This window comes from Thioclava electrotropha (assembly GCF_002085925.2).
Classification (GTDB): Bacteria; Pseudomonadota; Alphaproteobacteria; order Rhodobacterales; family Rhodobacteraceae; genus Thioclava; species Thioclava electrotropha.
Genome location: NZ_CP053562.1, coordinates 2617501 through 2729511, shown reverse-complemented (window position 1 = coordinate 2729511; position 112011 = coordinate 2617501). Strand labels below are relative to the sequence as shown.

Genomic DNA, 112011 nt, shown 5'->3' with positions numbered 1-112011 from the left:
TTCGCTGTCGAACCCGTTCATGTCCCGCTTCACGGTCTACGGCTCGAAAGGCTGGATCGACATCCGCGACAAGGCGCATGTCGAGGCGCCCGACGGCTGGATCGTGACCTCGGCCATGGCTGGCGGGCCGATCGAGACCGTCGAGATCGGCAAGGCCGAGCCCGTGAAGGACAACCTGGTGAGTTTCGCCCGCGCCGTGCGCGGACAGGAAACCTACCCGATCACCGCCGATCATCTGGTCGACAATATCGCGCTGCTCGAGGCGGTCTTCGCCTCCTCCCGCAGCGGTCAAATCGAACGCGTGGCGCAACCCGCCGCAGCGAAAGTTGGAGCCTGACATGAAAGCCCTGATCTTCGACGAACCGAACAAGCCCATCGTGACGCAGGTGCAGACGCCCGGCATCACGGACAACGAGGTGCTAATCCAGTCGCGCCGCGTTGGGATTTGCCACTCAGATTACGAGCTGCTGGCCGGTCAATACATCATCCCGATTTCCTATCCGGTCGTTCCGGGCCACGAATGGGTCGGCGAAGTCGTCGAGGTCGGGAAGAATGTCGACGGGCTCAAGCCCGGGGATCGTGTGGTCGGCGAATGCGTGATCAACACGCCCGAGCGCATCCACCACTTCGGCTTCTCGATGGACGGTGCGGATCGCGAATTCTTCGCCGCGCGCCCCGAATGGCTGCACAAGCTGCCCGACGCGGTCGATGACGCAAAAGGCGCGCTGATCGAACCCTTCACCTGCGGGTATTACGCGGTGCTGCGCCATGGCGGCGTCTGCGCGGCGGATACGGTCGTCGTCTCGGGCGGCGGCACGATCGGCCTTGTCTCGGCAGCCGCCGCGATCGGCATGGGCGCTCGCGTGATCGTGGTCGATCCGGTGCCGCTTCGCCGCGAGATCGCGATGAAGCTCGGTGCGGACGGCACGATCGATCCGACCAACGGCGACCCGATCGAAGCGGTGCAGGAGATGACCAAGGGCGGCGCCGATCTGGTGGTCGAATGTGCGGGCCATCCGGCCTCGCTGGCCAATGTCTTCGACTATGCCCGCGACGACGGGGATGTCTCGATGGTCGGCATCAATATCGGCCAGAAATTCCCGGTCGAGCTGGGCAAGATCCAGATCAAGAACCTCAACGTGAAAGGCTGCATCGGCTCGCCCGGCGTCTGGCCGGCAGCGATCCGGTTCCTGGAGCGCACCGGGCTCGATCTCTCGCCGATCCAGACCCACAGCTACAACATCGATGACGCGATGACCGCGCTGGAGCTGGGCAAGTCGCCCGACAAGGCGGTCAAGGTCACCTTGGAAATCAGCTGAGACGCGACGCGAGGGAGGAGGAGAAAACATGGCTGAGACGACGCCGCATAGCTTCGGAGGTTCGATGGGACTTTCTTCGATGTCCCTGTCGAAGGGCTTCGTCACCATCGTCGCCTCGACGCTGGCGCTCATCCTCCTTTGCATCATCTTCGCACCCTCGGCGGTCACCGCCGGGTCGCTGATGGGCAGCCTACCTTTCGCGGCGGTGCTTGGCATCGTCGGGCTCGGCCAGATGCTGGTGGTGCAGCAGGGCGGCTTCGATCTGTCGGTGCCGGGCTCGGTATCGCTCGCGGTTGTGATCGCGACCCACATGCCCAATGGGCAGGACGCAGGGCTTCTGCCCGCCCTGATCATCGCGGTCGGCTTCGCGCTCGCCGCGGGGGTGCTCAACGGCATCATGGTCGCCTATTTCCGCCTGAACGCGATCGTCGCGACCATCGGGATGAACGCGCTTCTGTTCTCGGCGGTCTTCGCGATCTCGGGCGGCGTGCCGCGGATCACGACGAACCTGCTGGCCCATATCGCGGGCGGTCAGACCCTGGGTATTCCCCATTCGGTGCTGTTCGCCCTCGCCATTCTGGCCCTCGTGTCGTTCGGCCTGAAAAAGACGGTGGCTGGCCGTCGCTTCGAGGCGATCGGGGCCAACCCCAAGGCGGCCCGCGCGGCGGGTCTGAGCGTCAAACCATATCAGGCGATGGCCTATGTGGCGGCGCAGATCCTTTACTGCACCGCGGGCATCCTGATCGCAGGCATCACCCGCGAACCCACGGCATTTCAGGGCAACAGCCTGCTTCTGCCCTCGGTCGCCGTGGTGGTGCTGGCTGGGACCTCGCTTCTGGGAGGGCGCGGCTTTCCGATCTCGGTCGTCATCGCCGCCTTCTTTCTCAACCAGCTCAGCCAGTTCGCTCTGTCGATCGGTGTGCCGTATTCGGCGCAGACCATCGTGCAGGCGCTCGCTCTTGTATTCGGCATCGGGGTCTACTCGATCGAATGGACGACCCGTTTCAAGAAAGAACAGACAAGTTCTACAGAGGAGGAGAACCATGAAACTGTCTAATCTGAAAGGATGCGCTGCCTATATGGCGCTGGGGCTTGGAATTGCCCTTTCGGCCTCGGCGGCCAGCGCAGAGGACGCACCCTCCTGGTGCGGCCCGAACAAGGCCTCGCTGGCGCTGCTCGACGGTTTCGGGGGCAATAGCTGGCGTCTGGTGACCACCGCTTCGGGCAAGGAGGAAGCCGCGAAGTGTCCGAGCATCACCGACTACTACTATGCCGACGGTCAGGGCGACACGCAGAAGGCGATCTCCGACATCAACTCGATGGCGGCACGCGGTGTCGATGCGATGGTCGTCTTCGGCGATGCCGGCCCGGCAATCCTGCCCGCGCTGACCAAAGCCTACCGCTCGGGCGCGGTCGTCGTGCCCTACCGCGTGAATGTCGGCGGTGAGGCCGGCAAGAACTACACCCGCTTCGTCGGTGCAGATTTCGTCTATGACGGCGAAAGCTGGGGCAAGTGGATCAAGGAGAACTTCCCGGACGGCGCGAACATCCTGTTCCTGTCGGGCCCGGCGGGCAACAGCCAGGGTCTGGACGAGCTCAAGGGGATGAAGAACATCCTCGACGACAGCTACAAGTTCCTGAACCCGGACCCCTTCGCGGTCACCAACTGGGACCCGTCCCTGACGCAGCAGGTTCTGTCGGCCGCCATCGCGCAGCATGACAATATCGACGTCATCGTGTCCGACTTCGGTCCGTCGCTCGTGGGCGCGCTGCCGGTGTTTGCGAACTTCGATCGCTCGATCCCGGCGCTCGCGACGTCCGACGGCAACTCGCTCGGCTGCTTCTGGGAGAAGACCCACGCCGACAACCCCGATTTCAAGCTCTTCACGGTCGCGACCGGCAACGACAACGTTCGTCTCGCCGTGCAATGGGCGATCGCGGAAGCGACCGGTGGCACCCCGCCGTCGGAGGAAATCTTCAAGGCGCCGAACTTCGAGGACTCGACCGATGGGGATCCGAACCCCGTCCAGTGTCGCTCGGATCTGCCCGGCGCGATCTATCTCTCTGCTCAGCTTTCGGGTGACGAGCAGGCGAAGGCCGTCGGCCAGTAACCTCCCCCTGTCTCCGGGCGGCGCGATCCGCCCGGAGACTGCCGCGCCAACCCCCTCAGATCGGCGGAACTAAACGGATGATAGCATTGGCTGAAATCGAACCGATGGAGAAGGCGGACGGACTCCGCGAAACGTCAACGGGCACCCCCGTGATCCGCTTGCGCGGTGTGTCCAAATCCTTCGGGGCGGTCCGCGCCCTGAGCGACGTGAGCGTCGACATTCACGCGGGCGAAGTGCACGCGATCCTGGGCGAGAACGGGGCCGGGAAATCGACCCTGATGAACCTGATCACCGGCGTTCTGCAGCCCAGCACCGGCCGGATCGAATTTGACGGGCGGGACGTGATGCCGCTCTCGCCGGAAAGCTCGTCGGCGCTTGGCGTCGCGATCTCCTATCAGCACCCGGCGATCCTGCCCGACATGACGGTGCTCGAGAACCTGCAGGTGTCACTGCCTGCCTCTGTGTTCCAGGGCGACCGCAAGGACCGCGTCGGCCAGCGTCTGCTGGAAGAGGTCGGCCTTGAGGTGCCGCTGAACGCGCGTGTCGATACGCTGACCATCGCGCAGAAACACCTGCTGGAACTGGCGAAAGCGCTCGCCGTCCAGCCCCGTGTGCTTATTTTGGATGAACCGACGGCCGCGCTCGATCAGGACGCGACGGATATGCTGTTCGCGAAGGTGCGGGCGCTGAAAGCCTCCGGCACCGCCGTCATCTATATCACCCACCGTCTGGCCGAGTTGCGTCAGATCGCGGATCGCGTGACCGTGCTGCGCGATGGACGTCACCGGGGCAGCGCGCCTGCGAGCGAGATCAGCAATTCCCAACTTCTGGATCTGATCGTCGGCCGCCGTCTTGCCTCTGCCTTCCCGCCGAAATGCGCCGACGCCAATCCACCGATCAATTTCGAGGTCGAAGGCCTCAGCGGGCGCAAATTCTCGGACGTGTCCTTCTCGTTCGGGCGCGGCCAGATCATCGGCGTCGCCGGTGTCGAGGGCAACGGCCAGTCCGATCTGATGCGCGCCTTGGTCGGCCTTCAGCCCCATCGCGGCGCGATCAAGCTTCATGGCCGGACGCTCGCATCGAAAGAGCTGAAACACGCGGCGGCTTTCATGCCGTCGGATCGCCACTCGGAAGGCCTCGCTGCGGATTTGACGATCCGGGAAAACGCGACCTTCGCCTCGCTCGACAAATATGCCTCGAGCGGCGTGCTGGATCGCAGCAAGGAAATGCGGAAAGTGCAGGAGGTGTTCTCCTCGCTGGCGGTGAAGGCCGCAGGCGTCGAGGCGAAGGTCTCCCAACTTTCGGGCGGCAACCAGCAGAAGATCGTGATGTCCCGCGCGCTTTTGTCGGAGCCGGGCTTCATCGTGGCCGACGAACCCACGCAGGGCGTCGATGTCGGCGCGCGCTTCGAGATCTACCGGATCCTGCGCGAAGTCTCCGATGCAGGCACCCCGGTTATCGTCAACTCCTCGGATGCGGCGGAACTGGAAGGGCTGTGCGACATCGTTCTGGTCATGTCGCGGGGCCGCATCGTCGAGACGCTGCGCGGTGACGACATCACCGAGGCCCGTATCGTCGGGGCTGCGGTCGAGGCCGATACGCATGCCCATCACGTCGATGAAGAGCATCAGGCGAAAGAGGGCTTCGGCGCGAAGCTGCGCCATTTCGTGCAAACCGATAACGCGACGATCGTGCCGCTCGCGCTGGTGACGGTGCTGCTCGCGTTGTTCGTAAGTGCGCAGAACGAGAATTACCTGTCGTCCTTCAACGTCTCGAATATCCTGATCCTCGCGACCGCGCTCGGCTTCATCGCCTTGGGGCAGACCATCGCCCTGCTGATGGGGGGGATCGACCTGTCGGTCGGGCCGCTCGCCGGTTTCCTTGTGGTGATCGGGTCTTTCTTCATCAACGATGGCAGCCCGGCCCCGACGATGGCGCTCGGTTTCGCACTGATGTTCGGCGCGGCGATCGTGGTCGGCTTGATCAACGGCGTGCTGATCCGGTTTGCCAACTTTACCCCCATCGCAGCCACACTGGCGATGTTCATCGGCTTGCAGGGCATGAGCTTCGTGCTGCGTGAGGGGCCGGGCGGCTACATCTCCTTCGACGTGATCGACACGCTCACCCGGAGCTTCGGCCCGGTGCCGGTCGCCTTCGTGGTGATGATCGCGATCGCCATCGCGATGGAGCTGGGTCTGCGCCGCAAGCGGGCGGGGTGGCAGCTTCGGGCGATCGGTTCTCATGAAGAATCCGCGCGGCGGATCGGTATACGCACGGATCGGACCTTCGTGCTCGGCTATATCGCCGTGTCGCTGCTGACCGCACTTGGTGCGATCATGCTGATGGCGCAGATCGGCGTCGGCGACCCGGCGCAAGGCGTGAACTACACGCTGGGCAGCATCACCGCGGTCGTGCTGGGCGGCACCAGCCTTCTCGGCGGGCGCGGCACTTTCATCGGCTCGCTGCTGGGCGCGGTGCTTCTGACCGAAGTGCTCAACGCCGTGTCCTTCCTCGGTCTGTCGCAGGCCTACCAATATGGCTTCCAGGGGGTGCTGATCCTCGTGGCGGCGCTCATCTACACGACCGCGCGTCGGCGCCGCGAGGAGTAACCTCGCGGCCCACGCTGGCTCAATTCAACGCCTCGTCTGTGCGAGGCGCAGGGAGGAACCATGCCTGAAGCGTTCATCTACACATCCACTCCGGGGCGCATCGTCTTTGGCGCGGGGACCTTGGCGAAAGTCGCCGAGGAGGTGGAGAGACTGGGCTGCGCCCGTGCGCTGATCCTGTCGACGCCGTTCCAGAAAAACGACGCCGAGGCGCTTGCGAAAGACCTCGGGGAGATGGCGGCCGGAACCTTCACCGAAGCGGCGATGCACACGCCGGTCGCCGTGACCGAGGCCGCGCTCGAAGTCTATAACGAGACCAAGGCCGATTGCGTCGTGGCGCTCGGCGGTGGCTCGACCATCGGTCTGGGCAAGGCTATCGCCTGGCGCAACGATGCGCCGCAGCTGGTGATCGCGACGACCTACGCCGGTTCCGAGGTGACCGATATTCTCGGTCAGACCGAAAACGGGCAGAAGACGACCGTCCGCGATCCCAAGATCCGCCCGGAAACCGTGATCTACGATCCCGATTTGACGCTGGGCCTGCCGGTCGCGATGAGCGTCGCGAGCGGGTTGAACGCGATGGCCCACGCGGTCGAGGCGCTCTATGCGCCCGACGCGAACCCCGTCACCTCGCTGATGGCGGTCGAAGGTCTGCGTGCGCTGAAATCGGCGCTGCCGCGGATCGTCGAGACGCCGGAGGGCCGCGATGCCCGGGCCGATGCGCTCTACGGGTCGTGGCTCTGCGGCACCGTGCTGGGCGCAGTCGCCATGTCGCTGCATCACAAGCTCTGCCACACGCTCGGCGGCGGGTTCGACATGCCCCATGCGGAGACCCACGCGATCCTGCTGCCGCATACCGCCGCCTATAACGCCGGGGCCGCGTCTGCCGAACTGGCGCGCGCGACCGAGCTGTTCGGCGGCGATCTGGGCGGCGGTCTTTACGACTTCGCGCGCTCCATCGGCGCCCCGCTCGCGCTGGCCGACTTTGGCCTCAAGGAAAGCGATCTGGCGCGCGCCGCCGATATGGCCGTGCAGAACCCTTACAAGAACCCGCGCGAAATCACGCGCGACGGCATTCTCGACCTGCTGACCCGCGCCCATGCCGGGCAACGCCCCGTCACGACCTGATAGGAATGAATGACATGACCCAAGAGCCGAAGATCGCTTATTTCACCGAGGACGCCTCGGTCGAAACCGTCAACGCCCGGGTTTCGGAGAGCACCGATGCGCGCCTCCAGACCGTGATGGCAAGCCTCGTCCGTCACCTGCATGCTTTCGTGAAGGACGTCGAGCTGACCCAAGCCGAGTGGGATATCGCGATCGATTTCCTCACCAAGACCGGCCAGATCTGCGACGAGAACCGTCAGGAGTTCATCCTACTTTCCGACGTGCTGGGCGTCTCGATGCTGGTCGATGCGATCAACAACCGTCGCCCGACCGGGGCGACCGAGAACACGGTGCTCGGCCCGTTCCATGTCGATGGCGTGCCGGAATACGAGATGGGCGCGAACATTACCCAGGCTGGCGGGCGCGAGACCTGCCGCTTCTATGGCACCGTCACCGATCTCGACGGCAATCCGGTCGAAGGCGCGCGGATCGACGTCTGGTCGGACAGCGAGGACGGCTTCTACGACGTCCAGCAGCCCGACATCCAACCGCGCAACAACAATCGCGGCGTGTTCACCACGGGGCCGGACGGGCGCTACTGGTTCGAGGGCATCAAGCCGGTTTCCTACCCGATCCCCGATGACGGTCCGGTGGGCAAGATGCTGGGCAAGCTCGGGCGTCACCCGTATCGCCCCGCGCATATGCATTTCATCGTGAGCGCCGAGGGTTTCGACCCGGTGACGACCCATACCTTCGTGGCGGGCGACAAATACCTGACCTCGGATGCGGTGTTCGGCGTCAAGGAATCCCTGATCGCCGAGTTCACCCCGGTCGAGAATGGCGAGACGCTGTGGGAGTCCAATTACGACTTCGTGCTGCACCGGAGTGAGTGAGCGGGGAGGCTATCATGTCGAACAAAGACGAGATGGGAGGCGTCGTCGTCACGGGCGCTGCACGGGGCATCGGCTTCGAAATCGCCCGGCGTGCGGCGGCGGCTGGATACGGTGTGGTGATCGCCGATCTCGATGCCGCGGCGGGCGAGGCGGCGGCGAAGGCTCTGACTGCCGAGGGCGGGCGCGCGATTTTTTGCAAGACCGACGTCACCGACCGGGCGGCGACCCGGGCCGCGATCGCCGCCTGCGAGGCGGAGTTCGGCTTTCTCCATGCCATCGTAAACAACGCAGGTTTCAACCGCCCGCAGCCGTTTCTTGAGACGACCGAGGAGAACTGGAACCAGATCATGACGGTCAACGGAATGGGCGTGCTGATCGGTATTCAGGAGGCCGCGAAGGCGATGATCGCGGCCAAGCGGAAAGGCAAGATCATCAACACCGCCTCGATGGCCGGTCGCGCGGGCTTCGGTGACTTCGCCCCATATTGTGCGAGCAAAGCCGCCGTCATCAGCCTGACTCAGGCGGCTGCGCGCACCCTTGCCCCGCACGGAATCACCGCGAACGCCTTCGCGCCGGGTGTGGTGGAGACGGATCTCTGGACGGTGCTCGACAAGGACTTGATGGAAATGGGTGTTTCTTCCGAGCCGGGCGAGGCGCTGCGCAACTTCGCCGCCGGAATCCCGCTCGGCCGCACGTCGACGCCCGCAGATGTGGCCGGAACGGTGGCATTCCTGCTCTCGCCGGACTCAGATTACATGACCGGCCAATGCCTGCAGATCGACGGCGGGATGATCATGCAATGACCGCAACCGAGGAGACGCGACCCATGACCAAGCAAACCCCATTCCCGCGCATCGCCTTCATCGGCACCGGTGCGCAGGGCGCTTCCATCGCGGCGGATTTCACGCTCGCAGGTCTGGACGTCACCTTCATCGACCAATGGCCCGCGCATGTGGAGGCGATGCGGGCGAACGGCCTGACGGTCAAATTGCCGACCCGTCAGCTGCACACGCCGGTCAAGGCGTTGCACCTGTGCGAGATCGCCGAAATCAAGGAACCTTTCGATCTCGTCTTCATGGTGGTGAAAGCCTACGATACCCGCTGGGCGGCGGAGATGATCAAGCCGGTTCTGGCGGAAGACGGGTTCGTCGTGGGGCTGCAGAACGGCATGACCCACGAGGCGATCGCCGACATCGTCGGCGCGCATCGCGCGATTGGCGCGGTTATCCAGATTGCGTCGAACATGTGGGAGCCGGGGATCACGACCCGCCAGAACGACACGGACGAAAGCTGGTTTGCGCTCGGGGCGCTCGACCCCGAGCAACAGCCGCGGGTGCATGACGTCGCCGATATCCTGCGCAATTCCGGCACCGTTCAGGTGGTGGACGATATCCGCTCTGCGAAATGGATGAAGCTGGTGGTGAATGCAGCCGAACTGATCCCCACGGCGATCATCGACACCGCGATGCGTGACAGCGTCCGCGATCCCGAGTTTCTCGAAGTGATGCGGCGCGCCGGCTATGAGGCAATGGAGGCAGCACTCGCTGACGGCGCCACCATCATGCCGATCATCGGGATGCCGCCGGTGATGAGTAACCACCCGGAACGCTATGTCGACGAGATCTTCGACGAGGTCGTTCGCACCTTCTCAAGGGACGACACGCTGACGACCTCGTTGCAGGATTGGCGCAAGGGCCGTCGCGCCGAGGTCGACGAGGTGAACGGGCTGGTGGTCGATTTCCTCGAGGCGCGCGGCAAGGCGGCGCCGATGAACCGCAAGGTCGTGGAGATGGCGAAGGAGATCGAGGCCGGACGGCGCAGGCATCACCCCGACAACGCGCGCGAACTTGTGGCGCATTACCGGGAGCTGGCTCAGTAGCAGTTGTCTGCTCAGTTCGTAAACCCCTCGGTCGGTTTCATGGGGTGCGCAGTCGTCAGTTGTCGATCGGGTGCAAAGGTTGTCGTAAGTTCCGCCGATTATGCCTGAATTCGGATAAATTGCTTGGATGATGCCTCGCGCAAGGCGATAAGCGGAGGGACATGGCAATAGATCGACGCGCGACGTGAAGATTCATAAGTTCGATATCAGTGGACATCCTGGGGAGACTGTCGGTGACATCACCCACCGGCGCCTGCGCGGCGACATCGTGCATGGGCGGTTCAAGCCGGGGCAAAAGCTGAAGCTCGATCTGCTGCGCAAGAAATACGATATCAGCGTGACGACCCTGCGCGAATTGCTCAGCAGCCTGACGAACGAAGGGCTCGTCACCGCTGAAGGACAACGCGGCTTCGAGGTGGCGCCGATCAGCAAGGCCGACCTGCGGGATCTGGCCGACCTGCGACTGCTGCTCGAGACCCACGCTCTGCGCCAGTCCATCGCGAATGGCGACATAGAGTGGGAAGCGGGCGTCGTCTCTTCGCATTACAAACTCGAAACGATCGAACGCGAGCTGATCGCGGGCGGCGACGGCCCGGTGCAACCTTGGGTGCGTCACGACTGGGATTTCCACTTCGCGATGATCGCGGCTTGCGACCGACCGAACCTGATGCGCACGCATTCCTCGGTCTTCGATCGCTTCATGCGCTATCACATGATCATTCTGGAATTCCGCGGCGAGAAGGCCAAGGAAGACCACATTCGCCTGCGCGACCTGACCTTGGCCCGCGATGCGGATGCGGCCGTAGAGCTGCTGATCTCCCATGTCGAAAGCGGCGTCGACCACATTTTGGCGACTGGTCGCGTTCCCTGATCACTTTGAACGACGGCGTCTGACAGCCGGGCAGCGGGTGGAGAAGAGCACCTGCTCGTGATTTTGTCCGTCAAAAATAAAAATGTATGATATTTTTAAAGTTGACATATGAAATTTGAGATGCCGAATTGAATGAGCCGCTTTCGATGCGGCGAAAGGGAGGAACTATGACCAAATTGACTCGCCGCAGCGTGCTGGCGACAGGGGCCGCTGGTGCAGCCGCGACCCTGATGGCAGGCACCGCATTCGCTCAAGATCGCAAACGGCTCCGCCTGTCTTCGGTGGTGTCGAATAACGACATTCGCGCCAAGGCCTTCGCCCGCATTTCCGAGGATGTCGCCAAGGATTTCGACCTGCAGGTCTATAACCAGTCGACGCTCGTGCCGCAGGGGGGTGAACTGACCTCGATCCAGCGCGGGACGCTGGAAATGGGCCTCGTCGCGCCGCAGAAGCTGGCCGATCAGGTGCCGGAATGGTCGATCCTGACCGCCGCCTATGTGCTGCGCGATGCGGCCCATATGAAAGCCGTTTTCGACAGCGACGTGGGCAAGCAGCTGAACGACCTCGCAGCGCAGGCCGGGCTCCATGTCCTCGCGCCGGTCTATTTCGGCGCGCGTCAGGTCAACCTGAAGCCCGAGAAGAAGATCAACACGCCCGAGGATCTGAAGGGGATGACCCTGCGCATGCCGGGCGGCGACGCGTGGCAGTTCCTTGGCGAGGCGATCGGCGCCAGCCCGACGCCGCTGGCCTATTCGGAGGTCTACACCGCGCTCCAGACCGGGGCGATCGACGGTCAGGACAACCCGCTGCCGAACGACTACAACATGAAGTTCTACGAGGTCACGAGCCAGATCGCCCTGACCAGCCACCTCGTCGGCTTCGACGTGCTTGGTATCTCCAAGAAGGTCTGGGACGACATGAGCGCCGATCAGCAAAAGCTGCTCAAGGACTCCGTGGACAAGGAAATCGCCGCGAGCACCGAGGAGCACCTCAAGCGCGAGCAGGAACTGGTGGACTTCTTCAAGGAACAGGGCCTCGAGGTCTACGAACCCGACCGCGCCGCCTTCCGGGACTACGCCCAGAAGAAGTATCTCGCCAGCGACTTCGCCAAGAGCTGGCCCGAGGGGATGCTCGAACAGATCAACGCGATCCAGGCCTGACCCCCGGACACACTGAGGGCGAGGGGCCATGTCGGTCTCTCGCCCCTCGAAAGGCAAACCGATGCAAAACACGAGCCGCCGCTGGCGGAACGTAGCGCGCCGTCTGGCCGACGCCGTTCCGGCGCTGCTTCTGGCCGCCATGTTCCTGGCCTTCATCGTTCAGGTCTTCATGCGCTATGTCCTGAACCACCCCGTCGGCTGGACGGTCGAGCTTTGCGTCATCGCGTGGCTCTGGGTCGTGCTGTGGGGACAATCCGTCTCTGCGCGCGAAGAAGACGAAATCCGCTTCGACATCATCTACGGCGCGGTCCGGCCCAAGGTGCGCCGCGTGTTCCGCATCCTGTTCTCGCTCTTCATCGTCGGGATCTATGCGGCCTCACTCCCGGATGTCCTCAGCTACATCTCCTTCATGAAGATCGAAAAGACGGCCTATATGAAGATCCCCTTCAGCTACGTCTTTTCCGTTTTTGCAATTTTCACGGCGGTCACGATCCTGCGCTATGGCTGGATTCTGATCAAAGAGCTGCGCGGTCAGGGGCCCGAAGATGACAATCCCGACCTGACGCATGTCGCGCGCAAGGATTTCTCCGAATGAGCTGGGAATTCACCCTCGCCGTGGCGGCCATCGTCGCCACCGCCATCGTCGGCCTGCCGATCGGGCATGCCATGCTGGGGGCCTCGATCCTCTATCTTCTGCTCGAACAGCAGGACATGAGCATCGCCGCCGAGCAGGTTCTGCGCGGGCTCTACGGCTCCTACGTCCTGCTGGCGATCCCGCTGTTCATCTTCGCGGCGGACCTGATGAATATCGGCTCGCTCTCCGACCGGCTGCTGGATTTCTGCCGCGCGCTGGTGGGGCGCTTCCGGGGCGGGCTGGGCCATGTCAACGTCGTGTCGTCGCTGATCTTCTCGGGCATGTCGGGCTCGGCCATCGCCGACGCGGTGGGGATCGGCAAGATCATCATCCAGCTGATGACCAAGGACGGGAAATATCCGCCCGCCTATGCCGGGGCCATCACTGCCGCTGCCGCGATTATCGGCCCGATCATTCCGCCCTCGATCCCGATGGTTCTCTATGCGCTCGTCTCCGACACCTCGATCGGATACCTCTTCCTCGGCGGCGTGGGGCCCGGTCTGATCCTCGCGCTTCTGCTGATGGTAATGAACGCCATTCAGGCGAGACGGCATGGCTTCCCGGTGGAAGTGCCCGTGCCGGTGCGCGAGATGCCCCGCATCACGCTGCGCGCCGTGCCCGCATTGCTGATGCCGGTGATCCTTCTTGTCGGCATCTATGGTGGCATCACCACGCCGACCGAAGCGGCCGCACTCGCCGCGCTCTATGCCTTCCTGATCTCGACCTTCCTCTACCGCTCCGTCAGCCTGCGCGCAGCCTATGAGACCGTGTGCCAATCCGCGCGCTCTACAGCGAGCGTGGGCATCCTGATCGCAGGGGCGCTGGCCTTCAACTACGTGGTCACGGTCGAGCAAATTCCGAACGAGATCCGCGGCGCCTTGGGTGACATGCAGCTCGACCGCGTCACCTTCCTGCTTCTGGTCAACGTGCTCCTGCTTGTTCTCGGATGCCTGCTGGAAGCAAATGCGATCCTCCTCGTGATCGTGCCGATCCTGCTGCCGACCGCGGTCTCGCTCGGCGTGGACCCGGTGCATTTCGGGGTGGTCGTCGTGGTCAACACGATGATCGGGCTCGCAACGCCGCCCTACGGGTTGCTGCTCTTCGTGGTCAGCGGGATCACCAAATCCCCGATCGGCCAGACGATCCGGCATCTCGTTCCCTTCCTCATCATCATGATCGTCGGACTCGCGATCATCACTTTCGTGCCGGGCACCGTGCTGTGGCTGCCCCGGCTTTACGGTTACGGCGGCTGACAGGCCGCAAATCAGGAGACCTCACATGGCCCAGAAAGACCTTCCGATCCTGGTCATCAATGGCCCCAACCTGAACCTGCTCGGCACGCGCCAGCCCGAGATCTACGGGCACGACACGCTCGAAGACGCCGAGCGGCTGAGCCGTGACGCGGCCGCCGCGGCGGGAGTGGAAATCGACTTCCGCCAATCCAACCACGAGGGCGAAATCGTCGACTGGATCCAATGGGCCCGCACCAACGCATGCGCCATTCTGATCAACCCGGCGGGCTTCACCTCGACCTCCATCGCGATCCTCGATTCCCTGCTGATCTTCGACGGGCCCATCTTCGAGGTTCACGTCTCGGCCCTGTTCCGGCGCGACGAATTCCGCCACCCGTCCTACGTCTCGAAAGCGGCGACGGCGAAGATAGAAGGCTTCGGCATCGCCGGTTACGGCTTCGCGATCACCCGGATCGCCCAACTCGTGAAAGGCGCCAAGTAATGCCTGCCCCCGAGAGCCCTTCCGAGGCCGCGTCGGACGATGCAGTCATCCGGCTGGGTCTGATCGGCGACAATATCGCCGTCTCGCAGGCCCCGCGCCTGCACCGGCTGGCAGGGCTGCAGAACGGACGGAAGGTGACCTATGACCGGCTTGTCCCGCGCGAGCTTGGTCAGGATCACGCGACGATCCTCGCCAACTGCGCCGCACAGGGTTATCGGGGGCTCAACATCACCTATCCCTACAAGGAGAAGGTGGCGGCGCTGGTCCGCATCTCCGACCCGATCGTGCGGCGGCTGGGCGCGGTGAATACCGTCCTCTTCGAACCCACCGGAGCCGAGGGCCACAACACCGATCACTCCGGCTTCATCTCCGCCTACCGCGCCGCGCGAGGGGGCACTCCGCCCGGAGCCACCCTGCTTATCGGCACCGGCGGCGTGGGGCGAGCCATCGCCTTCGCGCTGGTTGCGCTCGATGCCGCCGAGATCCGCCTTGCCGACCACGACATCGAGAAGGCCGAGGTTCTCGCGTCGGAACTCGAAGCGGCGAAACCGGGACTTCGCGTCACCGTGGGGCGGGACGCCGCCGAGATTTCCGAAGGCGCCGAGGGGCTCATCAACGCGACCCCGGTCGGCATGACCGGCCATCCGGGCTCGCCACTTGAGGCATCCGCAATCACCGGCGCATGGGCCTTCGACGCCGTCTACACGCCGGTCGAGACTGAATTCCTCGCTGTGGCACAGGCGGCGGGCCTGCAGGTCATCTCGGGTTACGAGCTGTTCATCTGGCAGGGCGTCGATGCGTGGAAGCTCTTCACGGGTCTGCCGCTCGACGTCGCCCGCTTGCGCAGCGATCTCGCGAAAACCGACCCGGCCACATCCTGAAAGGAGGCCTCCCATGAAAACCGCTATCGCCACTGTCTCGATCTCGGGAACGTTGCAGGAAAAGCTGGAGGCGATCTCCGCTGCGGGCTTCGACGGGATCGAGATTTTCGAACAGGATTTCATCGCCCATGACGGCGGGCCGCGCGAAGTCGGCCAGATGGTGCGCGACCACGGGCTGGAGATCTTCCTCTTCCAACCCTTCCGCGACTTCGAGGGTCTGCCGGAGCCGCTGCGCCACCAAGCTTTGAGACGCGCCGAACATAAGTTCGAACTCATGCGCGAGCTCGGCACCCGCGACATGCTGGTCTGTTCCTCGGTTCATCCCGAGGCGCTTGGCGGGATCGATCGCATGGCCGACGATTTCGCCGCCTTGGGCGAGCTTGCCGCAGATTACGACATCCGCGTCGGGTTCGAGGCGCTCGCGTGGGGGCGTCATGTCTGGGACCACCGCGATGCGTGGGAAGTGGTGCGCCGGGCCGATCATCCCAATGTCGGGCTGATCCTCGACAGCTTCCATACGCTCGCCCGCAAGATCGACCCGGATACGATACGGCGAATCCCGGGAGACAAGATTTTCTACGTCCAGCTTGCCGATGCTCCGGCGATCGATATGGACCTGCTCTACTGGTCGCGCCACTTTCGCAACATGCCGGGGGAGGGCGATCTGGACGTCACGGGCTTCATGCGCGCCGTGATGGCCACCGGCTATGACGGACCGGCCAGCCTCGAGATTTTCAACGACCAGTTCCGCGGCGGCCCGACACGGACCATCGCACGCGACGGCTATCGCTCGCTGGTGGCGCTGATGGATGACGTTCGCCGCACTGAGCCCGGGCTGGAAGACAAGATCGCCGAAATTCCCGCGCGCGTCGCCGTGGACGGGGTCGAGTTCATCGAGTTCGCGGCGCAGGGCACGGAGGCGGAGGCGCTGAAGACGTTGCTCACGACCCTCGGCTTCCGCATGTCGGGGCGGCATCGCAACAAGATGCTGGAAGTCTGGCGTCAGGGCGATATCCGCATTCTCATCAATTCCGAGACCACGGGCTTTGCTGCCTCGACTTGGACCGCGCGCGGCACCAATGTCTGCGACATCGGCCTCAAGGTCGCGGATGCGGCCTCGACGGTTACGCGTGCGCGAGCGCTTGGCGCCGATACCTTCTCGCAGCCGGTCGGACCTGGCGAGCTGGACATCCCCGCGATCCGTGGGCTCGGGGGCTCGGTGCTGCATTTCGTGGATGCCTCAAGCGGTCTCAGCGAAGTCTGGGACGTCGAGTTCGAGCCTGCAGAAGACATGTCGAACCGAGACGCTGGCCTGACCTCCATCGACCATGTGGCGCAGACGATGGAATATGACGAGATGCTCAGCTGGGCGCTTTTCTACACGACGCTGTTCGACATGCAGAAAGCCCCGATGGTCGACGTGATCGACCCGGACGGGCTCGTTCGCAGCCAAGCCATCGCATCGCGCGCGCGCCCGGATGGAAAGGGCCTGCAGGTTACGCTCAACGGAGCCGAGACGCATCGCACCCTCGCGGGCGATTTCCTGACGCATGGCTTCGGCGCGTCTGTGCAGCATGTGGCCCTGAGAACCGAAGACATGCTGCAGACCGCCGCCGCGCTGGCCGATCTGGGCTTCGATCCGCTGCCGATGCCGGCCAACTACTATGCCGATCTCGAAGCGCGCTTCGACCTGTCGCCGGAATTTCTGGAGCGGTTGCGTTCGGCCAATATCCTCTATGACGAGGATGCGCACGGCGCCTTTCTTCAGCTCTACTCGCGGCCCTTCGCAGGGGGCATGTTCTTCGAAATCCTCGAAAGGCGGAATGGCTATGCCGGCTTCGGGGCGGCGAACGCCCCGTTCCGGATCGCCGCGCAGAAGCGGTTTGGCCGCGTGAAGGGCATGCCCGAGGTTTGAGTGACGGCGACTCGGTGAAATGTCCCCAAGTGTCTTGGTGACGGAAGCAGGGAGATGCCGAACTTGGCTTGCCGCTGATCCTCCATTCTCCCGCGTACTGTCCGTTTTCCCGTTTCGCAGTGAAATGACGGCATGCTCAGTCTCTGGTGTGATTTTCACCAGAAATCAGTCTCTTACGATTTCGAGGGAGCTGGAGCGGGTAGCGGGAATCGAACCCGCGCGTTCAGCTTGGGAAGCTGACAGGCTACCATTACATCATACCCGCATGGTGCGAGCGCAGAGGTATTCCAGCCGAAAGCCACGGTCAAGAGGGATCGCGCGCGTCCTCGGGTGCGCTCACAAAAAAGCGCCCGGCGAGGAGGACCTCACCGGACGCCAGGCGCCGCGCGAAAACTAGGGAGACGAGGCGCGGGGTCGATTTACATCTTCGGCTGAAGCACGGTGTCGATCACGTGGACCATGCCGTTCTTCTGCTTCACATCGGCGGTCTGAACCGTCGCGACATCGCCTTTCGGGTCCTTCAGCATCACCATGCCGTCCTTGACCATCGCGGTCAGATCACAGCCGCCGAGCGTCTTGATCGTGGCCATGCCGTTGCCCTTTTGAACGGTCGCCATGATGTTCTCGGCGGTGATCACGCCCTTGGCGACGTGGCAGGTCAGGATATGCGTCAGCATTTCCTTGTTCTCGGGCTTCACCAGCGTGTCGACGGTGCCCGCGGGCAGCTTGTCGAAGGCGGCGTTGGTCGGCGCGAAGACGGTGAACGGGCCGGGGCCTGCCAGCGTGTCGACGAGGCCCGCCGCTTTCACCGCGGCGACCAGCGTGGTGAGGTTCGGAGCGGCCGAAGCGTTCGCCGCGATGGGCTTGCTCTCATACATTTTCGCGCCACCGACCATCGGGTTTGCCAGCGCGGGCAGGGCGAGGCCCAGCGTTGCAGCTGCGGTGAGCGATGCGGCGAATGCACGGAATTTCATAGACATAAGGATTTTCCTCCCTGTTAAACGACGGTTGTCCCCGCCAAAGCACAAGGGTTACGGCGCGCTGGGGGCGCGCCGATCACTTATGTCTCATCACGAAACCGTGTGCAGCCTGATCCGGCCTGAAATCGGACGTCTCGCAGCGCCCCGAGGCGAGGCCCGAAGGCCCGCCTCAGCCGCGCCGGCGGCGCCTGCGCCCGCCATCCTCGCCCGAGCCGCCGGTGTTGAAGCTGACCTCCGGGAGCGGCGCGATCTTGCGCAGCTCGGGGAAGGGGGCGGTGGCGTGCGGCAGCGCGTTCGCGGCCACGAAATGCTCCTGGAAGCGCGGCTCGATCGCGGTCTCGACCTTGGTGATCTGATGCACCTGCGTCTCGATCTCGCGCCGCGCCTTCACCGAGCACAGCGCCATATGCGCCCCGGTGCCCGCCGCGTTGCCCGCCGAGGTGACGTGATCCAGCGGCGCATCAGGGATCATCCCCAGCACCATCGCGTGCTTGGGCGAGATATGCGCGCCGAACGCACCGGCCAGCACCACGCGGTCGACCGTGTCCACGCCCATCTCGTCCATCAGCAGACGCGCGCCCGCGTAGAGCGCGGATTTCGCCAGTTGGATCGCACGGATGTCGCCTTGGGTGACGGTGATGCGCGGGCCTTCCTCGCCGCCGTCATAGATCACGTATTCATGGGTGCGCCCGTTCGGCTCGCAGCGCGGCGTGCCGGCCTGCTCGGCCGAGCCGATCAGCCCTGACGTGTCCACGATCCCGGCCATCCGCATCTCGGCCACGGCCTCGATGATGCCCGAGCCGCAGATGCCGGTGATCCGCGGCGTGCCGAATTCGGGATCGGTCGACCAGTGCTCGTTGCCGATGGTCTTGAAGCGCGGCTCCTTGGTCTCGGGGTCGATCTCGATCCGCTCGATGGCGCCCGGAGCGGCGCGCTGACCGCTGGAGATCTGCGCGCCCTCGAAGGCGGGGCCGGTGGGTGAAGAACAGGCCAGAACCCGTTGTTTATTCCCAAGAAGTATCTCAGCATTGGTGCCGACATCGACGATCAGAGACAGGTCGTCGCGCTTCTGCGGAGCCTCCGACAGCGCCACCGCCGCCGCATCCGCGCCGACATGGCCCGCGATCAGCGGCAGGATATAGGCGCGCGCGCCAGCGCTGGCCTCGATGCCGATCTCGCGCGCCGCGAATTCAAGGCTCTCCGAGGTCGCCAGTGCGAAGGGCGCCTGACCCAACTCCACCGGATCGATCCCCAGCAGCAGGTGGTGCATCACCGGGTTGCAGACGACGACGGCCTCGACGATCTCGCCCGTCTCGACCTTCGCCTCGCCCGCCAGCTGCCGCGCCAGATCGCCCATCGCGTCACGCACGGCATTGGTCATTTCCTGATCGCCGCCGGGGTTCATCATCACGTAGGAGACCCGGCTCATCAGGTCTTCGCCGAAACGGATCTGCGGATTCATCACGCCGGCGCTCGCCAGCACCCGCCCGTCATCGAGCGCGACCAGATGCCCCGCGATGGTGGTCGAGCCGAGGTCGATCGCCAGCCCATATAGCGGCACCTCGCGCACGCCGGGGAAGATGCCGGTCACGCGCGGCCCGTCGCCCGCATCGTGGATCGCGACCGTAACCTTCCACTCGGCCTTGCGCAGCGCGGGCTGCAGCATCCGAAGTACATCAAGATCGGCGCGCACGCCTTTGATCTGCCATTGCTTTTCCAGCGCCTGCGAGAGCCGCTGCAGGTCGCCCTCGGGGCGGTGCATATCCGGTTCCGCGACTTCGACATAGACGGGCCGCGTCGCCGGATCCATCTCCATCACGCGCTCTGAGGCCGCCTTGCGCACGACCTGTTTGTGGACCTGACTTTCGGGCGGGACATCGATCACGACGTCGTCGAGGATCTCGGTCTGGCAGCCCAGACGCCGCCCCGGTTTCAGCCCGCGAATCCGGTCATAGCGCTCCTCGACCGCATTGATCGGGCTGACCGCGTCCGGGTCCACATGCAGGCCGAGTTTCGGGAAATCCCCGAAGGAGGGCGTGCATTGGCATTTCGAGCACACGCCGCGCCCGCCGCAGACGGAATCGAGGTCGACCCCCAGCTTGCGCGCCGCCGCGAGCACTCTCGTGCCACGCGCCACGCGCCCCCGCTTGCCAGAGGGGGTAAAGATCACCTGCACGTCGTCGGACATATCGCGCTCCCGTTTTCCTTGCCCCCGTTCTAGGGCCCAAGCGGGGCAGAGCAAAGCCCGCAACCGACGCGCGTGGATGAGAAATCGTCATCATCATCATGCAAGCGGTGTGCGCCGCCCATTGCTCTCCCCAGCGCCGCGTTCTATCTAATCGGGCCATGAAGATACTCTTTCTTGGCGATGTGATGGGCCGCGCGGGCCGCGCCGCGATCACCGAAACCCTGCCGAAACTTCGCGAGGAGTGGCGCCTCGATTTCGTTGTGGTCAATGGCGAGAACGCCTCGGGCGGCATGGGGCTGACCGGCGATCACGCGAAGCTTCTGCTGGATGCGGGCGCGGATGTGGTGACGCTGGGCGATCACGCCTTCGATCAGAAGGACATGCTGCGCTTCATCGAGAGCGAGCCGCGCATCATCCGTCCCGTGAACTACGCCAAGGAAGCGCCGGGCAAGGGCGCGCGGGTGTTCCAGGACCGGCGCGGGCGCAAGGTGCTGGTGGCGCAGGTTCTGGGCAACGTGTTCATGAAACGCGCCTTCGACGATCCCTTCTCGGCCATCGAGGCCGAACTCAAACGCTACCCGCTGGGCGGGGCGGTGCAGGCGGCCCTGGTGGATGTCCATTGCGAGGCGACGTCGGAGAAGATGGCGATGGGTCATTGGTGCGACGGGCGTGCAAGCGTCGTCGTGGGCACCCATACCCATGTGCCCACGGGCGACGCGCAGATTCTCGAGAAGGGCACGGCTTACCTCTCCGATGCGGGCATGTGCGGCGATTACGATTCCGTCATCGGCATGGCGAAGGCCGAACCGATGCGCCGTTTCGTGACCGGCATGGCGAAGGAACGCTTCTCGCCCGCCCGCGGTCCGGTGACGCTGTGCGGCTTCTATGTCGAGACCGACGACAAGACCGGGCGCGCCACTCGCTGCGAAGCGGTGCGCACCGGCGGCAGGCTCGCACAATCGGTGCCAATCTGAGCGTCGTTCGCGTCCCGAGTTGCCCGAACCTCATGCCGTTACGTGGAAATTTCCTCCTCCGCGGGCAGAGCGCGCTTGCTCGTGCAACACGTGTCGATAGTATCGGGCCGATGCGCTTACGCGAGAGCCTGACATGATCCAACTGCCCTTCACCGGCACCGAGACCGCCATCGCGGCCCTTCTCGTCGTGGGGTGGATGTTCGTCATGTTCGTCCGCGAGACATGGCCGCCGGAGGTCACCGCCATGGCGGGCGCGGCCCTGATGCTGATCTTCGGATTCGTGCCCTACGAGAACGCCGCCGCGATTCTGTCGAACCCGGCGCCCTGGACCATCGCCTTCATGTTCCTGATCGTGGGTGCCCTGGTTCGGACCGGCGCGCTCGACGCGATGACGCGCTATGCGGAATCGCGGATCGACCAGAACCCGAAGCTGACCGTGCTTTTGATGTTCGGGGTCACGATGTTCGCAAGCGCCGTGATGAACAACACGCCGGTCGTCGCGGTGATGATCCCGGTCTTCATTCAGGTCGCGCGCAAGCTGAACCTCTCGCCGTCGCGGCTCTTGATGCCGCTGAGCTACGTCACGGTGATGGGCGGCATGATCACCTTGATCGGCACCTCGACCAACATTCTCGTCGATGGCGTCGTGCGGGGGCGGGGGATGGAGCCCTTCACGATCTTCGAGATCGCGCCTCTGGGCTTCGCGATCTGTCTGGTCGGCGGGACGTTCCTCGCGATCTTCGCGCCGAAACTGATCCCCGAGCGGCAATCGCTCTCCTTCATGCTCGGCGACCGTCCGAAGATGAAATATTTCACCGAGGTCGCGATCCCCGAGGAAAGCGGGCTGATCGGCGAGTCGGTGCTGGAGACCGACACGTTCAAGCGCGAGGGCGTGCGGGTGATCGACGTGCTGCGCGGCGATGCGTCGCTGCGCCGGGACCTCGCCTCGGTCGAGCTGATGGCGGGCGACCGCGTGGTTCTACGCTCCGAGATGGAAGAGCTTCTGGGGATGCAGAAGAACCGCGACCTGCGCATGGTCGACAAGCTGTCCTCGGTGCAGACAGAAACGGTGGAGGTGCTGATCTCGCCCGGCTGCCGGATGATCGGGCAGCGTCTGGGTGACATGCGCCTGCGCCGCCGCTACGGCGTCTACACGCTCGCCGCGCACCGCCGGAACCAGAATATCGGCCGCCAGCTCGACGATCTGATCGTGGTGGTGGGCGATACGCTTCTGCTCGAAGGCGCGCCCGAGGATATCGCGCGTCTGGCCTCCGACATGGACCTCGTGGACGTGTCCAAACCGCAGGCACGCGCCTATCGCCGCTCGCATCTGCCGCTCGCCATGGGCGCGCTCGGCGCGGTGGTGATCTTCGCAGCCCTTGGCGTGGCCCCGATCCTTGCGCTGGCGATGGTGGCGGTGGCGGGCATCCTCGTGACCCGCTGTATCGATACCGACGAGGCCTTCACCTTCATCGAGGGCCGCCTGCTTGCGCTGATCTTCGCGATGCTGGTCGTCGGCGCGGGGCTGGAGCATTCCGGCGCGGTCCAGCTGATCGTCTCGGGCGTGGCGCCCTTCCTGAAGATGCTGCCGCCGCAACTCGCGCTGATCGTGGTCTATTTCCTCGGTCTCGTCATGACCGAATTGCTGTCGAACAACGCGGTGGCGGTGATCTACACCCCGATCGCGATCTCTCTGGCCGCGGCCCTCGGGCTCGATCCGCGGCCCTTCGCCGTGGCGGTGATGTTCTCGGCCTCGGTGGCCTTCGCGACCCCGATCGGGTATCAGACTCACATGATGATCTATGGCCCCGGTGGCTATAAGTTCACCGATTTCCTGCGCGTCGGCATCCCGATGGATATCGTGACCGGGTTGACCGCCTGCCTGCTGATCCCGCTGATCTGGCCCTTCTGAGGAGGTTCCCCCATGCGCTTTGCCGCCCGTCTCGCCGCCCTGTCGCTTCTCGCACCGCTCGCGCTCGCCGCCTGCGTGCCGGGGCAGGGCACCCGCGCGCCCTCCTGGCCCGACCGGGTGACCTTTCAGGGCACCGTGATGCGTGTCTCCTTCATTGACGGCACGGTCTGCCGCGCCAATATCTCGGGCCAGTATACCGGCGATCTGGCCGGGTGCCTGCATCCGATGCGCTATCAGGTGACCCGGTTCGAGCCGAGCTATCTCGGCGGCGTCGGGGTCGGCAATATCTTCCAGCCCTATGCCGAGGTCACGCTGAAGGACGCGCAAGGCCGCCGCTGGAGCTTCAAGACGCCCGAGCCGATCCCCTCGCGCAGCCAGCCCGACGGGGTCCTCAAGCTGCCGCATTGATCGGCAATGGCGGGCGCCCGGCACCGCCTGCAACCCATCTATCTTGAATCATCCCCCCGTTGCGCACTATACGGGGTCGATTTCGCGACTATTCCGAACGGAGATACCCATGGCAGGCCACTCAAAATGGGCCAACATCCAGCACCGCAAGGGCAAGCAGGATGCGGCGCGCTCGAAGATGTTTTCCAAGCTCTCGAAAGAGATCACGGTCGCCGCCAAGATAGGCGACCCCGATCCCGAGAAGAACCCGCGCCTGCGTCTCGCCGTGAAAGCGGCCAAGTCCCAGTCGATGCCGAAAGACGTGATCGACCGCGCGATCAAGAAATCGCAGGCGGGCGACGGCGATGACTATACCGAGATCCGCTACGAGGGCTACGGCCCCGAGGGCATCGCGGTGATCGTCGAGGCGATGACCGACAACCTCAACCGCACCGCGTCGAACGTGCGCTCCACCTTCACCAAGAACGGCGGTAATCTGGGCACCACCGGTTCGGTGTCCTTCATGTTCGACCGGATGGGCGAGATCATCTATCCCGCCTCCGTGGGCGATGCCGAGACCGTGCTGATGGCCGCGATCGAGGCTGGCGCCGAAGACGTCGAGAGCGACGACGAAGGCCACTGGATCTACTGCACGATGGAAGACCTCTCAGATGTCTCCGACGCGCTGGAGAAGGAACTGGGCGAGGCCGAGGAAGCCAAGCTGATCTGGAAGCCCCAGAACCGCACCGAGGTCGATCTGGAAACCGCCCAGAAGCTGATGAAGCTGATCGACACGCTCGAAGACGATGACGACGTGCAATCCGTCACCGCCAATTTCGACGTGCCCGAAGAGGTCGCAGCCCAGCTGTAAGCGATCCGCACCGAAAATCGTCAAAAGCGCCCTCCGGGGCGCTTTTTATTTGGCTACCCAGATTTTCTCGTGACTTCTTGGGAAGGTATCATTCGAATAGCTGATCTCTGATGAAATGAAGCCTCCTTGAACCCATTCAAGTCCGGTCCAGTGTTTCCTCTTGGCTAGAATTCGCGCTTGATGGGCATAGTCTATCAAAGTCCGTTCCCGATTTCCGTTCTCGTCTATTTTTTCAAGCACCGGATAGTCGCAGCTCTGCCCAGCCAAGATGCTGAGTCTCTCGTTTTCGACTTTCAAGATGCCAAGAAATTTTTGAAGGTCATTTTCTGTGGTTCTACGAAAATGCTGATGAATCTTGTAAATTTCTTGGATAAACCCGCGTGTGAAAAACTTAAGATCTAGATGTTTTAAGTTGAGACCGTTAATTTCATCGCGGACCTTTTGGTTGAATCTCTTAGAGTTGATCAATTCCTCAGTGTTCAGCTTGGGGTTTATCGAAATTCTTGAGCGAGCTGGAGATTCGTGTCTGGGTTCACTCTTCCATTGGCTGGAATGAGAAAAGGAGAGACGTCCTAAAGGAGGGCGCTGATGTTGTGCGTGGTTTCTTAAGTTGTACATCACGCGATATTCGAAGCTAGCGTCAAACGCGTTCGAAAAAGCCCCTTTGAATTCAATTTCAGAATTTTCTGTCAGTTTTCTCAGGCATGATGCGCGCTGATGAAGCTGCTCTTCATAGGCTCTCGATGCAGTTAGAAGTGCAACAAGTTTCAGGTTTAGTTGAGGGCGAGTTTCTTCGAATAGCTCATCAACACCCTCCGGATCTCGTGCAGAATAGTAGTATTGAAGCGCTGCTGTCATCTGGTATTTTTCGAGCTCGACGAACGCTCTTGCAAACAAATCGAAGTTCTCCTCGACGTCCCAAATTAGGTTGATGCGGCTAGCTGCGTTCTTTACTTCCTCAAATCTGCTTTCGGAAATTTCAGTGGATGTTCGCACGAGCTCATCGCGAATAATGTATTTCAATAAATTTACTCCCCAAAGTTAACTATCGCAACGCTCCGCATGAAGCTGTAGCTTGTCAAGTTCACGCAACTAGGCCGTCAAAATACACCCGAATTCCGGCCCCCCGGTTTACATTCCGGGTCAGAACCCCCACTTTGTCGCGTGACGCTCCGAGCACCTGCGTAACCCCGTGGCCTCGGCAAATTCATCTCCCCGCGAAAGGATATCACCATGACCCAGGCAAAGGCTGGCGACACCCTGCATCTTCATTACACCGGCAAGCTGGACGACGGCTCCGTCTTCGATAGCTCGGAAGGCCGCGACCCGCTGTCCTTCACGCTCGGTTCGGGCCAGATCATCCCCGGCCTCGACAAGGGCGTGACCGGCATGGAAGAGGGTGAAAAGCGCACCGTGCGCGTCGAGCCTGCAGAGGCCTATGGCGAGCATCACCCCGAGCGCATGCAGTCGGTCGACCGCGCGAACATCCCCGACGACATCCCGACCGAGCCGGGCACCCAGCTTCAGGTTCAGACCCAGGACGGTCAGACCGTGAACGTGACCGTTGCCGAGGCGAACGAGAAAGAACTCGTCCTCGACGCGAACCACCCGCTCGCCGGCAAGGCGCTGACCTTCGACGTCGAACTCGTCAAGATCGACGCGTAAGCCTGCACGCATCTGGCGTGTTTCAACGGCGGCTGTGCTTTCGAGGTGCAGCCGCCGTTCTCGTTTCAAAGAGGCTTCGGGCGCATTGCGAAACCGTCGCGACGACCCCGCTCACGGCTATTCGTTTCCGGCGCTACGTCACTTGGGAACCAAACCGTCTGCGCCCCCCTTTCCCCACCGACGTGTCTCTGTTACGCGGCGCGCTCCATCCCAGTGACACCACCTGAATCCCGAGAGGAGGAGCCGCCATGCGCATTTCCGTCGACGTGCAGATGCAATACCAGTTCCCGCAGCCGAATACGGTCGCGCTGGTGCTCGAAGCCGCGCACGCTCCGGGGCAGGAGATCGTCAACGCGTCGATGAACCTCGGCGATGCGAGCGTGGGCCGGATCGCGGGCGATTGCGGCGTGGGCGAGCGGATCTGGGCGCAGGTCGGTACCCAGATGACGCTGCATTATCAGGCGCTGATCGACATCACGCGTCCGGCGATCGACCTGACGCAGATGGAGGCGGCACAACTCCATGAACTGCCCGCCGAGGCCGCGCCCTATATCCGACCCTCGCGCTACGTGCAGTCGGACAAATTCGTCTCCTTCGTGAGCAAGCGTTTCGGCGATCTGCAGGGCGGGGCGAAAGTGGCCGCGATCCGCGACTGGATCGAGAAGAACCTGTCTTACGTGCCCGGCGCGTCGGATAGCGACACCAACGTGCTCGAGACCTTCGCGGGCCGGGCAGGGGTCTGTCGCGACTATGCGCATCTGTTCTGCGCGATGGTGCGCGCGGCGCAGATTCCGGCGCGCATGGCGTCCTCCTACGGGCCGGATGTGTGGCCGCAGGATTTCCACGCCGTGGCCGAGGTCTGGCTCGATGGCGCATGGCATATGGTCGATGCGACCGGCATGTGCGGGCCCGAGAACATGGCGCTGGTCGCGGTGGGGCGCGATGCCTATGACGTGGCCTTCATGGAATCGCAGGCACCCGCGATGCTCATTAACCAGAGCGTCTCGGTGATCCGGGTCTGAGCGTGGTCCCTCAGGGTTTCAGCGGATAGCGATCGGCCTCCTCGAAGGCGTCGATCACCTTCGTCCCCGCCTTGAGCCGCGCCGAATGTTCCGCGCCCGCGGGGATTTCGTAGCTCTCGCCGGGGCGATAGACCCGGGTCTCGCCTGCGATGGTCAGCTCCGCCTCGCCTTCGATCACCGTGCCCCACTGAGCCTTATGCGCATGGGGCGGCAGGTCGAAATCGGTGAGGAAGTGCAGGAACACCACCAGCCCCGCCTCCGAGCGGATCGCGTGGCTGCGCACCTGATCTTCGGGAAACGGCAGGTCTAGGGCGGGGAAGGCCTGAATGAAATCGGGTAGCTCCATGGGCGTCTCTCCTCCTGACGAGCCTGCGGGACATACGTCACTATGGGCGGCGCGCTGGTCGTGGGCAATGCGCGCGCTCAGGCTGCCGGATCAACCCCTTCCTGACCCCTTACAACAACACCGCTTTCGCCGCCTGCCGCAGCGCTTTGGTTAGCGGCGCGAGCGGGGCTTTGAGCCGCCTTGCGCTTTGCCAGTAGAGCGGCACATCGATCGGCGCCGGGCCCAGCCGTTCCAGCGCGCCGCTTTCCAGATGCGCGCGCACCAGAACCTCGGGGTTGAGCCCCCAGCCCATGCCGCGCAGACAGGCCTCCACGAAGCCTTCGGTCGAGCCGATACGATGCGCGCGCAGCCCCATCGGCATGCCCGCGATCATCGAGGCCCAGCGGTCCTGCAGGCGATCCTTGGCGTTGAACTGCAGGGCAGGGGCCGCGCGCAAGCTGTGCCGGTCGATCCGGTTCGGGAAATAGCGCGCGACGAAGTCCGGGCTCGCCGTCGCGATATAGCGCAGCCGCCCGAGGCTCACGCTGTCGCAGCCCGCAATCGGCCCCTCGTCGGCGGTGATCGCGCCCGCGACCTCGCCCCGGCGCAAAAGCCCCGCGGAATGGTCCTGATCGTCGATCACCAGATCGAAACGCACGCCCTCCACCTCGGCCAGCGCGGGCAGCACCCATGTCGCGAGGCTGTCCGCATTCACCGCGATGCGCAGAACCGGCGGGGTCTCGGAGGGCGCAAGCTCGGTCTCCAGAAGCGCCACCTCGCGCAGATGGGCGATCAGCCGCGCCCCATCCTCGGTCGCGCGGCAAGGCGTGGAACGGATCACCAGAACCGCGCCCATGCGTTCCTCCAACTGGCGGACCCGTTGCGAGACGGCCGATTGCGATACCCCGAGCCGCGCGCTGGCGGCCTCGAAGCTTCCGGTCTCGATCACGGTGGCGAGCGCATCCAGCGCGGCATAGTCGAACATAAGTTTTACTTATACAGAGTTAGTTTAATTAAGTTGAACTTATACGCACGTCCCGGCACTGAGAAGCGTCTCTGAGCAGACAAGAGGTGAGGCGGATGGAATTGGCGGCATTCTGGGCGGGGCTGAAACTGGGGCTCGGGCTGATCGTGGCGATCGGCGCGCAAAACGCCTTCGTGCTGCGTCAGGGGCTGCGGCGCGAGCATGTCTTCGCGGTGGCGCTGTTCTGCGCGCTCTCCGATGCGGTGCTGATCGCGCTTGGCGTGTCGGGCTTCGCCGCTGCCTCGACCGCGCTGCCATGGCTGCCGGAGACGCTGCGCTGGGGCGGTGTCGCTTTTCTTAGCTGGTATGCGATCCGCTCCGCTTTGGCGGCGATCCGGGGCGGGGAGCATCTCGACCCGAGCGCAGGCAGCGCACCGTCCCTGCGCGCCGTGCTGGTGACGGTGGCCGCTTTCACTTGGGCGAACCCGCATGTCTGGCTCGATACGGTGGTGCTGCTCGGCGCGGTCTCGGCGCAGTTCGCGGGCGCGCGGATCAGCTTCGCTACGGGCGCGATCGTGGCCTCGTTCGTGTTCTTCTTCGCGCTGGCCTATGGCGCGCGGCTTCTGGCGCCGCTTTTCGCCAAGGAGAGCGCGTGGCGGGTGCTCGATGCGCTGATCGCGGTGCTGATGGGCTCGATCGCCTGGAAGCTCGCGGCGGGCGCATTATAACCGACACAAAGCCGCCCCTTGCGCGCGGTGCCGAACCAGCGTCCAAGAGGGGTTATGACCGCGCAAGACAAACCCAACAAACCGCTGATCGGCATCCTGTGGATGCTCGCCACCACGGCCTGTTTCGTGATGGTGAACATCATCGTTCACTGGCTGGGCGATCAGGTGCCCGCCGCGCAATCGGCCTTCGTGCGCTTCATGTGGGGGCTGATCTTCTTCGCGCCCGCGCTGGCCCGCATTCTGCGGCAGAGCTTCCCGCCTCAGGTCTGGGCGCTGTTCGGCGTGCGCGGTCTCCTGCACGCGGTTGCCGTTGGGCTGTGGTTCTTCGCGATGAGCAATATCCCGATCGCCGATGTCACTGCGATCAATTACCTCAACCCGATCGTGGTGACGGTGGGCGGTGCGCTTCTCTTAGGCGAGGGGCTGGCTTGGCGACGCGTGACGGCGGTGATCGTCGCACTGATCGGGGCGCTGATCATCCTGCGCCCGGGGATGCGCGCGATCGAGCCCGGCCATCTCGCCCAGCTTGGCGCGGCGCTGTTCTTCGGCGGCGCCTATCTCGCGGCGAAGCGGTTGACCGATTACGTGCCCGCAGGCACGGTGGTCGCGATGATGACGCTGGTGGTGACCGTCGCGCTTGCCCCGGTGGCGATCTGGAAATGGGAGCCGATCACGCTGTCCGAGACGCTCTGGCTGGGTGCGGTCGCGGTGTTCGCGACGGGCGGGCATTACTGCATGACGCGGGCCTTCGCCGCGGCGCCTGTGACGGTGACGCAGCCGGTGATCTTCCTGCAACTGGTCTGGGCGGCGATTGCGGGCTGGTCGATTTTCGGCGAGCGCCCGGATCCTTACGTGATCCTGGGCGGCGCGATCATCATCGCCTCGGTCAGCTACATGACCTTCCGCGAGGCGCAGCTCAAACGCCGGGTGACGCCGCCTCCGCCGGCCACCAAGATCTGACAGCGCGGCGCTTTTTGCAAATGTCGGATGCCTCCGGCGGGGATATTTGAGGCAGTTGGAAGGGGCGCTGTGGCCTGTCTTCCAACTGCTCCAAATATCCTCCGCGAAGCGTCCCTCAGCTCGCCTCGGCGCTGCGCTGGGGGTCGATGAGCCGCGTGATGACGCCCTCGCGGGTCACGACACGGCCATCGGTGAGGGGCACCGCAGGCTCGTGGCGCAGCCGCTCCATCACGTCGCGCACGGGCGCGTCGGCGGGCATTGGCTCGCCGGTGGCGTCGCCGGTGGGCGTGCCGACGGGATCGGCGATGTCCTCGGCGGTGAGCACGCCCAGCGGGTTCATATGGGCCACGAAATCGGCCACATAGCCGTTGGCGGGCTTGGCGATGATGTCGCGCGCGGTGCCGCATTGCACGATCCGCCCGCCTTCCATCAGCGCGATCCGGTTGCCGATCTTGAACGCCTCGTCGAGGTCGTGGCTGACAAAGATGATCGTGCGCTTGAGCTTGTTTTGCAGCTCCAGCAACTCGTCCTGCAGCTTGGTGCGGATCAGCGGGTCGAGCGCGGAGAAGGGCTCGTCCATCAGAAGGATTGGCGCGTCGGTGGCGAAGGCGCGCGCAAGACCCACACGCTGCTGCATGCCGCCCGACAGCTCGGCCACCTGACGGTCGGCCCAGTCCGACAGGCCCACCAGTTCCAGCTGGGTGTCGACCTTCTTGCGGCGTTCCGCCTTGCTCATGCCGGCGAGTTCGAGGCCGAGGCCCACATTCTCGCGCACGGTCCGCCAGGGCAGCAGGCCGAATTGCTGGAAGACCATCGCGATCTTGTTCAGGCGCATTTTGCGCAAGGTCGCGGGGTCGGCATGGGTGACGTCGACGAGACGCTCGCCGTCATGCACCTCGACCTGACCGCGCACGACCGGGTTGAGCCCGTTCACCGCGCGCAGCAGCGTCGATTTGCCCGAGCCCGAGAGGCCCATCAGCACGAGAATCTCGCCTTCGGGCACCTCGACCGAGCAGTCATGCACGCCCAGCACCTGATCGGTACGCTCCTGAATCTCGGGGCGCGAGAGCCCTTCATCCATCAGGGGCAGCGCCTCTTGCGGGCGGTCGCCGAAGACGATGGAGACATTGTCGAATTTGACGGCGGTTTTGGCTTTGGTCTGGGTCATTTCGAACCTCCGCGGCGCAGCATGCGGTCTAGGATGATGGCGACGACGACGATCACGAAGCCGGACTCGAAGCCGAGCGCCGTGTTCACGGTGTTGAGCGCGCGCACGACTGGCACGCCGAGGCCGTCCGCGCCGACCAGCGCGGCCACCACGACCATCGACAGCGAGAGCATGATGGTCTGGTTCAGACCGGCCATGATCTGCGGTGTGGCATAGGGCAGTTCGACCTTCCACAAGAGCTGGCTCTTGGTCGCGCCGAAGGACTGTGCGGCCTCGGTCAGCGTGTCGGGCGTCGAGGAAACGCCCAGATGGGTCAGGCGGATCGGCGCGGGCAGAACGAAGATCACGGTCGCGATCAGGCCGGGCACCATGCCGATGCCGAAGAAGACGATGGCCGGGATCAGGTAGACGAAGGCCGGCAGCGTCTGCATCAGGTCGAGCACCGGCTGCAGCACCGAATACAGGCGCGGACGGTGGGCGGCGGCGATGCCGATCGGCACGCCGATCCCCATGCAGACCACGCAGGCGGCGATCACGAGGGTGAGGCTCTCGGTCGTCTCCTCCCAGTAGTCCTGGTTGAGGATGAAGAGGAAGCCCACGATCACCAGCAGCGAAATCTTCCAGCTGCGCTGCAGCAGGTAGGCGATCACCGCGAAGGCGAGGATCACGAGAAGGGGCGGGGGGCCTTGCAGCACCCAGAGCGTTGCGTCGATCAGGGCTTTCAGCGCCACGGAGAGCGCGTCGAAGAGCGGTGCGGCGTGGTCCTGCAGCCAGTCGATCACGATCTTGGCCGTCTTGCCCACGGGGATTTTGGTATCGGTCAACCAGTTCATAGCTGTCCTTGCGGTTTGTTATTTCTGGCGCGTCTCGATGCGGTCGAAGGCGACTTGCGATTGCGCCTTGCCGGTTTCGGGGTCGAGCTTGGTGACGCGCAGGACCAGCCCGGCCTTGGGAGAGAATTCCTTGAGGAAGGCGGTGCGCAGCTTGCCCATCACGATCCGTTCGACGACCTGCCAGACATCGTAGCGGCACGCGCCGATCTGCACCGAGCCGGTGCCGCGATAGGCGTAGGAGATGGTGCCGCGATCCTTGGTCTCGCCGTCGACTTTCAGGCTCACCGGGGTGCGCCAGTTGCCCAGTTGCGGCAGTTGGTCGAGCCGCGCGGGGTCGTCATCATAGATGAGCGCGAAGCTGCGCCCGTCCATTTCCTGCAGGCTCACCGCCAGCGGATGGTCGTAGCGCTCGCGCTTGGGCGGCCGGCCGAGTTCGGGATCGTCGACCCGGTAGGAGGTCAGCGTGCCGTTCTCGTAACGATAGGCCTGCGCCATTTTCGGGGTGTTGCGGGTGAGCGTGACGCCTGCCGCGTGCAGCGCCTTGGTGTCGGGGCAATCCGCGGCGCGCGCCGGGGTGAGGGGCGCTGCGATCATCCCCGCGAAGAGAAGGGCCGCGCCGGTGAGGGCGCGGACCGAGGGGAAGCGGGGGCGGAGGGGCATGCCCTGTCGCCCGCGCGAATATTTCGCCCGAAGGCTCACGAGTTCAGCGCTTTCTCGACCGCTGCCTGCGCGTCGCCGCCATCCTTCGTGGTCACACCGTCGAGCCATGCTTTCCAAGCGTCGGGGTTGGCCTTGAGCCAAGCCTTCGCGGCGTCCTTGGGATCATCGCCATCGTCGAGGATCTTGCCCATGATCTCGTTTTCCATCCCGAGGGTGAACTTCAGGTTGGAGACGAACTTGCCCGGGTTCGGGCATTCGTCGACATAGCCCGCGCGGACATTGGTCATGACCGTCGCACCGCCGTAGTCGGGGCCGAAGAAGTCATCGCCGCCCGACAGGTAGGTGATGTCGAAGTTGGAGTTCATCGGGTGGGGCTCCCACGCGAGGAAGATGATCGGCTTGTCGGCCTTGTCGGCGCGCGCGACCTGCGCGAGCATGCCCTGCTCGGAGCTTTCCTTCAGGTCGAAATCTTTCAGGCCGAACGCGTCCTTGTCGATCATGTCGAGGATCAGCGCGTTGCCGTCATTGCCCGGCTCGATGCCGTAGATCTGGTTGTCCAGCTCGTCGGCGTGCTTGGCGATGTCGGAGAAGTCCTTGATGCCGGCCTTGGCGCCGGCGGCGTTGGTCGCGAGCGTGTATTTCGCGCCGGTCAGGTTGGTGCCGAGCGTCTCGACCGTGCCGTCCTTGGTGTAGGGATCCACGTTGGCGGCCATCGAGGGCATCCAGTTGCCGAGGAACACGTCGACATCGCCCTTCGAGAGCGCCTCGTAGGTCACCGGAACCGAGAGCACCTTGGTGTCGGTCTCGTAGCCGAGCGCTTCGAGGATCGTGGTCGCGACCGCGGTGGTCGAGGTGATGTCGGTCCAGCCGACATCGGAGAAGGTCACTTTCGAGCAATCGGCGGCCTGTGCGGGCGCGGTGCCTGCCAGTCCGAGCGAGAGCGCAGCTCCCATTGCGAGGAGCGTGGAACGAAGTTTCATGCTTTTTTTCTCCCTGTGCAGCGTTAAGAAAAACCGCGGGATGCGGTTGTTGATTGACGAGTCAATAAACATGTTCTAGCTCGACATGCAAGCAAGCCACCCGGAAGGAGGCCGAACATGCCGAAGCTTGGAGCAGAGCCTATACGGCGCGCTGCCTTGGTCAAAGCGACTATTGAGACAGTAGGCGAGGCGGGATCGCTCGATGTGACGGTCGCGCAGATCGCCCGGCGCGCGGGCATGTCCTCGGCGCTGGCGCACCATTATTTCGGGTCGAAAGACCGGATTTTCCTCGCCGCGATGCGCTCGATCCTGTCGATTTACGGGGCCGAAGTCCGTGGCGCGATGGCGATGGCGCAGACCCCGCACGAGCGTGTTCGCGCAGTTGTGATGGGCTCTTTCGCGGCTGGCTCGTTCCGTCACGAGGCGATTGCCGCGTGGCTGAACTTCTACGTGCTCGCGCAGTCGAGCGCCGATGCAAGGCGCCTGCTGCATATCTATCAGCGCCGTCTGCGCTCGAACCTCATGCACGGGCTGCGGCCGCTGGTCGGCGACCGGGCGGGCTCCGTGGCCGAGGGTTTGGGCGCGATGATCGACGGCGTCTACATCCGCGCGGCGCTGGTCGCGGGCGACCCCGACCGCGAGGCCGCCTGCGAACTGGTGCTGGCGCATCTGGAAAAGGAATTGGAGGTCCACCAATGAGGGCACAGCCGAAAGCAAGCCATTTCGTGAATGGCGACTGGATGGAAGATGCGGACGGCGACGAGCTGATCGTCACCTATCCCGGCACCGGCGAGGTGATCGCCAAGCTGCACGCCGCGACGCCTGCGGTGATCGACGCCGCGATTTCGGGGGCAGTTGAGGCGCAGAAGGACTGGGCGGCGCTGCGCCCGGTCGAGCGCGGCCGCATCCTGACCCGTGCCGTCGCGATCATCCGTGAGCGTGGTGAGGAGCTGGCGCTGCTGGAAACCCTCGACACCGGCAAGCCGATTCAGGAAACCCGCGAGGCAGACTGGCCCTCGGGCGCCGAGGCGCTGGAATATTTCGCAGGTCTGGCGCCGACGCTGACCGGCGAGACCATGCCGCTGGGCGGCGATTTCGCCTATACGATCCGCGAGCCGCTGGGCGTTTGCGCGGGGATCGGCGCGTGGAACTATCCCAGCCAGATCGCCTGCTGGAAATCCGCGCCTGCGCTGTCGACCGGCAATGCGATGGTGTTCAAACCCTCCGAGATGACGCCGCTGGGCGCGCTGAAGCTCGCCGAGATCTTCATCGAGGCCGGGATGCCCGCGGGTATCTTCAACGTGGTGCAGGGCTTCGGCCCGGTGGGGGCGGCGCTGTCCACCGATCCGCGCATCGCGAAAGTCTCGCTGACGGGTTCGGTGCCGACGGGCGCGAAGGTCTATCAGGCGGCTTCGGCGGGCATGAAGCACGTCACGATGGAATTGGGGGGCAAATCCCCGATGATCGTGTTCGACGACGCCGATATCGAAAGCGCGATCGGGGCGGCGATGCTGGGGAATTTCTATTCCTCGGGGCAGATCTGTTCCAACGGGACGCGGGTCTTCGTGCAGAAGGGCATCAAGGAGAAATTCCTCGCCCGGCTGAAAGAGCGCGCGGAGACCATCGTCGCAGGCGATCCGCTCGATGAGGCGACGCAGTTCGGTCCGCTGATCTCGAAGGCGCAGTTCGACAAGGTGATGTCCTATGTCGAGAGCGCGAAATCCGAAGGCGCGCGGCTGGTCTGCGGTGGCTCTGCGGGCAACGAGGGGCCGCTCTTCGTGCAGCCCACGGTCTTCGCCGATGTCACCGACGACATGACCATCGCGCGCGAAGAAATCTTCGGCCCGGTCATGTCGGTGCTGGATTTCGAGACCGAGGAAGAGGCGATCGCGCGGGCCAACGACACGCAGTTTGGCCTCGCCGCGGGTGTGTTCACCGGCGATCTGGCGCGCGGCCACCGTGTGGTCGGCCAGCTGCAGGCGGGCACCACCTGGATCAACGCCTATAACCTGACGCCGGTGGAGATGCCCTTCGGCGCGGTGAAGCAATCGGGCTTCGGGCGCGAGAATTCGCGCGCGGCGGTGGAGCATTATACGCAGCTCAAATCCGTCTATGTCGGCATGGGGCCGGTCGAGAGCCCGTACTGAGTTCGAATTTGGGGAGGCTGGGGGCGCTGCCCGTCGCCTGTTGGTCTTTGGGCCGATGGCGCGCCAAACGGCGACACCCGGGATATTTCCGCCAAGGGGAAGATATGAGTGTTTCGGCAGAATTTGTGATCGTGGGCGCGGGCTCGGGTGGCTCGGCGCTGGCTTACCGGCTCGTGGAAGCGGGTCGCGACGTCGTGGTAATCGAGCATGGCGGCTCGGATGCGGGGCCGTTCATCCAGATGCCCGGCGCGCTGAGCTACCCGATGAATATGGGGATCTACGACTGGGGCTTTCAGTCGGAACCCGAAGAGCATCTGGGCGGGCGGCGACTGGCGACTCCGCGCGGCAAGGTGCTGGGCGGCTCGTCGAGCATCAACGGCATGGTCTATGTCCGGGGCCATGCGCGCGATTTCGACCATTGGGAAGAGAGCGGCGCAACCGGCTGGGGCTATGCCGATGTGCTGCCTTATTACAAGCGGATGGAGCATTGGCATGGCGGCGAAGAAACCGAATGGCGTGGCCGTTCGGGGCCGCTGCATGTGACCCGCGGGCCGCGCGCCAACCCGCTGTTCGACGCGTTCGTCGCGGCGGGCAAGGCGGCGGGCTATCCGGTGACCGAGGATTACAACGGCCAGCAGCAGGAAGGCTTCGGGCCGATGGAGGCCACGATCTACAAGGGGCGTCGCTGGTCGGCGGCCAATGCCTATCTGCGCCCGGCGCTCAAGACCGGGAAGCTGCGGATCGTGCGCGGTCTGGCGCGGCGCGTCGTCTTCGAAGGCAAGAAGGCTGTCGGCGTCGAGATCAAGCGAAAGGGCCAGATCGAGGTGGTCCGGGCGACTTCCGAGGTCGTGCTGGCCGCTAGCTCGATCAACACGCCGAAGCTGTTGATGCTGTCGGGCGTAGGCCCGGCAGAGCATCTGCGCGAGCATGGTGTCGAGGTGCTGGCGGATCGCCCCGGCGTGGGTGCGAACCTGCAGGATCACCTTGAGATTTATATGCAATTCGCCGCGAAACAGCCGGTGACGCTGTTCAAATACTGGAACCTCTACGGCAAGGCGCGGGTGGGTGCCCAGTGGCTGTTCACCAAGGGCGGGCTCGGCGCGTCGAACCAGTTCGAGAGCTGCGCTTTCATCCGCTCGGATGCCGGGATCGATTACCCGGATATCCAGTATCACTTCCTGCCGATCGCGGTGCGCTATGACGGCAAGGCCGCCGCCGAGGGGCACGGTTTCCAGGCGCATGTCGGGCCGATGCGCTCGAAATCGCGCGGGCATGTGCGGCTCAGCTCGAGCGATCCCGAAGCCAAGCCGGAGATCAAGTTCAATTACATGAGCCACCCCGACGACTGGGCCGAGTTCCGCAAATGCGTTCGCCTAACGCGGGAGATCTTTGCACAAGGACCGATGGCCGCGCATGTGAAGCACGAAATCCAGCCGGGAGCTGCGGTCGAGACGGATGAGCAAATCGACGCGTTCATCCGCGAGCATGCCGAGAGCGCCTATCACCCCTGCGGCACCGCGAAGATGGGGGCGGCGGACGATCCGAGTGCGGTCGTCGATCCGGAAGGGCGCGTGATCGGGGTGGAGGGGCTGCGGGTCGCCGACAGCTCGGTCTTCCCGCGGATCACCAATGGCAACCTCAACGCGCCCTCGATCATGGTGGGCGAGAAGATGGCCGATCACCTGCTGGGCCGCGCGCCGCTCGCGCGCGAAAACCTCGAGCCATGGGTCGCGCCGAACTGGCAAGTGGCGCAGCGCTGATCTAACCGTTCTTGCGGCGCGGGAGGTTGAGGGCATAGCGCCCCGGCCCCTGCGCTGCGAGGATCAGCAAGCCGCCTGCGATTGCCCAATTCTTCACGAAGATCGTCACCTGCCACGGGTCGGCGCGCAGCTGCCAGTGAAACCAGCTCGTGAAGATGCAATAGGCGGCAAGTATGAGGGCCCAAGCCCGCACCTTCGGGCCGAAGATCAGGCCGAGCGCCGCGATCAGATTGAACAGCGCCACGGGCCAGACCAGCCAGCCGGGCAGGCCAAGCCAGCCGATCATCTCCTCCACCATCTGCGGATCGCTGACTTTCTGCACCGCGCCACCGAAGAACAGCAGCGCGATCAGGATACGGCCGATCAGGTTGAGTGCGTCGGACATGCGGGCCTCCCAAGTTTCGAGTTTACCATTCAGCTACGAAATCTGTTGCGTGCGAGATCAGTTCCGCCGATATCTGGGGCATGTTAAGGATTTGTTCACTCCTCGTTCTTCTCGCGATGCCAGCCGCATCGCAGCTTTCGGCAGCGACGGTGACCGGTCTGCCGCGCGTCGTCGATGGCGATACGCTTGTTGTCGCGAACACGCGGGTGCGGCTTTTCGGGATCGACGCGCCGGAGGCGAAGCAGAGCTGCAAAACGGCGCAGGGTGTGCGCTGGGCCTGCGGACGGGCGGCCACGGCGGAGCTGCAGCGGCTTGCGGGGCAGGGGGTGCGCTGCTCGGGCGATGAGGAAGATCGCTACGGGCGGCTGATCGCGGTGTGCCGGGCAGGCGGGCGCGACCTGAATGCCGAGATGGTCGCGCGCGGGGCGGCCTTCGCCTATCGGAAATATTCGCGCGATTACGTGTCGCAGGAAGAGCGGGCGCAGCGCGCGGGGCTCGGCGTCTGGCAGGGCGCGGCGCAGCGCCCCGCTGAGGTGCGTGCAGCCGCCAAGGTGCAGAACCTGCCGGGAAATTGCGCAATCAAAGGCAATATTTCCGGGCGCGGGCGGCTCTATCATCTGCCGGGCACACGCTCTTATGCCGCCACGCGGATCAACGAGGCCAAGGGCGAGCGGTGGTTCTGCTCGGAAGCCGACGCAAAATCCGCGGGATGGCGTCGCGCGGGCAGTTGATTTGATGCGCATCAAGGTGGGCCGAGTCGCGCTGGCCTAATGTCGACCCGACAGCAAGGAAAGGGAGCGACATGGCCAATACGCCGCACACGCTGCAAGAAGAATTCCCGACGAAACTCGATCGGATTCACGAGTTGAAAATCTCCAACGCGCATTTTGCAAAACTGTTGGACGATTACGACGCGCTCAACGATCGCGTGCACCGGGCCGAGACGAATGTGGAGCCGATGGACAGCTTGGCCGAGACCGACCTGCGCAAGCAACGCGCCGCGGTGAAGGACGAGATCGCGCGGATGCTGGGCACCGCCGACGCCTGAGTTGTAGGGTAACGAGTGATTTTGGTGAGACGCCTCGGGACTTCGGCCCCGGGGCGTTTTTCTATGCGATGTCGTAGGGCAGAAGACCGCGATGGTCGGGATCGACATGCAGCCGGCGCTCCAGCGGCGGAACCGAGCGCTGGTGGCAATCCTTGCGCTCGCAGATCCGGCAGGAGATCCCGATCGGCTGGTAGGCCTTGGGATTGCCGAGCTCCATATCGTCGGCATAGACGAGCCCCTTCGCGTGGCTCACCTCGCAGCCCAGACAGATCGCGTAGCGCCGCACCGGCGCGGTGAAGCTGCCACCCGATTTCGAGACGTCGCGGGCGAGGCAGAGATAGCGTACGCCATCGGGGGTCTCGGCGAGTTGACGTAGGAATTTCGTCGGTGTCTCAAAGGCTTGGTGGACATTCCAGAGCGGGCAGGCGCCGCCGAACCGGGCGAATTGCAGCCGGGTCGCGGAGTGGCGCTTGGTGATCGTGCCGGCCTGATCGACGCGGACGAAGAAGAAGGGGATGCCCTTCGCGCCGGGCCGCTGCAGGGTGGAGAGGCGGTGGGCGACCTGTTCGGTCGAGGCGGTGAAGATATCGCAGAGCCGCTCCAGATCGTGGCGGGTGTCCTGTGCCGCCTCCAGAAAGGGGCGATAGGGCAGGAGCGCCGCGCCTGCGAAGTAGTTGGCCAGGCCGATCTTGGCGATGGCGCGGGCGGTGTCGGACTGGAAACGCGCGAGGTCGAGCGTGGCCTCCAGCAGGTCGTTCTGGGTCATCAGCGCGACCTGATGGAGCAGTTGGAACGCCTGCGTCGGGCGGCCCGCATGGGCGTTGATCAGAAGGCGATTGCCGTCACGCTCGCGCAGCTGCGAAATGTCGGAAAACTGCACGTCGATGCCCCGCTTCGCGAGGGTGTCGATCGCATGAGGAATGGGCTCCAACCGATTGCCATCGCGGCAGGAATAGCGCTCGGCGGCGCGGTCGACGGCGTCGATGTAATTGTCGCAATAGTGGAAGAAGTCGCGGACCTCCTCCCAGGGCGAAACCACCGTCTGCGCGCCCTCGCGGCCCAGGGCTTCGTCGAGCGAGGCGAGGCGTTCATGGGTCTGGCGATAGGCGCGGTGTAGCTCGAGGAAAGACCGGGCGAGGGCGGGTGCATTGGACGCCGCGAGCCGCAGATCTGCCAGGGGCGGCGCGCCATCGGAGAAGATCGGGTCGGCCAGCGCCTCGCGCATGTCCGAGACCAGCCGCTCCGCATCGCCTGCCGAGAGCTCGGTCACGTCGAGGCCGAATTCGCTCGCCAGCGCCAGCACGACCTGTGCCGAGACCGGGCGGTGGTTGTTCTCCATCTGGTTGAGATAGGGCAGCGACACGCCGAGACGCTCGGCGAAGGCTTTCTGGGTCAGGCCGAGCCGCGTGCGGGTTTCGCGCAGTTTCACACCGGCATAGAGTTTCTGAGTCGCCATCTGTCCCTCCCTTTGCAAAGGAATTTGTAGCTTTGCAAACATTCGGCGTCAAACTTTCCCGAGTCTGAGGCGGTGTCGCGGGACCAATCGGAGATACGCTTCGATCAGCGGCGGACTTCGCAGTTATGCAATTCGCTATCCGTTGCTTGCCAATTATTTGCAAATTTTCTCGAATCCCCTTTGTAAGATTGTTGCGTTCGGAATAGTGTGCCGGGAAATTATGCGGAGGACCCTCATGAGAGACATCCTGAAGGAGCTGGAGCATCGGCGCGACGAAGCCCGCCTTGGTGGCGGCGAGAAACGCATCGAGGCGCAGCACAAGAAGGGCAAGCTGACCGCGCGCGAGCGGATCGAATTGCTGCTCGACGAGGGCTCTTTCGAAGAGTTCGACATGTTCAAAACCCATCGCTGCACCGATTTCGGGATGGAAGAGAGCAAGCCCTATGGCGACGGCGTCGTCACCGGTTGGGGCACCGTGAACGGGCGCATGGTCTATGTGTTCAGCCAGGACTTCACGGTCTTCGGCGGCTCGCTGTCGGAAACCCATGCCGAGAAGATCTGCAAGATCATGGATATGGCGGTCCAGAACGGTGCGCCGGTGATCGGCATCAACGATTCGGGCGGTGCGCGGATTCAGGAAGGCGTGGCCTCGCTTGCAGGCTACGCGGACGTGTTCCAGCGCAACATCATGGCCTCGGGCGTGGTGCCGCAGATCAGCCTCATCATGGGGCCCTGTGCCGGCGGTGCGGTCTATTCGCCCGCGATGACGGACTTCATCTTCATGGTGAAGGACACGTCTTACATGTTCGTCACCGGCCCCGACGTGGTGAAGACGGTCACGAACGAGCATGTGACGGCCGAGGAACTGGGCGGCGCGACCACCCACACCAAGAAAAGCTCGGTCGCCGATGGTGCCTATGAGAACGATGTCGAGGCGCTGTTCGAGACCCGCCGCCTGATCGACTTCCTGCCGCTGTCGAACCGCGAGAAGGCGCCCGTGCGGCCCTTCTTCGACGAGGTGGACCGGATCGAGGCGTCGCTCGACACGCTGGTGCCGTCGAACGCGAACACCCCCTACGATATGAAGGAATTGATCCTGAAGATCGCGGATGAGGGAGATTTCTTCGAGATCCAGAAGGATTTCGCGGGCAATATCATCACCGGTTTCATCCGTCTCGAAGGTCAGACGGTCGGTGTGGTCGCGAACCAGCCGATGGTGCTGGCGGGCTGTCTGGACATCGATTCCAGCCGCAAGGCCGCGCGCTTCGTACGCTTCTGCGACGCGTTCGAAATTCCGATCCTGACGCTCGTCGACGTGCCGGGCTTCCTGCCGGGCACCAGCCAGGAATATAACGGCGTCATCAAGCATGGCGCGAAGCTGCTGTTCGCCTATGGCGAGGCGACCGTGCCGAAGGTCACCGTCATCACCCGCAAAGCCTATGGCGGGGCCTATGACGTTATGTCCTCCAAGCACCTGCGCGGCGATTTCAACTACGCCTGGCCCACCGCGGAAATCGCGGTGATGGGCGCCAAGGGTGCGGTCGAAATTCTCTATCGCTCGGAGCTGGGCGAACCCGAGAAGATCGCCAAGCGCACCGCCGATTACGAGGACCGGTTCGCGAACCCGTTCGTGGCGGCCGAGAAGGGCTTCATCGACGAGGTGATCCAGCCGCGTTCGACGCGTCGCCGGGTGGCCCGTGCCTTTGCGGCGCTGCGCTCGAAGAAGCTGTCCAACCCGTGGAAGAAGCACGATAACATCCCGCTCTGAGGAGGCGCATGACGGGCAGGCCGAGGATCACGACGCTCTTGCCCGGCGCTTTCGCCGGGCTGGTGCTGGCATTGCCCGCATCGGCTCAGGAGCTGCGGGAGGTGCCGCCGGTGCCCGATTACGGCACGGTCATGCATCCGGGCAATCTGGGTGAGGATCTGGGGCCGGGCGATGGGCCGGAGGGGACGAAGGGCGATGCGATCCCGGTCCCGTCCGGGCAGAAGGTCTGGTGGATCGACGTGATCCATAACGAGGCCGGGCCGGACGGACTGACCTATCGTTTTCGCTTCCTCGCGCCGCAGATCGGAGGGCGCAGTCCGCTGTCCTCCGATATCGCGCTGCAGGATATCGAGGCGCTGTGCAACGGGTGGGTGGTGCCGCGCCTGCCGCAGCCCGGTCCGGAGCCCGCGCAGGTGATGGTGAGCCTGTCGGACCAGATCGTGCCGTTCGGCGATGCCGCCCCCGAGGTGGTGCAATATTTCGACAGCTTTTCCGTCGAGGACGGAAATTGCGTTTGGGAGTTTTTCTGATGGCTTTGGCCGGAACCGCAGATCACAGCTTGGAGGGCATGATGCCGGGGCGCGCGCAAGCGCAGCCGCTCACGGCGAAATCGCGCTTTCGTGAGCGGGATTTGCAGGCTAACCTGCCCTTGGGGAAAGTAATTTCGGTCCCCGTATTGAAACGGGTCGTGCCGAACCTCGCCGAGATCGGGGCGGGCGCCCCCTTGGACAGGAGAACGACATGTCGAAAGCTCTCATCGCGCTTGGCCTTGTGGCCTTCGTCGCAGCCTGCGCACCCAAGCCTGAGCCCGCGCCGGTGGCCGTCACCACCGAGCCGACCTACACCGGCAAGTACAAATAATCTGCGTGCGGGGCGGGGCGGCAGCCGTCGCCTTGCCCCCGCGATCCCTGCGGGAGCCGTGGCGCTGTGTGATACGCCATACGGTTACCTAGCGGCAATTATCCTTCCAGAGTATGCTCTTAGCCATTCCAACAAAGAATGGGGGAGAGTGAGATGGTCCGAATTTCTCTGGGCGCGGTTGCCTGCGCGGCCCTGCTTGTGGGCTGTGCGCCCAAGCCTGAACCTGCACCTGTCACCGTGGAGCCGGTCTATACCGGCAAATATGGCGGCCCCGTCGCGAGTGGCGGCTCCTGCCGACCGACTGGACGGCTCGTCGACTCGCAATACCCGGCTTCCGTGCCCGACTGTCCGCTCGAATGCGGACCGCTCGAGACCGCGACTGCCGCAACAGCGCAGCGACCGGCACAATGTGTGCCCGAGCCGCGCGGCGGATCAATGCGTCAGCCGACGGGAACGCCTCGCTCGACAACTCCGAACGACCCGACGCGCGGGTAACAGTGTTGCACCGCTAACGCTCAGCACGCGCCGTCCCAGCAACTTTAAAGGGGAGGGCGCGTCATGCTGAAGCATCGCGGTTTCCCGTCGCGGTTACCCTCGACGGATTATCAATTCACCATTCGCCGTGCCAACAAGAAGGGCGCGACGAAACTCATCCGGCGTGAACGCTATGCCGATCGCGGTCATGGCGATCGCAAGGCCGATGCGGGCTTCATGGCCGCGCTCTGGGCGCAGTTCGGCGAAGAGCCGTTCGAGCGCGGCAATCTCGATGCGGGCCGGTTGAGCTGGCTCTTCGGGCGCGAGGTGTTGGCTGCCGAAGACCCGTTCGATCCAGAAAGCTACGAGGCGCTTCTCAAAATCGACGTGAAACGCGCGGAAGCCTCCTTCCCGGAGGTCTTCGCCGATCCCGACGCCTTTACCTTCGATGATGACGAGGATGAGGATTGGGCATGATTTCGCTGATGTCCTGCGCGAAATGGCGGCATGCCGCCGAACCTCATGGTTGCAAGGATTTCGCCTTTGCAATCGCCGGTGCGCGCGGTCACATTGAGCGGGCAAGCCGTACTGTCCCCAACACCCGCGGCTTGTTTAATATCCCTACCCCTTCCCTATTCCTGCGGCCTGATCTTATGGTCGGGCCGCAGCTTTTTTCTTTCGGGGGTCAAGGGGGGCACCGCCAAGATGTGAAGGGGAGCGGCGATAGCTCGCCGATGGGGCTTCAGCTCGCGTTTTCGCCGTTGGCTTTTCACGGCGCCGCGATAAACTCGCGTCCAATCATAACCGCTATTGGAGGCAGTTTCCCATGCGTAAAACCCCGATCCTTCTTGTCCTTGCCGGCCTCGCTCTCGCAGGCTGCATGCAAACCGACGGCCAGCGCGCCCTTGCCGGTGCGGCCGGCGGCGCGATCATCGCGGATGCGACCGACAACAACGCGCTCACCGGCGCGGCTCTCGGCGCGCTCGCGGGCACCTATTGCGACGACGCGGGCGTCTGCCAGCGCTCGTACTAAGCACATCTGCGCGGCTCTGACCGCGTCCGATCGCTATTCGACCGCCATCGGTGCTGCGCGCTCCGGTGGCGGTTTTTCTTTTGTCTCACATCATGAACACGACACGCGGGGCGGGGGGATGCCCCTCCCGCACCGGAAGGGAAGGGCCTGACATGTTCAAGAAAATCCTGATCGCCAACCGTGGCGAGATCGCTTGCCGCGTCATCAAGTCGGCGCAGAAGATGGGGATCAAGACGGTCGCCGTCTATTCCGATGCCGATGCGCAGGCGCTGCATGTCCAGATGGCCGACGAGGCGATCCATATCGGCCCGCCGCCCGCGAACCAGTCCTATATCGTGATCGACAAGATCATGGATGCGATCCGTCAGTCGGGCGCCGAGGCGGTTCACCCGGGCTACGGCTTCCTGTCGGAAAACAAGAAGTTTGCCGAGGCGCTGGAGAAAGAGGGCGTCGCCTTCATCGGCCCGCCCTCTGGCGCGATCGAGGCGATGGGCGACAAGATCACCTCGAAGAAGCTCGCGAAAGAGGCGGGCGTGTCGACCGTGCCCGGCTATATGGGGCTGATCGCGGATGCCGATGAGGCGGTGAAGATCTCCGACGAGATCGGCTATCCGGTGATGATCAAGGCCTCCGCAGGTGGTGGCGGCAAGGGGATGCGCATCGCTTGGAATGCCGAAGAGGCGCGCGAGGGCTTCCAGTCGTCGAAGAACGAGGCGGCGAACAGCTTCGGCGACGACCGTATTTTCATCGAGAAATTCGTGACGCAACCGCGCCACATCGAAATTCAGGTGCTCGCCGACAAGCACGGCAACTGCGTCTACCTGAACGAGCGTGAATGCTCGATCCAGCGCCGCAACCAGAAAGTCATCGAAGAGGCGCCGTCGCCCTTCCTCGACCCTGAGACGCGCAAGGCGATGGGCGAGCAGGCCGTGGCCCTGTCGAAAGCGGTGGATTACTGCAGCGCGGGCACGGTGGAATTCATCGTCGATGGCGACAAGAACTTCTACTTCCTCGAGATGAACACCCGTCTTCAGGTGGAGCACCCGGTCACCGAGCTGATCACCGGCATCGACCTCGTCGAGCAGATGATCCGCGTGGCCGATGGCGAGAAGCTTCCGATGAAACAGGAAGATATCGGCATCAACGGCTGGGCCATCGAGAGCCGCCTCTATGCCGAAGATCCCTATCGCAACTTCCTGCCCTCGATCGGGCGTCTCACCCGCTACCGTCCGCCGGTGGAAGGCAAGACCGCTTCGGGCGGCATCGTGCGCAACGATACCGGCGTCTTCGAGGGCGGCGAGATTTCGATGTTCTATGACCCGATGATCGCCAAGCTCTGCACCTGGGCGCCGAGCCGTGGCGAGGCGATCGAAGAGATGCGTCTTGCGCTCGATATGTTCGAGGTCGAGGGCATCGGTCACAACCTGCCGTTCTGTGCGGCTGTGATGGATCACGAGCGTTTCGTGACCGGCAACATAACCACCGCCTTCATCGAAGAGGAATATCCTGAAGGGTTCAATGGTGTGACGCTGGACGAGGGGATGCTGCGCAAGGTCGCGGCGGCCACGGCGGCGATGGAGCGCGTGGCCGAGATCCGGCGCACCAAGATCTCCGGCACGCTCGGCAACCACGAGCGCAAGGTCGGCGTGGATTGGGCGGTCTCGCTGCAGGATGAGGATTTCAAGCTCAAGGTGAACGCGGATCGCCATGGTTCGACCATCATCTTCGAGGATGGCGAAGAGATGCGGGTCGAGAGCGACTGGACCCCGGGCGACCCGCTGGCCGAGCTGAGCGTGAACGGTGCACCGCTGGTCCTCAAGGTCGGCAAGATCCCGATGGGCTTCCGCATCCGCGTGCGTGGCGCCGATCTGAAGGTGCATGTCCGCACGCCGCGCCAGTTCGAGCTCGCGCAGCTGATGCCGGTGAAACTGCCGCCGGATACCTCGAAATTCCTGCTCTGCCCGATGCCGGGTCTCGTCGTGAAGATCTCGGTCGAGGAAGGCGCGGAAGTGCAGGAGGGTCAGCCGCTGGCCACCGTCGAGGCGATGAAGATGGAGAACATCCTGCGCGCCGAGAAGAAGGGCACCGTGAAGAAGATCAACGCCGAGGCGGGCGCGAGCCTTGCCGTCGACGACATCATCATGGAGTTCGAATAAGTGACGCCCGCGCCGTGGCATAGGGAGGCCGGGCGACCGGCTCACCCCGCCACGGCGGGGCGCGATCTATTGGCGCGCGGTTTCGTGCAGGGATGTGGTCAGAAGCCGCGCTCTTCGCGGATCTCGTCGCGCCGGATCGGCATCTTGTCGATCGAGCGGACGATCTCGCGCGCGTCCCACGGGGCGGGCTTGCGCAGGTTCACCGTGCCGTCCTTGGCGATGATGACGAGGGAGAACCCGCGCGGGCGCAGCGTGCGGCGCACGTCGCTCGCCGGATCGGGCGTGGTGTCGGTGATGACGACGACGTCGCGCCGGGCCAGTTCCGCCCAATGGTCCTTCAGATACCGGATCTGCTCCTTGAAGGCCGGGTCGAGCGGGCTGTCGGCGAAGACGACGATGGGCCGTTTCTGCCAGACGAACGCGTCCAGATCCGCATCCGCCCCATCGACCGGTGCGAAGGGGGGCGTGACCTCGGGCTCTGCCACGGCGAGATCGACGGTGCTCTCTTGGGCTGCGACCGCAAAGGGCGTCAGCGCAAGAAATGCAGCGAGTCCAAGGGATAATAGACGGGTCATGGGCTCCTCTCTCGTTCCTGATATATGCGCGGAAGGCCTCTCGCACCATGCCGGGCCCTGCGAATTTTCGCCAAATGCGTCCTTTAAGCGCCCCGCAAGGACTCGCGGTGCAGACTGGCGCCGGGTTTTCGGGGCTGCGGCGGGGTGCCGCTTGGACCCGGGGCCGTGGGGGCCGGGCATGGATGTCATTTTGCATATCGGGGCGCATCGCACCGCGACGACGACGTTTCAGGCGTGGATGCTGCAAAACGCCGATGCGCTGGCCACGGGCGGGATCGCCTATTGGGGGCCGGACCGGACGCGGGCGGGGCTGTTCTCGGGGCTGGTGAAGCGCCCCGATCTGGTGACGCCGGAGGATGGGACGGCGCTGTCGCGGCTGCGAACCGCGCTGGCGTTCGATCTGGACCGGCTCGCCGATCAGGGGATGCGCCATCTGGTGATCTCTGAGGAAAATCTGCTGGGCGCGATGCCGCAATGCGTGGACATGCTGACGCTCTACCCGGATGCGGCGGGGCGGCTGGAGCGTGCGCGGCAGGTGCTGGGCACGCATCTGGGCGGCGTGGCGCTGTCGATGCGGCGCTATGATATGTGGTGGTCCTCGGTGCTGTCGGTGATGGCGGGGCGGGGCGCTGGCCTGCCCGATGCGCGTGGGCTTGCGCGGCTTGCCGATCATCCGCGCGGCTGGCCGGAGGTGATCGTGCAGGCGCAGGCCGCGCTTGGGGCGCCCGTCACGGTCTGGAGCCATGAGGCCCTGGGGGCGGAGCCGCAGGCCCAGCTTCAGGCGCTCGTGCCGGGCGAAGGCCTGCCTGCCGGGCTGTTCGATGCCCGCAAACGGCGTAACGCGGCCCCGGGGCGCGCGGCGCTGCGCGAGGGGCTGCTGCGCGCCGGGCACCGAGTCGCGGCCGGGCAGGGGCGCTGGATGCCCTTCGATCAGGTGCAGCGCGCGCAGATGACAGCCCGCTATCTGGAGGATCTGACCTGGCTGCGCCACGCGCCGCCGGGACTGAATTTCGTGGAAATGACGGCCGAAGACGCGGGGAAGACACCCGCCGCGGCGACAGTGGAAGAAGGATTTGGCCATGACGGACAAGAAAGAGGACTGGCGTAACCTCGCCGAGAAGGAACTGCGTGGCAGGCCGTTCGAGGACCTGACCTGGAACACGCTCGAAGGGATCGCGGTGAAGCCGCTTTACACCGAAGAGGACGTGGAGGGGCTCGACCATCTGGGCACCATGCCGGGCCTGTCGCCTTTTACGCGCGGGCCGCGCGCCACGATGTATGCGGGCCGTCCGTGGACGATCCGGCAATATGCGGGCTTCTCGACCGCCGAGGAGTCGAACGCCTTCTACCGCAAGGCGCTCGCCGCCGGTCAGCAGGGCGTGTCGGTGGCCTTCGACCTCGCCACCCACCGCGGCTATGACAGTGACCATCCGCGCGTCGAGGGCGATGTCGGCAAGGCGGGCGTGGCGATCGACAGCGTCGAGGACATGAAGATCCTGTTCGACGGTATCCCGCTCGATCAGATTTCGGTCTCGATGACGATGAACGGCGCGGTGATCCCGATCCTCGCCAACTTCATCGTCACCGGCGAAGAGCAGGGCCATGACCGCAGCGTTCTGTCGGGCACGATCCAGAACGACATCCTCAAGGAGTTCATGGTCCGCAACACCTATATCTATCCGCCCGAGCCTTCGATGCGGATCATCGCGGATATCATCGAATACACCTCGAACGAGATGCCGCGGTTCAACTCGATCTCGATCTCGGGCTACCACATGCAGGAAGCCGGCGCGAACCTCGTGCAGGAGCTGGCCTACACGCTGGCGGACGGGCGCGAATATGTGCGCACCGCGATCAAGGCGGGGATGGATGTCGACAAGTTCGCAGGCCGTCTGAGCTTCTTCTTCGCGATCGGGATGAACTTCTTCATGGAGGCGGCCAAGCTGCGTGCGGCGCGCCTGCTGTGGAGCCGGATCATGGAAGAGTTCGAGCCGAAGAAGCCGCAAAGCTCGATGCTGCGCACTCACTGCCAGACCTCGGGCGTCTCGTTGGCCGAACAGGACCCCTATAACAACGTGATCCGGACGGCCTATGAGGCGATGTCGGCAGCGCTTGGCGGTACGCAGTCGCTGCACACCAACGCGCTGGACGAGGCGATCGCGCTGCCCACCGAGTTCTCGGCCCGGATCGCGCGCAACACGCAGCTGATCTTGCAGGAAGAGACCGGGATCACCAACGTGGTCGATCCGCTCGCGGGCTCCTACTACGTCGAGAGCCTCACGGCGGAACTGGCCGAGAAGGCCTGGGAGCTGATCGAGGAAGTCGAGGAGATGGGTGGTATGACCAAGGCCGTGGCCTCGGGGATGCCCAAGCTGCGCATCGAGGAAACGGCCGCCCGGCGGCAGGCGCTGATCGACCGGGGCGAGGATGTCGTGGTCGGGGTGAACAAGTATCGCCGCGAGACCGAGGACGAGCTGGATATTCTCGATATCGACAATGCGAAGGTGCGCGACAACCAGATCGCGCGGCTCGAGAAGATGCGGGCCAGCCGCGACGAGGCGGCCTGCGAGGCGGCGCTGACGGAACTGACGCGCCGCGCCTCCGAGGGTGGCAACCTGCTCGAGGCGGCGGTGGAAGCTGCCCGCGCCCGGGCCTCTGTGGGAGAGATTTCGATGGCGATGGAAAAGGTGTTCGGACGTCACCGCGCCGAGGTGAAGACTTTGGCTGGTGTCTATGGCGCGGCCTATGACGGCGACGAGGGCTTCGCCCAGATCCAGAAGGATGTCGAGACCTTCGCCGAGGAAGAGGGTCGCCGCCCGCGGATGCTGGTGGTGAAGATGGGTCAGGACGGCCATGACCGCGGCGCCAAGGTGATCGCGACGGCCTTCGCCGATATCGGCTTCGACGTCGATGTGGGCCCGCTGTTCCAGACGCCGGAGGAAGCAGCGCAGGACGCGATCGACAACGACGTGCATGTGGTCGGGATTTCGTCGCAGGCGGCGGGTCACAAGACGCTGGCACCCAAGCTGATCGAGGCGCTCAAGGAGAAGGGCGCAGAGGATATCATCGTGATCTGCGGCGGCGTGATCCCGCAGCAGGATTATGACTACCTCAAGAAGGCGGGCGTGAAGGCCATCTTCGGGCCGGGGACCAACATCCCGTTGGCCGCGCGCGAGATCCTCGACATCGTGCGTCAGGCGCGGGCCTGAGGGCGCTGAGGGGGCTCTGCCCCCGCGCTAACGCGCCCCCCGGGATATTTTGACCAAGGCGAAGTTCGGGCTTTGCTTTGAATTTGGGCGGCGCGCGGGGGAACCCTGCGCGCCGCCAGTCATTTCAAAACATTACAACGATTTAATCACAGGGCGGATTTGCGCGGGTGCATTTCCGCCGCAGCGCGGCTAGACTTGAACCATGGACAAGCCCATCTCCCTTTGGTCGCGTATCGCGCAGGCGCTCTCCGCTCTCGGGCGGGGTGAGGCGCTGTCGACGGTCTTCGACAATCTGCGCCAGCCGCCGGAACGCTCCGTCGCTTTCACCATCGCGGTGATTGCGCTGGGGGCGAAGATGGCGAAGGCCGACGGGCAGGTCACGCGCGACGAGGTGGCGGCGTTCCGGCGCATTTTCCAGATTCCGCCGGAAGAGGAAGCCAATGCCGCGCGCGTCTTCAACATGGCGCGGACCGATGTGGCGGGCTTCGACGCCTATGCCCGCAAGATCGCCAACATGTTCGGCCCCGGCGCGGATGTGCTGAAGGACGTGCTGGAAGGCCTGTTCTTCATCGCGCTGGCCGATGGCGATTACCACGAGGGCGAGGATGCCTTCCTGCTGGAGGTCGCGCGGATTTTCGGGCTGGAGGAATGCTGTTTCCGTGCGATGCGTTCGGCCTTCGTCGAAGATGCCGATCCCGATCCGTGGACCGTGCTGGAGGTCGAGCCGGGCACACCGCTTGATCAGGTGCGCAAGGTCTGGCGCAACAAGGTGCGCGAGGCTCATCCCGACCGGGCGATTGCCCGCGGTCTGCCGGAGGAAGCGGTGCAGCTGTCTCAGGCGCGGGTGATCGCGCTCAACAAGGCCTGGGAGGAAATCCGCGCCAGCCATGCGGAGGCGTGATGCGGATCGCCACTTGGAATATCGAGTGGTTCAACAGCCTTTTCGCGCGCAACGGGACGCTTCTCGACGATAGTGAATGGTCGGCGCGCTACAATGTGACGCGCAGCCAGCAGACCGGCGCGATCGCGATCGTGATGAGCGCGCTGGAGGCCGATGTGCTTCTGGTGGTCGAGGCGCCCGACGACAATCATCGCCACAAGACGGTGGATATGCTCGAAGGCTTTGCGGAGCGGTTCGGGCTGCGCCAGCGTCGCGCGCTTCTGGGCTTTTCCAACGACACGCAGCAGGAACTGGCGCTGCTCTACGACCCCGATGTCGTGACGGCGCGGCACGATCCGCAAAGCTCGGAGGCGTGGCCGCGCTTCGATGGCAGCCTGCGGATCGACCTCGATATCGATGCGCGGATGGATACGGTCACCTTTTCCAAGCCGCCCCTCGAAGTCGCGTTGGGAACGCAGAGCGGGGAAGTGCTTCGGCTGATCGGCGTGCATGTGAAGTCGAAAGCCCCACATGGCGCGACGAGCCTGGAGACAGCGACCCGCATGGCGATCGAGAACCGGCGCAAGCAACTGGCGCAGTCGATCTGGATCCGGGGCCGCGTGGAAGAACATCTCGCGGCGGGCGACAGCCTGATAGTGCTGGGCGATTTCAACGACGGTCCCGGGCTCGACGAATACGAGAAGCTGTTCGGGCGCTCGGGCGTGGAGATCGTCGCGGGCGAGGGCGGCCCGGACGCGGAGCGGCTTCACGATCCTCATGCGCGGCTGTCGAAAGCGCATCATACGGCCGCCGCGCCAAGTTCCGCGCGGTTCTACCTCGTCGATCAGAAGCAGTATTTCTCGGCCATGCTGGATTATGTGATGCTCTCGCCCGATCTGTCGGCCCGGGCGAGGAAGTGGCGTATCTGGCACCCGTTCGACGACCCGCATATCTACCGCGTGCCCGAATTGCGCGAGGCGCTTTTGCAGGCCTCCGATCATTTTCCCGTCTCGGTCGATATCGACTGATCGGGGGCGTGATTTTCGCGCCGCTTCAGCGTAGGATCGAACTATGAAACAGCCGCTCATCATCGCTCTCTCGCTCGCCCTTCTGGCAACGCCCGTCTCCGCGCAGGAGGAGGGCGGCGACGCTGGCGGCGATGTCGATCGCGGGTTCTCCTTGCTGCAGGAGGGCGCGCAGTCGCTGTTTCGGGGGCTCATGGGCGAGATGAAGCCGCAGCTCGACGAGATGCAAAAAGGCTTGGGGGAGGCTGCGGCCCAGTTGGGGCCGAAGCTGCGCCAATTCCTCGCGCTGGTCGACGATATGTCGAATTACGGCGCGCCCGAGCGGCTGCCCAATGGCGATATCATCATGCGGCGCAACGCGGACGCGCCGCCGCCGCCGCCTTTGATGACCGAGCCGCCGGAGGACGCGCCGCAAAAGGACGCGCCGAACCAGGGCGGGCCCATCGAGATCCCTGAGGGCGGTATCGAGCTTTAATCCGTGATGATCGGTTCGGCCTTCAGCGCGTTCGCAAGCGAGCGGAAGCGCGACTCGGCAACCTCGCCCATCAGCGCCTTGCCGCGCTTGGTCAGCTTCAATTCGAGCTCGCCCTTCTTGGCCGAATATTTCAGCTCGCCCGCATCGGCGGGGCTGTGGGTCGCGAACATCGAGCCGAAGCGCATCGCCTTGCCCAGAACCTCGGCCTCCTGAATCTGCTCTTCCGTCAGCAGCGGCAGGAACGGTTCCAGCCGCGATCCGCCGCGCGAGTTCTTGTAGCGGTGCAGTAGCGCCACGCCGAGCCAGATCCGCTCGGGGTGGGACATGGCCGAATAATTCGCGCGGGTGACGTTCTCGAAACAGGCCTCGGCGCGGTAATCGGGATGCGTGCGCCACGTCGTGTCATGCAGCAGGCAGGCCGCGCGCACGAGACGGAATTTCTCGGGCGGAAGGGGCCCGAAGATCGGCTCGATGAAGGCGTGGAGCTTCTTGCCGAAGCCGGGCATCCGGCTCATCACGCGCTCGGTATGGCGCGCGGCTTCCACCAGCGGGTCGCGGCGGCGCAGCCTTTCGGGCATCTGTTCGTAGAGGAGCCCTTCGCGGATCCCGTAGGCGGAGACGTCGATCTCCTTGGGCTCAAAGGTGGCGATCAACTCGCGCAGCACCTGACTTGCCAGCGGGACGAGTTCCATCCGCGCCGAGGAGGTGCCGGTTTTCGCGCGCAGCTTCTCCATGTCGGATTTGCCGATCCACTCGATCGTCTCGCCCAGCTCGTCGGGCTTCATCCGGTATTCGTGCTGCACCAGCAGCGGGTAGTCGCGCCGCTCCATGTCGAGACGTGCGATGGCCCGCCACGAGCCGCCGACGAGGTAGATGCGTTCGTGTTCGGTGCCGACCTTCTCGGCCAGCTCCTGCATCGTCGCCTGAATATGGGCGGTGATGGCCTTCTTGCCGCCCGCGATCTGCTGCAAGCGGAAGGGGCCAAGCTGTGAGGTGGCGCGACGCCAGACCTTGCCGCCGCGAATCTCGGCCAATTCCATCGAGTTGCCGCCGATATCGCAGACGAGACCCTCGGCCTCGGGCCAGCCCAGAAGCACTCCTTGCGCGGACAGCCGGGCCTCTTCCAGCCCGTCGACGATATGGACCTTGAGGCCGGTCTCTTTCTCGATCTTGCGGTGAAACTCGGGGCCGTCCTCGGCATCGCGCATCGCGGCGGTGGCGACGCAGGTGAGCGGGCCGATGTCCATCCCCTCGGCGAGCGCGGCAAAGCGCTTGAGCGCGGTCAGGCCGCGTTCGCGCCCCTCGGGGTTGAGCTTGCCGGTTTCTGCCAGACCTTGGCCGAGACCCGCCATGACCTTCTCGTTGAAGAAATAGGCGGGGCTGCGCGCCGCGCCGTCGAAGACGACCATCCGGATCGAGTTGGAGCCGATATCGACGACGCCGACGCGCGAGAGCGCGCGCACGGACGGGTCGTCGAAGAGAGGCTGGCCGAACGGATCCCAATCGTCGCTGTCATCAACTGCCGGCGCCGCTTTGTCTTTGCTCATCTGCCCGTCCGTTCGAGTCGTTCGCACCCAAAGCTAGGGCTAGTCGAAGCTATGGGCAAGTTCGGGAACGTCGCTTGCCCCAGCGGAACCCCGGCCCGAGAGCGAGGGGTATTCCATGAAGAACCGGTGGCAGGAGAACAGGTCCTCGCGGTCGTCGGGCAGGTGGCGGATGAACTTGCCGTCGGGCTGCAAAATCCAGCTCTGCGCCTCGTCGGCCATGTTCGCCGCCATGATCTGGCTGACGATCTGCGCCTTCACGGTGGGGTTCTTTGCCTCCACCAGCGTCTCGACCCGGCGGTTGAGGTTGCGCCCCATCCAGTCGGCGGAGGAGAAGAACACCCGCGCGTCGTTCGAAGGCAGGGCGTGGCCATTGCCGAAGCACACGATGCGCGAATGCTCGAGGAACCGTCCGACGATGGATTTGACGCGGATATTCTCCGACAGGCCCTTGATGCCGGGGCGGATGCCGCAGATGCCGCGGATCACGAGCGAGATTTTCACCCCCGCCTGCGACGCCCGGTAGAGCGCGTCGATCACGTCGGATTCGATCAGCGAATTCATCTTCGCCCAGATCGCCGCGGGTTTGCCCGCCTTGGCGTGTTCGATCTCCCGGTCGATCAGGTCGAGCAGGCGCGGCTTCAGCGTGATCGGCGAGATCGCGAGGTTCTCCAGACCCTCGGGCTGCACATAGCCCGAGAGGTAGTTGAAGACCTTCGTCGCATCGCGCCCCAGTGCCGCGTCGCAGGTGAAGAAGCTCAGATCGGTATAAATCTTCGCGGTGATCGGGTGGTAATTGCCCGTGCCGTAATGGGTGTAGGTCACGAGATGGTCGCCCTCGCGGCGCACGACGGTCGAGATCTTGGCGTGGGTCTTGTAGTTGATGAACCCATAGACGACATGGGCGCCCGCGCGCTCCAGACGGCGCGACTGGCGGATATTGGCGGCCTCATCGAACCGGGCCTTCAGCTCGACCAGAGCGGTCACCGATTTGCCGTTCTCTGCCGCTTCACACAGCGAAGAGACGACAGGGCTGTCTTTCGACGTCCGATAGAGCGTCTGCTTGATCGCCAGCACGTTGGGATCGTTCGCCGCCTGATCGATGAAGCGCACCACGAGATCGAAGGTCTCGTAGGGGTGGTGCAGCAGGATGTCCTTCTGCTTGATCGCGGCGAACATGTCGCCCTCGTGGTCCTGCACGCGTTCGGGCACGCGCGGGGTGAAAGTCGGCCAGAGCAGATCGGGCCGCTCGTTCAGGATCAGTTCCTTCACGTCGGCAATGCCGACCAGACCCTTTTCCTCGACCACCTCGTCGGGATCGACATGCAGCTCGCGCATCACAAGCGCCTGCAGGTCTTCGGGCGCGCCGGGCGAGACCGACATGCGGATGACCTGACCGCGGCGGCGCCGCTTCAGCGCGGTCTCGAACTCGCGCACGAGATCTTCGGCCTCGTCCTCGACTTCCAGATCACTGTCGCGCAGCACCCGGAACGAGCACGAGCCCACATCCTTGTAGCCCGGGAAGAGCGAGCTCAGATGCAGCATCAGAAGCTGCTCGAGCGGCAGGAACCGCGCCTCGCCCGGAAGGCGCACGAAACGGTCGATCTGCGCCGGGATCGGCAGCAGAGCCTGCAACCGTCGCTGATCGCTTTCCCGCTCCAGCTCCAGCGCGAGACAGAAGCCGGTATTCGGGATGAAGGGGAAGGGGTGCGCGGGGTCGATCGCCAGCGGCGAGAGCACCGGGAAGACGTTGTTGAGGAAGTGATCCGAGAGGAAATCGAGATCGCGCTTGGTCAGCCGCGAGCGGCTCACGACATGGATGCCCTCGCGCTCCATCTCGCGCTTGAGCGCCGACCACGTCGCCTGCTGGGTGTCCATCAGCCGCCGGGCGTTGGCGTTGATCTTTTCCAGCTGCTCGGCCGGGGTCAGCCCGTCATCGGAGGCGTTCACGTTGCTCTCGCGCACGAGCTCCATCAGGCCCGCCACGCGCACGGTGTAGAATTCGTCGAGGTTGGTGGCCGAGATCGACAGGAAGCGCACGCGTTCCAGGAGCGGCACACGCGGATTGCGCGACTCTTCCAGAACCCGCCAGTTGAAGGCCAGCCAGCTCAGTTCCCGGTTGAAGAACCGGCCCGGTCCGCTGATCTCCGACTCGGGCAGCGTGATCGGCGTGGGGAAGGGGGTCTTGAGGAAATCTGCTTGGGTCATGGCGCGCTTATCGTTGGATTTTGTAATGGCTCCGTGACAGTTTGCGCGGCTCAGTCGAGACTGTCCAGAACCTCCGCCGCCAGTCTTTGGGTGATCGCACGGCGCTGCGCGAGCGCCTGCCGATCGAGCGCCGCGACCAGTTTGCGCGCGGTCGCTAGAGAGCGGTCCATCCGCGTCACCAGCCAGCCGATCAGGTTCGGCGGCACGGTCAATTGCCGGTCCGAGAACAGCTTCACCAGAACGGCCGCCAGCAGCGCGTCATCGGGGGGCGTGATCCGCACCGTCGCGGTCGCCTCCATCCGGCTGATCAGATCGGGCAGGGTCATCCCCCAGTCGCGCGGCGGTGTGCGCGCGGTCAGCAGAAGCCGCCCGCCCTCGGCCTGCATCAGATTGTGCAGGTGAAACAGCGCGCGCTGGCCCGCCTCATCCGCGCCGATCCTCTCGGCGCGTTCGATCACGGCGGCCCCTTTCGCGACGAGGGCCGGGGCCATCTCTTCGGTCAGATCGCGGGCGGGCAGGATGTCGGCGCCCTGTTCATCGGCCCAGATCGTCGCGAGATGCGTCTTGCCCGCGCCTTCCGGCCCGATCAGGATCATCCGGCCCAGCGGCCATGTTTCGGGCGCATTGAGGGTCGTCACCGCCAGCGCATTGGCTGGCGAGATGAAGAAGTCTTCACGCCCCTGCGCGGAACGCAGGTGCAGCGGGAAGGTCAACTGCTCGGCCATTCTCAGCTCTCGTGTTCGGTCGTCTCGGTCGCGCCCGTCACTTCCCCGGTCTCCTCGTTGATGAGTGAGATCGGCGAATGGGCTGTCGGCTCGCGCTCCGTTTGCCCTCGGTAAAGCGCCCCTTGCAGATATTGGTCGATGAAGAAGCGCGCAACCACTCCGATCACCGCAGCGACGGGAACGGCGACCAACATGCCAACAAAACCGAACAAAGTGCCGAAAGCGGACAGCGCGAAGATCAGCCAGAGCGGATGCAGCCCGACCGAATCGCCCACGAGTTTCGGGGTGACGAAATTGCCTTCGAGAAACTGACCGAGCACGAAGATGCCCGCGACGATGCCGATATTGAACCACTCGCCCCAGAACTGGAACAGCGCGAGGCCGATGGCGAGCGCGCCGCCGATGATCGCTCCGATATAGGGGATGAAGGTCAGCGCACCTGCGACCGAGCCCACCAGCAGCCCGAAATCGAGCCCCGCCGCCATCAGTGCGATCGCGTAGAAGGCGCCCAGCACGAGGCAGACCGTGACCTGACCGCGCACGAAGCCCGAAAGCACCCGGTCGATATCGCGGGCGATGGTGCGGATCGTATGGACGTGATCGCGCGGCAGCCAGCCATCGACCTTCGCCACCATCCGATCCCAGTCGAGCAACATGTAGAAGGCCACGACCGGCACCACGACGATGAAGATGATCACGTTTACCAGCGTCATCGCCGAACTCAGAAGCGTCGCCGCCAATTCACCGCCGCGCGCCTTGATCGCGGTGCCGAGCGTATTGAGCGTGTCGTTCACGACCGAGTTTTGCAGGAGATTGGGGAAACGCTCGTTCAGGAAGGCCTGCAACGAGGCCAGAAGATCGGGGGCGAGGGCGACGAGCTGTCCCAACTGCCGCGCCAGCATCGGCACCACGGCGAGCGCAACGATCACGAAAATCAGCACCGTCGCCAGCCCGATAATCGCGGTAGAGACCGCACGGCTCAACCCCAGCTTCTCCAGCCGGTCGGCCAGCGGGTCGAGGAAATAGGCGATCGCGCCGCCCATGATAAAGGGCAGGATGACATTGCCCAGCCACCACAGCGACAGGATCAGCACCAGAGCGGCGACGGACCAATAGGTGACTTGCTGGCGGGCAGGCAGGGCCATGCGCGGTCCTTCGTCAGTGATGCGTTCGCTTTAACGTGGCGAAATGCGGTGGGAAATCAAGTGCGGGCGCACGCGCCCCTTCCTCTTGGCGGAAATATCCCGGGGGAGGCGCGGATGCGCCGGGGGCGGAGCCCCCTCATAGGCGACAGCCGCAACCTGCGCCACCATCTTGCCCAACGCCCCCGTTTCCTCTAGGCCAAACGCAACGTCTGACACCAACCCTCGAAGGACCGCTCATGCGCCTGTCCCGCTATTTTCTTCCCGTTCTCAAGGAAACCCCCGCCGAGGCGCAGATCGCCTCGCATCGGCTGATGCTGCGTGCGGGTATGATCAAGCAGCAGCAGGCCGGGATCTATTCCTGGCTGCCGATGGGCTTCAAGGTGCTGCGCCGGATCGAGCAGATCGTGCACGAAGAGCAGGCGCGCGCCGGCCATCTCGCGATCCAGATGCCGACGCTGCAATCGGCTGATCTGTGGCGCGAGTCGGGCCGCTATGACGGCTATGGCGAAGAGATGCTGCGCATCACCGACCGTCAGGGGCGCGATATGCTGTATTCGCCCACCGCCGAGGAAATGGTCACCGATATCTTCCGCGCGCATGTGTCGAGCTACAAGCAGCTGCCGCTGACGCTCTATCAGATCCAGTGGAAGTTCCGCGACGAGATCCGTCCGCGCTTCGGCGTGATGCGCGGCCGCGAATTCCTGATGAAGGACGGCTACAACTTCGACCTCAGCAAGGAAGACGCGCTTCACGCCTATAACCGCCACCTCGTCAGCTACCTGCGCACCTATGAGCGTATGGGCCTGCAGGCGATCCCGATGCGCGCCGATAGCGGCCCGATCGGCGGCGATTACACCCATGAATTCCTCGTGCTGGCCGAGACGGGCGAGTCGGAAGTGTTCTACGACAGCGAGATCACCGATCTGACCTTCGGTGACCGCGAGATCGATTACGACGACGTGGCGCAGTGCCAAAGCGTGCTGGAGGAATTCACCTCGCGCTATGCCCGCACCGACGAGACCCATGACGAGGCGGCCTTCAACGAGGTCCCGGAAGAACGTCGCCGCGTCGCGCGCGGCATCGAGGTCGGTCAGATCTTCTATTTCGGCACCCAATATTCCGAGGCGCTGGGCGCGAGTGTCCAGACCCCGGACGGTTCGAAAGTCCCGGTCCATATGGGCTCGCACGGGATCGGCGTGAGCCGTCTCGTCGGCGCGCTGATCGAGGCGAACCACGACGAGAAGGGCATCATCTGGCCCGAGGGCGTGACGCCGTTCCATGTCGGTATCGTCAACCTCAAGCAGGGCGATGTCAGCTGCGACAGCGCCTGCGAAGCGATCTACCGGGCGTTCCTCGATCACGGGCTCGACCCGCTCTATGACGACCGCGAAGAGCGCGCGGGCGCGAAATTCGCCACCATGGACCTGATCGGTCTGCCGTGGCGGATCACCGTCGGTCCGCGCGGGATCGCGGCCAACAAGGTGGAACTGACCTGCCGCCGCACCGGCGAGAGCGAAGAGATGCCGGCGGAAGAGGCGGTCGAGAAGATCGTGGGCATCTATGAAGGGCTTTGATCTGATCTTTGCCGCCAGCGCGGTCGCGGCGAGCCTGCTCGCCGGGCCCGCTTTGGCCGAAGGCACGGGGCAGGGCGCCGAGCAGGGCCTCGTGGCGTGGTTGAGCGAGACGCTCGGCATCTCCGCCAAGGTGCCGCAGGGCTGGACGTCGGACGAGATGCCGGGAGGCGGGATCCTGTTCTCCGCCCCCGATATCGACCCGCACAAGACCGCCCATGTCGCGCTGCGCGCCCATGCTGATCAGGGGTCTGATCTGGCGGCTGCGCATGATCAACTGCTGCACACGATCCTGCTCGATGGCGATACGGTGCTGTCGGATGACGTGACCGAGGACGGGTTCGCAATCCGCTCCAAGGACACGTTCGGCAAGGTGACGCTGCGCAAGACCGAGCGGCTCGATTGCGCGGGTGGGGCGGTGCTCGCCTCCGTCCAGACCGATTACCCGGCCGATCTGGCCGAGGGCATGGCGCCACTTCTGGCGGATGTGCCCGGTACGCTGGGCTGCAAATAGGGGGCTCTGCCCCCGCCCGTTCCGGGCTCCCCCGGGATATTTCGACCAAGCCGAAACAGGCGCGCTCTCGCCGCTATGACCGGACGCAGGCTTGACCTTTCGACCCCGCCGCGCCAGCTTGCGCCGAATTTTCGTGGATGGAGCCGATGGCCGCACGCACTGCCCCGTTTTCCCGTTTCGAGTTCATGATCGCGTGGCGCTATCTGCGCGCGCGCCGCGCCGAAGGTGGCGTCTCGGTCATGACATGGATTTCCCTGATCGGCATCGCTCTGGGCGTGGCCGCGCTGATCGCGACGCTTGCCGTGCGCGCGGGCTTCCGTGCCGAGTTCGTCTCGACCATCGTGGGATCGAACCCGCAGATCACGGTCTATTCCGCACCGATGGAAGTGGCCGAGGGCTCGGGCGTCTATTCCAAGCTGATCCGCGACTATGCCGCGCGCTCCGACCGGATCAAGGCGATCCCCGGCGTGGTCAGTGCGGCCCCGGCGGTGCGCGGTCAGGCGATGGTCAGCTTCGGCGACCGCGCCAACGTGGCGGATGTCTACGGGTTGGCGCTGTCGGATCTTAAGAACATCCCCAATATCGCGCATTCCGACGACGCGCAGGGCGATATCGACAATTTCGGTGAAGGCATCGCGATCGGCATCGGGATGGCGCGCGATCTAGGCGTGACGGTGGGCGACACGGTCAAGGTGATCTCGCCCAACGGGGCCAAGACGCCGTCGGGCACGAGCCCGCGGGTGAACGCCTACAAGATCTCGTATGTGTTCTCGGCCGGGCGCTACGACATCGACCAGACGCGGCTTTATATGCCGTTCAAGGAGGCGCAGAGCTTCTTCAACCGCGAGGGCGGGGTGGATGAGATCGACGTCGACGTGGCCGATCCCGAAGGTATCGCCGAATGGGAGCCCGCGATCATGGATGCCAGTGGCAAGGGCACGCTCTTGTGGACGTGGAAGGACGCGTCCTCGAGCTTCCTGCGCGCGCTCTCGGTCGAGGATAACGTGATGTTCATCATCCTCTCGATCCTCGTGCTGATCGCTTCGATGAATATCACCTCGGGGCTGATCATGCTGGTCAAGAACAAGGGCCGCGATATCGGCATCCTGCGCACGATGGGGCTCAGCGAGGGTTCGATCCTGCGGGTCTTCTTCCTCTGCGGCGCGTTTACCGGGGTGATCGGGACGCTGGCCGGTCTGGGGATCGGGGTGCTGTTCTCGGTGAATATCGACCATGTCATGGGCTTCGTGAACTGGCTCAATGGTGGCGATGCCTGGGACCCGTCGATCCGCGGCATCTATCATCTGCCCGCGAAATTGCAGCCCTGGGACGTGACCAAGGCGGTGGCGCTGTCGCTGACGCTGAGCTTCATCGTGACCATCTTCCCGGCGCGCCGTGCTGCGCGCATGAACCCGGTGGAGGCGCTGCGCTATGAATGACGTGCTGATCTGCGAACAGTTGGAAAAGTGCTACAACCGGGGCAAGCCGAACGAGATCACGGTGCTCAAAGGTCTCGATCTGACCATTCCGAAAGGGCAGGTCGTGGCGCTGGTCGCGCCTTCGGGGGCGGGGAAATCGACGCTTCTGCATATCGCGGGGCTGCTGGACACGCCCGATTCCGGGCGGGTTCTGATCGATGGCGAGGACCTGACCGGCGCGCGCGATGGCAAACGCACGGCGGCGCGGCGCGAGAAGCTGGGCTTCGTCTACCAGTTCCACCACCTGCTGCCGGAGTTCTCGGCGGTCGAGAATATCGTGCTGCCGCAGCTCGCCAATGGCGTCAGCCGCAAGGCCGCGGAAGAGCGGGCCAAGGACCTCTTGAGCCGCGTCGGTATGGCGGGTCGGATGGATCACCGCCCCTCGGCGCTGTCGGGGGGCGAGCAGCAGCGCGTGGCGTTCTGCCGGGCGCTGGCGAACGGGCCGAGCCTGTTGCTGGCCGACGAGCCCACGGGCAACCTCGATCCGACCACCTCGGACACGGTGTTCGACGTGCTGATGGGGCTGGTGCGCGAGACGGGCCTGTCGGCACTGATCGCGACGCATAACATGGAGCTCGCCGCCAAGATGGACCGCGTGTTGCATCTGGACAATGGCGCGCTGGAGGAGGGGATATGATCGTTTACGGGATTTCGACCTGCGACACGGTGCGCAAGGCGCGCAAGGCGCTGGAAGCGGCCGGGCGCGACGTGGCGTTCCGCGACGTGCGGGCGGAGCCTCTGACGGGGACCGAGGTCGCGGAGTTCGAGGCGGCCTTCGGAGACAAGATCGTCAACCGTGCCTCCACGACGTGGCGCAATCTGCCCGAGGGTGAACGCGAAAAGCCCGTCGCCGACCTGCTGGGCGAACATCCCACGCTGATGAAGCGCCCGGTGATCCGCGAGGGCGACAAGCTCACGCTGGGCTGGGCGAAGGCCACGCAGGCCGAGTGGCTCTGAGTGGGCACCCCTTCGTCATAGGCTGAGACAGAAAAACGGCGCGCATCCCGCGATGCGCGCCGTTTCAAATCCTTACCGTCCGATCCTAAGATCAGAGCAGGACCAGATCCGATGCCGAGGAGCGGCCGTCGCGACCCGACTGCAGCTCATATTGGATCTTCTGATTGTCATCGAGCCCCTTGAGACCCGCACGCTCGACAGCAGAGATGTGCACGAACACGTCCTTGCCGCCTTCGTCAGGCGCAATGAAGCCGTAACCCTTGGTAGAATTGAACCATTTCACGGTGCCAGTGGCCATTACCGTCTTCTCCTTCGTAGTCTCCCGGCGCGATATTGCGTCCGGGCCGTGCAGCCAGTCTCTTTCGGGTCTTCCGGCTGCCTTTTTCAGAAGCGAGGCGGTAGGAAAGTCTGTAACACACGCATATTCAAGTCTCTCCGAGAATTGCAAAAATGCAATGACATTCCGTGAGGGGCGCAAGCCCCTCACAGGTCTGTGAAAATTCCGGATCGGCCTGAATTTGCGGCAATTATCCGCGCAAATCGGGCGGCGTCGATTCGGTGATCAGCTGCTCGACGATCTCGTCGATTGCCACCGTGGAGGTGCGGGTATCGCCGAGTTTGCGGACCGACACGGTGCGTTCCTCGACCTCTTTCATCCCGATCGCGAAGATATAGGGGACCTTGCCGAGCGAGTGCTCGCGGACCTTGTAGTTGATCTTCTCGTTGCGGGTGTCGGCCTCGGCGCGGATGCCCGCGGCGCGCAGCTTCGACGTCACTTCCAGCACGTAGTCGTCAGCGTCCGAGACGATCGACGCCACGACCACCTGGCGCGGCGCGAGCCAGAGCGGCATCTTGCCGGCGAAGTTCTCAATCAGCATGCCGATGAAGCGCTCGAACGAGCCCAGCACCGCGCGGTGCAGCATCACGGGACGGTGGCGTTCGCCATCCGAACCCACGAATTCCGCATCCAGCCGCTCGGGCAGGTTGGTGTCGACCTGCAGCGTGCCGCATTGCCAGTCGCGCCCGATCGCATCGGTCAGCACGAATTCCAGCTTCGGCCCGTAGAACGCGCCTTCGCCTTCGAAGATCTCATAGTCGTAACCGGCGGCCTTGCAGGCATTGCCGAGCGCGGCTTCGGTGTAATCCCAGCTCTCATCGCTACCGATGCGCTTCTCGGGGCGCGTCGACAGCTTGATGCGCCAGTCGGTGAAGCCGAGATCGTCATAGATCCCCGAGAGGAACTTGATGAACTTCTCGGTTTCCGCCTCGATCTGATCCTCGGTGCAGAAGATATGCGCGTCGTCCTGCGTGAAGCCGCGCACGCGCATGATGCCATGCAGCGCGCCCGAGGGTTCGTAGCGCGCGCAGGAGCCGAACTCGGCCATGCGCAGGGGCAGGTCGCGATAGGATTTGACGCCCTGATTGAAGATCTGCACGTGGCAGGGGCAGTTCATCGGCTTGAGCGCGTTGACCGTCTTCTCGCGCGCATGATCCTCGTCGACTTCGACGATGAACATGTTCTCCTGATAGTTCTCCCAGTGGCCCGAGGCTTCCCAGAGCTTGCGGTTCACCACCTGCGGCGTGTTCACCTCGACATAGCCGTCATCGCGCTGCTTGCGGCGCATGTAGTCCTGCAGCGCGGTGTAGATGGTCCAGCCGTTCGGGTGCCAGAAGATCTGGCCCGGCGCCTCTTCCTGCATGTGGAACAGGTCCATCTCGCGGCCGAGCTTGCGGTGGTCGCGCTTGGCGGCCTCCTCCATCATCGTGACCCAGGCGTTGAGATCCTTCTTGTTCTTGAAGGCCACGCCATAGATGCGCTGCAGCATCGGACGGCTGGAATCGCCCAGCCAGTAGGCGCCCGCGACATGGGTCAGCTTGAACGCATCCGCCGGAACCTGACCGGTATGCTGCAGGTGAGGGCCCCGGCAGAGATCCTGCCAGTTGCCGTGCCAATACATCCGGATGTCCTCGCCTTGCGGGATCCGGTTGATCAGCTCGACCTTGTAGGGCTCTTCCGTCGCCAGATAATGGTCGATCGCGTGTTTGCGGCTCCAGACCTCGGTCTTGATGGCGTCGCGCGCGTTGATGATCTCGCGCATCTTCTTCTCGATCGCGCCGAGGTCTTCGGGCGTGAAGGGCTCTTCGCGGTCGAAGTCGTAAAACCAGCCATTGTCGCGGACCGGGCCGATCGTGACCTTCACGCCGGGATAGAGCTCCTGCACGGCGCGGGCCATGATATGGGCGAGGTCGTGGCGGATCAGCTCCAGCGCGGGGCCGTCATCCTGCATCGTGTTGATGGCGATCTGCGCGTCTTCCTGGATCGGCCATTGCAGATCCCAATGCGCGCCGTTCACCTGAGCGGAGATCGCTTTCTTCGCCAGCGACGGTGCGATCGAGGCGGCCACTTCGGCCGGCGTCACGCCTGCGTCATAGTCGCGCGAATTGCCATCGGGAAAGGTGAGGGAGATCTGGGACATGTCGTCCTCCTCGTCGGTTTGGCGCCCACGGAACGCCCGGTTGCGGGATATATGCTTCCCGAGCCTTTTGCGCGGCTTGCGCGCGGCTGTCAATGGGGCCGGGCAGGGGGAGATGTCGCAGGGGGGGCTCCGCCCCCGCGCTGGCGCGCTCCCCCGGGATATTTCGGCCAAGCCGAAGCTGAAAGCCTCGTGCGCGTTCGTGTTGGCAAAAATATCCCGGGGGTGAGGTGCGAAGCACCGAGGGGGCAGAGCCCCCCTTGGCTATGGGCCAAGAAAAAGGCGCCGCTCGGGCGCCTCTCACTTACATCTTGTTGAGCTTGCTCTGCAGATCGGCGAGCTGTTTCTTGATCGAGTCCAACTCGCCGCGATCATCGCCGTCATCGGGCGCGGGGCCGGACGAGCCTGCCGTGCCCCAGCCGGCCATCATGTTCTGCAAGAAGGCCTGTTGCTGCGCCTGCAGCGCCTCGAAGCCGGGCATCGAGGCCATGGGATTCGGCATCTTGTTCATATTCTCGAGCATATGCGAGTGCCCCTCGCGCAGCATCTCGAAGCTGGCTGCGAGGAATTGCGGCACCACCGATTGCGCAGCCCCCGTATAGGAGCGCACCAGATCGGTCAGCACGTCGACCGGCAGGACATTCTCGCCGCGGCTTTCGTGCTCGGCCACGATCTGCAGCAGATATTGCCGCGTCAAGTCGTCGCCCGATTTCAGATCGACAATCTGCACCTCGCGCCCGTCGCGGATGAATTTCGCGATGTCTTCGAGCGTCACGTAATCGCTGGTCTCGGTGTTGTAGAGACGGCGGCTGGCGTAACGCTTGATCAGCAAGGGCTTTTCGTCTTCGGCCATGTGATGCGATCCTCCCCGAATTGTGCTTGTGCAGCGATTGTGTGACGCCGCGCTGCCAAAAGCAATAAAAGAAAAAGGGCGCGCCACGAGGGCGCGCCCGAGATACGCGAGGCCGACTGGGAGGAGGAAGCCGGTGCCCGCGGTGAATTCTTACTTCGCAGCCGCGGTGGCTTTCTTCGTCGCAGCGGTCATGTCGGCGGTCGCCTTCTTGACGTTTGCGGAGGCTTCTTCCGACATGTCCTTGCCGGCAGCCATCATCAGCTCGACGGTGTCCATCTGAACCTTTTTCGCGATTTCAGCGAAAGCGGCCATGTTTTCGGCAGCCATCTCGGCCGAAGCCGACGCGAAGTCGCTCATCGCCTTGGCGTAATCGGCGGGCTCTTCCTTGGTTTTGGTCAGGTCGCCCATCTTGTCGATGGTGCCCTTGGTCCATTTGGTCGAGATTTCGGTCGACTTGCCGGCAGCTTCAAGCGCCACCTGCGACATCTTCTCGCCCAGAGCCGCTTGCGATTTGAAAGCGTCTTGGAATTTCGAGGTGTCGACGGGGAAGGACGCCATCATGTCCTGCATGATCTTGGTGTAGTCTTGGGTCTTAGCCATGTGAATGCTCCGTTGGGTTGGGGCCCGTGGTCTGGAACGTTGGCGGGGCCCTTTGGGTTACGCAACGTATATACATGCTGCGGCGCAGCATTTCAAGAGAAGAATTGCTGCGCCGCAGAAATTTTCAACCCAAACGGGAAAGTTATATCTTAACTATTTCTTTGACATAAGTGCCGGGCGCATCAGCCAAAACCGGGTGATCTGCATCGCCGGGCTGGCGTGCGGGCACCATCGCGCCGGACTTCTTGGCCAGCCATTCGCCCCAGCGCGGCCACCAGCTTCCCTCGTGGAACTCCGCCTGCGCTTTCCACTCGTTGGGATTCGCGACCGGCGCCTCAGAGGTGTAGTGGCCATATTTCTTCTTGCTGGGCGGGTTCACGATCCCGGCGATATGGCCCGACTGCGACAGGATGAAGGTCTTGTCCTTCGATCCCATCTTCGCGACGCCGTTGAACGAGGCGACCCAGGGCGCGATGTGGTCGGTCTCGCAGGCGATCGCCATCAGCGGCACGTTCACGTCCGAGACCTTGACCGTCTCGCCCAGCACCTCGAAGCCGTCGCGCGCGAAGCGGTCCTTCTGGCAGAGCCCGCGCAGATACTCGACCGCCATCTTGCCCGGCAGGTTCGTCGAGTCGCCGTTCCAGAACAGCAGATCGAAGGCGGGCGGGGATTCCCCCATCATGTAGCTGCGGATCGCGGGCCGGTAGATCAGGTCGTTCGAGCGCAGGTAGGAGAAGGTGCGCGACATGAAGTAGCTGTCGAGCACCCCGTCGGCCTTGCATTGCCGCTCGATCCCGTCGACGAAATCGTCTTGCAGGAAGACCGCGAATTCGCCCTGATCCGAGAAATCGGTGAGCGTGGTGAAGAAGGTGGCCGAGTTGATCGACTTGTCCTTGCGCTTGTTCAGAAGGCCCAGCGTCAGCGACAGCGTGGTGCCTGCGATGCAATAGCCCACCGCGTTGACCTTCTTCTCGCCGGTGATCTTCTTCACCTCGTCGATCGCGGTCAGATAGCCTTCCTGCACGTAGTCATCCATGCCGACATCGGCATAGCTCTGATCGGGGTTCTTCCAGCTCACCACGAAGAGGGTGAAGCCCTGATCGACGATCCAGCGGATCAGCGAATTCTGCGGCTTCAGGTCCATGATGTAGAAACGGTTGATCCAGGGCGGGAAGATCACCAGCGGGGTTTTGTGAACCTTTTCGGTGGTCGGCGTGTACTGGATCAGCTCGAACAGACGGTTGCGGTAGATCACTGCGCCCTCGGCGGTGCCGATATTCTCGCCCACGGTGAAGGCATCCTTGTCGGCCAGCGTCACCAGCAGATCGCCGCGGTTCGCCTCGATGTCGCGCACGAGGTTCTCGAGCCCTTTCACGAGGCTCTCGCCCTCGGTCTCAATCGCCTTCTCCAGCGCGTCGGGGTTGGTGGCGAGGAAATTCGTGGGCGCCATCAGGTCGATGATCTGGCGCGAGAAGTAGTTCAGTCGCTGACGGTCCACCGGATCGAGATCGTCGAGCTTGTCGACCGCCTCCTTCACGCCTTTGGCCGCGATCAGATACTGCTGTTTGATGTAGTTGAAATAGGGGTGGCTGTCCCAGAGCGGATTGGCGAAGCGCGGGTCGGAGGGGCCGGGATCTTCCGGCGGGCGGAACGCGCCCTTGGCGAGCGCCTCCTGCGCTTCGAGATAATGCTTCATCGCCTGACCCCAGTAATTCACCTGGGCTTCGAGGATTTTCGAGGGCTTTTCGAGCCACTCGTTCATCATGGCGGCAGAGGACGTCATGTAGAGATCGGCGCCGGGGCCTTCGAGGGCCGGGTTCATCGGTCGCTTATGCGCGATCGCATCGACCATGCGCTCGGTCAGTTCTTCGATGCGGGCCAGATTGTCCTGCATTTTCTGCGACGCAGCAATTTTGTCCGTCTCCTCGGTTGTCATAAATGATATTCCTCCCTATCCTCTGCACCAGCATAATATCGCCGCAGTCTTGGGGTAAAGCGGCGTTTCCATTGCCGAGTGAGTGCGTGGCCCGCCCCGAGGAGTTGTATATGAAAACGATCATGTCCTACGACCTGATGGAGACCTTCAGGAACACGAACGAGTGGATGGGCGCCTCGGCGCGTGCCATGGCCTCCTACCCGGTCTGGGGGCTCGCCCCGCATCCGATGTTCAAGATCATGTCGGCCTGGGGCCGGGTGACGGAGCGTTCGTTCGCACGGATGGTGATCAAGCCCGACTGGGGTATCCATTCGATCGCGGCGGAGGACGGGCGCGATCACCTCGTCGAGGTCGAGACCGTGCTCGACAAGCCCTTCGGCAGCCTCGTGCATTTCAACGTCCACGGCCGCGAGCCGATGGAGCGGCGCATCCTGCTGGTGGCGCCGATGTCGGGCCATTACGCGACGCTGCTGCGCTCGACCGTGGCCTCGCTGCTGCCCGATGCGGATGTGTGGGTGACCGATTGGCATAATGCGCGTGACATCCCCGTCTCTGAGGGCAAGTTCGATATCGAGGACTACACCCTCTACCTTGTCGATTTCATGAAGAAGATGGGCCCTGACTGCAACGTGATCGCCGTGTGTCAGCCCGCGCCGCTCGCGCTGGCCGCGACCGCTTATCTGGCAGCCGAAGATCCGGCCGCGCAGCCGCGCACGCTGACCCTGATCGGCGGGCCGATCGATCCCGACGCGAAAGCGACCGAGGTTACCGATTTCGGGCGTCGCGTCACGATGGGCCAGCTCGAGCAAATGGTGATCCAGCGCGTCGGCTTCAAATACAAGGGCGCGGGCCGTCTGGTCTATCCGGGCCTGATGCAGCTCGCCTCGTTCATTTCGATGAACATGGACAAGCACGCGCAGGCCTTCCAGGAGAAGATCTGGAGCGAGGCGCAGGGCGAGGGCTCCGAGCATGACAAGCATTACCGCTTCTACGACGAATATCTCGCGGTGATGGACATGACGGCGGAGTTCTACCTCTCGACGGTGGAGCGGATCTTCAAGGGCCTCGAGATCGCCCAGAACCGCTTCGAGGTCGGCGGCAAGATGGTCGATATCTCGAAGATCACCAAGGTCGCGGTGAAGACCGTGGAAGGCGAGAAAGACGACATCTCCGCCCCCGGCCAATGCGTCGCCGCGCTCGACCTGTGCTCGGGCGTACCGGATTCGATGAAACAGCAACACCTCGAGCCCGGCGCAGGCCATTACGGCATCTTCGCAGGGTCGCATTGGCGCAACAACATCCGCCCGCTGGTCCTCGATTTCATCGACGAGAACGCCGACAACCCGGCGCCCGGGAAGGGGAAACCCGCAACGGTCACGCCGATCCGCAAGAAGAAGGTGAAGACGGCCGAGGCGGGGTGAGACTTCGACTTTCGCGGAATTGAAGACGCCGCTCCGAAACGGGCGGCGTTTTTCGTTTGATGCGGATCGAGTTGTTTGGCCGCTTCGAGCCCACTCCGGACATTCTCAAGGCAATTAATCGAAGTTTTCCTCGCTGCCATCTTCATCTTCGCCGTAACTTAAGTGGTCGGAAATAGCCACTTCCAGAGTCTCGCGCCTTTCCCTGAAATCTTCGACCTCTTCGTAGTGGGCCTCCAACTCGTCAAGCACACTCTGCTTCTGACGATCCGATCTCAGCGCTGCAAGGTAATCGGCTTCTAATGCCGGATCGAATGGCAGTGGCGCAATGAGGTCACGTATGAATCTAACATTGGGGCCAGATGCCGCCCCGGAAGCGAAGTAAGCGATCAACTCGACTTGCAGGAAATCTTCGCCTTCGAAATCGAAGCTTTCGCCGATAAAGATCTTTGAAGCTTTCGACCCGTATTCGACTTCATATGTATAGAGATTAAGTCTGCCTGCCTCGCTTCTAATGATTTGGAAAATCGGAAGCACAATTTTCGAGATCACCTTACCAACGAACTTCTTGTGGCGGCGCTCATTGGGCGTCACAGTGAACATGCCTTCAATGTCGATCTTGAAACTCAGATGCTTTTCTAGAAAGGCATTGAGGTCGTCCCGCTCGCGCGCCGGGCCATACACCGATGCTAGGTTGTACCGGCCGTAACGTTGGGATTTGTAGAAGCTGGAAAGAATGCCGATGAACTCATTGTGCACGCCAGCGAGATTGATTTCATGGCTCTCTTTGAGCCGCTTGACTAACTCCTGGTGACTATGGGTGATGAGCCCCTTCTCAAACTCGGCCTGATCCGTTGACGTATCGTGCTCGGTCAGGATAACCGCGATTTTCAGCAATCGTTCGATCCCCACGGCCACGCCATAGAGAAACTCAAAGGCATCTTCTTCAGCCGCGAAGTTTCTCATTTCGTGAAATGCTTGCAGTCCATTGAACAGGAACCGACCGGCGATATCTAGCTCGGTGCCAAGATTGAAGTTCTTCCAGTATTCGTCAGGACGCATCTATGGCACTCTCTTTATGTGCTGATATTCCAATTGCTTTACCACGGTTAACAGCACCGATCATGTTTGGTCGGCTTCGTCCGCCAAGCGCCCATCCGCCTCACGCCAACAATAAAGGCGCCTCCAGCCAGTCGCGCAGGTTCTGGGTGATCTTCTCGGGTTGCTCGAGCGGGCTCAGGTGACCTGCGCCGAGGATCAGGCGAAATTCGGCGTGGGGCATCAGCTCGGCGAGGAATTCGTGGCGGCGGGGCGGGCAGATCTTGTCGTATTCGCCGCACATCAGCAGCGCGCGGGTTTTCGTGGCGCGCAGCGTGCGTTGCAGGTCAGGGCGGCGCATCAGGGCGCGCGATTGCGCCTCGAACGTGTCGGCGCCCAAGCCTGCCGCCATCTCCAGCATCATCGCCTGAATCTCGGCGCGGCCGGGATCGGGGGCGAGGCTGTCGGCGGGAATTTCTTCGAGCATCATTTCGTCGAGCCGCCCGGTGAGCGCCTTCACGATCCGGGTTTCGCGCGCGGCGGCGATCTGCGGCATCTCGGGCAGGGGGGAGACGTCGAGCAGCGCGACCTGGCTCACCCGGTCGGGGGCGCGGCGCAGGATCTCGATCGCGACCACCGCACCCAGCCAATGCCCGACCAGCGCGAATTGCGGCGGGGCCTCGTCGAGCACGGTCTGCGCCATCTCCTCGATGGTCGCGCCACGCAACCGCGCCACCATTACCGAGCGCTCGGAAGACAGCTCCTGCAGCGGGTGCCAGAACAGCCGTGCGTCGCACATGAATCCGGGTAGAAAGACCAGCGGGTCGCTTGGCATCGCTCGAAACCTCAATCGCGGCGCGTTTTCGCGCTTCTCGCGTCGAGTGTGCCGCAAGGGCCGAGGTCAAGCAAATCGAAATGCCGCCGGCAGCGGATCACAGCCGGGCCAGCACCTCCGCAAGCGCGGTCTCGATCAGCGCGAGGCAATCGGGGTCCGAGAAGCGGTGATCGGCGCCCTTCACCAAGGTCAGGCGCATGTCCGCGCCCTCGGCATGCTCCAGCAGCCGGATCGCGGTCTCGGTGCTGACGGCCTCGTCGGCGGTGCCTTGCAGGAAACGCGTGGGGAAGGGGAGCGCCAGCGGGCTGCGCAGCACCAGCCGCTCGCGACCCTCGTTGATCAGGCGGCGCGTGATGACATAGGGCTCGCCGTAATCCGACGGGATCGCGATGGAGCCTTCGCTCTCCAGCTTGTGCCGGGTTTCCTTGTCGAAACTCGCCCAATAGCCGTCCTCGGTGAAATCGGGGGCGGCGGCGATGGTGACGAGGCCCGCGACTTTCTCCGGGTGTTCGCGCGCCATCAGGAGCGAGATCCAGCCGCCCATCGAGGAGCCCACGAGGATCTGCGGGCCTTCGGTCTTGGCCATGACCACGTCGCGCGCATCCTCGAACCAGTCGCCGATCGCGCCGTCCTCGAATGCGCCGTCCGAGACGCCGTGGCCGGAATAGTCGAAGCGCAGGAAGGCGCGGCCTTCGCGCTTGGCCCAGTCCTCAAGCGCCAGCGCCTTCGTGCCTTCCATGTCCGATTTGAACCCGCCGAGGAACACCACGCCCGGCCCTTTGCCCGTCGTCAGATTATAGGCGATGCGGCGGCCTTCTTGGGTGTCGAAATACTCGGTCATCTGCGCTCCCCTGCGATCTGTTCGCGCCCAGCCTATCGGGCGGCGCGGGTGGCCTCAACCTGTCCGCTTGCGCTCAGTGCGCGGGCTTTTCCTTGCCGGTGACGGCGCGGTAGATCGGCTGGATGATCCGGGTGACGATGGGGATCAGGACCAGACCGTAGATCAGACCGAAGATGCCGTCGAAGTACGCGGTGACGGCCCAGCTGACGAAGCCTTCCGCCGTGCCTGCCGCATGGGCTGCGGCCTCGGCCTGATGGTGGATCCAGTCGTAGGGCGCGTGCCAGCCAAGCTCTGCCAGACCGTGCAGCACGATATTGCCGCCGACCCAGATCATCGCGGCGGTGCCGACGATCATCAGGGTCTTCATCAGCCACGGCATGACTTTCACCATGCCGCGCCCGAAGGCTCGGGTCGCAGCAAGGTTCGCGTTCTCGGCCAGCCAGAGCCCCGCATCATCGGCCTTCACGATCAGCGCGACGGAGCCATAAACCACCACGGTCACGCCGATCCCGATGATCGCAAGCGCGATCGCCTCCATCCAGATCGGCTGGCCCGAGGGCAGGGCGGCGAGGCCGATCGTCATGATCTCGGCGGAGAGGATGAAATCGGTCTTCACCGCGGATTTGACGCGCTTTTCCTCGAGATGGTCAGCGGTCTCTGCCGCGACATGGCCCTCTGCATCGGGCTCATGCGGTTTGAACAGGTGATAGACCTTCTCCGCGCCCTCGAAACACAGGTAGGAGCCGCCCAGCATCAGCAAGGGCGTGATCAGCCACGGCGCGAAGGCTGACAGCAGCAGCGCCGCCGGCAGCAGGAAGATCAGCTTGTTCTTGATCGAACCGAGCGCGATTTTTCCCACGATCGGCAATTCGCGGGCGGGCTTGAAGCCGTGGACATATTTCGGCGTGACCGCGGCATCGTCGATCAGCGCGCCAGCGGCTTTCGAGCCTGCCTTGGCCGCCTGACCTGCCGCGTCGTCGATGGAGGTCGCCGCCACCTTGGCGATCCCCGCCACGTCATCCAGCAATGCCAGCAAGCCACTCATCGCAAACCCTTTCTCAATCACGCCCGCGTGAGCCTAGGGCGCGTCTCCCCAAGCCACAAGCGCGAAGACTTGTTCCCGAATTCTTTCCGGGCGGACATGAAAAAGGCGCCCGAAGGCGCCTTGATCGGATTGGTTTGAAAGGCTTACAGCCCCAGCTTCTGCGCCACGATCTGGTTGACCGCCTTGGGGTTGGCCTTGCCGCCCGAGGCCTTGATGACCTGACCGACGAACCAGCCAGCCAGTTTCGGGTTGGCCTTGGCCTTCTCGACCTGCTCGGGGTTCGCAGCAATCACCTCGTCCACGGCAGCCTCGATGGCGCCGGTATCGGTGACCTGGATCATGCCGCGCTCTTCCACGATCTTCTCGGGGTCGCCGCCTTCGGTATAGACGATCTCGAAGAGGTCCTTGGCGATCTTGCCCGAGATCTTGTCGGACTTGATCAGCCGGATGATCGCGCCTAGCTGCGCGGCATCGACCGGGCTCGACGTGATGTCGTGATCTTCCTTCTTCAAGCGGCCGAACAGCTCGTTGATGACCCAGTTCGCGGCGAGCTTGCCGTCACCGGCCTCGGCCACCACAGCCTCGAAGTAATCCGCGTTCTCGACCTCTGCGGTCAGCACCGAGGCGTCATATTCCGACAGGCCCAGTTCCTTGACGAAGCGTGCTTTCTTCTCGTCCGGCAGTTCTGGCATCGAGGTGCCGATATCGTCGACCCATCCCTGCTCGATCTCGAGCGGCAGCAGGTCGGGGCAGGGGAAGTAGCGGTAATCATGCGCTTCTTCCTTCGAACGCATCGAGCGCGTCTCGCCCTTGTCCGGATCGTAGAGGCGGGTTTCCTGCACCACTTCGCCGCCGTCCTCGACGATGGCGATCTGGCGACGCGCCTCGTATTCGATCGCCTGCTGAATGAAGCGCATCGAGTTCATGTTCTTGATCTCGCAGCGGGTGCCCAGATGCGAGAAATCCTGCGTTTCCTGATATTTCTCGTAAGCGCCCGGCTTGCAGATCGAGACGTTAACGTCGGCGCGCAGGTTGCCGTTCTGCATGTTGCCGTCGCAGGTGCCCAGATAGCGCAGGATCTGACGCAGCTTGCCGACATAGGCGGCCGCCTCTTCGGGGCCGCGAATGTCGGGGCGCGAGACGATCTCCATCAGCGCGACACCGGTGCGGTTGAGGTCCACGAAGGACATATGCGGGTCCATGTCATGGATTGACTTGCCCGCATCCTGTTCGAGGTGGATGCGCTCGATCCGGACCTTGCGTGCGACGCCCGGGCCCATATCGACGATGATTTCGCCCTCGCCCACGATGGGGTGGTAGAGCTGGCTGATCTGGTAGCCCTGCGGCAGGTCCGGGTAGAAATAGTTCTTCCGGTCGAAGGCCGAGCGCAGGTTGATATCGGCTTTGAGGCCGAGGCCCGTGCGCACCGCCTGCGCCACGCAGAACTCGTTGATCACCGGCAGCATCCCCGGCATCGCCGCGTCGACGAAGGCCACGTTGGAGTTCGGCTCTGCGCCGAACTTGGTCGAGGCGCCCGAGAACAGCTTGGCTTTCGATGCCACCTGCGCGTGGACTTCAAGCCCGATCACCAGCTCCCAATCCGATTTGGCACCGGCAATGACCTTGGGTTCGGGGGCTTGGAATTCGAGATGGTCGAGCATGTCCACATCCTGTCAGTAAAGGCTTGGGCAAGCTTCTAGGGCAGGGCAGGGGCGGGAGCAAGAGGGCGACCGCCCCGGATTGGGGATCAGACCACCGGCACCCCATAGGATTCGAAAATCGCGCTGAGCCGGTCGAGCGGCGGCGTGGCCTCTCGTGGCAGGTAGGCGCGGCGCCCGTCGCGCAGCGTGACCATGCATTCGTCGCCCGCAAGCTTGCGCCGCCGCAGCCGCGCCGAGTCGATCTGCGCAAGTGGGAACGTGCCCAATTGCCGTCCGTTGCGATAGACTTCCATCCTCGCAGGCGTGATCCGCAGCAGCCCCGAGCGGTTGCGCATCAGCTTGTACAAAGTGAGGGCGAGATAGATCCACGCAGCGACATGAATCCATGTCGTCGCGGTCAGTTTCATTGCGCCGTAAAGCAGCGCCATCCCGAAGGCGAGGGCGAGATAACCTCCCGCCCGGCGGGCCTGGTGTCGGTATTCAAATTCATTGTCGTCCATGGTCGAGCCCATCCGCGAAATTGCGTAACGCCTGCAAGGCGCAGGCGTCCGCGTTTCGTAGGTCAAGAACCCGGCACGGATGGGCCGAAAATACGGCCAATCCGTGGTGAGATGGGCGCGCCTGCGGCGCTGAGCGGAAATCAGCCCAACAGACGCTGCGTCATCTCCGACAAGTCGCGGCTGAGGCCCGGCTGGGCGGCGATCCGTTCCAGCTCGCTGCGCATCTTCTCGCGCCGGCCTTCGTCATAGCGCGTCCACGTCTCGAAGGCGGTGGACATGCGGGCTGCGACCTGCGGATTGACCGGATCGAGCTTCAGGAGCCAGTCGGCATAGAAGCGATAGCTCGCCCCGTCCGCGCGGTGAAAGCCCGCGTGATTGCCCGACAGCCCCGCCATCAGCGCGCGGAAGCGGTTCGGCGTCTTCCATGTGAAGAGCGGATCGCCCGTCAGCGCCTTGGCGCGCTCCAGCGCCATCTCTGGCGGGCAATTGGCAAGCTGGACGAGGAACCACTTGTCCATCACCAGCCGGTCGCCCTGCCAGCGGTCGCGGAATTCGGCCATGGCGGCGGCGTCCTGCCCGGTCTGCACCAGTGCTGCGAGCGCGCCGAGGCTTTCGGTCATGTTCTCTGCCGAGGCGAAAAGCGCCCCCGCCCGTGCTCCGCCGTCGATGCGGTTCAGGAGCCGCAGAACGGCAAGGCGCAGCGCCCGCGGGCCGGCCTGCTCGGGATCGGAGCTATAGGGGCCTGTCGCTTCGCTGCTGGTGAAGATCTCGGCCAGAAGCGTCTTGTGCGCAGTCGCCAGATCGCGAGCGAGCCCTTCGCGCGCCGCGTAGATCGCCGCCGGATCGGGCGTCTCGCCCTGATCGTAGAGCGCCTGCGCGATGCTGTCCTCGGAGGGCAGGTTCAGGCACAGCGCGCGGAAGGCCGGATCGGCGGTCTCGTCGCGCAGCAGCGCCCCGATCGCATCGGAGAAGGACGCGTCGGTTTCCTGTCCCAGCACCCGCCCGATCAGCACTTTCTGGGCCAGCGCGCGGCCTGCCTCCCAGCGGTTGAACGGGTCGCGGTCATGGGTCAGCAGGAAAGCCAGCTCCGACGTGTCGGCGTCGCGCTCCAGCCGCACGGGGGCGGAAAAGTCGCGCAGGATCGAGGGCACCGGGCGCGTCGCGAGCCCGTCGAAGGTGAAGCTCTGTTTCGCCTCGGTCATCTCCAGCACGGTGGAGGGCACGACCTCGTCGCCATTCTCGGACAGAAGGCCGACTTCGATCGGAATGTGGCGCGGAAGCTTCTCCGACTGGCCGGGAGTGGGGCGCGTTTCCTGTTCGAATTCAAGCGTATATGTGCCGTCTTTGAAGCTGTCGCGGACCCGCAGGGTCGGCGTGCCCGCATCGGTATACCAGCGCTTGAACTGGCTCAGATCGCGGCCCGAACTGTCCTCGAAGACCTTCAGCCAGTCCTCGATCGTGCAGGCCTGCCCGTCATGGCGCTCGAAGTAGAGATCCAGCGCGGCGCGGTAGCCTTCGTGGCCGAGCAAGCGATGCAGCATCCCCACGATCTCGGCGCCCTTCTCATAAACGGTCGCGGTGTAGAAGTTGTTGATCTCGCGGTAATGATCGGGGCGCGGCGGGTGCGAGAGCGGGCCGCGATCCTCGCGGAACTGCCGCCCGCGCAGCGCCAGAACATCGTCGATCCGCTTCGTCGCATGGCCGCGCATGTCGCCGGTGAACTGCTGGTCTCGATAGACCGTCAGCCCCTCTTTGAGGCACAGCTGGAACCAGTCGCGGCAGGTGATCCGGTTGCCGGTCCAGTTGTGGAAATACTCATGCGCGATGATACCCTCGATGCGTTCGTAATCTGCATCGGTCGCGGTCTCGGGCGAGGCGAGAACCCATTTGGAGTTGAAAATGTTCAACCCCTTGTTCTCCATCGCGCCCATATTGAAGTCATCGACGGCGACGATGTTGAAAATGTCCAAGTCGTATTCGCGCCCATAGGCCTCTTCGTCCCAGCGCATAGAACGGTGCAGCGCCTGCAGGGCGAAGTCGCAGCGGTCCTCGTCGCCGGGGCGAACCCAGATATTCGTCGCGACCTCGCGGCCCGACATCGTGGTGAATGTACCCGAATGTGCGCGCAGATCGCCCGCGACCAGCGCGAAGAGATAGGCGGGCTTAGGCCACGGATCGACCCATTCGGCATAGCCGTCGCGGCTCTCGACCAGATCGCCGTTCGCCAGCAGCACCGGCTGGTCGCCGGTGATCGTGACGTGGAAGCGCGCCATCACGTCGGGGCGGTCCGGGTAGAAGGTGATCTTGCGGAAGCCCTCGGCCTCGCATTGCGTGCAATACATGCCGTTGGACATGTAGAGCCCTTCGAGCGCGGTGTTCTTCGAGGGCGCGATCCGCGTCACGGTCTCCAGCGTGAAGGGCTGCGAGGGCAGAGCATTCGCCGGGATCGTAAGGCCGGTCTTGCTCAGCTCGTAGTCATCAGGCGTCAGCGCCCGCCCGTCCACTGCGACCGAGACAAGCTCCAGATCTTCGCCATCGAGTTCCAGCGCGGCCGCCTCCTGCCGGGGCGAGAAGGAAAGACCCGCGCGCACTTCGGTCGCGTCCGGGTCGAGCGTGAAATCAAGCCGCACGGTCTCGAGGGTGAAGGGGTAGGGGCGGTAGTCGCTCAGGCGCTTGGCAGGGGCGTCGGCAGCCGTCAGTTCAGCGGACATTCTTACGATATTCCTAATTAACTTCGGGTTATTTTAGGTGGCGCGCGCCCGTGCGAAAGCAAGTTCGCCTTTGCGTGAGCCGCGCCTCTGATGTTCGGCGGGCGCGATCCGGTCTCGGCGTCGCAGTCCCGCAGCTGGCGGAACAGTATCTGCCCCGCTCGGGGTTTTCAAAGCGGTTTCGCGGAAAGGTCCGAGAGGTGCGGCCACCGGTGCGTTGAACCCGAGCCCGGACGACTGCGTTACTTGATGTGAAGGGGGCCGGAACGATGCGCTCTGCGCCACGGCCCCGGTACGCGACTGGAGAAGATGGAAGGAGGACATCCGATGTCCGCACCCGATACCAATACGAAGACCCAGACCAAGAAACACGCCCCCGCCCTGATCGGGATCGCGATCGTCGCGGTGCTGGGCGTGGCGGTGATCCTGGTCTGGATCGCGATGGCCACAGATACCTCGGAGCCCGCGGCAAGCGATGCAAGTCAGGCCGAGGTCACGACGCAACCCGCGCCGGAGACCGAGGGTGTCGTGCGTTCGGAGCCACCGGCGAAGCCGCTGGACGGGATTGGTCTGTCCACCACGCAAGCGCCCGAGACGACTGGTGTCGGCAATGTTGAAAGCAATGGCGACGCGACGCAGGCCGACCCGATCCAGCAGTGAGCTCGGACGGGTCGCGCGCGGCTGCATCGCTCCCGTTTCCGTGAGCCGCTGGCCTTTTTACGCCCTTTCACCGTTTTAGCGTCTTCCCGCCCGCGACAGGCAATCCGCTGGACATTCACGCTCAGCGGTTTCATCTAGTACGCGTCTAAGAAAACCGGGAGGGCACAATGGCACAGCGGGTCGCACGTAACGAACTGCAGGTGGCGGTCGAACTGGCCGCCTTCATCGAGGATCAGGCTTTGCCGGGGACCGGCGTCGCGCCGGAGCGCTTCTGGGAAGGGCTGTCGGACCTGCTGCATACGCAGGGGCAGAAGAACCGCGCACTTCTGGAGACGCGCGAGTCGATCCAGTCCAAGCTCGACGACTGGCACGCGCATCACCGCGCCGAAGGCTTTGATTTCGAAGATTATAAATCCTTCCTGAAAGAGATCGGCTACCTCCTGCCCGAAGGCGACGACTTCAAGATCGAGACGCCGGAAACCGATCCCGAATTCGCCACCGTCTGCGGTCCGCAGCTCGTCGTGCCGATCACCAATGCGCGCTATGCGCTCAACGCGGCGAATGCGCGCTGGGGCAGCCTTTACGATGCGCTTTACGGCACCGATGCGCTTGGCGATTTGCCGCAGGGCAAGGGCTATGACCCCGAACGTGGCGCCCGCGTGATCGAGCGTGCGAAGGCATTTCTCGACGAGGCGGTGCCGCTTGCAGGCGGCAGCTGGACCGGCGTGACCGCGCTGCGTGTCGAGAACGGCGTCTTCTTCGTGGAGAACGCGGTGGGCGAAACCGGGCTGGCCGATCCGGCGCAGTTCCTCGGGTTCAACATTTCCGACGAGGGCGCGCTGTCCGAGGTTCTGCTGAAAAATAACGGGCTGCATCTCGTGATCGAGATCGACCCGACCACCGAGGTCGGTCAGGCCGATCCCGCCGATATCGCCGATGTCATCCTTGAGGCCGCGATCAGTACGATCATGGATTGCGAGGACTCGGTCGCCTGCGTCGATGCCGAGGACAAGGTTCAGGCCTATGGCAACTGGCTGGGCCTGATGAAAGGCGATCTGCGCGAAAACGTCGTGAAGAACGGCGAGAAGACGGTCCGGCGGCTCGAAGGCGATTATCAGTTCACCGGCGGCGGTGGCGAGAAGATCACGCTGAAGGGCCGCTCGCTGATGCTGGTGCGCAATGTCGGCCACCTGATGACCACGCCCGCGATCCTGACCCGCGACGGCGAAGAGGCCTTCGAGGGGCTGATGGACGCGATGGTCACCACGCTTTGTGCGATGCATGACCTCAAGAAGACCGAAGGCCCGCGCAACTCGGTCACCGGCTCGGTCTATGTGGTGAAGCCGAAGATGCACGGCCCCGAAGAGGTCGCCTTCGCGACCGAGATCTTCGACAAGGTCGAGGAGGTTCTGGGCCTGCCGCGCTACACCGTTAAGCTGGGCATCATGGACGAGGAGCGCCGCACCTCGGTCAATCTCAAGGAATGCATCCGCGCCGCGAAGAACCGCGTGGCCTTCATCAACACGGGCTTCCTCGATCGCACGGGCGACGAGATCTACACCTCGATGCAGGCCGGTCCGATGCTCGCCAAGGGCGAGATGAAGGGCCAGCCGTGGATCGAAGCCTATGAGGATCGTAACGTCGATATCGGGCTGGCCTGCGGGCTCGCCGGCAAGGCGCAGATCGGCAAAGGCATGTGGGCGATGCCCGACCGGATGGCCGATATGCTCGAGGCCAAGGTCAATCACCCGCTCGCGGGCGCGAACTGCGCCTGGGTGCCGTCGCCGACGGCCGCCACGCTGCATGCCACGCATTACCACAAGGTCGATGTGAAGCGTCGCCAGCAGGAGATCGCCGCGATGAACCGCCCGGCGCGGCTCGACGATCTGCTGATGATCCCGCTCGCACGCGGCAAGAACTACTCGGAGGAGGAAATCCGCACCGAGATCGAGAACAACGCGCAAGGCATCCTCGGCTATGTCGTGCGCTGGGTCGATCAGGGGGTGGGCTGCTCCAAGGTGCCCGACATTCACGACGTCGGCCTGATGGAAGACCGCGCGACCTGCCGGATTTCCAGCCAGGCGATCGCGAACTGGCTCGAACATGGGCTGGTGAGCGAAGGTCAGGTGATGGAGGCGCTGCGCAAGATGGCCAAGGTCGTCGACCGCCAGAACGAGGGCGACCCGAACTACCGCCCGATGGCGCCCGGCTATGACGGCTTCGCCTTCCAGGCAGCCTGCGATCTGTGCTTCCTGGGTACGGTCCAACCCTCGGGTTATACGGAACCGGTGCTGCATCAGCGCCGCCTGCAAGTGAAGGAGGAACGCGCATGATCACGCTCGAACAAGCGCAGAAGATGATCGACACCGCGCTCGCGCAAGGTGTGGAAGACGACCTGAAACCGCTCTCGGCGATCGTGCTGGACGCGGGCGGTCACCCGCTGGCTTTCGCGCGCGCCGATGGCGCGGCGCCGGGCCGGTTCGAGATTGCGCGCGCCAAGGCTTACGGCGCAGTGATGCTGGGCATGGGCGGCAAGGCGCAGATGGCGCGGGCCGAGGCGCAGGCCTATTTCATGGCCGCCGTGAACGGCATCTATGACGGCAAGACCTGCCCCGTGCCCGGCGGCGTGCTGATCCGCGACGAGAGCGGGGCGGTGATCGGTGCGATGGGCGTCACCGGCGACACCTCGGACAATGATGCGAAAGTGGCCGTGGCCGGGATCGAGGCTGCGGGCTTTACTGCCGAGGACTGATCCTCTCGCAAGGTTTGATTTCGGGCGGTCCGGCAGGCGATGCCGGGCCGCCCGTGTCGTCTCTGCCCCCGCGGCCCCCGCTCGGGCCATTGACGCGCGCGGCGCGCTCTGGCAGGGGAGAGCGCAAATAAGGACAATGAGAATGCACCTGTTTTCCGACATCCGCGCCGCGGTGATTGCGGCACTCGATCAGATGGTTTCCGAGGGCGCGCTGCCCGAGGGGCTGGACTACGCAAACGTCGCGGTGGAGCCGCCGCGCGATCCGCTGCATGGCGACATGGCGACGAACGCCGCGATGGTGCTGGCCAAGCCCGCCAAATCGAAGCCGCGCGACATCGCCGAGACGCTGGCGACCAAGCTGGCCGCAGATGACCGGATCGTCAGCGCCGATGTGGCCGGTCCCGGCTTCATCAACCTGCGCCTCGATCCCAAGGTCTGGGCCGATGTGACCCACGCCGTGCTGAAAGAGGGCGCGGATTACGGGCGTTCCGATCTGGGCAAGGGTGTGAAGGTCAACGTGGAATATGTCTCCGCGAACCCCACCGGCCCGATGCATGTGGGCCATACGCGCGGCGCCGTGTTCGGCGATGCGCTGGCGAGCCTGCTGGACTTCGCGGGCTATGACGTCACGCGGGAATATTACATCAACGATGGCGGCGCGCAGGTCGATGTACTCGCCCGCTCCGCCTATGAGCGCTATCGCGAAGCCTGTGGCCTCGAGCCGGAAATTCGCGAGGGGCTTTACCCGGGCGATTACCTGATCCCGGTCGGCGAGGCGATCAAGGCCAAGTATGCCGAGAGCCTGCTCGACAAGCCCGAGGAAGACTGGCTCGAAGATATCCGCGAATTCGCGACCGAGCAGATGATGGAGATGATCCGCGGGGATCTCGCCTGTCTCGGCGTGAAGATGGATGTGTTCTCCTCCGAGAAGTCGCTCTACGGCACCGGCCAGATCGAAGCGGCGCTGAAGCGGCTCGAGGATCTGGGGCTGATCTATGAGGGCGTGCTCGACCCGCCGAAGGGCAAGCTGCCCGAGGATTGGGAGGAGCGCGAGCAGACGCTGTTCCGCTCGACCGATTATGGCGATGACGTGGACCGTCCGGTGAAGAAGTCGGACGGTTCCTGGACCTATTTCGCCCCGGATATCGCCTATCACTGGACCAAGATCGACCGCGGTTACGACCTGCTGATCGACGTCTTCGGCGCCGACCATGGCGGCTATGTGAAGCGGATGAAGGCGGCCGTGGCTGCGCTTTCCAATCGCAGGGTGACGCTCGACATCAAGCTGATCCAGCTGGTGAAGCTGTTCAAGAATGGCGAGCCCTTCAAGATGTCGAAGCGCGCGGGCACGTTTGTCACGCTGCGCGACGTGGTGGAGCAGGCGGGCGCGGATGTGACCCGCTTCCACATGCTCACCCGCAAGAACGACGCGCCGCTGGATTTCGATTTCGACAAGGTGCTGGAGCAGTCCAAGGATAACCCGGTCTTCTACGTGCAATATGCCCATGCCCGGGTCTGCTCGGTGCTGCGCAAGGCGGCGGAAGCGGGCTGGGACATGTCGGATGCGCGTCTGGCCGAGGTCGATCTGTCCGGCGAGTGGCATCCGTCCGAGCTGGAACTGGTCAAGAAGATCGCCGAATGGCCGCGTCTTCTGGAGATCGCGGCGCGCGCGAACGAGCCGCACCGGGTGGCGTTCTACCTCTACGATCTCGCCTCGGACCTGCACAGCCTGTGGAACCGTGGCAATGACGAGCCGGCCCTGCGCTTCCTGCAGGATGGCAATGAGGCCGCATCGGCGGCGAAAATCGCCCTTGCCCGTGCCAGCGCCGTTGTCATTTCCGCCGGTCTTGGTATTCTTGGCGTGACCCCGGCTGAAGAGATGCGATAAACGCACGCCGCCGGGAACAGGCAATTTCCGGGTGACCGGACAAGGCCGGGCAACCGGCGGCGAGGCGACGAGCATGACGACCTACGACTACCGCGAGAGTGGGGGTTACGGGTATGAACACCCGCAGCCCCATTACGCGCATCCCGAAGATCCCGCTCCTGAACGTGCGCCACGCGTCGTGTCGCGCTGGGTCAATGTAGCTGGCGCGCTGACATCGGTCGCGATGATCGCGGGTCTGGTGGTCTGGGGCTATAAGCTGGCGATGCGCGACCTCAACGGCGTGCCGGTGATCCGCGCGATGGACGGGCCCGCCCGGATCGCGCCGGAGGACCCGGGCGGTGAACTTGCGCGCCATACCGGTCTTGCCGTGAACGACGTAGCCGGCACGGGGCAGGCGGCGCCTGCGCCCGAGAAAGTGACGCTCGCGCCCAGCCCGGAAGGCTTCACCGACGATGACAAGCCGATGGGCGAGCTGGCGGCAGAGGCTAAGGTGGCGAGCGATGAGGCCAACCCTGCGGCCAATCCGGCCGTAGAGGCCGCGATCGCGGCGCTCGAGCCTGCCGCGCTCAATGCCGATCCCTCGCAGGTGAAGGACGCGCCCGATATTCCCGTGAAGCCTGCTCTGATGAGCCCGGCCATGCCCGAGACGCGCCCCGACGCGGTCGCGCAGGAGGCAACTCCCGAGAGCGACGCGGTCGAAGGTGTGATCCCGGCTACGGTTCCGGGCGTCTCACGCTCGCCGCGGCCGCAGACCAAGCCGATGCGCGATCAGCTTCTGGCGGCGGCGCTGGAGCAGGCGGTGACGAAGCAGATGTCGGCGGGACAGGCCGAGAAAGGGGTCGTCGATCTCGATCCGTCGGAACTGTCCGCAGGCACGCGCCTCGTGCAGCTTGGCGCCTTCGACACTGAGTCCGCCGCCAAGGGCGAATGGGACCGTATCGCCAAGCGCTTCGACGCGCTGATGTCCGGCAAGAAGCGCGTGGTTCAGAAGGCCAGCTCCGGCGGGCGCGATTTCTATCGCCTGCGCGTCGCGGGCTTTGACGACGTGACCGAAGCGCGCCAGTTCTGCGCCGCCCTCGTGGCCGAGCGGCAGAACTGCATCCCGACGCAGGCGCGCTGATGGGCGTCGCCGCGATCTTCGGCTGCGAGGGGACCGAGCTCTCCGCGCGTGAACGCGATTTCTTCCGCGAGGCCGACCCGTGGGGCTTCATCCTGTTCTCGCGCAATATCGACACGCCTGAGCAGGTCGCCCGGCTGACCGATGCGCTGCGCGGGGCCGTGGGACGCGATGCGCCGGTGCTGATCGATCAGGAAGGCGGACGGGTGCAGCGGATGCGCGGTCCGCAATGGCGCGAATGGCTGCCGCCGCTGGAGCAGGCGAAGCGGGCAGGGGATGCGGCTCCGCGCTCCTTCTGGCTGCGCTCGCGGATCATGGCGGAGGAGCTGCGCGCGGTCGGCATCGACGTGAACTGCGCGCCCACCTGCGATATCGCGGGACTTCTGACCCATCCGTTTCTGCAAAACCGCTGTCTGGGCAAGGATGCGGCCACCGTGATCGCCAATGCTCGCGCCACCGCCGACGGGCTGCTGGCGGGCGGTGTGCTCCCAGTCATCAAGCATATCCCCGGCCACGGCCGTGCGATCTCCGACAGCCACAAGGACCTGCCGGTGGTCGAGGCCTCCAAGGCCGATCTGATTGCAACTGATTTCGCACCCTTCAAGGCGCTCGCTGATCTCCCGCTGGGGATGACCGCGCATATCCGCTTCACTGCGCTAGATGACGCCCCCGCGACGCAAAGCGCGAAGATCATCAAGATGATCCGCGAGGAAATCGGTTTCGACGGGCTGCTGATGAGCGACGATATCGGGATGGAGGCGCTCGCGGGCGGCTTCGGGACTCGCACGGCTGCCGCTCTGGCTGCTGGCTGCGATCTGGTGCTCCATTGCAAGGGCGACATGCCCGCGATGGAAGAGGTGGCGATGGCCGCCCGGGCGATGAGCGAGGCGGCAAAGGCCCGCGCCGAGGCCGCGCTGGACCGGCGCTTGCCGCCCGAGACAGTTGACATGGCCGCGCTCGATGCCGAACTTGAGGCACTCTTGAGCGGCGGCATGGATGAGTGACACCGAAAATCTGTTCGACTCGCAAACGGTAGCGGATCGGCTTCAGGCCGAGGCGCTGATCGTCGATGTCGACGGGTTCGAAGGCCCGCTCGACCTTCTGCTGACGCTTTCGCGCAGCCAGAAAGTCGATCTGCGCAAAATCTCCGTGCTGCAACTGGCCGAGCAATATCTGGCCTTCGTCGACCGCGCCAAGGCGCTGCGCATCGAGCTGGCCGCCGATTACCTCGTGATGGCGGCGTGGCTCGCCTTCCTGAAATCGCGGCTTCTGCTGCCGCCCGACCCGGAGGCCGAAGGCCCCTCGGCGGAAGATCTGGCCGAGCATCTGGCCTTCCAGCTGGAACGTCTGCAGGCGATGCGCGAGGCGGCGGCGCAGCTGATGGCGCGCGACCGACTGGGGCGCGACACCTTCGCGCGCGGCATCTCGGAAGAGGTCGAGCGCGTCCGCAAGGTCACCTATTCGGCCTCGCTGATGGACCTGATGCAGGCCTATGCGCGCATCCGCACGCGCGATGAGTTCCGCCCCTACGCGTTCGATCGCACCAATGTTTTCACGATGGAGGAGGCGCTGGACCGGATGCGCGGGCTGATCGGTTTCGCGGGCGGCTGGTCGGAACTGACCACCTTCCTCCCCGACGGCTGGACCGCCGATCCCAAACGCCGACGCTCGGCCACCGCCGCGACCTTCGCGGCCTCGCTGGAAATGGCCAAGCAAGGCCAGATCGAGCTGCGCCAGAGCGATACGTTCCAACCCATTTCGATCCGGAAGAAGACATGAACGACGAGCCGGAACAGACTGAAGAAAAAGAAGAAACCCTTTTCGCGGCGCCGCCTATTGCCGAGCAGGAGCGGATGGTCGAAGCGATCCTCTTCGCCTCTGCCGAACCCGTCCGACTGCGCGAGATGGAAGAGCGGATGCCGCATGGCTGCGACCCCGCCGAGGCGCTCGTGCATCTGCGCAAGCGCTACGAAGGGCGCGGCGTGCGCGTGGTGAAGGTGGGTGACGCCTGGGCGGTGCGCACCGCGCCCGATCTCGCCTTCCTGATGCAGAAGGAGACGGTGGAGGAGCGCAAACTGTCCCGCGCCGCCGTCGAGACGCTCGCGATCATCGCCTATCACCAGCCGGTCACCCGCGCCGAGATCGAAGAGATCCGCGGCGTCGCCGTGTCGCGCGGCACGATCGACCAGTTGCTGGAAATGGAATGGATCCGCTTCGGTCGCCGCCGGATGACGCCGGGCCGCCCCGTCACCTTCGTCGTGACGCAGGAATTCCTCGACCAGTTCAGCCTCGAGAGTGCCCGCGACCTGCCGGGCCTCAAGGAGCTGCGCGCCGCCGGTCTGCTGGACTCGCGCCCCCTGCCGGGTGCAGGCTCGGATGACGACGAGGAGGGCGAGGAGGACGAGGCCCAGACCGGCCAGTCCGAATTGTTCGAGGATTGACAGGGGGATATCCGATGAACTTCAACCAGATTATCAATATGGTCATCCGTATGTTCCTGCGCCGCGGGATCAACTGGGGGATCAACAAGGGCGTCGGTATGGCCTCGAAGCGGGGCGGCAAGGGCAAAGCTCAGGGCCCGATGACGGCGCAGGAGCGCAAAGCCCAGCAGGGCGCGCGCGACGCGGTCAAGCGGGCGCGCAAGGCGGCGCGGATCACGCGGCGCATGTGAGGGACTCCGGCAGCTCGCGACGCGGCAGCTTTGCGGACAAAGTTGCCATTTGCTGCGAAGGCCGAACCTCCCGAAGAGGTCCGGCACAGGGCTACCGCTCAAAGGAAATGTGAGCTCAGGAGGGTGCCTTCTCCAAGGTAAGATGGGGTGTGCCATCCGACGTTCTGCTGTGGCTGCACCCATCTTCGCGCAGCGTGCCACGAATGCGGGACCGCCAATTCGAGAAGCTGTCGAACTGCACCGTGTCGATCGGCTTATCCAGCGCGATTTCGACCCGGCGATGCGCGGCGGGACCCGAAAGGGCGACGATCTTTCCGCTGTAGGCTTGTCCGAGGTAGTGTCCGGTCACCCGGTCGCCCAGGGCAAGTTCCGGTGGCGCATTGCGTTGACTGAGACGGGCGTGAAGCGTGTTCCAGTCCCGCGCCCCATGTTGCCGGGCGACGAGTTCGAGAGCTTGGGCATGACTGACGGTCATACCCTGGGCCTGCAAGGCCTGACGCAGTGCCTTGGCCTGCGTCTTGACGGTGTCGAGGGATGCTTGTGTCATGCGGCTTCCTTCGCGTGCGGAGTTGCGGAGATGGGCGCAGTGAGGCGGTTTCGGACGACAAGGATCAAGGCCAGTGCAAAGAGCGCGGCATCGGCGATGGGGAAGGCGAACCACAGGCCGTCGATCCCCGCCATTGCGTTCAGGACAAGCAGCAGCGCGGGCGTCAGCAGCCACGGCTTGGTCAGGGTGAGTGCCGCGGTCCGGAGCGGATACCCCATCGCTTGAAAATGCAGGGCGAGGACGAGGATGGGGCCGCTGACGACGTAGAGGGCCGTCATCGGCCTCAGGATTGCGGCAACTGCCGAGACGACCTCCCGGTCGTTCGAGAACATCGCGCCCAAGGGCTCGCCCAGAAAGGCTCCGGTGAGCGTCACACCAAGGCACCACAGGAACGCGCTTCCCATGGCAAGCCGCAAGGCTGCGCCCGCCCGGTCCAGCCGGCCCGCGCCCGCGTTGTTGCCGGTGATGCTCTGGGTGGTCAGCGCGATCGCCATCTGTGGCAGGAAGGCCAGTCCGAGAATGCGTGTCACCACGCCGTAGGCCGCGATAAAGGTTGCATGGTTCGTGGCGGCGGTGCCGACGGCGAGGAGAACCACGCTTGAAACCAAGGCCATCCCAATGAAGGTCAGGCACAAAGGGAGCCCGAGCGAGAAGATCTGCAGCCACCCCGACAGCCAACTGTGGCGGCGGAGTGCCCCAAGGGGCAACAGGTCGCGATCGCGTTCCCGCAGGACCAGCAGCAGCGCGAGGCCGAGGGTCTGCGCCCCCACGGTGCCGATCGCAGAGCCCGCCACCCCCAATCCAAACAGCACGATCGCGATGTAGTTCGCGCCGATGTTCAGCAGATTCACGAGCACCGAGAGCATGGCGATCTGCCCTGCACGTCCCTCGTTGCGCAGGGCATCGGCGTGCAGACCCAAAGCGAACTGGATTGGCGCGCCGAGGATCAGGATCAGAAGGTAGCTCTGCGCCCCACCTGCGACCGCCGCGTTTCCGGCTGCGAGTGCGGAGATGATGACAGGCCCCACCGACAAAGCACCCGCGATAAGCGCCGCGCTGATGGCGAGGGCCAGCCCGTGGGCACCTGCGAAGACGGCTCCGGCCTGTGTGCGGGCGCCTGCGCCCAGATGGCGGGCGAGCAAGCTCGACATGCCGCCACCGGCCAAAGTCGTCAGTGCCGTGAGCAGCATGACGACCGGAAAGGCCAGGCTGACCGACGCCAGGGCCTGGGCGCCGACGAAGCGCCCGACGAAGATCCCGTCTACGACGTTAAGCAGCCCACCCATCGACATGACCACCGCCATGGGCAGGGCATTCGACACGAACAATCGTCCGACGGGCTGTGTCAGGAGACGGTTTTCAATTGCAGTAGATGCAGGTCCAGCGGACATGGCTCACTCCTCCAGAGAGGCATTTCGGATCGGGAGGGAGCCTGCATTGCCCACCTGCGAAATGCTTCGAGGGTGAGATGTCGTCTTGCTCCGGGCTTCACCGTGACTCGCGTCCGCAGGCGGCAGGTGCCCGGCACCTACCGGCTTCTTAAGAGGGAACCCCATCAAGCGCAATAGGCCACGCAAGGTCGCGCGACCGCGCGGCCCCGAGATGCATGATTGTTACGCTATTAAGTCCAGACCCGGAGCTATGGGCTCAATCCGGACTCATCGCCCCTGACGTCGCGCCATAAACGCCAGTCGCTCGAACAGATGTACGTCCTGCTCGTTCTTCAGAAGAGCGCCGTGCAGTTTCGGCAGCAGGCTCGCGCCTTCGCGTTTGAGGTCTTCGGGGTTCAGATCCTCTGCCAGCAGCAGCTTCAGCCAGTCGAGCACTTCGCTCGTCGAGGGTTTCTTCTTCAGGCCCGGGGTCTCGCGGATCTCGTAGAACTGGCTCAGCGCCTCGGTCAGCAGGCGGTCCTTGATGTCGGGGAAGTGGACGGCGACGATGTCTTTCATCACCTCCGGCTCGGGGAAGCGAATGTAGTGGAAGAAGCAGCGGCGCAGGAAGGCGTCGGGCAGTTCCTTCTCGTTATTCGAGGTGATGATGACGACGGGGCGGTGTTTGGCCCGGATCGTCTCGCCGGTCTCGTAGACGTGGAACTCCATCTTATCGAGCTCCTGCAGCAGGTCGTTCGGGAACTCGATATCGGCCTTGTCGACCTCGTCGATCAGCAGCACGACTTTCTTGCCCGCTTCGAAGGACTGCCAGAGCTTGCCCTTACGGATGTAGTTCTTCACGTCGTTGACGCGTTCGTCGCCCAGCTGGCTGTCGCGCAGACGGCTCACCGCGTCATATTCGTAGAGCCCTTGCTGCGCCTTGGTGGTGGATTTGATGTTCCACTCGACCATCTCCATTCTGAGGCTCTGCGCCACCTGCCGCGCCAGTTCCGTCTTGCCGGTGCCCGGCTCGCCCTTCACCAGAAGGGGGCGCTCCAGCGCCACGGCGGCATTGACCGCGACGGTCAGATCGGGCGGGGCGACATAGCTGTCGGTCGATTGAAATTGCACGGGGAACACGCTCCGGTTTCGAGATCGCTGCGCAATGATCTTGCGCAAATCGTTTGCAACCTATCTGCGCCAAAATGCTGCCGCAACCCGGGCGTAAGAATTGATGAGGAAACACGCAGTCCGGGCGAATGCGGACGTGACAACACTGTGTTCTTGGGGTATTGCCTCGCCCGAGGAGAGTTGGCCGATGGCGAATGACGATCATGGTGACGCCCCCGGCACGTATGAGAGGGCAGGTATGAGAGCTGAAGTATTCCTTCCGGATGATTATCGTCCGGCCGAGAATGAACCCTTCATGAATGACCGGCAGCTGGAGTATTTCCGCAGAAAGCTTCTGGCGTGGAAGGCCGAACTTCTCGAACAATCCGCTGAAACGCTCGAAGGTCTCGCGGAATCCGCGCGCAACGTTCCCGATATTGCCGATCGCGCCTCCGAGGAAACCGATCGTGCGCTGGAACTGCGCACCCGCGACCGTCAGCGCAAGCTGGTCAGCAAGATCGACTCGGCGCTGCGTCGCATCGACAATGGCGAATACGGCTATTGCGAGAAGACCGGGGAGCCGATCTCGCTCAAGCGTCTCGATGCGCGTCCGATCGCGACGATGACGCTGGAAGCGCAGGAAAAGCACGAGCGCCGCGAACGGGTGCATCGCGACGACTGATCGCCTGCGCGGACTGCGTGTGGGGATGCACAAAACGCGCGTTGCCTTCGGGCGGGAAGGCGCGCAAAACAATTCGACACCGGCACCGCCAAGGTGCCGGTGTTCGCTTTTGAAGGAGATCCCATGCTGATCGGGCGCAAGGTTACGGTTCTGGGTGCGGGGATCGCGGGGCTGACGGTGGCGCGGGCTCTGGCGATGCGCGGCGCGGATGTCGAGGTGCTCGAGCAGGCCGAGGCGATCCGCGAAGTGGGCGCCGGGCTGCAGGTCTCGCCCAACGGTGCGGCGGTGCTGCGCGCCTTGGGGCTGGGTAAGGCGCTGGAGGCTGCTGGGCCGCGCGCCGAGGCGGTTCGGCTCGTCGATGGCGAGACCGGGAGCCAGGTCGCCAAGCTGGACATGGCGCGGCTGCGCCCCGATGCGGATTACCATTTCGTCCATCGCGCCCGGCTGATTGAGCTGCTGGCCGATGGGGCGCGCGAGGCGGGGGTGAAAATCCGCCTGTTGCAGCAGATCGAGCGGGTGGACCTGTCCGGGCCGCATCCGGTGCTGCACACCAAGCAGGGCGCCGAGATCGAGACCGACCTGTTGATCGGGGCCGACGGGCTCAATTCCAAGACGCGCGAGGCGCTCAACGGGCGGGTGGCGCCGTTCTTCACCCATCAGGTGGCGTGGCGCGCGCTGGTGCCGTGCGACGATTCCGAGGCGAAGATCGCGCAGGTCTTCATGGGCGCGGGCAAGCATCTTGTGAGCTATCCGCTGGGGCGGGGGCTGCGCAATGTCGTGGCCGTCGAGGAGCGGCATCGCTGGGTCGAGGAAAGCTGGGCGCTCGAGGATGATCCGATCAATCTGAGGACTGCCTTCGACGATTTCTGCCCGACCGTGCGCGGTTGGCTCGATCAGGTCGAGAAGGTGAACCTCTGGGGGCTGTTCCGTCATCCGGTGGCCGAGCGCTGGTTCGCGCCCGGTGTCGCGATTCTGGGCGACGCCGCGCATCCGACGCTGCCCTTCCTCGCGCAGGGGGCCGTGATGGCGATGGAGGATGCCTGGGTTCTGGCCGAGGCGCTTGCCAATTACGAGACAGACGAGGTGGCCTTCGCCGCCTACCAGAACGCGCGCTGGGATCGCTGCGATCAGATCGTGACGGCGGCGAACAAGAACGCGCGGAACTATCACCTGTCGGGGGCGCCGCGCACCTTTGGTCATCTCGCATTGCGTGCCGCCTCGCGGTTCACGCCGGAGCGGCTGGTGGGGCGGTTCGACTGGATCTACGGGTATGACGTGACGCAGCAGGCCGGGTAGGGCGGCGGCCCGCCTGAGGGCGCGGGGCGACCAGCCCCGGGCCGCGCCCGACCCTTCCCACGGGAGGGCGCATTGGCGATGTCAGCACGGGCTCGACCGACCTGCGGGCTCGCGAGATAAAGTGCCAAGCCACAAAGCGCGACAAGCGCCCACCCGAGGCTCGGGCGCGACCCTCAGTCGCTCGAAGAGTGGCGTTCTGCCTTCGGGCGTTCACCGGGGCGTCCTTCCACTGGAAGGCCGCTTATCCCGGCTCACCCCATACGGAAATGCTTGGCGAGCTTCAGGCCCTGTCCCTGATAGTTCGAGGCGATGTCCTTGCCGTAAAGCTGGCGCGGCTCCTCGGCCATGCGCTCATAGACGAGACGGCCGACGACTTGCCCGTGCTCGAGCGCGAAGGGGGCCTCGTGACAGCGCACCTCCAGCACCCCGCGCGAGCCGGTGCCGCCGGCCGCGCCATGCCCGAAGCCGGGATCGAAGAAGCCTGCGTAATGGACGCGGAATTCGCCGACCATCGCCAGATAGGGCGCCATTTCGGCGGCGTGATCGGGTGGGATCGTCACGGCCTCTCGGCTCACGAGAATATAGAACGCGCCGGGATCGAGGATGATGCGGCCATCGGAGGCGCGCACCTCTTCCCAGAAATCGCGGGCCGGGTAATGGCCGATCTTGTCGATGTCGATCACCCCAGTATGGGGCTTGGCGCGGTAGCCCACCAGATCGCCTTCAGCGGGCTTCAGATCGACCGAGAAGCCCAGACCCTCGTCGATTACGGCGGGGCCATCGACCAGCGGCTCCTGCTGGTGCAGGATCTTCAGCTCGGCATCGCTCAGTACCGCCTGACCGGCGCGGAAGCGGATCTGGTTGAGTCGCATGCCGGGCCGCACCAGAACCGAGAAGCTGCGCGGACAGATCTCGGCATAAAGCGGGCCGCTATAGCCTTCGGGGATTCGGTCGAACTCGGTGCCGTCATCAGTGATCAGGCGCGTGAGCAGATCGAGCCGCCCGGTGGAGCTTTTGGCATTGGCGACCGCCGTGACGCCCTCGGGCAGCGCGAGGGTCTCCATCAGCGGCACGAGATAGACGCAGCCCTTCTCCAGCACCACGCCATCATCGGTCAGCGCCATGCGGTGCATCTCGAAGTCATGCAGGCGGTGGGCGACCTTCTGGCCCTTGCCCGCGAGGAACGAGGCGCGCAGCCGATAGGCCACGGTGCCAAGCCGCAGGTCGAGGCTCGCAGGTTGGATCTGTTCGGGGATGATGGCTGGCTCGGCGGCGATCTCACCGCGCGCGATCATGTCTTGCAGCATCGTGTCAGGCAGCACGCCGATGGTCATCCGATCCCTCCTCCGGATACACGAACGCCCACCCCGATGAAGAGGTGGGCGTTTGTCGAATTGGTCGGGCTGGCGAGATTCGAACTCACGACCTTCCGTCCCCCAGACGGACGCGCTAACCAGGCTGCGCCACAGCCCGACGAGGGGGATATAGTGCGAACCGGGCGGCGGGTGCAAGCAGTTAGTGAGAGAAATTTCACGCCAATTCGTCCGGGGTTAAGATCACTCATTCCGCCTGCGCGGAGCCATGTTGTCCGAGCCGCACCTGAAGGGCCTGCGCACGCAGGCGCAACATGCGCAGATCGCCCCGATCGGCGGGGCTGAGCCGCGCCGGATCGAGCGTACGCAGCCCATGTAACAGCCGTGCGAGATCGGCCCGTGCAGCGATTTTTGCGGCGCGTTCCTGCGGACCACGGTCGATGGTCATGGCCACGACAGGGGCCATCGGCTCCGGCTCGGGTTCGACATCGAGCGCCATCGGGGCCTCTGCGTCTTCATCCCACGCGTCTTCTTCCGGGGATTCGCTGGAGGCGCTCTCCGGCTCTTCGAAGAAGGAAGGCTGCGAGGGGGCAGGGAAGGGTGTCACCGAGCCGCCCTGATGGGCCTCGATGGGGGCGTCCTCGGCGGGGCTGAGATCGAGCAGTTCCTCGGGGCGCTCAGGAAGCGCCTCGGTCTGGGACTCGTGTTCAGCTGTATTTTGCGCGCTGTCCTCGAGAGAGGCCGCCTCCTGCGGGGCTTCCTCCTGCGGCGCGATTTCTTCCGACGCTGCCTCGGTCGACTCGGGCTCGCTCGGGGTCGTGTCCTGCGCCTGAGGCGCCTCTTGCGGGGCCGGGCTGTGCTGAGGCGCGGCAACCGGGGCAATCGGCTCCGGGGCGCTCTGCGTGGCCTCATCGACCTCGCGCTCGTCCTCGACGCTGACCTCGCCACGTGCTGCCACTTCGCGGATGCCTTCCTCGCGCAGCAGTTTCTGCACGCCGCGGATGGTCATGCCTTCTTCATGCAGCAGATGCTTGATGCCGCCCAGAAGCGCCACATCGGCAGGCCGGTAATACCGCCGCCCGCCTGCACGCTTGACCGGTTTCACTTGCGTGAACTTGCTCTCCCAGAACCGAAGAACATGGGTCGGCGTGTCGAGAAGGTCTGAAACCTCAGAGATCGTCCGAAACGCGTCGGCGGATTTACCCATCGGTAGGACCTGTCATTTGTTATCGGGTTACTTCGAGTTGCCCGCCGCCACGCGGTCCTTCATCAGATGCGAGGGACGGAAGGACAGCACGCGACGCGGCGAGATCGGAACCTCTTCGCCGGTCTTGGGATTGCGGCCCATGCGCTTGGCTTTCTCGCGCACCGAGAAGGTGCCGAACGAGCTGATCTTGACCGTCTCCCCCTCCACGAGGGCGTCGGACATATGCTGCAGCACGCTTTCGACGAGCTGCGCCGATTCATTGCGCGACAATCCGACTTCGCGGAACACCGCTTCGCTCAGATCCATGCGCGTCAGGGTCTTCGACATCCTATCCCCCCGGATAAAGAGTTTGGCTAACAGTGACCGACCGTAATTCCCGAGTCAATATCAAGCACTTGGCGGACGGGATTGATGCGCGGGCTCACGCGCGTTTGCGCGGGAAACGCGTAAAACGAATGCAGAGAGGCCGCGCTTACCAGCGCAGGACGACCGAACCCCATGCCAGACCGCCGCCGATCGCCTCGGTGACCAGCACCTGGCCTTCCTTGATCTGGCCGCGTTGCTTGCCGACCGAGAGGGCCAGCGGGATCGAGGCCGCGGAGGTGTTGCCGTGGTCCTGAACCGTGACGATCACGCGGTCCATCGGCAGTTGCATCCGCTCGGCCGTGGCCGAGATGATGCGCAGGTTCGCCTGATGCGGCACGATCCAGTCTACGTTTTCGCCTGTCAGCCCGGCTTTATCGAGCGCCTTATGCGCGGTTTCGGCCAGCTTGGTGACGGCGTGTTTGAAGACCGCATTGCCCTGCATGCGCAGATGGCCCGCCGTGCCGGTGGTGGACACGCCACCGTCGACATAGAGCAGATCCTTGTAGCGCCCGTCGGAATGCAGATCCGACGACAGGATGCCGCGATCATTCGCCGTGCCGGTGCCTTCGGCGGCCTCGAGGACCAGCGCGCCTGCGCCGTCGCCGAAGAGCACGCAGGTGCCCCGGTCGGTCCAGTCCATGATCCGCGAGAAGGTCTCGGCGCCGATGACCAGCACCCGCTCGGCCTGCCCGGAAAGGATCAGCCCGTTCGCATTCGTCAGCGCGAAGATGAAGCCTGCGCAGACGGCCTGCACGTCATAGGCAAAGCCCGTGGTCGAGCCCAAGCCCGCCTGAACCATCGTGGCGACGGAGGGGAAGGTGCTGTCGGGCGTCGAGGTCGCGACGACGATCGCGTCGATCTGGTCGACGCTCATATTCGCGTCTTCGAGCGCGGCCTTCGCGGCCTTGATCGCGAGATCAGAGGTGTATTCCCCTTCGGCGGCGATATGACGGCGCTCGATCCCGGTACGCCCGCGAATCCATTCATCCGTGGTATCGAGCGTTTTCTCGAACTCGGCGTTCTCGACAACGCGCTCGGGCAGGTAATGGCCTACGCCGCGCACCACGGATCTGATCGTCATTGGCTGCTCTCGCTTTTCTCGGCGGCAGATGGCGCGCCGGATTTGGTCTCATCCTGCCCCGAGGGAAGGGTGGTGGCAACCCGTGCGGCAAGCTTCGCGCCGAAGCCCGAGCGTGCCAGACGGGCGGCCAGTTCGATCGCGGCGGCGAAGCTGGTGGCATCCGCCGAGCCGTGCGATTTCACGACCGTACCGTTGAGGCCGAGGAAGACGCCGCCATTGGCGCGGCGCGGATCGGTCTTGTGACGCAGGCGCTTGAGCGCGCCCATCGCGAAGAGGGCGCCCAGCTTTGACATCACCGAAGAGGTCAGCGCCTCGCGCAGGAGTTCGGCCACGAATTTCGCGGTGCCCTCGCCGGTTTTCAGTGCGACATTGCCGGTGAAGCCGTCGGTCACGATCACGTCGGCGCGTGCGCCGGCCAGCTCGTTGCCTTCGACGAATCCCGCGAAGTCGAACTGCCCAGCCTCTTGCGCGTTGCTGATAAGCTCATAGGCTTCTCGCAGCTCGGGGCGGCCCTTGTGCTCTTCGGTGCCGATATTCAGCAGCCCGATGCGCGGACGCTCCAGCCCCAGCGCATTGCGCGCATAGGAGGTGCCCATCAGGGCGTAAGTCAGAAGATCCTCCGCATCGGCTTTCACATCGGCGCCCATATCGAGCATGACGTTCCAGCCCGCAGGCCCGCGGGAGGGCCAGAAGGAGGCGATGGCCGGACGGTTCACGCCCGGCATTTTGCGCAGCCGCATCATCGAGATCAGCATCAGCGCCCCGGTATTCCCGCAGGAAACCGCGACATCGGCCTCCTTGTCGCGCACCGATTCGATGGCCGACCACATGGAGGTGTCCTGCCCGTTGCGCAGAACCTGCGCGGGCTTGTCCTCCATCGTGACGGTTCGCTCGGCATGACGCAGATCGACACAGTCGCCAAGATCGTGCTTGGCGATCAGCGGTTCGAGCTGCGCGCGCGGGCCGTGGATGATGAAATGCAGATCGGGGTGAGCGCGATGCGCCTTCGCGACGCCGGCAATCGTGGCCTCGGGGCCAAGATCGCCGCCCATCGCGTCGACGGACAGAACGACAGCGCCGGCATTCGCCGGCGCTTTGCCCTTCTGGGCGGCTCGCATTTCTGCGGCCTTCATCTGCGATCCCGACTGCGGCTGGTCCTGCGTATCTTGCATGACGTGCGGCGCGGGTCGACGGGCTTACGCCGCGTCGTCGTCCAGATCGACCTCTTCGGTCAGAGCGACGACCTCACGGTCGGCGTAGTGACCGCAGGACGGGCAGACGTGGTGCGGGCGCTTGAGTTCGCCGCAGCTGGGGCATTCCGCCGGGTTGCCAGCGGTAAGCGAGTCGTGGGCGCGGCGCATGTTACGGCGCGAACGCGTGACTTTATTCTGAGGGACAGCCATGTCTCAACCTCGGGGTTTCGGGGGCCAGTAGCCCGTGTTTGCGGCGTTACAGCCCTGATTTTCCTTGTGGTTTCGTCACTTGGCCGAAAGCGTCTCTCGGGGTGCGAAGCCAAACGTCGAATGAGGCCGGGAACATACTCGGATTCTTTTTCCGTGCAAGCCTTTTTTCCGGCCATTTTTCAAGCGGTTTCGGGCGGTGCGAAACCGCGTCTGCCACTATGCGTCGCCCTTACCGTTTTCGCCCTTGGCAAGCAAGTCGCGCAGATTGGCAAATGGCTTCATCTGTTCGTCGCTGAGCGGCTCGGCGCCCGGCTCGGTCACCTGCGCGCCTTCCAGCTCCGCGTCTGCTGCACGCGGATAAAGCGGCAGGGCCAGTTCCATCGCCTCGAGCGCGACCACGCCGAGATTCACCGTCGTGGGCAGCGGTTCGGCGGTGTCATCCTCGGGCATCTCGACCTCTTCGGAGGTCGGCATTTCCATATCGGCGAGATAACGCCGCACCACCTCTTCGCGAATATCGGTCGTGACCGGGGCGAGGGTAATCACACAATCCTGAACCACGCGGGCCTCGAGGGTCGCGCGCAATTCCCAGTCCGAGCGTCCCTTCGGCGCAAGCTCGCCCTTGAGGCGCAGCGCCTCGACGTCGCGAATATCTGCCCAGTCTGCAATCGCCTTGAGCCGCTCTCCCTTGGCTTCGATGTCGAAGCGCGTGGGTTTGCGGCTGGGCAGATCGGCCAGCCGCATGGGCTCGCTCCAGATCGTCTCGGGGGCGGCGGGCAGGTCGGGATCGACGGGGGTCTGTGTCATGTCCGGCTCCTTGTTTTGGGTCGCTCGGTGTTGTCCTGCGACCCTTTGCATGCGCCCGAGTGCCCAATCGGCGCGCTCTAGCGCTTGAGGGCGGCGCAGTCATGATGTAAGCGTCACTAAAAGCCCGAAGTGTCAGAGGCAATAGGGGGTTGCAGGTGGGGATCGGTTCTATGATGCGCAAGGCCATGCTGTTTATCGCGTTCGGCGTGGTGCTTTTCGCGGGCGCCTGCTCTCCGATTTACCGTAACCACGGCTATGTGCCGATTGACCAAGACCTCGCTCAGATCGAGGTCGGCAAGAGCACGCGTGATGATGTCGCCGCCGCGATCGGGCGTCCCAGTTCGACCGGGCTTCTGGAAGGCTCGGGCTGGTATTACGTTGGTTCGCGCTGGAAAACCGTGACCTGGCACGCCCCTGAGGAAATCAGCCGGGAAGTCGTCGCCGTGTCGTTCAACGACAATGGCGTCGTTACCAATGTCGAACGCTTCGGGCTTGAAAAAGGTCAGGTCGTGACGCTGTCGCGCCGCGTGACCGAGAGCAAGGTCAAGGGCATCGGCTTCCTGCGTCAGCTGATGGGCTCGATCGGTCGTATCAATGCAGGCCAGGTTCTCGGCGACAACTGATCGCGGCGAGGCGGCCGGTAGCCGGCCGCCGCCATGACCCGCGAGGTCGTATGTCCCTGAGTTTCGCAAAAGGCGCCTATCAGGTCCGCGAGGCCCAAAGTCCGGATGAGCGCGAGGCGGCGCTGCGCCTGCGCGCCGATGCGTTTCGGGCCGGGGCTTCCGATGCAGACCGCTTCGACCCGCTTTGCCGCCACATCCTGATTTGCGACGATCACGGACCCGCCGCCGCCGCGCGGCTTCTGCTGCTGGAAAGCGGGGCGGCGCTGCCCGAGGGCTATTGCGCACAGTTTTACGATCTTGCGCCGCTCGCCCAATGGGCAGGGCCTATCCTCGAGCTAGGCCGCTTCTGCACCCGTCCGGCGCTGCGCGACCCGGACGTGCTGCGTCTGGGTTGGGCCGCGATCACCCGGATCGCGGAGAAGAGTGGCGCCGCGCTTCTGATCGGATGCTCCTCTTTCACGGGCAGTGACTGGCAGGCGCATCGCGCGGGTCTTGCCCATCTCGCATCCCGCGCGCTTGGCCCCGCTACCTTGCGCCCGCGCCCCAAAGCCCCCGAACGCGTGGACTATCCCGCCGCGCTCGCAGGGGAGGCCGGCGATGTCAGCGCGCTGCCGCCGCTGTTGCGCAGCTATCTCGGCATGGGGGGCTGGGTGTCGGATCACGCGGTGATCGACCGCGACCTCGACACCTGTCACGTCTTCACCGCGCTGGAGATTGCCGCAATCCCCGAGGCGCGGCGGCGCAGCTTGCGGGCGCTGGCGTTATAAGTCGGATGGCTGTGAGGCTTGAGAGGGCGGATGCCTCCGGCGGGGATATTTGTTCCAAGGGGAAGGGGGCGCGGGCGCGCAAAGGGGCTGGGTCGCTTGTGGCCCATTGACCTTTCGCCAAGGCCCGCTTAGCTCGCGAGCATGGCACGTGCACCGCTTTTACAGCTTTCCGACATCTCGCTCACCTTCGGCGGCAATCCCGTTTTCGAAGGGCTCTCCCTCACCGTTCAGCAAGGCGACCGAGTCGCGCTGGTGGGCCGCAACGGCTCGGGCAAATCGACCTTGATGAAGGTGATGGCCGGGCTGATAGAGCCGGATTCGGGCACGCGAGTCGTGCCGCCGGGCATTTCGGTGGGCTATATGGAGCAGGAGCCCGATCTGTCGGGCTTCGCGACCTTGGGCGATTTTGCCGCCTCCGAGCTGGACCCCGCCGAGGCCTATAAGGTCGAGATGGTCGCCGAGGGGCTGAAGTTCAAACCCGAGACCCCGGTCGAGACCGCCTCGGGCGGCGAGCGGCGGCGCGCGGCGCTGGCAAAGCTTCTGGCCGAGGGGCCGGAGCTGATGCTGCTCGACGAGCCGACGAACCATCTCGATATCGAGGCGATTGCCTGGCTGGAAAACCAGTTGAAGGAGACCCGCAAGGCCTTCGTGCTGATCTCGCACGACCGCGCCTTCCTGCGCGCGTTGACCCGGGCCACGCTCTGGATCGACCGCGGCGAAGTGCGCCGCAATGAAGAGGGCTTCGAGACCTTCGAGGAATGGCGCGAAAAGGCTTGGGCGGAGGAAGACGACGCCCGTCACAAGCTCAATCGCAAGATCAAGGCCGAGGCGCGTTGGGCGGTCGAAGGCATCTCGGCCCGGCGCAAGCGCAATCAGGGCCGGGTGCGCGCATTGCAGGCGCTGCGCGCCGAACGCGCGGGTCAGATCAAGCGGCAGGGCGTCGCGGCGATGGAGCTCGACTCGGGGCAGCAGTCGGGTAAGCGCGTGATCGAGGCCACGGGCCTGTCCAAGCGCTATGGCGACAAGCAGATCGTGAAGGATTTCGACCTGCGGGTGCTGCGCGGGGACCGCGTGGCTTTCGTCGGTCCCAACGGTGTCGGCAAGACCACGCTTCTGAAGATGCTGACCGGCGAGGTCGCACCCGATGAGGGCGCGGTGAAGCTGGGCACGAATCTCGAGATCGCCGTCTTCGATCAGGCGCGGGCCACGCTCAATCCCGAGCAGACGCTGTGGGACGGGCTGGTCAACGACCCGGACATGGCGGTGAAGGGGCGCTCCGATCAGGTGATGGTGCGCGGCACCCCGAAACATGTCGTGGGCTACCTGAAGGACTTCCTCTTCGACGAGCAACAGGCGCGCGGCCCGATCCGGGCGCTCTCGGGCGGCGAGCGCGCGCGGCTTTTGCTGGCGCGGATCATGGCCAAACCCTCGAACCTGCTGATTCTCGACGAGCCGACCAACGATCTCGACGTGGAGACGCTCGATCTGCTGCAGGATCTGCTGGGCGAATATGACGGCACGGTGCTGTTGGTCAGCCACGACCGCGATTTCATCGACCGGGTCGCCAGCACGACCATCGCGATGGAAGGCGACGGGCGCGCCACCGTCTATGCGGGCGGCTGGTCGGATTATCAGGCGCAGAAGGCCGAGGCCGCGCCGGAGGCCAAGCCCACGCCGAAGAAGGACGCCCCCAAGGTAGACGCGAAACCCGCCGCGCCCCAGAAAGCTGCGCCGAAGAAAACTGGCCTCAGCTTTACCGAGAAACATCGGCTGGAAGAGCTACCCGGCGTGATCGAAAAGCTCGAACATGAGATCTCGAAGATCAACGAATTGCTAGCCGATCCCGATCTCTTCACCCGCGAGCCCGTGAAATTCGCCAAGGCCACCGAGATGCTGAGCGACCGCCAGTCGGCCCTCGACGCGGCCGAGGTCGAATGGCTCGAACTCGAAGAGAAGGCGCAGAACGCCTAGACCCTTCGAACGCGGCTCGGTCGGATGCCTCCGGCGGGGATATTTGATCCAAGCCGAAGGGGAGGGCATTCTCTTTCGGATTGGCAGAAATATCCCGGGGGCTGGCGGAGCCAGCGGGGCAGAGCCCCTCTTTGCGGGGCAATAAGGAGGGGCGCATGACCAAACGAACGGGGGCCAAGCGGACGGGACCGCTCAGCGGGCTGCGCATTGTCGAGATTTCCGGCCTGGGGCCGACGCCGTTTGCGGCGATGTGTCTGGCCGATTTCGGAGCCGAGGTGATCCGCATCGCGCGGCCCGGCTCGGGCGGGGCCGAGAATCATGTGCTGGGGCTGGAGGTCGACGTGCTCGACCGAGGCCGCGATGTGGTGGAACTGGATCTCAAATCCGACGCCGGGCGCGAGGCAGTGCGCACGCTGATCGCCCGCGCCGATGGGGTGATCGAAGGCATGCGCCCGGGCGTGATGGAGCGGCTGGGGCTGGGGCCCGAGGATTTCCCCGATCATCCGGCGCTGGTCTATGGAAGGATGACGGGCTGGGGGCAGGAAGGACCGCTGTCGCAAACCGCGGGCCATGACATCAATTACCTGTCTCTGACCGGGGCGCTGCACGCGATGGGCAGTGAGGCGCCCGCGATCCCGCTCAACCTTCTGGGCGATTTCGGCGGTGGCGGAATTTATCTGGCCTTCGGGATGCTGGCGGCGCTGTGGCGCGCGCGCGAGACCGGGCGGGGGCAGGTCGTCGATTGCGCGATCACCGACGGGGTGGCGCATCTGATGGCAATGATCACCGGGATGGCAGGGCAGGGGGCGTGGGCGGATCGGCGGCAGGCGAATCTGCTCGACGGGGCGGCGCCGTTCTACACGGTCTACGAATGTGCCTGCGGCGGGCATATGGCGGTGGGGGCGCTTGAGCCGCAATTCTATGCGGCGTTGATCGCGGGGCTAGGATTCGCGCCCCGGGACTTGCCTGCGCGTGAAGCCCGTGCGAATTGGCCGGCCTTGCGGGATGCTTTTGCAGACCGCTTCGCGACTCGCAGCCGGGATGACTGGGCCGAGGTCTTCGCGGGCAGCGATGCCTGCGCGACGCCGGTGCTGTCGATCGCTGAGGCCATTGCGCATCCGCAGAATGCCGAACGCGGCGCTTATGTCGACCTCGACGGCATCGCCCAGCCCGCCCCCGCGCCGCGCCTCTCGGCCACGCCGGGGCAGGCGGGCGCGCAGGGGCGGCGGATCTCTGCGGCGGAGGCGCTCGCCCGCTGGAGCGAATGCGGATAAAACCTCGTTTTTCCTTGACAGACGGGGGCTGATCCCCGATATCGGCCCGACCCGGCGGAGAGTCTTCTTTCCGCCGGGCCTCGTTTTTGCAACTTCGCTCCCATGAGGAGCGCGCAGTCCGACGGCGGGCCGACAGGTCCAACGAACTCCGATCAGGGGCCACAGGGCGCGGATGAAGAAAAGGAAAGACCCATGTTTGCGGTCCTCAAGACCGGCGGCAAGCAATACAAGGTTCAGGCGGGCGATCTGCTCCGCGTGGAACTGCTCGCAGCCGAAGCTGGCGATAAAGTCCAGTTCAACGAGATTCTGATGGTCGGCGGCGACAAGCCCCAGTTCGGCACCCCGCTCGTCGAAGGTGCGGCCGTGCAGGCGGAAGTCATCGACAACATCAAGGCCGACAAGGTCATCACCTACCACAAGCGTCGTCGTAAGCACTCGTCGCAGCGCACCCGTGGTCACCGTCAGCAGCTGACCCTGCTGCGCGTCACCGACGTCCTCGCCACCGGCGGCGACAAGTCGGGCGTGAAGGAAGCCGTGGGCACCGCGATCGCACGTCGTGCAGCGCATGGTGGCAAAGGCGAAGCCGCTCCGGCCAAGCCCGCCAAGGCCGCTGCTGCTCCGAAAGCCGCGCCGAAGGCTGATGCCGCCGTCGCGGAAGCGGACGATCTGAAGGTCATCACCGGTCTCGGCCCGGCGGCCGAGAAGAAGCTGAACGAAGCTGGCATCACCACCTACGCTCAGCTCGCTTCGGTCGATCCCGAAACCTTTGAAGCTACCAAGGTCAAGCCCGACTGGGTCGAGCAGGCCAAAGAGCTCGCGAAATAAGGAGAGACACCCATGGCACACAAGAAAGCAGGCGGTTCATCCCGTAACGGTCGCGACTCTGCGGGTCGTCGTCTTGGCGTGAAACTGTTCGGCGGTCAGGCAGCGATCCCGGGCAACATCATCGTGCGTCAGCGCGGCACCAAGTGGTGGCCGGGTGAAGGCGTCGGCCTCGGCAAGGATCACACCATCTTTGCAACGGCTGAAGGCCGCGTCACCTTCCATAAAGGTCTCAAGGGCCGCACCTTCGTATCGGTCCTCCCGGCTGCGGAGGCCGCCGAGTAACCCGACCGACGAAAGTGTCACAAAATCGGGGGATCGGCTGAAAGGCCGGTCCCCTTTCTCTTTGCACTGCAGCACGCAAATGTTTGCAGCCGCGGCGAGAAAATTTACCGGGTCGGGGGATGTATCGTCATCCTACTGTCCTATTTATTTACTAGGACCACGCGGCAGGAGGAGCCGCCGGTTCGTCCGCGTTTCGAGGAGGAGCGCCCATGTACCAGGAGACGATTTCCACCCAACCCGTGATCGAAACGGAGCGCTTCGTGCTGCGCCCGCTGCGCCGTTCGGATGCCGGTCTGATCGAGATGTATTCCGGCGATAAACGTGTCGCGGAAGGCACTCGTGCGATCCCGCATCCGCTGCCGCCCGGCACGGCCGAGAATTTCATCACGCGCGCACAGGCCGACGACCGCGTCGAAGACGTCTGGGCGATCGATGGGTCGCGCCATGGCATGGGTGAGCTTCTGGGTGTCGTCTCGCTGACCCGTCTCGATGACGATCAGTCCGAGATCGGCTATTGGGTTGGACCGGGCTTCTGGAATACGGGCCTCGCCTCCGAAGCGGTCGCGGCGATCATCGAAGCGAACCCGCAAGACGCGCGCACGCTGTTTGCCGAGGTGTTTCAGGACAATCCGGGCTCGGCTCGTGTCCTGACCAATTGCGGCTTCGAGTATCTGGGCGATGCGGAAAGCTGGTCGCTCGCGCGCGGTCGCCATGTTCCGACCTGGACCTATCTGCGCAAAATGTAACGCAGACCGCGCGCGTGGACGGGAGGGCGCTGCCCTCCCGAACCCTCCCGGGATACTTGGGCCAAGAGGAAGATGCATCTTATTGAAACGCCGCGCCTCGTCTTGCGTCCGCTGACTTCGAAAGATGTCGATGCGATCACGCGTGCCGCGAATGATTTCGAAGTCGCGTGCTGGCTCGCGAAGATGCCGTATCCCTATACCAGAACCGATGCCGAGGCATTCGTCGCCGCCAATCGCGAGAATTTCGGGCGAGTCTGGGGAATCACGCGACAGGGCGATTTTTGTGGAGTGATCGGAAAGGTCGGCGCATTCGGCTATTGGTTGGGCCGGGATCATTGGAGCAATGGCTATGCCACCGAGGCTGGTCGCGCCGTCATCGCTGTGCATTTCGAGGCCCCGGACGCGCGGCCACTTGCGGCGGGCTATTTCGAGGGCAATCACCGCTCGCGCAGGGTTCTCGAGAAGCTGGGATTCCGGCACGCAGGCGAGTCGCTTGTCGATAACCGGGCGCTGGGGCGCAAGCTCCGAAATTTCGACATGATCTGCGAGAGCCCGCCTCGCGACGCGCATTCCCCTTCCTCTTGGTGAAAATATCCCGGGGGTGTGGGGGCCACGCCCCCACGCGGCGCTTGATCCTGCGCGCGCAGGCAGCTATCCCGGCGCCTTGATGAAAGGGGCCTGACCATGAAATTCCTCGATCTCGCCAAGGTCTATATCCGCTCGGGCGGCGGCGGCGCGGGCTGCGTCTCGTTCCGGCGCGAGAAATATATCGAATTCGGCGGTCCCGATGGCGGCGACGGCGGCAAGGGCGGCTCGGTCTGGATCGAGGCGGTCGAAGGGCTCAACACGCTGATCGATTTCCGTTACCAGCAGCATTTCTTCGCAAAACCGGCCAGCACGGCATGGGCAGCCAATGCACCGGCAAGGACGGTGATGACGTCGTGCTGAAAGTGCCGGTCGGCACTGAGATTCTCGACGAGGATCAGGAGACGCTGATCGCCGACATGACCGAGGTGGGCCAGCGCGTGCTGCTCGCCAAGGGCGGCAATGGCGGCTGGGGCAACCTGCATTTCAAATCTTCCACGAACCGTGCGCCACAACGCGCGAATCCCGGTCAGGAAGGCGTCGAGCGCACGATCTGGCTGCGCCTGAAGCTGATCGCGGATGCGGGTCTGCTGGGGCTGCCCAATGCGGGCAAGTCGACTTTCCTGGCTGCGACCTCGAACGCGCGGCCGAAGATTGCGGATTATCCCTTCACGACGCTGGTGCCCAATCTGGGCGTTGTCGGTATCGACGGGCGCGAATTCGTCGTGGCCGATATTCCGGGGCTGATCGAGGGCGCCTCTGAGGGGCGGGGTCTGGGCGATCAGTTCTTGGGCCATGTCGAGCGCTGCTCGGTACTGCTGCATCTGGTGGATGGCACGGCGGAGGACCCGGTCGAGGACTGGCGCACGATCATCGGCGAGTTGGAGGCCTATTCGGAAATCCTCGCTCAGAAGCCGCGCGTCACCGTTCTCAACAAGATCGACGCGATCGACGAAGAGACGCTGGCCGAGCGCAAGGCGGAGCTGGAAGAAGCGTCGGGCGGACGCGTGATGCTGATGTCGGGCGTGTCGAAGAAGGGCGTGCCGGATGTGCTGCGCGCGCTTTGGGCGGAGATCGCCAAGGACAAGCCGAAGCCGGAGGACGAGGGCGGAGCATGGCAACCGTGAGCGCGCCCGCTCTGGCGCAGGCGAAGCGTCTGGTTATCAAGATCGGATCGGCGCTTCTCGTCGATCAGAGCGGATTGCGCGCGGATTGGCTGCGCTCGCTGGCCGCCGATGTGGCGGCTTTGCGAGCCCGCGGCACGGGTGTCGTGATCGTCTCCTCTGGCTCGATTGCGCTGGGGCGGCGGGTGCTCGGTCTCGCGGGCAGCACGTTGCCGCTGGAGCAGAGCCAGGCCGCGGCGGCAGTGGGGCAGATCCGCCTCGCGCGGGCCTATGAGGAAGTTCTGGGGCCGCATGACGTGAGCACCGCGCAGGTTCTGGTGACGCTCGAAGATACCGCCGACCGGCGCCGCTACCTCAATTCGCGCGCGACGCTGGAGACGCTGCTGAGCCTCGGCGTCGTGCCCATCGTGAACGAGAACGACACGGTCGCGACCGACGAGATTCGCTTCGGCGACAATGACCGGCTGGCCGCCCAGATCGCCGTGACGATCGGGGCGGATCAGCTGCTGCTGCTATCCGATGTCGACGGGCTTTACACCGCGAACCCCAAGACCGACCCGAGCGCCGAGCATCTGCCGGTGATCGAACATATCACCCCCGAGATCGAGGCGATGGCGGGCGATCCCGTCTCAGGCCTCTCGAAGGGCGGGATGAAGACGAAGCTGCTGGCGGCGAAGGTCGCGGTGGCGGGTGGCTGTGCGATGGCGATTGCCGAGGGCTTCGCCGAGCATCCGGTCGGCGCACTGGAGCAGGGCGGGCGCTGCAGCTGGTTCCTGCCTGAGGGCGATCCGCAGGCCGCGCGCAAACGCTGGATCGCGGCGATGAAGCCGCGGGGCGAGCTGTTCGTGGACGAGGGGGCCGCCAATGCGTTGCGCTCTGGCAAGTCGCTGCTGCCCGCCGGGATCACCAAGGTTGTCGGGCGCTTCGGGCGCGGCGATCCGGTCACCATAGCGGGGCCGGACCGTGCGGTGCTGGGCAAGGGGCTAGTGCGCTACACCGGCGACGAGGCGCGGCTGATCGCGGGGCACCGCTCGGGCGAGATCGAGGAGATCCTCGGCTATCCCGGCCGCGCGGCGCTGATCCATCGCGACGATATGGTGGTGGGCTGAGCGGGTTTACTCCGCCCCCTCATTCGGCCCAGTCCGGCTTGCGCTTCTCGATGAAGGCCTGCACGCCTTCCTTCGTATCACGCCAGAGCATGTTCTCGACCATCACCGCAGCCGTGTGCTCATAGGCCTGCGCGAGGTCCATATTGGCCTGGTCGTAGAAGGCGCGCTTGCCGATCTTCACGGCGGCGCCCAGCTTGCCTGCGATGGTCTGCGCCAGCTTCTCGGTCTCGGCGCCAAGCTCCTCATGCGGCGCGATGCGATTGACCAACCCGACCTCGCGGGCGCGGGCGGCATCGATGAACTCGCCGGTGGTCAGCATCTCGAAGGCCACCTTGCGCGGCACGTTGCGCGAGAGCGCCACCATCGGGGTCGAGCAGAACAGCCCGATATTCACCCCGTTCACCCCGAACCGCGTGCCTTCGGCCGCCACGGCCAGATCGCAGGACGCGACCAGCTGACAGCCGGCGGCGGTCGCGATGCCATGCGCCTCGGCGATCACCGGCTGGGGCAGGGCCGGGATCATCTGCATTACCTCGGCGCAGCGGAAGAAGAGATCGGCGAAATAGGCGCGGCCCTGATCCTCGGCCTCGCGCCCGCGCTGCATCTCCTTGAGGTCATGGCCCGCGCAGAACGCCTTACCCGCGCCGCGCAGCACCACGACCTTGATGCTTGTATCCTCGGCCAGCTCAGAAAACCGCGCCTTGAGCGCGGCCAGCATCGCATCGGACAGCGCGTTGAGACTGCCGGGGCTGTTCATCGTCAGATGCGCCACCGCGCCATTATCCTCGCGGATCACCAGATCGGTCATTGAAACTCCTCCTCTTTGGCGAAACTCTAGGGGCGAGCGAGGGACAAGAAAAGGGGAGGGCGCATGGCGCTGGTAATGGATCGCGACGAGCTCGCGGAATTTCTCGACGAGGCGTTTCCGCAGGTGAAAGGCGACTTCGCGATCGAGGCACTCGATGAGGACGAGCTCGTGGTGCGCCTGAAGGTGGAAGAGCGCCATTTGCGGCCCGGCGGCACGGTCTCGGGGCCGAACATGTTCGCGCTGGCCGATGTCGGGATCTATATCGCGATCCTCGCGCGGATCGGGCGCGTGGCGCTGGCGGTGACGACGAATGCGAGCATGGATTTCATGCGCAAGCCCGCCGCAGGGGCCGACCTGATCGCGAAGATCCGGGTACTCAAGCTGGGCCGCGTCCTCGCCGTGGGCGATGCGCTGATCTATTCCGAGGGGGACGATCGACCCGTTGCGCGCGCGAGCATGACTTATTCGATCCCGCCGCGGGCGATGGGGTAGGGCGCTGCGCACTCTGCCTCTTCGCCTTGGCGCAAATATCCCGGGGGAGGCGCGGATGCGCCGTAGGCAGAGCCTCTAACCCGGCCCAACATCGCGTCGAGATGTGGGGTATTTTGATACCTAATTTTTATCGCATTGTTTTTGCTAAATAAATTCCGTCGCAACCCACTTGAAAACGCGTCCGGAATCGCGCAAAAGCCCGCATCAGAATTCGAAATACCCCACAAGGGCAGATCACAGATGAAAACCTACACCGCAAAACCCGCGGAGATCGAGAAGAAATGGGTCATCATCGACGCTGAAGGCGTCGTGCTGGGCCGTCTCGCGTCGATCGTCGCAATGCGTCTGCGTGGCAAGCACAAGGCCACCTTCACGCCGCACATGGACATGGGCGACAACGTCATCGTCATCAACGCCGACAAGGTGCAGATGACCGGCAAGAAGCGTGACGACAAGACCTACTACTGGCACACCAACCACCCCGGTGGGATCAAGTCGCGCACCGCGCGTCAGATCCTCGAGGGCGCGCATCCCGAGCGCGTGGTTATGAAGGCGGTCGAGCGCATGATCTCGCGCAACCGTCTGGGTCGTGCGCAGATGGCGAACCTGCGTGTCTACGCTGGCGCCGAGCATCCGCACGAAGCGCAACAGCCTGAAGTTCTCGACGTCAAGTCGATGAACAAGAAGAACACCCGGAGCTGATCATGGCCGACGATATCAAGACCCTCGACGATCTGAAATCGGTCGTGACCGGCTCGGACAACGCTGGCGCCACCGAAACCGAAACCTCCACGCCCCGTGAGCCCGTGCGCGACGCGCAAGGCCGCTCCTATGCTACCGGCAAGCGTAAAGACGCGGTCGCCCGCGTCTGGGTCAAGCCGGGCACCGGCAAGGTCGAAGTGAACGGCAAGGCGATGGACAAGTACTTCGCGCGTCCCGTGCTTCAGCTGATCGTGAACCAGCCCTTCGGCGTGGCGAACGTGGACGGCCAGTTCGACGTCTACGCGACCGTTGCAGGCGGCGGCCTCTCGGGCCAGGCCGGTGCAGTCAAGCACGGCATCTCGAAAGCGCTGCAGCTCTACGATCCCTCGCTGCGTCCGGCTCTGAAAGCCGCAGGCTTCCTGACCCGCGACTCGCGCGTTGTGGAACGTAAGAAATACGGCCGTGCGAAAGCCCGTCGTAGCTTCCAGTTCTCGAAGCGCTAAACTTCGCGAGATACGATTTGGAAAGCGGCTCCCATTCGGGGGCCGCTTTTCGTTTGGGGCTACGCCCCCGGCGCGTGCCGCGCCTCTCCCGGGATATTTCGGGCAGTTGGAAGCGCCGCGCGGGGTCTGACTTCCAACTGCGTCAAATATCCCGGGGGTGAATTCGGCGAAGCCGAAGCGGGGGCGGCGCCCCCGATCTTTTGCCCGCAAAAAGAAGAAGGCGCCCCGTTCGGAGCGCCTTCGAGCCTGTCTGACCTGCGAGGGGCAGGGTTTACTCCGCCTCGTCCATCTTGGCGGCGTTGAGCAGGGCGTAATTCTGCGCGCCCACGCGGTCGTAGAGGTCGAGCTGCGTCTCGAGGAAATCGACATGGCCTTCCTCATCCGCGATCAGTTCCTCGAACAGATCCTTCGAGACGTAATCGCGTACGCTTTCGCAATGGTCGCGCGCCTCGCGATAGAGGGTCAGCGCGTCATGCTCGCCCGCGAGGTCGCATTCGAGCGTCTCGCGCGGGCCCTCGCCGATGCGCAGCGGGTCGAGTTTTTGCAGGTTCGGATGGCCTTCGAGGAACAGGATGCGCGCGATCAGCTTGTCGGCGTGGTGCATCTCCTCAATGGACTCCTCGCGCGATTTCTTCGCCATCGCGGCAAGGCCCCAGTCCTCCTGCATCCGGAAGTGCAGCCAGTATTGCGAAACGGCCGTCAATTCGCTGCGCAGAGCTGCGTTGAGATAGTCGATAACCTTAGCGTCGCCCTTCATGTCGTCTTCCTTCCATTGGTGCCTGTCTCAGCCCGGTCAGTTCGACCGGCACTTTCAAATTGGTATTCTTGCGCATCGTGGAAAGAAAGAGCGGCATGCATCCGCCGCAATCGGCCCGCTTCCCGAGTGCGTGATAGATTTTG

110 protein-coding genes, 2 tRNA genes and 1 pseudogene (2 of these 113 cut by a window edge) are annotated in these 112011 nt (G+C 64.2%); 70 read left to right on the top strand and 43 right to left on the bottom strand.

Translation table 11 applies throughout. The annotated features are described in order from the left end of the window. From AKL02_RS12980 to AKL02_RS12905, 16 genes are all read left to right on the top strand, one after another. Positions 1-337, top strand: partial view of a Gfo/Idh/MocA family protein gene (locus tag AKL02_RS12980; protein ID WP_078601805.1) — the end only. Its footprint begins 698 nt before the window's first position; only the last 337 of its 1035 coding nucleotides appear in the window; the start codon falls outside the window, past its left edge; it ends in the stop codon at positions 335-337. 1 nt (position 338) lies between these two features. Continuing rightward, positions 339-1319, top strand: a complete 981-nt coding sequence (locus AKL02_RS12975) for a zinc-dependent alcohol dehydrogenase (protein ID WP_083078904.1) — start codon at positions 339-341, stop codon at positions 1317-1319. 28 nt (positions 1320-1347) lie between these two features. Further along, the gene (locus AKL02_RS12970; RefSeq protein ID WP_198453188.1) at positions 1348-2376 is read left to right on the top strand and encodes an ABC transporter permease; all 1029 of its coding nucleotides are present in this window, start codon (positions 1348-1350) and stop codon (positions 2374-2376) included. Then, on the top strand, positions 2363-3430 hold the full coding sequence (locus AKL02_RS12965) for a substrate-binding domain-containing protein (RefSeq protein WP_078522954.1): 1068 nt from the start codon (positions 2363-2365) through the stop codon (positions 3428-3430). Before AKL02_RS12970 ends, AKL02_RS12965 begins: the two co-directional genes overlap by 14 nt. A gap of 86 nt (positions 3431-3516) precedes the next feature. Then, a complete protein-coding gene (locus AKL02_RS12960) occupies positions 3517-6039 on the top strand; it encodes an ATP-binding cassette domain-containing protein (RefSeq protein ID WP_198453187.1) in 2523 nt (840 codons plus the stop codon). Between the two features lie 60 nt (positions 6040-6099). After that, positions 6100-7164, top strand: coding sequence for a maleylacetate reductase (locus tag AKL02_RS12955; RefSeq protein WP_083078902.1), 1065 nt, complete (start codon positions 6100-6102; stop codon positions 7162-7164). A 14-nt stretch (positions 7165-7178) separates the two neighbouring features. Beyond that, positions 7179-8036 (top strand): intradiol ring-cleavage dioxygenase, encoded by an 858-nt coding sequence (locus AKL02_RS12950; protein ID WP_083078901.1) that lies wholly within the window; start codon positions 7179-7181, stop codon positions 8034-8036. Between the two features lie 14 nt (positions 8037-8050). Then, a complete protein-coding gene (locus AKL02_RS12945; protein WP_108722405.1) occupies positions 8051-8839 on the top strand; it encodes a glucose 1-dehydrogenase in 789 nt (262 codons plus the stop codon). A gap of 23 nt (positions 8840-8862) precedes the next feature. Beyond that, on the top strand, positions 8863-9915 hold the full coding sequence (locus AKL02_RS12940) for a ketopantoate reductase family protein (RefSeq protein ID WP_083078900.1): 1053 nt from the start codon (positions 8863-8865) through the stop codon (positions 9913-9915). Positions 9916-10099: 184 nt separating this feature from the next. Beyond that, positions 10100-10786 carry a GntR family transcriptional regulator gene (locus AKL02_RS12935; protein ID WP_078522949.1) on the top strand — a complete coding sequence of 229 codons (687 nt, stop codon included), beginning with the start codon at positions 10100-10102 and terminating at the stop codon, positions 10784-10786. Positions 10787-10953: 167 nt separating this feature from the next. After that, positions 10954-11946 carry a TRAP transporter substrate-binding protein DctP gene (gene dctP / locus AKL02_RS12930; protein WP_078522948.1) on the top strand — a complete coding sequence of 331 codons (993 nt, stop codon included), beginning with the start codon at positions 10954-10956 and terminating at the stop codon, positions 11944-11946. 28 nt (positions 11947-11974) lie between these two features. After that, positions 11975-12541, top strand: a complete 567-nt coding sequence (locus tag AKL02_RS12925; protein WP_232621615.1) for a TRAP transporter small permease — start codon at positions 11975-11977, stop codon at positions 12539-12541. Beyond that, positions 12538-13833, top strand: coding sequence for a TRAP transporter large permease (locus tag AKL02_RS12920; RefSeq protein ID WP_078606168.1), 1296 nt, complete (start codon positions 12538-12540; stop codon positions 13831-13833). The genes AKL02_RS12925 and AKL02_RS12920 overlap by 4 nt, the downstream gene beginning before the upstream one ends. A 25-nt stretch (positions 13834-13858) precedes the next feature. Further along, positions 13859-14314, top strand: coding sequence for a type II 3-dehydroquinate dehydratase (locus tag AKL02_RS12915; protein ID WP_078522945.1), 456 nt, complete (start codon positions 13859-13861; stop codon positions 14312-14314). Beyond that, positions 14314-15195, top strand: a complete 882-nt coding sequence (locus AKL02_RS12910; protein ID WP_083078899.1) for a shikimate dehydrogenase family protein — start codon at positions 14314-14316, stop codon at positions 15193-15195. The genes AKL02_RS12915 and AKL02_RS12910 overlap by 1 nt, the downstream gene beginning before the upstream one ends. A gap of 13 nt (positions 15196-15208) precedes the next feature. Continuing rightward, positions 15209-17110 carry a bifunctional sugar phosphate isomerase/epimerase/4-hydroxyphenylpyruvate dioxygenase family protein gene (locus AKL02_RS12905; protein WP_083078898.1) on the top strand — a complete coding sequence of 634 codons (1902 nt, stop codon included), beginning with the start codon at positions 15209-15211 and terminating at the stop codon, positions 17108-17110. Positions 17111-17301: 191 nt separating this feature from the next. Here the strand turns inward: AKL02_RS12905 and AKL02_RS12900 are convergent. From AKL02_RS12900 to AKL02_RS12890, 3 genes are all read right to left on the bottom strand, one after another. After that, positions 17302-17375, bottom strand: a tRNA-Gly gene (locus AKL02_RS12900). A 154-nt stretch (positions 17376-17529) separates the two neighbouring features. Next, entirely contained in the window at positions 17530-18084 is a 555-nt protein-coding gene (locus tag AKL02_RS12895) for a fasciclin domain-containing protein (RefSeq protein ID WP_198453185.1), read from the bottom strand. A 175-nt stretch (positions 18085-18259) separates the two neighbouring features. Then, positions 18260-20278 carry an ASKHA domain-containing protein gene (locus tag AKL02_RS12890; RefSeq protein ID WP_083078897.1) on the bottom strand — a complete coding sequence of 673 codons (2019 nt, stop codon included), beginning with the start codon at positions 20276-20278 and terminating at the stop codon, positions 18260-18262. A 158-nt stretch (positions 20279-20436) separates the two neighbouring features. Here AKL02_RS12890 and AKL02_RS12885 point away from each other — a divergent pair, with 158 nt between their 5' ends. The 4 genes from AKL02_RS12885 (at position 20437) to AKL02_RS12870 (ending at position 24422) form a co-directional block, all read left to right on the top strand. Continuing rightward, entirely contained in the window at positions 20437-21252 is an 816-nt protein-coding gene (locus AKL02_RS12885) for a TIGR00282 family metallophosphoesterase (RefSeq protein ID WP_078522877.1), read from the top strand. A gap of 133 nt (positions 21253-21385) precedes the next feature. Continuing rightward, complete coding sequence (locus AKL02_RS12880; RefSeq protein WP_083078896.1) at positions 21386-23164, top strand: SLC13 family permease; 1779 nt, start codon at positions 21386-21388, stop codon at positions 23162-23164. A gap of 12 nt (positions 23165-23176) precedes the next feature. Beyond that, a complete protein-coding gene (locus AKL02_RS12875; RefSeq protein WP_083078895.1) occupies positions 23177-23572 on the top strand; it encodes a hypothetical protein in 396 nt (131 codons plus the stop codon). Between the two features lie 109 nt (positions 23573-23681). After that, positions 23682-24422, top strand: a complete 741-nt coding sequence (locus tag AKL02_RS12870) for a YebC/PmpR family DNA-binding transcriptional regulator (protein ID WP_083078894.1) — start codon at positions 23682-23684, stop codon at positions 24420-24422. A 45-nt stretch (positions 24423-24467) separates the two neighbouring features. On the opposite strand, the gene AKL02_RS12865 is transcribed toward AKL02_RS12870, so the two are convergent. After that, a complete protein-coding gene (locus AKL02_RS12865; RefSeq protein ID WP_133051978.1) occupies positions 24468-25445 on the bottom strand; it encodes a hypothetical protein in 978 nt (325 codons plus the stop codon). A gap of 210 nt (positions 25446-25655) precedes the next feature. Here AKL02_RS12865 and AKL02_RS12860 point away from each other — a divergent pair, with 210 nt between their 5' ends. Continuing rightward, positions 25656-26087 carry an FKBP-type peptidyl-prolyl cis-trans isomerase gene (locus AKL02_RS12860; RefSeq protein WP_078522873.1) on the top strand — a complete coding sequence of 144 codons (432 nt, stop codon included), beginning with the start codon at positions 25656-25658 and terminating at the stop codon, positions 26085-26087. Positions 26088-26335: 248 nt separating this feature from the next. After that, positions 26336-27109, top strand: a complete 774-nt coding sequence (locus tag AKL02_RS12855) for a transglutaminase-like domain-containing protein (RefSeq protein ID WP_083078892.1) — start codon at positions 26336-26338, stop codon at positions 27107-27109. Between the two features lie 10 nt (positions 27110-27119). Here AKL02_RS12855 and AKL02_RS12850 read toward each other — a convergent pair whose 3' ends face one another. Beyond that, the gene (locus AKL02_RS12850) at positions 27120-27455 is read right to left on the bottom strand and encodes a cupin domain-containing protein (RefSeq protein ID WP_083078891.1); all 336 of its coding nucleotides are present in this window, start codon (positions 27453-27455) and stop codon (positions 27120-27122) included. A gap of 109 nt (positions 27456-27564) precedes the next feature. After that, positions 27565-28419 (bottom strand): LysR family transcriptional regulator ArgP, encoded by an 855-nt coding sequence (locus tag AKL02_RS12845; RefSeq protein ID WP_083078890.1) that lies wholly within the window; start codon positions 28417-28419, stop codon positions 27565-27567. Positions 28420-28514: 95 nt separating this feature from the next. On the opposite strand from AKL02_RS12845, the gene AKL02_RS12840 reads away from it, so the two are divergent. Together AKL02_RS12840 and AKL02_RS12835 are read left to right on the top strand one after the other, a co-directional pair. Beyond that, positions 28515-29126 carry a LysE/ArgO family amino acid transporter gene (locus AKL02_RS12840; RefSeq protein ID WP_083078889.1) on the top strand — a complete coding sequence of 204 codons (612 nt, stop codon included), beginning with the start codon at positions 28515-28517 and terminating at the stop codon, positions 29124-29126. 54 nt (positions 29127-29180) lie between these two features. Next, a complete protein-coding gene (locus AKL02_RS12835) occupies positions 29181-30086 on the top strand; it encodes a DMT family transporter (RefSeq protein ID WP_108722404.1) in 906 nt (301 codons plus the stop codon). 115 nt (positions 30087-30201) lie between these two features. Here the strand turns inward: AKL02_RS12835 and choV are convergent, their stop codons facing one another. The 4 genes from choV to AKL02_RS12815 are packed head-to-tail and all read right to left on the bottom strand — an operon-like array spanning position 30202 to position 33727. Further along, complete coding sequence (choV, locus tag AKL02_RS12830) at positions 30202-31254, bottom strand: choline ABC transporter ATP-binding protein (RefSeq protein WP_083078888.1); 1053 nt, start codon at positions 31252-31254, stop codon at positions 30202-30204. Next, complete coding sequence (gene choW / locus AKL02_RS12825; RefSeq protein WP_078547496.1) at positions 31251-32087, bottom strand: choline ABC transporter permease subunit; 837 nt, start codon at positions 32085-32087, stop codon at positions 31251-31253. The genes choV and choW overlap by 4 nt, the downstream gene beginning before the upstream one ends. 18 nt (positions 32088-32105) lie before the next feature. Further along, positions 32106-32747 carry a hypothetical protein gene (locus AKL02_RS12820; RefSeq protein ID WP_083078887.1) on the bottom strand — a complete coding sequence of 214 codons (642 nt, stop codon included), beginning with the start codon at positions 32745-32747 and terminating at the stop codon, positions 32106-32108. A 35-nt stretch (positions 32748-32782) separates the two neighbouring features. Further along, on the bottom strand, positions 32783-33727 hold the full coding sequence (locus AKL02_RS12815) for a choline ABC transporter substrate-binding protein (protein WP_078522864.1): 945 nt from the start codon (positions 33725-33727) through the stop codon (positions 32783-32785). 117 nt (positions 33728-33844) lie between these two features. On the opposite strand from AKL02_RS12815, the gene betI reads away from it, so the two are divergent. The 3 genes from betI to betA all read left to right on the top strand — a co-directional run bounded on the left by betI (position 33845) and on the right by betA (position 37634). After that, entirely contained in the window at positions 33845-34426 is a 582-nt protein-coding gene (gene betI, locus AKL02_RS12810) for a choline-binding transcriptional repressor BetI (RefSeq protein ID WP_083078886.1), read from the top strand. Next, positions 34423-35874: a betaine-aldehyde dehydrogenase gene (gene betB, locus AKL02_RS12805; RefSeq protein ID WP_083078885.1), complete on the top strand. Its 1452-nt coding sequence runs from the start codon at positions 34423-34425 to the stop codon at positions 35872-35874. Before betI ends, betB begins: the two co-directional genes overlap by 4 nt. Before the next feature lie 104 nt (positions 35875-35978). Continuing rightward, positions 35979-37634: a choline dehydrogenase gene (gene betA, locus AKL02_RS12800; RefSeq protein WP_083078884.1), complete on the top strand. Its 1656-nt coding sequence runs from the start codon at positions 35979-35981 to the stop codon at positions 37632-37634. Position 37635: 1 nt separating this feature from the next. Here the strand turns inward: betA and AKL02_RS12795 are convergent, their stop codons facing one another. Beyond that, a complete protein-coding gene (locus tag AKL02_RS12795) occupies positions 37636-38019 on the bottom strand; it encodes a DoxX family protein (RefSeq protein WP_083078883.1) in 384 nt (127 codons plus the stop codon). Between the two features lie 116 nt (positions 38020-38135). On the opposite strand from AKL02_RS12795, the gene AKL02_RS12790 reads away from it, so the two are divergent. Together AKL02_RS12790 and AKL02_RS12785 are read left to right on the top strand one after the other, a co-directional pair. Beyond that, on the top strand, positions 38136-38750 hold the full coding sequence (locus AKL02_RS12790; protein ID WP_232621614.1) for a thermonuclease family protein: 615 nt from the start codon (positions 38136-38138) through the stop codon (positions 38748-38750). 71 nt (positions 38751-38821) lie between these two features. Continuing rightward, on the top strand, positions 38822-39067 hold the full coding sequence (locus AKL02_RS12785; protein ID WP_078542708.1) for an HP1242/YdcH family protein: 246 nt from the start codon (positions 38822-38824) through the stop codon (positions 39065-39067). 61 nt (positions 39068-39128) lie between these two features. Here AKL02_RS12785 and AKL02_RS12780 read toward each other — a convergent pair whose 3' ends face one another. Further along, positions 39129-40523 (bottom strand): helix-turn-helix domain-containing protein, encoded by a 1395-nt coding sequence (locus tag AKL02_RS12780; RefSeq protein WP_078522857.1) that lies wholly within the window; start codon positions 40521-40523, stop codon positions 39129-39131. A gap of 235 nt (positions 40524-40758) precedes the next feature. Here AKL02_RS12780 and AKL02_RS12775 point away from each other — a divergent pair, with 235 nt between their 5' ends. The 6 genes from AKL02_RS12775 (at position 40759) to AKL02_RS12750 (ending at position 46815) form a co-directional block, all read left to right on the top strand. Continuing rightward, positions 40759-42291 carry an acyl-CoA carboxylase subunit beta gene (locus tag AKL02_RS12775; RefSeq protein ID WP_083078881.1) on the top strand — a complete coding sequence of 511 codons (1533 nt, stop codon included), beginning with the start codon at positions 40759-40761 and terminating at the stop codon, positions 42289-42291. Positions 42292-42299: 8 nt separating this feature from the next. Then, complete coding sequence (locus tag AKL02_RS12770) at positions 42300-42821, top strand: DUF6497 family protein (RefSeq protein WP_232621613.1); 522 nt, start codon at positions 42300-42302, stop codon at positions 42819-42821. Positions 42822-43305: 484 nt separating this feature from the next. Beyond that, positions 43306-43647, top strand: a complete 342-nt coding sequence (locus AKL02_RS12765; RefSeq protein WP_108722403.1) for a hypothetical protein — start codon at positions 43306-43308, stop codon at positions 43645-43647. Between the two features lie 63 nt (positions 43648-43710). After that, positions 43711-44103 (top strand): hypothetical protein, encoded by a 393-nt coding sequence (locus AKL02_RS12760; RefSeq protein WP_083078880.1) that lies wholly within the window; start codon positions 43711-43713, stop codon positions 44101-44103. 349 nt (positions 44104-44452) lie between these two features. Beyond that, the gene (locus AKL02_RS12755; RefSeq protein ID WP_078571734.1) at positions 44453-44659 is read left to right on the top strand and encodes a YMGG-like glycine zipper-containing protein; all 207 of its coding nucleotides are present in this window, start codon (positions 44453-44455) and stop codon (positions 44657-44659) included. A gap of 152 nt (positions 44660-44811) precedes the next feature. Continuing rightward, positions 44812-46815 carry an acetyl-CoA carboxylase biotin carboxylase subunit gene (locus AKL02_RS12750; protein ID WP_078571735.1) on the top strand — a complete coding sequence of 668 codons (2004 nt, stop codon included), beginning with the start codon at positions 44812-44814 and terminating at the stop codon, positions 46813-46815. Between the two features lie 98 nt (positions 46816-46913). Here AKL02_RS12750 and AKL02_RS12745 read toward each other — a convergent pair whose 3' ends face one another. Further along, complete coding sequence (locus tag AKL02_RS12745) at positions 46914-47390, bottom strand: DUF4174 domain-containing protein (protein WP_083078879.1); 477 nt, start codon at positions 47388-47390, stop codon at positions 46914-46916. Positions 47391-47568: 178 nt separating this feature from the next. On the opposite strand from AKL02_RS12745, the gene AKL02_RS12740 reads away from it, so the two are divergent. The 5 genes from AKL02_RS12740 to AKL02_RS12720 all read left to right on the top strand — a co-directional run bounded on the left by AKL02_RS12740 (position 47569) and on the right by AKL02_RS12720 (position 52979). Next, positions 47569-48498, top strand: coding sequence for a hypothetical protein (locus AKL02_RS12740; RefSeq protein WP_083078878.1), 930 nt, complete (start codon positions 47569-47571; stop codon positions 48496-48498). Continuing rightward, a complete protein-coding gene (scpA, locus tag AKL02_RS12735; protein ID WP_078606120.1) occupies positions 48470-50599 on the top strand; it encodes a methylmalonyl-CoA mutase in 2130 nt (709 codons plus the stop codon). Before AKL02_RS12740 ends, scpA begins: the two co-directional genes overlap by 29 nt. A 214-nt stretch (positions 50600-50813) precedes the next feature. Continuing rightward, a complete protein-coding gene (locus tag AKL02_RS12730) occupies positions 50814-51500 on the top strand; it encodes a tellurite resistance TerB family protein (protein WP_078522912.1) in 687 nt (228 codons plus the stop codon). Beyond that, positions 51500-52507: an endonuclease/exonuclease/phosphatase family protein gene (locus tag AKL02_RS12725; protein WP_083078877.1), complete on the top strand. Its 1008-nt coding sequence runs from the start codon at positions 51500-51502 to the stop codon at positions 52505-52507. Before AKL02_RS12730 ends, AKL02_RS12725 begins: the two co-directional genes overlap by 1 nt. 43 nt (positions 52508-52550) lie before the next feature. Beyond that, positions 52551-52979, top strand: a complete 429-nt coding sequence (locus AKL02_RS12720) for a hypothetical protein (protein ID WP_083078876.1) — start codon at positions 52551-52553, stop codon at positions 52977-52979. On the opposite strand, the gene AKL02_RS12715 is transcribed toward AKL02_RS12720, so the two are convergent. From AKL02_RS12715 to AKL02_RS12700, 4 genes are read right to left on the bottom strand one after another with little or no spacing between them, the layout of a single operon-like run. Then, positions 52976-54526 (bottom strand): Ppx/GppA family phosphatase, encoded by a 1551-nt coding sequence (locus tag AKL02_RS12715; protein ID WP_083078875.1) that lies wholly within the window; start codon positions 54524-54526, stop codon positions 52976-52978. The two genes, AKL02_RS12720 and AKL02_RS12715, sit on opposite strands and share 4 nt — an antisense overlap. Positions 54527-54565: 39 nt before the next feature. After that, entirely contained in the window at positions 54566-56731 is a 2166-nt protein-coding gene (locus tag AKL02_RS12710) for an RNA degradosome polyphosphate kinase (protein WP_078522846.1), read from the bottom strand. 50 nt (positions 56732-56781) lie between these two features. Continuing rightward, a complete protein-coding gene (locus AKL02_RS12705) occupies positions 56782-57456 on the bottom strand; it encodes a P-loop NTPase family protein (protein ID WP_078522845.1) in 675 nt (224 codons plus the stop codon). 2 nt (positions 57457-57458) lie between these two features. After that, positions 57459-58601 carry an AI-2E family transporter gene (locus AKL02_RS12700; protein WP_083078874.1) on the bottom strand — a complete coding sequence of 381 codons (1143 nt, stop codon included), beginning with the start codon at positions 58599-58601 and terminating at the stop codon, positions 57459-57461. Positions 58602-58837: 236 nt separating this feature from the next. On the opposite strand from AKL02_RS12700, the gene proS reads away from it, so the two are divergent. From proS to AKL02_RS12675, 5 genes are all read left to right on the top strand, one after another. Next, the gene (gene proS / locus AKL02_RS12695) at positions 58838-60175 is read left to right on the top strand and encodes a proline--tRNA ligase (protein WP_083078873.1); all 1338 of its coding nucleotides are present in this window, start codon (positions 58838-58840) and stop codon (positions 60173-60175) included. Beyond that, positions 60162-60686 (top strand): hypothetical protein, encoded by a 525-nt coding sequence (locus tag AKL02_RS12690; protein WP_083078872.1) that lies wholly within the window; start codon positions 60162-60164, stop codon positions 60684-60686. The genes proS and AKL02_RS12690 overlap by 14 nt, the downstream gene beginning before the upstream one ends. 146 nt (positions 60687-60832) lie before the next feature. Next, positions 60833-62125, top strand: coding sequence for a lipoprotein-releasing ABC transporter permease subunit (locus AKL02_RS12685; protein WP_083078871.1), 1293 nt, complete (start codon positions 60833-60835; stop codon positions 62123-62125). After that, the gene (locus tag AKL02_RS12680) at positions 62118-62801 is read left to right on the top strand and encodes an ABC transporter ATP-binding protein (protein ID WP_083078870.1); all 684 of its coding nucleotides are present in this window, start codon (positions 62118-62120) and stop codon (positions 62799-62801) included. Before AKL02_RS12685 ends, AKL02_RS12680 begins: the two co-directional genes overlap by 8 nt. Continuing rightward, positions 62798-63121, top strand: coding sequence for an arsenate reductase family protein (locus AKL02_RS12675; RefSeq protein ID WP_083078869.1), 324 nt, complete (start codon positions 62798-62800; stop codon positions 63119-63121). The genes AKL02_RS12680 and AKL02_RS12675 overlap by 4 nt, the downstream gene beginning before the upstream one ends. Positions 63122-63212: 91 nt before the next feature. Here the strand turns inward: AKL02_RS12675 and AKL02_RS12670 are convergent, their stop codons facing one another. The 5 genes from AKL02_RS12670 to phaC all read right to left on the bottom strand — a co-directional run bounded on the left by AKL02_RS12670 (position 63213) and on the right by phaC (position 68984). After that, positions 63213-63419 carry a cold-shock protein gene (locus AKL02_RS12670; RefSeq protein ID WP_075775516.1) on the bottom strand — a complete coding sequence of 69 codons (207 nt, stop codon included), beginning with the start codon at positions 63417-63419 and terminating at the stop codon, positions 63213-63215. Positions 63420-63648: 229 nt separating this feature from the next. After that, the gene (gene thrS, locus AKL02_RS12665) at positions 63649-65598 is read right to left on the bottom strand and encodes a threonine--tRNA ligase (RefSeq protein WP_083078868.1); all 1950 of its coding nucleotides are present in this window, start codon (positions 65596-65598) and stop codon (positions 63649-63651) included. Positions 65599-65899: 301 nt separating this feature from the next. Next, a complete protein-coding gene (gene phaR / locus AKL02_RS12660) occupies positions 65900-66448 on the bottom strand; it encodes a polyhydroxyalkanoate synthesis repressor PhaR (RefSeq protein ID WP_078522837.1) in 549 nt (182 codons plus the stop codon). Positions 66449-66598: 150 nt separating this feature from the next. After that, positions 66599-67048: a phasin, PhaP gene (locus tag AKL02_RS12655; protein WP_078542726.1), complete on the bottom strand. Its 450-nt coding sequence runs from the start codon at positions 67046-67048 to the stop codon at positions 66599-66601. Between the two features lie 142 nt (positions 67049-67190). Further along, a complete protein-coding gene (gene phaC / locus AKL02_RS12650; RefSeq protein WP_083078866.1) occupies positions 67191-68984 on the bottom strand; it encodes a class I poly(R)-hydroxyalkanoic acid synthase in 1794 nt (597 codons plus the stop codon). Between the two features lie 110 nt (positions 68985-69094). Between phaC and phaZ the strand changes: the two genes are divergently transcribed. After that, the gene (phaZ, locus tag AKL02_RS12645) at positions 69095-70405 is read left to right on the top strand and encodes a polyhydroxyalkanoate depolymerase (RefSeq protein WP_078542728.1); all 1311 of its coding nucleotides are present in this window, start codon (positions 69095-69097) and stop codon (positions 70403-70405) included. Between the two features lie 114 nt (positions 70406-70519). Here phaZ and AKL02_RS12640 read toward each other — a convergent pair whose 3' ends face one another. The 7 genes from AKL02_RS12640 to pepN all read right to left on the bottom strand — a co-directional run bounded on the left by AKL02_RS12640 (position 70520) and on the right by pepN (position 79033). Next, entirely contained in the window at positions 70520-71464 is a 945-nt protein-coding gene (locus tag AKL02_RS12640) for a hypothetical protein (protein WP_083078865.1), read from the bottom strand. Between the two features lie 100 nt (positions 71465-71564). Then, the gene (locus AKL02_RS12635) at positions 71565-72275 is read right to left on the bottom strand and encodes an alpha/beta fold hydrolase (RefSeq protein ID WP_083078864.1); all 711 of its coding nucleotides are present in this window, start codon (positions 72273-72275) and stop codon (positions 71565-71567) included. Between the two features lie 97 nt (positions 72276-72372). Beyond that, on the bottom strand, positions 72373-73116 hold the full coding sequence (locus tag AKL02_RS12630) for an alpha/beta hydrolase (protein WP_083078863.1): 744 nt from the start codon (positions 73114-73116) through the stop codon (positions 72373-72375). Positions 73117-73189: 73 nt separating this feature from the next. Then, positions 73190-74161 carry a DUF808 domain-containing protein gene (locus AKL02_RS12625; RefSeq protein WP_083078966.1) on the bottom strand — a complete coding sequence of 324 codons (972 nt, stop codon included), beginning with the start codon at positions 74159-74161 and terminating at the stop codon, positions 73190-73192. Positions 74162-74304: 143 nt separating this feature from the next. Next, positions 74305-75822, bottom strand: a complete 1518-nt coding sequence (gene gatB, locus AKL02_RS12620; RefSeq protein WP_083078862.1) for an Asp-tRNA(Asn)/Glu-tRNA(Gln) amidotransferase subunit GatB — start codon at positions 75820-75822, stop codon at positions 74305-74307. 86 nt (positions 75823-75908) lie between these two features. Further along, complete coding sequence (locus tag AKL02_RS12615) at positions 75909-76322, bottom strand: hypothetical protein (RefSeq protein WP_078571758.1); 414 nt, start codon at positions 76320-76322, stop codon at positions 75909-75911. Positions 76323-76462: 140 nt separating this feature from the next. Then, the gene (gene pepN / locus AKL02_RS12610) at positions 76463-79033 is read right to left on the bottom strand and encodes an aminopeptidase N (protein ID WP_083078861.1); all 2571 of its coding nucleotides are present in this window, start codon (positions 79031-79033) and stop codon (positions 76463-76465) included. A gap of 324 nt (positions 79034-79357) precedes the next feature. On the opposite strand from pepN, the gene AKL02_RS12605 reads away from it, so the two are divergent. From AKL02_RS12605 to AKL02_RS12565, 9 genes are all read left to right on the top strand, one after another. Continuing rightward, positions 79358-79690 (top strand): flagellar basal body-associated FliL family protein, encoded by a 333-nt coding sequence (locus tag AKL02_RS12605; protein WP_083078860.1) that lies wholly within the window; start codon positions 79358-79360, stop codon positions 79688-79690. Positions 79691-79857: 167 nt separating this feature from the next. Beyond that, positions 79858-82023 carry a malate synthase G gene (locus AKL02_RS12600; RefSeq protein WP_083078859.1) on the top strand — a complete coding sequence of 722 codons (2166 nt, stop codon included), beginning with the start codon at positions 79858-79860 and terminating at the stop codon, positions 82021-82023. Then, entirely contained in the window at positions 82020-82442 is a 423-nt protein-coding gene (locus AKL02_RS12595) for a GlcG/HbpS family heme-binding protein (RefSeq protein ID WP_083078858.1), read from the top strand. Before AKL02_RS12600 ends, AKL02_RS12595 begins: the two co-directional genes overlap by 4 nt. 142 nt (positions 82443-82584) lie before the next feature. Further along, positions 82585-84330 carry an arginine--tRNA ligase gene (gene argS / locus AKL02_RS12590; RefSeq protein WP_083078857.1) on the top strand — a complete coding sequence of 582 codons (1746 nt, stop codon included), beginning with the start codon at positions 82585-82587 and terminating at the stop codon, positions 84328-84330. A 73-nt stretch (positions 84331-84403) separates the two neighbouring features. Then, complete coding sequence (locus AKL02_RS12585; RefSeq protein ID WP_083078856.1) at positions 84404-85450, top strand: SPOR domain-containing protein; 1047 nt, start codon at positions 84404-84406, stop codon at positions 85448-85450. Continuing rightward, the gene (nagZ, locus tag AKL02_RS12580; RefSeq protein WP_083078855.1) at positions 85450-86451 is read left to right on the top strand and encodes a beta-N-acetylhexosaminidase; all 1002 of its coding nucleotides are present in this window, start codon (positions 85450-85452) and stop codon (positions 86449-86451) included. The genes AKL02_RS12585 and nagZ overlap by 1 nt, the downstream gene beginning before the upstream one ends. Next, entirely contained in the window at positions 86444-87226 is a 783-nt protein-coding gene (locus tag AKL02_RS12575; protein WP_078522820.1) for a segregation and condensation protein A, read from the top strand. Before nagZ ends, AKL02_RS12575 begins: the two co-directional genes overlap by 8 nt. Continuing rightward, complete coding sequence (gene scpB, locus AKL02_RS12570) at positions 87223-87888, top strand: SMC-Scp complex subunit ScpB (protein ID WP_078547427.1); 666 nt, start codon at positions 87223-87225, stop codon at positions 87886-87888. Before AKL02_RS12575 ends, scpB begins: the two co-directional genes overlap by 4 nt. Before the next feature lie 14 nt (positions 87889-87902). Further along, a complete protein-coding gene (locus AKL02_RS12565; protein ID WP_078606099.1) occupies positions 87903-88118 on the top strand; it encodes a hypothetical protein in 216 nt (71 codons plus the stop codon). A 115-nt stretch (positions 88119-88233) separates the two neighbouring features. Here the strand turns inward: AKL02_RS12565 and AKL02_RS12560 are convergent, their stop codons facing one another. From AKL02_RS12560 to AKL02_RS12550, 3 genes are all read right to left on the bottom strand, one after another. Next, a complete protein-coding gene (locus AKL02_RS12560; RefSeq protein WP_083078854.1) occupies positions 88234-88665 on the bottom strand; it encodes a glyoxalase superfamily protein in 432 nt (143 codons plus the stop codon). Continuing rightward, positions 88662-90056 carry an MATE family efflux transporter gene (locus AKL02_RS12555; RefSeq protein WP_083078853.1) on the bottom strand — a complete coding sequence of 465 codons (1395 nt, stop codon included), beginning with the start codon at positions 90054-90056 and terminating at the stop codon, positions 88662-88664. Before AKL02_RS12555 ends, AKL02_RS12560 begins: the two co-directional genes overlap by 4 nt. 267 nt (positions 90057-90323) lie before the next feature. Then, a complete protein-coding gene (locus AKL02_RS12550; protein WP_083078965.1) occupies positions 90324-91166 on the bottom strand; it encodes an AAA family ATPase in 843 nt (280 codons plus the stop codon). Between the two features lie 238 nt (positions 91167-91404). Here AKL02_RS12550 and dksA point away from each other — a divergent pair, with 238 nt between their 5' ends. Continuing rightward, a complete protein-coding gene (gene dksA / locus AKL02_RS12545; RefSeq protein ID WP_078522815.1) occupies positions 91405-91827 on the top strand; it encodes an RNA polymerase-binding protein DksA in 423 nt (140 codons plus the stop codon). 123 nt (positions 91828-91950) lie between these two features. After that, positions 91951-93123, top strand: a complete 1173-nt coding sequence (locus AKL02_RS12540; protein ID WP_083078852.1) for an FAD-dependent monooxygenase — start codon at positions 91951-91953, stop codon at positions 93121-93123. Between the two features lie 251 nt (positions 93124-93374). Here AKL02_RS12540 and AKL02_RS12535 read toward each other — a convergent pair whose 3' ends face one another. The 8 genes from AKL02_RS12535 to AKL02_RS12500 all read right to left on the bottom strand — a co-directional run bounded on the left by AKL02_RS12535 (position 93375) and on the right by AKL02_RS12500 (position 99300). Next, positions 93375-94457 (bottom strand): 2'-deoxycytidine 5'-triphosphate deaminase, encoded by a 1083-nt coding sequence (locus AKL02_RS12535; protein ID WP_083078851.1) that lies wholly within the window; start codon positions 94455-94457, stop codon positions 93375-93377. Positions 94458-94518: 61 nt separating this feature from the next. Continuing rightward, a tRNA-Pro gene (locus tag AKL02_RS12530) sits at positions 94519-94596 on the bottom strand. An 87-nt stretch (positions 94597-94683) separates the two neighbouring features. Then, positions 94684-95643 (bottom strand): MerR family transcriptional regulator, encoded by a 960-nt coding sequence (locus AKL02_RS12525; RefSeq protein WP_083078850.1) that lies wholly within the window; start codon positions 95641-95643, stop codon positions 94684-94686. A gap of 27 nt (positions 95644-95670) precedes the next feature. Next, positions 95671-95970, bottom strand: a complete 300-nt coding sequence (gene ihfA, locus AKL02_RS12520; RefSeq protein ID WP_075775489.1) for an integration host factor subunit alpha — start codon at positions 95968-95970, stop codon at positions 95671-95673. A gap of 145 nt (positions 95971-96115) precedes the next feature. Beyond that, positions 96116-97090 (bottom strand): beta-ketoacyl-ACP synthase III, encoded by a 975-nt coding sequence (locus AKL02_RS12515; protein WP_078542750.1) that lies wholly within the window; start codon positions 97088-97090, stop codon positions 96116-96118. Further along, a complete protein-coding gene (gene plsX, locus AKL02_RS12510) occupies positions 97087-98208 on the bottom strand; it encodes a phosphate acyltransferase PlsX (RefSeq protein ID WP_083078964.1) in 1122 nt (373 codons plus the stop codon). Before plsX ends, AKL02_RS12515 begins: the two co-directional genes overlap by 4 nt. A gap of 78 nt (positions 98209-98286) precedes the next feature. Further along, positions 98287-98493 carry a 50S ribosomal protein L32 gene (rpmF, locus tag AKL02_RS12505; RefSeq protein WP_078522810.1) on the bottom strand — a complete coding sequence of 69 codons (207 nt, stop codon included), beginning with the start codon at positions 98491-98493 and terminating at the stop codon, positions 98287-98289. A gap of 216 nt (positions 98494-98709) precedes the next feature. Further along, positions 98710-99300 carry a YceD family protein gene (locus AKL02_RS12500; protein WP_078522809.1) on the bottom strand — a complete coding sequence of 197 codons (591 nt, stop codon included), beginning with the start codon at positions 99298-99300 and terminating at the stop codon, positions 98710-98712. A gap of 170 nt (positions 99301-99470) precedes the next feature. Here AKL02_RS12500 and AKL02_RS12495 point away from each other — a divergent pair, with 170 nt between their 5' ends. The 10 genes and pseudogenes from AKL02_RS12495 (at position 99471) to proB (ending at position 108606) form a co-directional block, all read left to right on the top strand. Then, entirely contained in the window at positions 99471-99923 is a 453-nt protein-coding gene (locus AKL02_RS12495) for an outer membrane protein assembly factor BamE (protein WP_078522808.1), read from the top strand. A gap of 122 nt (positions 99924-100045) precedes the next feature. Next, entirely contained in the window at positions 100046-100690 is a 645-nt protein-coding gene (locus AKL02_RS12490) for a GNAT family N-acetyltransferase (protein ID WP_408648140.1), read from the top strand. A gap of 141 nt (positions 100691-100831) precedes the next feature. Further along, positions 100832-102661, top strand: a complete 1830-nt coding sequence (locus AKL02_RS12485; protein ID WP_083078848.1) for an ABC-F family ATP-binding cassette domain-containing protein — start codon at positions 100832-100834, stop codon at positions 102659-102661. Between the two features lie 155 nt (positions 102662-102816). Further along, positions 102817-103935, top strand: coding sequence for a CaiB/BaiF CoA transferase family protein (locus AKL02_RS12480; protein ID WP_083078847.1), 1119 nt, complete (start codon positions 102817-102819; stop codon positions 103933-103935). Between the two features lie 192 nt (positions 103936-104127). Next, positions 104128-104760: a 50S ribosomal protein L21 gene (locus AKL02_RS12475; RefSeq protein ID WP_078522804.1), complete on the top strand. Its 633-nt coding sequence runs from the start codon at positions 104128-104130 to the stop codon at positions 104758-104760. Between the two features lie 12 nt (positions 104761-104772). Beyond that, positions 104773-105042 (top strand): 50S ribosomal protein L27, encoded by a 270-nt coding sequence (rpmA, locus tag AKL02_RS12470; RefSeq protein ID WP_075775480.1) that lies wholly within the window; start codon positions 104773-104775, stop codon positions 105040-105042. A gap of 209 nt (positions 105043-105251) precedes the next feature. Then, positions 105252-105788, top strand: a complete 537-nt coding sequence (locus AKL02_RS12465; protein ID WP_078522803.1) for a GNAT family N-acetyltransferase — start codon at positions 105252-105254, stop codon at positions 105786-105788. A gap of 72 nt (positions 105789-105860) precedes the next feature. Next, complete coding sequence (locus tag AKL02_RS12460; protein WP_083078846.1) at positions 105861-106376, top strand: GNAT family N-acetyltransferase; 516 nt, start codon at positions 105861-105863, stop codon at positions 106374-106376. A 96-nt stretch (positions 106377-106472) separates the two neighbouring features. Further along, a pseudogene (obgE, locus tag AKL02_RS12455) lies at positions 106473-107500 on the top strand (GTPase ObgE). Continuing rightward, positions 107488-108606 carry a glutamate 5-kinase gene (gene proB / locus AKL02_RS12450; RefSeq protein ID WP_083078845.1) on the top strand — a complete coding sequence of 373 codons (1119 nt, stop codon included), beginning with the start codon at positions 107488-107490 and terminating at the stop codon, positions 108604-108606. The pseudogene obgE and the gene proB overlap by 13 nt, the downstream one beginning before the upstream one ends. A gap of 19 nt (positions 108607-108625) precedes the next feature. On the opposite strand, the gene AKL02_RS12445 is transcribed toward proB, so the two are convergent. Continuing rightward, positions 108626-109414 (bottom strand): enoyl-CoA hydratase, encoded by a 789-nt coding sequence (locus AKL02_RS12445; RefSeq protein ID WP_078542758.1) that lies wholly within the window; start codon positions 109412-109414, stop codon positions 108626-108628. A gap of 63 nt (positions 109415-109477) precedes the next feature. Here AKL02_RS12445 and AKL02_RS12440 point away from each other — a divergent pair, with 63 nt between their 5' ends. The 3 genes from AKL02_RS12440 (at position 109478) to rpsI (ending at position 111111) form a co-directional block, all read left to right on the top strand. Continuing rightward, entirely contained in the window at positions 109478-109906 is a 429-nt protein-coding gene (locus AKL02_RS12440) for a PaaI family thioesterase (protein WP_078542759.1), read from the top strand. A 240-nt stretch (positions 109907-110146) separates the two neighbouring features. Next, positions 110147-110608, top strand: a complete 462-nt coding sequence (rplM, locus tag AKL02_RS12435) for a 50S ribosomal protein L13 (RefSeq protein ID WP_078522797.1) — start codon at positions 110147-110149, stop codon at positions 110606-110608. Between the two features lie 2 nt (positions 110609-110610). Then, a complete protein-coding gene (gene rpsI, locus AKL02_RS12430; protein ID WP_078522796.1) occupies positions 110611-111111 on the top strand; it encodes a 30S ribosomal protein S9 in 501 nt (166 codons plus the stop codon). Between the two features lie 271 nt (positions 111112-111382). On the opposite strand, the gene bfr is transcribed toward rpsI, so the two are convergent. Continuing rightward, on the bottom strand, positions 111383-111868 hold the full coding sequence (bfr, locus tag AKL02_RS12425) for a bacterioferritin (RefSeq protein ID WP_078542760.1): 486 nt from the start codon (positions 111866-111868) through the stop codon (positions 111383-111385). Beyond that, positions 111852-112011, bottom strand: the 3' portion of a protein-coding gene (locus AKL02_RS12420) for a (2Fe-2S)-binding protein (protein WP_078547388.1). It continues 98 nt past the right edge of the window; the window shows 160 of its 258 coding nt (coding positions 99-258); its start codon lies beyond the right edge, outside the window; the stop codon is at positions 111852-111854. Before AKL02_RS12420 ends, bfr begins: the two co-directional genes overlap by 17 nt.

Excerpts from the sequence above, each read along its gene's own strand:
- AKL02_RS12975 (WP_083078904.1), top strand. The coding sequence starts at position 339 with ATGAAAGCCCTGATCTTCGACGAACCGAACAAGCCCATCGTGACGCAG.
- AKL02_RS12970 (WP_198453188.1), top strand. The coding sequence starts at position 1,348 with ATGGCTGAGACGACGCCGCATAGCTTCGGAGGTTCGATGGGACTTTCT.
- AKL02_RS12965 (WP_078522954.1), top strand. The coding sequence starts at position 2,363 with ATGAAACTGTCTAATCTGAAAGGATGCGCTGCCTATATGGCGCTGGGG.
- AKL02_RS12955 (WP_083078902.1), top strand. The coding sequence starts at position 6,100 with ATGCCTGAAGCGTTCATCTACACATCCACTCCGGGGCGCATCGTCTTT.
- AKL02_RS12950 (WP_083078901.1), top strand. The coding sequence starts at position 7,179 with ATGACCCAAGAGCCGAAGATCGCTTATTTCACCGAGGACGCCTCGGTC.
- AKL02_RS12945 (WP_108722405.1), top strand. The coding sequence starts at position 8,051 with ATGTCGAACAAAGACGAGATGGGAGGCGTCGTCGTCACGGGCGCTGCA.
- AKL02_RS12940 (WP_083078900.1), top strand. The coding sequence starts at position 8,863 with ATGACCAAGCAAACCCCATTCCCGCGCATCGCCTTCATCGGCACCGGT.
- dctP (WP_078522948.1), top strand. The coding sequence starts at position 10,954 with ATGACCAAATTGACTCGCCGCAGCGTGCTGGCGACAGGGGCCGCTGGT.
- AKL02_RS12925 (WP_232621615.1), top strand. The coding sequence starts at position 11,975 with ATGTCGGTCTCTCGCCCCTCGAAAGGCAAACCGATGCAAAACACGAGC.
- AKL02_RS12920 (WP_078606168.1), top strand. The coding sequence starts at position 12,538 with ATGAGCTGGGAATTCACCCTCGCCGTGGCGGCCATCGTCGCCACCGCC.
- AKL02_RS12915 (WP_078522945.1), top strand. The coding sequence starts at position 13,859 with ATGGCCCAGAAAGACCTTCCGATCCTGGTCATCAATGGCCCCAACCTG.
- AKL02_RS12910 (WP_083078899.1), top strand. The coding sequence starts at position 14,314 with ATGCCTGCCCCCGAGAGCCCTTCCGAGGCCGCGTCGGACGATGCAGTC.
- AKL02_RS12905 (WP_083078898.1), top strand. The coding sequence starts at position 15,209 with ATGAAAACCGCTATCGCCACTGTCTCGATCTCGGGAACGTTGCAGGAA.
- AKL02_RS12895 (WP_198453185.1), bottom strand. The coding sequence starts at position 18,084 with ATGAAATTCCGTGCATTCGCCGCATCGCTCACCGCAGCTGCAACGCTG.
- AKL02_RS12890 (WP_083078897.1), bottom strand. The coding sequence starts at position 20,278 with ATGTCCGACGACGTGCAGGTGATCTTTACCCCCTCTGGCAAGCGGGGG.
- AKL02_RS12885 (WP_078522877.1), top strand. The coding sequence starts at position 20,437 with ATGAAGATACTCTTTCTTGGCGATGTGATGGGCCGCGCGGGCCGCGCC.
- AKL02_RS12880 (WP_083078896.1), top strand. The coding sequence starts at position 21,386 with ATGATCCAACTGCCCTTCACCGGCACCGAGACCGCCATCGCGGCCCTT.
- AKL02_RS12875 (WP_083078895.1), top strand. The coding sequence starts at position 23,177 with ATGCGCTTTGCCGCCCGTCTCGCCGCCCTGTCGCTTCTCGCACCGCTC.
- AKL02_RS12870 (WP_083078894.1), top strand. The coding sequence starts at position 23,682 with ATGGCAGGCCACTCAAAATGGGCCAACATCCAGCACCGCAAGGGCAAG.
- AKL02_RS12860 (WP_078522873.1), top strand. The coding sequence starts at position 25,656 with ATGACCCAGGCAAAGGCTGGCGACACCCTGCATCTTCATTACACCGGC.
- AKL02_RS12855 (WP_083078892.1), top strand. The coding sequence starts at position 26,336 with ATGCGCATTTCCGTCGACGTGCAGATGCAATACCAGTTCCCGCAGCCG.
- AKL02_RS12850 (WP_083078891.1), bottom strand. The coding sequence starts at position 27,455 with ATGGAGCTACCCGATTTCATTCAGGCCTTCCCCGCCCTAGACCTGCCG.
- AKL02_RS12845 (WP_083078890.1), bottom strand. The coding sequence starts at position 28,419 with ATGTTCGACTATGCCGCGCTGGATGCGCTCGCCACCGTGATCGAGACC.
- AKL02_RS12840 (WP_083078889.1), top strand. The coding sequence starts at position 28,515 with ATGGAATTGGCGGCATTCTGGGCGGGGCTGAAACTGGGGCTCGGGCTG.
- AKL02_RS12835 (WP_108722404.1), top strand. The coding sequence starts at position 29,181 with ATGACCGCGCAAGACAAACCCAACAAACCGCTGATCGGCATCCTGTGG.
- choV (WP_083078888.1), bottom strand. The coding sequence starts at position 31,254 with ATGACCCAGACCAAAGCCAAAACCGCCGTCAAATTCGACAATGTCTCC.
- choW (WP_078547496.1), bottom strand. The coding sequence starts at position 32,087 with ATGAACTGGTTGACCGATACCAAAATCCCCGTGGGCAAGACGGCCAAG.
- AKL02_RS12820 (WP_083078887.1), bottom strand. The coding sequence starts at position 32,747 with ATGCCCCTCCGCCCCCGCTTCCCCTCGGTCCGCGCCCTCACCGGCGCG.
- AKL02_RS12815 (WP_078522864.1), bottom strand. The coding sequence starts at position 33,727 with ATGAAACTTCGTTCCACGCTCCTCGCAATGGGAGCTGCGCTCTCGCTC.
- betI (WP_083078886.1), top strand. The coding sequence starts at position 33,845 with ATGCCGAAGCTTGGAGCAGAGCCTATACGGCGCGCTGCCTTGGTCAAA.
- betB (WP_083078885.1), top strand. The coding sequence starts at position 34,423 with ATGAGGGCACAGCCGAAAGCAAGCCATTTCGTGAATGGCGACTGGATG.
- betA (WP_083078884.1), top strand. The coding sequence starts at position 35,979 with ATGAGTGTTTCGGCAGAATTTGTGATCGTGGGCGCGGGCTCGGGTGGC.
- AKL02_RS12795 (WP_083078883.1), bottom strand. The coding sequence starts at position 38,019 with ATGTCCGACGCACTCAACCTGATCGGCCGTATCCTGATCGCGCTGCTG.
- AKL02_RS12790 (WP_232621614.1), top strand. The coding sequence starts at position 38,136 with ATGCCAGCCGCATCGCAGCTTTCGGCAGCGACGGTGACCGGTCTGCCG.
- AKL02_RS12785 (WP_078542708.1), top strand. The coding sequence starts at position 38,822 with ATGGCCAATACGCCGCACACGCTGCAAGAAGAATTCCCGACGAAACTC.
- AKL02_RS12780 (WP_078522857.1), bottom strand. The coding sequence starts at position 40,523 with ATGGCGACTCAGAAACTCTATGCCGGTGTGAAACTGCGCGAAACCCGC.
- AKL02_RS12775 (WP_083078881.1), top strand. The coding sequence starts at position 40,759 with ATGAGAGACATCCTGAAGGAGCTGGAGCATCGGCGCGACGAAGCCCGC.
- AKL02_RS12770 (WP_232621613.1), top strand. The coding sequence starts at position 42,300 with ATGACGGGCAGGCCGAGGATCACGACGCTCTTGCCCGGCGCTTTCGCC.
- AKL02_RS12765 (WP_108722403.1), top strand. The coding sequence starts at position 43,306 with ATGGTCCGAATTTCTCTGGGCGCGGTTGCCTGCGCGGCCCTGCTTGTG.
- AKL02_RS12760 (WP_083078880.1), top strand. The coding sequence starts at position 43,711 with ATGCTGAAGCATCGCGGTTTCCCGTCGCGGTTACCCTCGACGGATTAT.
- AKL02_RS12755 (WP_078571734.1), top strand. The coding sequence starts at position 44,453 with ATGCGTAAAACCCCGATCCTTCTTGTCCTTGCCGGCCTCGCTCTCGCA.
- AKL02_RS12750 (WP_078571735.1), top strand. The coding sequence starts at position 44,812 with ATGTTCAAGAAAATCCTGATCGCCAACCGTGGCGAGATCGCTTGCCGC.
- AKL02_RS12745 (WP_083078879.1), bottom strand. The coding sequence starts at position 47,390 with ATGACCCGTCTATTATCCCTTGGACTCGCTGCATTTCTTGCGCTGACG.
- AKL02_RS12740 (WP_083078878.1), top strand. The coding sequence starts at position 47,569 with ATGGATGTCATTTTGCATATCGGGGCGCATCGCACCGCGACGACGACG.
- scpA (WP_078606120.1), top strand. The coding sequence starts at position 48,470 with ATGACGGACAAGAAAGAGGACTGGCGTAACCTCGCCGAGAAGGAACTG.
- AKL02_RS12725 (WP_083078877.1), top strand. The coding sequence starts at position 51,500 with ATGCGGATCGCCACTTGGAATATCGAGTGGTTCAACAGCCTTTTCGCG.
- AKL02_RS12720 (WP_083078876.1), top strand. The coding sequence starts at position 52,551 with ATGAAACAGCCGCTCATCATCGCTCTCTCGCTCGCCCTTCTGGCAACG.
- AKL02_RS12715 (WP_083078875.1), bottom strand. The coding sequence starts at position 54,526 with ATGAGCAAAGACAAAGCGGCGCCGGCAGTTGATGACAGCGACGATTGG.
- AKL02_RS12710 (WP_078522846.1), bottom strand. The coding sequence starts at position 56,731 with ATGACCCAAGCAGATTTCCTCAAGACCCCCTTCCCCACGCCGATCACG.
- AKL02_RS12705 (WP_078522845.1), bottom strand. The coding sequence starts at position 57,456 with ATGGCCGAGCAGTTGACCTTCCCGCTGCACCTGCGTTCCGCGCAGGGG.
- AKL02_RS12700 (WP_083078874.1), bottom strand. The coding sequence starts at position 58,601 with ATGGCCCTGCCTGCCCGCCAGCAAGTCACCTATTGGTCCGTCGCCGCT.
- proS (WP_083078873.1), top strand. The coding sequence starts at position 58,838 with ATGCGCCTGTCCCGCTATTTTCTTCCCGTTCTCAAGGAAACCCCCGCC.
- AKL02_RS12690 (WP_083078872.1), top strand. The coding sequence starts at position 60,162 with ATGAAGGGCTTTGATCTGATCTTTGCCGCCAGCGCGGTCGCGGCGAGC.
- AKL02_RS12685 (WP_083078871.1), top strand. The coding sequence starts at position 60,833 with ATGGCCGCACGCACTGCCCCGTTTTCCCGTTTCGAGTTCATGATCGCG.
- AKL02_RS12680 (WP_083078870.1), top strand. The coding sequence starts at position 62,118 with ATGAATGACGTGCTGATCTGCGAACAGTTGGAAAAGTGCTACAACCGG.
- AKL02_RS12675 (WP_083078869.1), top strand. The coding sequence starts at position 62,798 with ATGATCGTTTACGGGATTTCGACCTGCGACACGGTGCGCAAGGCGCGC.
- AKL02_RS12670 (WP_075775516.1), bottom strand. The coding sequence starts at position 63,419 with ATGGCCACTGGCACCGTGAAATGGTTCAATTCTACCAAGGGTTACGGC.
- thrS (WP_083078868.1), bottom strand. The coding sequence starts at position 65,598 with ATGTCCCAGATCTCCCTCACCTTTCCCGATGGCAATTCGCGCGACTAT.
- phaR (WP_078522837.1), bottom strand. The coding sequence starts at position 66,448 with ATGGCCGAAGACGAAAAGCCCTTGCTGATCAAGCGTTACGCCAGCCGC.
- AKL02_RS12655 (WP_078542726.1), bottom strand. The coding sequence starts at position 67,048 with ATGGCTAAGACCCAAGACTACACCAAGATCATGCAGGACATGATGGCG.
- phaC (WP_083078866.1), bottom strand. The coding sequence starts at position 68,984 with ATGACAACCGAGGAGACGGACAAAATTGCTGCGTCGCAGAAAATGCAG.
- phaZ (WP_078542728.1), top strand. The coding sequence starts at position 69,095 with ATGAAAACGATCATGTCCTACGACCTGATGGAGACCTTCAGGAACACG.
- AKL02_RS12640 (WP_083078865.1), bottom strand. The coding sequence starts at position 71,464 with ATGCGTCCTGACGAATACTGGAAGAACTTCAATCTTGGCACCGAGCTA.
- AKL02_RS12635 (WP_083078864.1), bottom strand. The coding sequence starts at position 72,275 with ATGCCAAGCGACCCGCTGGTCTTTCTACCCGGATTCATGTGCGACGCA.
- AKL02_RS12630 (WP_083078863.1), bottom strand. The coding sequence starts at position 73,116 with ATGACCGAGTATTTCGACACCCAAGAAGGCCGCCGCATCGCCTATAAT.
- AKL02_RS12625 (WP_083078966.1), bottom strand. The coding sequence starts at position 74,161 with ATGAGTGGCTTGCTGGCATTGCTGGATGACGTGGCGGGGATCGCCAAG.
- gatB (WP_083078862.1), bottom strand. The coding sequence starts at position 75,822 with ATGCTCGACCATCTCGAATTCCAAGCCCCCGAACCCAAGGTCATTGCC.
- AKL02_RS12615 (WP_078571758.1), bottom strand. The coding sequence starts at position 76,322 with ATGGACGACAATGAATTTGAATACCGACACCAGGCCCGCCGGGCGGGA.
- pepN (WP_083078861.1), bottom strand. The coding sequence starts at position 79,033 with ATGTCCGCTGAACTGACGGCTGCCGACGCCCCTGCCAAGCGCCTGAGC.
- AKL02_RS12605 (WP_083078860.1), top strand. The coding sequence starts at position 79,358 with ATGTCCGCACCCGATACCAATACGAAGACCCAGACCAAGAAACACGCC.
- AKL02_RS12600 (WP_083078859.1), top strand. The coding sequence starts at position 79,858 with ATGGCACAGCGGGTCGCACGTAACGAACTGCAGGTGGCGGTCGAACTG.
- AKL02_RS12595 (WP_083078858.1), top strand. The coding sequence starts at position 82,020 with ATGATCACGCTCGAACAAGCGCAGAAGATGATCGACACCGCGCTCGCG.
- argS (WP_083078857.1), top strand. The coding sequence starts at position 82,585 with ATGCACCTGTTTTCCGACATCCGCGCCGCGGTGATTGCGGCACTCGAT.
- AKL02_RS12585 (WP_083078856.1), top strand. The coding sequence starts at position 84,404 with ATGACGACCTACGACTACCGCGAGAGTGGGGGTTACGGGTATGAACAC.
- nagZ (WP_083078855.1), top strand. The coding sequence starts at position 85,450 with ATGGGCGTCGCCGCGATCTTCGGCTGCGAGGGGACCGAGCTCTCCGCG.
- AKL02_RS12575 (WP_078522820.1), top strand. The coding sequence starts at position 86,444 with ATGAGTGACACCGAAAATCTGTTCGACTCGCAAACGGTAGCGGATCGG.
- scpB (WP_078547427.1), top strand. The coding sequence starts at position 87,223 with ATGAACGACGAGCCGGAACAGACTGAAGAAAAAGAAGAAACCCTTTTC.
- AKL02_RS12565 (WP_078606099.1), top strand. The coding sequence starts at position 87,903 with ATGAACTTCAACCAGATTATCAATATGGTCATCCGTATGTTCCTGCGC.
- AKL02_RS12560 (WP_083078854.1), bottom strand. The coding sequence starts at position 88,665 with ATGACACAAGCATCCCTCGACACCGTCAAGACGCAGGCCAAGGCACTG.
- AKL02_RS12555 (WP_083078853.1), bottom strand. The coding sequence starts at position 90,056 with ATGTCCGCTGGACCTGCATCTACTGCAATTGAAAACCGTCTCCTGACA.
- dksA (WP_078522815.1), top strand. The coding sequence starts at position 91,405 with ATGAGAGCTGAAGTATTCCTTCCGGATGATTATCGTCCGGCCGAGAAT.
- AKL02_RS12540 (WP_083078852.1), top strand. The coding sequence starts at position 91,951 with ATGCTGATCGGGCGCAAGGTTACGGTTCTGGGTGCGGGGATCGCGGGG.
- AKL02_RS12535 (WP_083078851.1), bottom strand. The coding sequence starts at position 94,457 with ATGACCATCGGCGTGCTGCCTGACACGATGCTGCAAGACATGATCGCG.
- AKL02_RS12525 (WP_083078850.1), bottom strand. The coding sequence starts at position 95,643 with ATGGGTAAATCCGCCGACGCGTTTCGGACGATCTCTGAGGTTTCAGAC.
- ihfA (WP_075775489.1), bottom strand. The coding sequence starts at position 95,970 with ATGTCGAAGACCCTGACGCGCATGGATCTGAGCGAAGCGGTGTTCCGC.
- AKL02_RS12515 (WP_078542750.1), bottom strand. The coding sequence starts at position 97,090 with ATGACGATCAGATCCGTGGTGCGCGGCGTAGGCCATTACCTGCCCGAG.
- plsX (WP_083078964.1), bottom strand. The coding sequence starts at position 98,208 with ATGCGAGCCGCCCAGAAGGGCAAAGCGCCGGCGAATGCCGGCGCTGTC.
- rpmF (WP_078522810.1), bottom strand. The coding sequence starts at position 98,493 with ATGGCTGTCCCTCAGAATAAAGTCACGCGTTCGCGCCGTAACATGCGC.
- AKL02_RS12500 (WP_078522809.1), bottom strand. The coding sequence starts at position 99,300 with ATGACACAGACCCCCGTCGATCCCGACCTGCCCGCCGCCCCCGAGACG.
- AKL02_RS12495 (WP_078522808.1), top strand. The coding sequence starts at position 99,471 with ATGATGCGCAAGGCCATGCTGTTTATCGCGTTCGGCGTGGTGCTTTTC.
- AKL02_RS12485 (WP_083078848.1), top strand. The coding sequence starts at position 100,832 with ATGGCACGTGCACCGCTTTTACAGCTTTCCGACATCTCGCTCACCTTC.
- AKL02_RS12480 (WP_083078847.1), top strand. The coding sequence starts at position 102,817 with ATGACCAAACGAACGGGGGCCAAGCGGACGGGACCGCTCAGCGGGCTG.
- AKL02_RS12475 (WP_078522804.1), top strand. The coding sequence starts at position 104,128 with ATGTTTGCGGTCCTCAAGACCGGCGGCAAGCAATACAAGGTTCAGGCG.
- rpmA (WP_075775480.1), top strand. The coding sequence starts at position 104,773 with ATGGCACACAAGAAAGCAGGCGGTTCATCCCGTAACGGTCGCGACTCT.
- AKL02_RS12465 (WP_078522803.1), top strand. The coding sequence starts at position 105,252 with ATGTACCAGGAGACGATTTCCACCCAACCCGTGATCGAAACGGAGCGC.
- AKL02_RS12460 (WP_083078846.1), top strand. The coding sequence starts at position 105,861 with ATGCATCTTATTGAAACGCCGCGCCTCGTCTTGCGTCCGCTGACTTCG.
- proB (WP_083078845.1), top strand. The coding sequence starts at position 107,488 with ATGGCAACCGTGAGCGCGCCCGCTCTGGCGCAGGCGAAGCGTCTGGTT.
- AKL02_RS12445 (WP_078542758.1), bottom strand. The coding sequence starts at position 109,414 with ATGACCGATCTGGTGATCCGCGAGGATAATGGCGCGGTGGCGCATCTG.
- AKL02_RS12440 (WP_078542759.1), top strand. The coding sequence starts at position 109,478 with ATGGCGCTGGTAATGGATCGCGACGAGCTCGCGGAATTTCTCGACGAG.
- rplM (WP_078522797.1), top strand. The coding sequence starts at position 110,147 with ATGAAAACCTACACCGCAAAACCCGCGGAGATCGAGAAGAAATGGGTC.
- rpsI (WP_078522796.1), top strand. The coding sequence starts at position 110,611 with ATGGCCGACGATATCAAGACCCTCGACGATCTGAAATCGGTCGTGACC.
- bfr (WP_078542760.1), bottom strand. The coding sequence starts at position 111,868 with ATGAAGGGCGACGCTAAGGTTATCGACTATCTCAACGCAGCTCTGCGC.